Genomic DNA, 111288 nt, shown 5'->3' with positions numbered 1-111288 from the left:
GGCGACGACTTCGCTCGTGTGGTCCTGGTCGTCGTCGCTGTGCGTGTCCTTGGTGCTCGTGCCGTGCGTGCTCACCCTCGCCCCTTGTCGTAGAGGGGCACCGGGGGCGGTGCCTCCGGTGCTGGACCAACAACCTGTTGACGCAATTAACTTTACTTGAGATGATCTATTCAGTCAAATTATTAGCGTCACAGTGAATGGGTGGCCGCCCCGCACCGACTTGCGCGCCACCGGCAGTCCGACACCTTGGAGGTCCCTTGGCCCGCCCGCTCGGCCGCCACCAGCTCACCGTCCTCAGCGCGCTCGCTCGCCTCAACGGCGGAGCCTGGACCGTCGGCTGCGGCTGGCAGCTGCGTTCCGCCGCGTACACGATCCGCGTCCTGGACACGCTGGTGCAGCGCGACTACGTGACGCGCACGAGCGCGACCGCCCGGTACACGATCACCGAGGCCGGCCTCAACGCGCTGGGCTGGTACACCTGCGGCAGCTGCACGCGCCTGACCCGCTCGCCGATGATCGAGCGTTCCCCCGACTCGGCGCCTCGCGTGCGGTGTTCGTGGTGCCTCGGCTCTCGCACGCGCCCGCCTTCCGGTGACAGCGCGCACGGACGGATGCGGGGACACCCGCCGTACGCCGCACCCATGCACCGGGTGCCTGCCTGATGCCCGCCGCCGCGCTCGCCCCTTACCCGCCGACGACGGCCGCGCCGCGGGGCGTGAGGAGGTGCTCCCCCATCGACCGGCTGAACATCTCCAGGGAGTCGGAGGGCCTCCCTGCCGTCGACGGGCAGGTGACGTGGTCGGTGTCCGTCTATCGCAAGTCGGGGGATGACGAGGTCCACGAGTACACCAGCCACCGCCTCACCTCGCCCGACCTGGTCCGCGAGCACGTGAACCTCGCGCTGGAGCGGCCGTGGGTGGCCCGGGTCGCACTGACCGAGCACGTCCGCGAGGTGACGCGCCGCGTGATCACCGAGTTCGACCTGCCAGGCGAAGGGCGGCCGTCACCGGTTCCCCCCAACCCGCCGCACGGCCGTACGGCGGCACGCTTCTACGAGATCGAAGGACTTCAGGGCGGCGGGCTGCTGAGCGCGGACGATGTCCGCTGGCATCTGGAACGGCTGCGCGGGGACGCGGAGCGGCAGGGCGGTGCCGTCGGTCCGGTGGGCATGGCACTGCGGGAGCTCACGGTCGTCGACTACTCGCGGCCGACGACCGAGGACAGGCTTCCCCGCACCCCGCGTGACTCTTAAAGATTGACTCACAACGCGCATATGCGTTAGCTTTTCAGGGTCAAGCCGGTGGGGTGCTCCACCACCGGGCCGGGTGAGGGGCGGTCCGCCCCTCACCCTCACCGTCCCGGGGCGGCAGGAACTTTCCGAGCTGGCTGCTGGCCCTGCTGCCCCGGCCCACCCATCGCCCTGGAGGAGAACCTGCCCTCGCCTGCCCAGCTACCACCCTGCTGCGAGCCGGGACACGCCGCGCGCCCTGATCGGCGGGGGACAGCGCCCGTGAACCAGAGCCCGCCTGCGGACAGTTCGAGGTGTGCGGCCGAGGTCGCGTCGCTCAGCACCCCGCAGCGTGCGGGGCTTCATGCCGCTGCCGTGCACGCCCAGGGTCATGTCCCTCCGTCCCTGCCCGGCGCGGAGGCGCACCGGCTCACCGAGCTGGGCCTGGTCGAGGCGCTGGCCGAGTCCAGTTCCGACCGGGCTGGCCCCGTGACGCGCGCTCCGCGCTACCGCATCACCGGCGCCGGCCGCACCCGGGCCCGCCGCGAGGAGCCGCCGCGCGTCCTGCTGGTGCCCTGTTCCGCGGGCAAGCTCGACGTCCCGGTCGCTCCCGCCGCCGAGATGTACGTGGGTCCGTACCACGTCGCCGCCCGCAAGGCCGCGACTGCCGCCTCCGCGGACGGATCGGCCCTCGTCCTCACGTTGTCCGCGAAGTTCGGGCTCCTGCGTGATGAGGACCGGATCCTGCACTACGACCTGCGCGCCGGCCAGAGCGGCACGGTGTCCCCGCAGGTCCTGGCCCGGCAGGCCCACTTCCTCGGCGTGAGCGGCGCGCGCGTGACGGTCTTCGCCGGCAAGGCGTACGCGGACCTCGCCCGCACGGTCTGGCCTGCCCTCGAGCACCCACTGGCGGGCCGGGGCATCGGCGAGCACCTGGCGTTCTTCGCCGATCTGTACCGGCCCTCCCGTACCCGGGGACGCGCCCGCCTGTAGGCGCCGCCCGGCGACCGGACTCTGTCCACAGGCCGCGCCGCGCACCGTGCATTGATCCACTCCACGGCCGACCTGGCCCGATGACAGGAATCCCCATGTTCAAGAAGCTCTTCACCAAATCCTCCACGCCCACCGCGCAGCCCGCGGCGCCGGTGCGGGCGTCGCTCGCCGAGCTGACCACGAAGGCGGCCTACAGCCTGCGCAAGTCCGGGCTGTCCGGGCAGCGGGCGGCCGTCTATCTCGTCCTGGACCGCTCGGGTTCCATGCGCAAGTACTACAGCGACGGCACGGTGCAGTACCTCGCCGAGCGGATCCTGGGACTGGCCCGGAACCTGGACGACGACGGGTCGGTGCCGGTGACGTTCTTCTCGACCGAAGTCGACGGCACGCTCACGGTGAGCGTGGACGACTACGCGGGCCGGATCGAGGAAGCTCACAGCAGGCTCGGCCACATGGGACGCACCTTCTACGCGAAGGGCATCCGGGCCGCGCTGGAGCAGCATCGGCAGTCCGGCGCCATGGTGCCCGCGCTGATCGTGTTCCAGACGGACGGCGGCCCGGACGACCGGGCGGAGGTGATCTCGCTGCTGCACGAGATCGTTGGCGAGGGCGAGTACGAGGGCATCGACGCGTTCATCGCCTTCGTCGCCTTCGGCAAGGAGGTGGGGTTCCTGCGCACGCTCGACGTCCTCGGGCTCAAGGACGACCGCGTCTCCCTGTTCCAGGCCGACGAGCCCGAGCACATCACCGACGAGGAGCTCTACGACGGCATCACCCACGAGTTCGTCCCCTGGCTCCTCGACCGCCAGTCGGCCCGGCGGTGACCGCCCGTCAGGCCGTCGGCCCCCTCTAGCCTCAGCTGAGCGCGCGGACCTCCACCGCGCCCGAGCGAAGAACAGGACGCACGATGAGCAATCCGACTCTCCACGCGACCTACCGCGACGCCTCCCAGGCGGCCGGTGAGCAAGTCGCGGCGCTGCAGCTGTTGCTTGCTCGCGCCGCCGCCGAGCCGGATCTGGCGCTCGCGCTCGCTCAGGTCGACACCACGGAGATGAAGGGTGCGCTGGACACGGCCAACCTGCTGGTCGCGCTGGCGGAGGCGGAGGCGGAGCGTGACCTGAACGCGGGGCTCGCCGAGCGGCACCGGCGGCGCGCGGCCGCGGGGGCCGCGCTGGGCGATCCGTGCCGGTGCGCGCACTCGGCCGCCACCCACTCCCCGCGGCTGACCGCGGACGGCCTGCTGCCCTGCCGGCACGGCCACTGCGGCTGCCGCGACCTCGCCTTTCGCTGACCGCCGCCGGGCGACCCGCCCACCTTCGGGCTGCCCGGACGTACTCGCTCTGTCCGTCTTTGAGCCCCGGGAGCCCGCTTCCCGGGGCTTTCGGCGTGCACCCTCCGCGCTACCGCGCGGTGAACGGGCCGCGCCATCCAGTACCTGACCCAGATAACTTGCCGTACCATCGGGCGTGAATCTACTTTTTAGCGACAAGGAGCCGTGATGGCCCGCAAGGACGACCTACTGACCCTGAACGAGATCGCGAAGCTGGCCGGCGTCGGCCGGCAGGCCGCGCAGAAGTGGCACCAAGTGGCCCGCAAGACCGGCGGGAAGCCGCCGCTGCGCATGGTCGCCGAGGCCATGGGAGTCGAGGTGCCGCAGGCGAACGACGACTCCCCGCGCTACCCCCGCAAGGTGGTGGTCGGATTCTTGAAGGCCGTGGGCTACATGAACGCGGACGAGAGCCCCATGGAGCGGCACGAGGGGAAAGGCAAGTGGGCGCCGACGAGTCCGACCATCGATCCCCGCCCCGTGGAGCAGCCGGCCCCGGACTCCGGCGAGAAGCCGTTCAAGGTCGATCCGCAGTCCGGGGGGCGCATCCGTCACTACATCCCGCACGCCTGGGAGATGGCTGGGTTCGGATCCCAAGCCAGCTTCACGTCCTCCCGCAGCAAAGGCCGCGCGCCTGAGCCCGACGGGATCGACGAGCTCGAGCGCCCGTACTGGTTCGCCGAGACCCTAGAGCGCTGGAAGGAGGGCGCCCCGGAGCGAAAGGCGGCGCGATACGCCGGCAACAAGCCGGACGGATTCACGCCGGAGGGTCAGCCCTTCCGGCTGCTGCCCGGGACCAACTACTACGCCCAGCAGGCTGCGAAGCAAGCCGGCCAAGGCGTCCAGGAAATGCCCTCCGAGCAGGACTGAAACACCCTCTGACCTGCAATTCTCCAATGTTCCTGTGGTACAATTAAAAGCGTCAGAGGGAGTCGGGCCCGGCCCCCGGGGGTGCTACTGCACCCCCGCGCGCGGCCGTGTGAACCCGGCCCCTGAATCCTCGAGGTGTTCCCGGAGGGCTCTTGACGGACACCATGACGCACCCACAGGAAACCCCCGCCGCACGTCCGCTCCACCCGCAGTTCCCGTTCGGCCCCGCGGTCAAGACCCAGTTCCACGGGCGCATCGCCCTGATGGGTCCCAGCGGATCGGGCAAGACGTACACCGCGCTGGAGCTGGCCGCGGCGCTCGGCTCCACCACCGCGGTCATCGAGGCAGTCCACGGACACGCCTCGAAGTACGCCGACCGGTTCGACTTCCACACCTGCCCGCCCCTGACGTACTGCTCGCCGGAGGCTCTCGTCGCGGCCCTGGCCGAATGCGCGGCCCAGGGCTACGAGACGGTGATCATCGACCCGTACACGCTGTTCTGGTCCGGCAACGGCGGCGTCCTCGAACAGGTCGACGACGCCGCCAAGCGCGGCTCCAGCGGAAGCAAGTCCGGCTGGACCGAGGTCAGGCCGCGTGAACGCCGGATGTGGGACGCGCTGTTCGCCTACCCCGGCCATGTCATCGCGACGCTGCGCTCGAAGACCGACTACCACCTGGAGGCCGACGAGCAGGGCCGTCACGCCATGCGCCGCTTCGGCGGCAAGCCCGAGCACCGCGACGGCGCCGAGTACGAGTTCAACCTCGTCGGCGCGATGGACTCCGACAACACGCTCGTCGTGGTCAAGGCGCTCTCCCCGGACCTGTCCGGCGCCGTCGCGGCCCGGCCCGGGGCCGAGTTCGCCACCCGGGTGCGGGACTGGCTGGAGGACGGTGCGCCGGCCACCCGGCCGGCACCCGTCACCGAACTGATCGCGCAGGCACGCCACCCCGAGGCGACCCTCGCCGAGCTCGGTCAGCTGCGGGACACCGTCCGCCGCCGCTTCCTGGAAGACGTGCTGATGGCCGACGACGACGGGCTGACCCTCATCCGCATGGACGACTACATCACCCGGCGCGGCAGGACCCTGCAGTCCGCCGCCCCGCAGGACGTCCACGCATCGTGACGCCGGCGTGGCGGCCGCATCCGCGGCCGCCACGGCGTCCGGCGCCAGCCACCACACCCACCGCCCATTTCACCCTTCTGGAGCCCCTGTGCGCACCACCCGGTTAGCGGCCCGCCCAGGCCGCGCACCCCCGCGACCTTGATCTCTGGAGCACCCATGACCTCCTTCGTGCACACCCCGCTCGTCTCCCGCGCCGCCGCCGCAATCGCGGACCGCGCCGCCCGCACCCTGCTCTTCCTCGCCGACCACGCGGCCCGCCGCTCCCGCGTGCCCAACCCGGTGGCCGCAACCCGGATCGTGCTCACGCACATCGCCGACCAGAACCTGTCGGGCGCCGACGTCTACGCCGAGGTCACCGCGGGGCTGGAGAACCTCGGCTTCACCTGGCCCGCCGGCTGGTGCGACAACTGCAACGGCGCGCTCACCGAGGACCAGGCCGAGGACGGCGCCCTGTGCGCCCTGTGCGCCCCCTGGATCTGTGCCTGCGCGTTCGAGAATCCCGCAACCGAGAGCCAGTGCGGCGGCTGCCACCTGACCCGCAGCGGGCAGGGCGAGCCCATGCCGCCGTGCACCTGCGGATGCGAGACCGCCTTCGGGCGGTACGGCGATTACGACACCGAATCCTCCGCCTCCCGCCAGCACTTCATCGACACGGGGCGCTTCCTGCGGCCCGGCGAGATCCTCGACGCCGACTGACCCGGCCAGTCACCGCGCCGGACACAGTGGCGTCAACTCCCGCCCGATGCCGGGCTACCAGCGACTTCATCACGGGGATCACCCTACTCACATTGACGCTTTTAAGTTGCCTTATAGCGAGCTTTTAGGTAAACTTAGAAGCGTCAAAGGGCAACGGTTCCGACTGCTGCTCGTACGCGACCCCAGGAGGACACCCATTTCCGACACCGTGATCGAGAAGGCACTCCGGGCAGCGAACGAGCAGCAGGAGGAGGTCGTTCGCGACGTCTTCCGCAAGGCCGGCCTGCTCTGGCAGTGCAAGAGCCTCACCTGCCGCTTCGACAACACCCCCGCGCAGGAACTGTGCGAGGGGTGCGGTCGCCAGCGCGACGGCCGCCGCGTCGGCGACCGGGTGCCCCCGTCCGCCCACCCGGACGACTTCGAGGATCTGCGCGCCCTGCTGAAGGAGCACTTCGCCTACCAGGGCAAGCGGCTTCCGGACGCGGTGACGTTCGAAAAGGACTTCGGCAACGAGTGGCTCAGCTACGGCGCGACCCTCCACTACGGCCCGCGCACCAGGTTCCACGACTTCGGGAGCGACGTGGAGGAAGCCCTTTGCGATCTCGGCCGCGCCGAGCCCGGCGAGCACCTGCGCGTCGCCCTGTCCCGCTGACCACAGGAGATTCGACTTGCCTACGTTCCTGTCCGCTGACCCCAACGCCCCGACGCCGACCTCCCGCCAGCGCACCTGGCTCTTCGCGGCGCTCCGCGCCCACGACGGACTCATGCCGCTCGGCGTGCCCCTGCGCTCGCTGAGCCTGATGCGGGAGCGCGGGTGGCTCAAGGCCGTCCCGGCCACCGATGACGACCCGCAGCAGCTCCGCCACGAGGTCACCCCCGAAGGCCGCTTCGCGCTGCTCAGCGTCGGCAAGGCCGACGCCCTGCTCAGCGTCCTCGTATCCGCCGAGCCCGGCCTCCTCAAGCTGCCGGTGCAGCAGCAGATCCTCAACTCGCTCGTCCGCGAAGGGCTGGTCACCCGGCTCACCCGGCACGGTGAACAGGACGAGGGCCAGGATCAGTTCCCGTGCATCACCAACCTGGGCCGCCTCCTGGTCAGCCTGCCCCAGGCTGACACCACCCCGGCCGGCGACTACCTGCTCGCCGCGCTCGCGGCGAAGGGGATCACTGCCGGCGTCGAGAGGGACAGCAGCGGAAACACGCGCGTCGTCTACCGGGACGGCGACATCCACGCGCAGTTCTTCCGCGAGGTCTGGAACCCCGGCTTCTACACCTACAGCGCCCGGCACCCGTCCTGGATGCACAACAAGCCCTGGACCGCGCTGATCACCTACGGCACCGACGGGGCCGTCGAGAAGCACCTGCCGAACGACCTCGACGTGCAGGAGGAGAGCGCCCGCATGGCGGCCTCCTTCGCCGCCTGGCTCACCGACCGGGACGACGACGCCTTCACCGCCTGACACCCACCGCCCGCTTCCGCTCCCGGGGGACCTGCCGCCATGGACCTGACCACACGCCTGCACCTGCTGAACCTCATCCGGCTCTCGGCCAGCGCCGAAAGCTCCTGCCGTGCCGCCGACCGCGCGGCCCGCAGGGCCTCGGCCCGCCGGAAGGAAGCCGCCGCCACCCGCCGCCGGCTCCGCCTGCAGCTGCGCACCACCCCCAGTGCCGAACTGGACGCGGCGCGGCAGGCGCTCGAGGACGCCGAGCTCGCCTTCAGCGCGCGCTCGGCGGACACCGAGGCGGCCGGTGCCCGGTGGGGCCGCGCCTTCACCGCGAGCGCGCGGGCCGATGCCCGGCTCGGCGACGAGCTCGCCGTCACCCGGGAACTGACCGGGTCGGACCAGCCGCGCACCAAGGGCGGCCGCGCGAAGGCGGAGGCCGCGCTGCTGGCCGAACTCGCCGCGATGCCGAAGAAGCTGCTCGACGCCGCGCACGCCATCCTCGTGCAGTCCAGCGCGGGCAAGGACTCGGTGGTGGCGCTCGACCGGGTCGTGCGCTGGGCGAAGGCCGCAGGCTGCCTCTCCAAGGTCGTCGTGGTCCACGCCGATATCGGCCAGGAAGCCGAGTGGCCCGGGGTTCGGGACCTTGCCCAGCAGCAGGCCGAGCGGTACGGGCTGCGGTTCATGGTGGTCAAGGCGTCTGTCGGATTCCTCGGCATGGTGGAGAAGCGCGGTCTGTGGCCCGACGCCCAGAGCCGGCTGTGCACCTCGACGCTGAAGCGGGACGAGGCGGCCAAGCTGTTCACCCAGATCGTCGACGAGCTCGGCCTCGACGACCAGGCGCTGATCGTCAACTGCCTGGGCATCCGCGCCGCCGAGTCCCCCTCGCGCCGCAAGAAGCACGAGCTCGCCATCGACCACCGCGCCAGCAACGGCCGCCGCCTCGTACTGACGTGGCACCCGGTGTTCCACCTCACCGAAGAGGAAATCTGGCAGGAGATCGCCGACCAGGCGCTCGACTACCACCCGGTGTACGACACCCTCATCCCCCGCCTCAGCTGCATCTTCTGCATCCTGGCGTCCTTCGATGTGCTGGTGCGCGCCGTCCGGCTCTGCTGGGTGCTCGGCCTCCCGACCCCCAAGACCTACGTCGACCTGGAGGAGCGGATCGGGCACCGCTTCAAGAACCAGTTCAGCCTGGCCCAGGTCGTCGAGGAAGCCTCCCGCCAGGAGGCGGAAGAGGGACCGCTCACCTGGCGCCGGGGCGACGCGATCCGCCACCACCTCGGCGAGGGCGCGGCCACCGCCTACCTCCAGCGCCTGGCACTCGCCGCCTGACAACGAGACGGACCCCTCATGACGACCACCATCCCGAGTGCCTGCCGGCATTGCGGCATCGGCCACCGCGAACACGCACAGCGGTGGACCCCGGCGGCCGGATGGCACCAGTGGACCTCGCCCACCCAGCAGCAGATCAAGACCCGCATGCTCGCCCGCCGCGCCCGCACCGGCCGCCGCCCCTGACCCGGCCGCCGTTCGCAGCCCCTGTCCCCGCACGGAAGGTCTCGCACTTGCTCCTCGCCCCCGCACCCTCGCCCGCCGCCCTGGTCCCGCTCGTGGGCACCACCGACTTCGACGCCGAACTCGCCCGGCTCCTGGACACCCTCGACGCCTCGCAGCTCAACGACATCGAGATCGCATGTGTCCGGCGGCAGAACGCGCACTTCGCCGCGAAGTTGGTCACCGTGCTGCGCCACCGCACCCGCGAGGTCGTCGCGGCCAAGGAGGCCGACTCACGCTGGCCGGTCGTCTCCGTCAGCTTCGACACCTGGCAGTGGGAGAACGGCTGGTTCTGGTGTGAGTACAGCGCCGAGGCCCGTCACCTCGACGGCACGGTCAGCACCATCGACCTCGCCTTCGACGACGTGAGCGAGCTCCTGGCCGACCTGGCCAGCACCGATCACCTCCTCGGCGACGAGACGCTCACCGTTGACCTGCTCACCGGCGACGTCACCCAGTCATGAACCAGCGCACGATCGCGGTGCCCGCCCCGCGCCCGGCGCCCGCCGGTCGAAAGCCGGACGCCCGGAGCCGCACCACGACGGTCGTCTACGACTCCGCGCACCTGCGAGTGCGGGTGCGCGACGGCGAGGTGCTGTGGTTCGTCCGCGACATCGCCCGCGCCCTCGGCTTCCGGCAGCCGCTCACACCCGGCGCCGCAGTGCCGCAGGTGCTGCTGACCACCGCCGAGCTCGGCTCGGTCATGGCGGCCGCCGGATTCTGCCCGCCCGCCTCCTTCACCGGCTGGGCGGCGGAGTTGGCCCAGCGCCTGCCGCGCCCCGGATCCGTTCCCGCGCCCCGGGGCTGACCCGCCGGCCCCGTCTGCTCCCCTCTTCATCCGTCCGCGCCTTGGGCGCCCCTTTCGTCTTCGAGGAGTCATGCTCGACCACCCCACCGCCTGCCCCGACTGCGGCGTACTGCCCGGTCAGCTGCACCGTCACGGCTGCGACGTCGCCCGCTGCGCCGAAACCGGCCGCCAGCGCCTGGGGTGCCCCCACCCGGGCGCCTCCTGCAACACCCGCTGGAGCGGCCACTGGCCCGGCGATGCCGAGTGCTGGGAGTACGGATTCCTGATCCACCCGGGTCCCGACGGTGACGCCTCCGGGCTTCCGCCGATGCCGGACCTCAACCGGCTCTACACCGAATGCGACTGGGATCCCTCCCGCCAGCGGATGGTCCTGCGCGCACCGAGCACGCCTTCGGCACCGGAGGTGCGCGCGTGAGCCAGCCTCCCGTTCCCGTGCGCTGTGCTGCCCGCCCCCGCGTCGGCGGCCTCGTGGTGCCGTTCATCTCCTACGAGCACGGCGGCCACGCGCTGTTCGGGAGCGTCGACGCCCGCCGTCGTGCCCAGGCCCTGCTGCACCAGCTCTGCCAGATCTGCGGCCAGCGGCTCGGGGAACGGATCTGCCTGACCGTCCGGCCCATGGACGTGCGGGCCGGGGTCGCTCCCGAGCCGGGACTTCACCCGGAATGCCTGGCCTACACCGCCAGGGCCTGCCCCATGATGAACGGCGCCGCGACCGGCTACCGCAGCGCGCCGGCGGCCCTCACCCACCCCGCCGGGCGTCCGTGCAGCGATCCGGGCTGCCCGTGCCCGCGGATCGCTCCCGATGCCCAGCACGCGCTTCGCGCGGGACAGCCGGCGGATGACTGGGACTCCTGGATGATCCGCGACACCCATTACCGGATCAAGCGGGATGCGGACCGGCCCGAGCGGCTCCTCGGGGTCGATCTCGGCGTCCCCGTGCTGCGGATCCGCCCGCTGCGCCACAGCCCGCGCCCCCGCCTCGACGACGCGCAGGCCGAGCAGCTGCTCGCCGCGCTGCGGGCGCTGGGCCTGTACCCGCGGCCCCGGCCGTGCATCCTCCGACGTCCTCCACTGCAAGGGATCCACCCGTGCCCACTGCCGCGCTTGCCGCACCCGCTCTGTTCTCCCTGCCGGCTCCCCGCGGGCCGGCCCAGCCCGTCAAGCGGAAGACGGTGCTGTCGTACGGTCTCGGCGCCGACTCGACCGCGATACTGCTGATGTTCCTCGAGGACCCCGTGCGCTACGGACTCGAACCCGACCTGTCCGATTTGATTGTTTTGCACGCCGTCACCGGTAACGAGTGGCCCACCTCTTTGTCGTACGTCGACCGGCTCGTGCTTCCGCTGCTCGCCGAGCGCAAGGTGCGGGTGGTCCAGGTGGCGAGGATGGGGCGCAGCGACTCCGACGGGGTCCTGGTCCTCGAGGACTCGCGGTCCACCCGCCGCATCCACCAGGCCGGCCCGTGGCGGCTGTCGGACTGGCTGCTGACCGGCGGCACCGTGCCCCAGATGGCTTCCGGGCGCAGGACCTGCTCAATTCGTTTTAAGGGATGGGTACTTGATCACTGGGCGGTCGCCGAGTTCGGCCAGGCCGCGTTCCGGCGGGTGATCGGCTACCACGCCGGCGAGCGCTCCCGGATGGAGAAGGACACCAAGATCCAGGACCGGCTGAACGAGAAGGCCGGCCGGGTGATCTGCGAGCCCTCGTATCCACTGGTGGACGCGGGGATGGACCGGGCCGCGGTGGAGGCGTACGTGCTGGAGCGTCTCGGCGAGCCCATTCAGAAGAGCTATTGCACCTTCTGCCCCTTCAGTGGCGTTTGCGCATCCCGGGATCGGCACGAGGCGCGGCTGCGCGAGCACCCGGACCTCGCCGCCGAGGCGTTGATGATGGAGTACGCCTCGATGGCGCTGAACGAACCGATGTCGCTGTACGGGACGCGGTCGCTGTACCAGCAGCTCGCCGAGGACAAGCGCAACGACGCCGTGCTCACCGCGTTCGAGGAGCGCCTGGACGCGGCGCCGTTCTCCCTGTACGAGGTGCGCCGCGTGTACCTGCCCGGCCGCACCAAGGACTGCCGCCACCATCACGGCACCCGGTGTCCCCGGCCCCGCTGGTGGTGCCGCACCGAGCGGACCACCGCGTGCCGGCGCGCCCACTCCTCGTTCGAGACGGCAGCGGACGGCGAGCAGGCCGAACTGCCGCCGCAGTGCGCCGGGCTCAAGGACGGCTGCCGCGGCAGCCAGGTCAAGGGCGCCGCGTGGCGGTCGGTCCGTACGGTGTGGGAAGGCTCGCGTCTGGAGGCGGAGTTCACCCTGCTGGACTGGTCCCGGGAACAGGGCGTGCGGCTGCGCCGCGGCGAGAACTCGCGGATCAACCGGCTGCACTACCTGGAGCGCGGCGAGGGCTACCCCGCGGCCGAGGCCTACCTTGTGGCCGCGCCGAGCGGCGCCGACGACAAGAACCGGGACTCCTTCGAACGCAAGTGGACCGAGATCACCGGTCTCATGGGGCCCCGGTGGGAGCCCGTGCGGCCGCTGGTTCACCATCCGATCCGGCGCGGCTCGCGCGTCGTGCCGGTCATCCGGCCCTCGGGCGTGGAGCACGTACCCGCCCTGGAGCCGGCCTGACCGGGCGCCCGAGGGGGCGTGAGCCGTGTGCCGGATCGGCGGCGGCTCAGCGGCGTTGCCGGGCACGGCGGGCGGTGGCCTCCCACTCCTGCCACGCCGTGTACTCCTGGCGCACGTAGCCGCGTAGTCCTTCGGCGGACTGCCACTGGGGCGAGTCAGCACCGAGCATGCCTTCCACGTGGACCTGGTCGAGCTCGAGGTCGAGGTGCAGAAGCAGGTCGGCGGCCATCACGGCTGCGTCGCTGGCGTCGGCTGCGGACTCCTCGTCGACCAGGGCTCCGTGCGCGGCGACTTCCATCAGGTGGGCGGCCCGGTCGAGGTAGGCGGCCTGGCGCAGGTAGAAGAGCCGGTATCCGCCGGCGTCGACTGCCGGCCCGTGGCCGTTCCGGGCCGCCTGCGCGCGCAGGTTGATGCCCTCGGCCCACAGCGCCAGCGTCAGTTCCTCCTCGTCCAGGGCCGGGGCCGTGCCGTACGCCTGGTCGTAGTCGGGTGCGAGGAGGTCCGGGAGCTCGGCGGGCTGCCAGCGGTAGCCGCACAGCAGGCAGGCGAACGCGGCGACGGAGGGGGCGTCGGAGGAGGGGGCGAGCTGGGCTTCGACTTCGTCGCTCGGGCACTTCGGGCACTGGATCACGAGGTGATCGGGCATCGGTGTTCCTTTCGCGGCTGGGTCATGTCAGTTGTTCTCCGGCCCGCCGGGCGTCGGGCGGGGGCTGGCGTACGTCGAGGGCCCGGCCCCGCAGCTGTGACAGCTGTGGGGCCGGGCCCTCGATGTGCGTGCGGGGAGCGTCATCGCGCTCAGCCGGGGGACGAGGCCGTCGCGTCCGCTGCGTCCGGGGCGGGCTCTGCGGCTGCTGTCGGCTCCCGGGACGGCGGCGGCTGCGGGGGCGTGTCCGGCAGGGGCGAGGCAGGCCAGGGCACGTTGGTGAACTTGGAGGTCACGGTCAACTCCTCGTGTCGGGGCGGGTGAGGGGGTGGGTGCGCAGGGAGCGGGCGAGGGGGTAGCAGGCGGCGACGGCGAGCGCGGCGCTGGCGGCGAGGAGCACGGCGACCAGCGGGCGGCCGCCGGCGTCGAGGGCGAGGGCGATGCCCAGCGGCGGCAGCGACGCGAGCGCGGTCGCCCCGCTGACGACGGCCTGGTAGCGGCCGGTGGCGCCGGGCGGGGCGGCGGTGGAGATGTAGGCACCGACGGCAACGCTGTAGAGGACTTCGCCGGGAACCAGGACGACGGCGGCGATCGCGTATCCGGTGACGGTGTGCTGGAAGGCGGCGATGGTGATGCCGAGGCCGAGGATCGCGGAGCCGGTGGCGAGCACGGGGACGATCGGGAAGCGGACGGTGTCGCCGCCGCCGACGAGCAGGCGCATCAGGGGCGGAGTCAGAGCGAGAACCGCGACGGTGTTGGCGACCATGGCCAGCCCGAATCCCGTGGCGGGGAGCTGGTCGTCGGTCATCAGGAGAGGGAGGACCGAGACGAGCCCCCAGGCGCAGATCATCGAGCAGACGGCGACCACGGTGATCCAGCGCAGCGTGGGATCGCCGAGGACCTGCCGGTAGCCGACCGAGGGGGCGTCGGCGATGGCCGCCTTGGGGGCCAGGAACCGGCGGGCGACGAGTGCGAAGGCCAGGCACACGACGGCGTTGATGACGAACAAGGTCCGGTAGCCGTGATGGTGGGCGAGGTAGCCGCCGGCGCCGCCGCAGACCGCGATGCCCACGTTGCTGGCGAAGTAGGTCCAGGTCTGGGCGCGCGTGCGGCCGGCCTCGGTGGGGATCGCCTCGTTGATGGCGGCCGAGACGGCCGGCCGGTGGGCCTCCATGGTCAGCCCCAGGCACACGGCGACGGCGAGCAGCGCGGGCAGGGAGGTGGCGACGGCGAGCGCGAGGCACGCGAGCGCGGACAAGATCATCAGGGAGACCAGGGCGGTGCGCTGGCCGAGCCGGTCGGTGAGCGCGCCGGCCGATGCCTGGCCCAGGCACCAGCCGATCCCGAAGGCGGTGAGCGCGGCGCCGGCCGCGGTAGTGCCGTGTCCGGTCCCGTTGGTCCCGTCGGCCACGTAGTAGCCGAGGAAGTCCCAGCTGTATCCGCCGGCCTTCACCACGAGCGAGCTGATGATCAGGATCCGGACGACGGAGCGTGCCGTCCCCGCGGTGGGCACGGCGGCGGTGGCCGGTGCGTGTGTGGCCATGCGGCGTCTCCCTGCAGATCCCGTCTGCGGTTGTCAGGGTGGGGGTGGACAGCCCGAAGGCGGCCGAACCAGAGGTGCGGCCGCCTTCGGTGTGATGCTCGTGTGCCTTACGGGCGCACGGAGCGTACGGATCGGACGGAACTCTTGCGGCAAGGGCGCATGAACCTCTCCTGTTCACTAGTGCCGGCCCCCGGGATGGGGATGTGGTGAAGGTATGGGCAGGTCAGCCGGGCAGTGGCCGTTCCGGTGCACCCCGGACATGCTTGAAAGGTGAAGCATGTCCGGGGTGCACCGATTCCCGGGTGAGGCCGACGGTCATGCCGCGCGGCCGTGGGGTTCTGCCGGCTCCAGCGGTGCGGAGGAGGCGGCGGGACGCAGCAGTTGGAGAAGGTCGGGTCGCGGGATGCCGAACTGCCGCGCCGCCTGGTCGGTGATGGCGGCAACGGTCTCCTCGGCCGTGTCGGGCTGGTGCTGGGCGAGCCAGCTGAGGAGCTGCTGCACGGCGGGTGAACGGCCGGAGCCCGCCGCGAAGTCGGCGAGAGCGGCCCGTGTGATCACCTCGGCGAGTGCCTGAGCGGGGAGGGTGTCGTGCAGGCGGTCGGCCGCGAGGTGTGCGAGGTCCGCGGCGACCTCCCGGACGGCGTCCGCAGTGCGATGACGCAGGACCCATCGGGCTCGCCGCTCGGGGTCGTCCCACAGGGCGGAGAACAGGACCGGGTCGAGGCGTCGGCGGAGCTGCTCGGCGTGGGCCGGCAGAGCCGGGCGGTCGCGGTGGGTTGGCCAGCGGGAGGCGGCGGGTCGGCGGCGGTGGGCGGCCCAGTTCTCGGCGACGGGCCGTGACCACATGGGCCGGTTGCCGACCATGGCCTGCGGTTCGGGAACGGCGCCCTGGCCGCGGCTGATGTAGGCGCGCAGCGCCGAGGCGCTGATGGAGGCGGCCGCGGCGAGGGCGGGGGTGCCGATCAGTCGGTCACCGGCGAGTTCGGGAGCGGTGAGGGTGACCACGCAGGACTGAAGCGGCAGTCGGTCGGCGGCCGTGGTGCGGCGGGCGGCCCAGAGGGCCAGGTCGTGCAGCCACTGCGCGGCGTCCACGGCTTCGCTCTGTCCGGTGAGCGTGGAGGCCTGGTGCAGGTGCCCGCGGACGGGGTCGGCGAGCGGGTCGTCGAGGAGGTCGGCGGCGGTGCTGGTGGCCGCGCCGGGCACGGGCTGTTCCTCGAAGGCGCCGGCGTCTTCGTCCCACAGCTGGGGCGGCCGGAGCCAGCGGGTGCCGTTCCACCAGTAGCCGCCGGCGCGGGAGACCAGCGGCTGGCCGGGCTGCCAGTTCCACGGGCCGGTGCCGTCGGGGCCGGTGCCGTACAGCAGGACGGTGCGGCCCATCTGCGGGTGGGCGCGGACGATCCACGCGAAGCCGGCGCGCTGCGGGTCCGGCGTCGGCCGGGACGCACCAGCGCCCGGGGGCGGGTCGGCGGTCAGGTGGGTGTCGTCGACGAACGGCAGGCCGGGGACGGGGTGGTCGGTGCTGGCGCCGTTCGCGAGGAGCCGGTGTGAAGCCATGGTCGTGGTGTCCTTCGAGCAGGGGGCGGCGACAGGGCGGTCAGGCGATGCGGCGGGTGGGCGCGGGGGCCGTATCCCGGCGGGCTCCGACGGCCCGGCCGGCAGCCCGCGCAGGAGGACCGCGTACTCCTGTGCCCGCAGCGGCTCGTGGAACAGCGGGTCTGCTCCGGTGAGGCTGAGGACGGCGACCAGGTGCGGCCCGGACAGGACCGGGGTGGCCAGGGTGCACAGGCCGGGACATCGGCGCAGCGCGATCCGGGTGGAGCGGATGGTGTCCCCGGTGGCGGCCGGCAGGCCGAGGGGCCGGCCGTCGGCGCTGACGGCGAGTTCGGCGGGTACGTAGGCGAGCGCGGCCCGGCCGGCGGCGGTGGCACGCAGGTCGTCGTGATGCTGCGCGGCCGCGGTGCGCAGCCCGGGGAGCGGGCAGGCCAGGTCGACGAGGGTGAGGTGCAGTCCGAGGCCGATCCGGAAGCGCGGCTCGTGCCAGGCCGTGGCGAGCCCGGTTTCGTGCTGCAGGTCTTCGACGATGCGGCGGACCGGCTCCGTCGTGGCGGCCGTGACGGTGGGATCGGGGGTGAGCGGTGCGGCGTCGCGGGCGAGCCGGTAGGTGCCGCGGCGGGTGCCGGACTCGACGAGGTGCTCCAGGGCGGCGGCCTTGAGGAGCTTGGAGGCGTGCGAGGGCTGCAGGCCCGCGGAGCGGGCGATGTCGGCGAGTTGGTGTTCCTGGTCGGCGCCCAGGCGCAGCAGCGCGCGAAGGACGCGGAAGCCGCGGCCGGCGGACTGCGGCGGCTGGCGGCCGTCGGTCATGGCGGCCAGGACCGGGGGGACGGCGGGCGGGGACCAGTACGCCGAGGAGGTGGGTCTCTGCGGGATGTCGATGGACATGCGACCTCCGGGTCAGTGATGCGCGGCGGGGCTCCAGACGTCGAGGGGGGTGCCGGGGAGCCGGCCTCACGGGCGCGGCTCCGCGTCGGCGACATCGAGGAGGGTCAGGGGCGGTAGGGGCGGCGGCGCGGCTGGGAGCTCGGCGGCTCGGCGGGGGCCGGCACGGCGACGTCGTCGTCCACGTCGTCATTCGCCGGGACGCCGCTGTAGCGGGGTTCCACGAACAGGTGCTGGGCCCGCCATTCCGGGTGCGGGGACAGCGGGGCGGGACGGGGCCGGCGTACGGCGCCTTCGGTGCGGCCCGGCGGGATGCGGCGTTGGGTGTGCACGAAACGTCTCCTTGTTCTACTTCAGGCCCGGCAGGGCGACGCCTGTGCTGGTGTCGGTAGGCAGCGGCTGGTCGGGACAGCCGTTCAGGATGCGGGCCATGGCCGCCTTCTCCGGCTTGGTGACCCACAGGTGGTACTTGGCCTTGACCGCGACCTGCCGTGCGACGTACGAGCAGCGGAAGGTCTTGTTCGGGGGAAGCCAGGAGGCCGCGTCCGCGTCGGACTTCGCGGAGTTCGCCGGGCCCGAGGCGGCAACCAGATTGAGGGGGTCGTTGCCCAGGGCACGCCTTTGTTCCTGGGTGAGTTGGGCGGCCCCGACCCGCCAGCTCGCGCCGAGGGCGACGGCGTGGTCGATCTGGACCTGCGCGCTCTGCGGGCCGCGGATGAAGTGGATGTTCTTGCCGGTGTAGGGGTCGGCGAGGGTGCCGGTGGCGACCACGCAGCGGGAGGTCCCCTTGTACGTGATGTTCTGCAGGTCGCGACGCAGAACATCATTTCGGGTATCGCATGAATTGCCCGATCCAGGTGCGGTGGTGGTGTCCGACCAGGCCGACCCGAACTTGGCCTCACGGTCGTATCCGGTCATCGGGGCGGGGCCCTTGACTGCGAGCTGGGCGAGGGCGTTCTGGGCGGTGCCGGCCGCCGCCGGGCCCTGGACGGCGGCCTTCGCATTGTCGGGCTGGTCGGCGGCGGCGGAGCAGCCGGTCAGTGTGGCGGCGAGGGCGAGGGCGGCCAGTGCCGTGCGGCGGAGGGTGGGGTTCAACTCGGCGGTACCTCTTCCGGGTCCGGGTGGGCGCCGGGTCCGCGGCGCCCCTTGATGATCACGCAGTGAGCGGGTGGGACGAGGCAGGGGTGTGCAGGGCGTGCGCGAACGCCCTGACCTGTTCCACGGCGCCGTCGAGGCCGGCCGGTGCGTGTTCCTGCAGCAGGGGCCGGATCAGCGGGGAGCCGATCACGACTCCGTCGAGGAAAGGGGCGACCTGGCCCGCGAGTTGAGGCGTCGAGATGCCGATGCCTCCGACGACGGGCAGTTGGGAGTGGGTGCGCAGCCGTGCAGTGAAGTCGCTCAGCGCGGGCAGGTCCAGTTCACCCTGGTAGCCGGTGGGGGCGGAGGCGGCCGGGGCGTAGATCCAGCCGGAGGCGGCCTCGGCGATGGCGGCCAGGTGATCGTCGTCGGCGTCGCGCGGGGCGAACTGCGGGGTGTGGATGCCGGCCGCTCGGGCAGCGTCGATCCATTCGCCGGCCGCTGACACGGGCAGGTCGGGGATCATCGCACCGGCGGCACCGGCCTGGGCGAGGTCCTGGGCGAAGCGGGCGGGTCCGTCGAAGTCGAGGACGGACGCCCAGTAGCTCATGGCGACCACCGGGACGCCGGTGCTGGAGGCGGCCAGGCGGATGGTGGAGAAGACGTGCGCCATGCGCGCGCCCTGGCTCAGGGCCTGGGCATGGGCGGCGCAGATGTCCGGTCCGTCGAGGGCCGGGGTGCGGTGCGGGACACCGACCTCGAGGAAGTCGGCGCCATGGCGGGTGAAGGCGCGGAGCGTCTCGATCCCGGCGGTCCAGTTGGGGAAGCCAGCGGGCAGGAACGCGCCGAGGGCCGGGCGGCGGCGCTGCTTCAGCAGTGCGGTCAACTCGGTGGCAGCAGGGGTGAGCGTGGTCATGGCGTGGTGCCTTTCGCGAAGCGGGGGTCGGGCTTCCGGGAGGGCGGGCGAGGCGGGCCCGGCCACTGCGCTGGGCGCATCGTGGCCGGGCAGGAGCGGGAGCCGACGAATAAGGGGAAGGGCCGCCGTGTTCAACGGCGCGAGTCCTCGAACCGGTCAGCGGACTCAGTGGGTCAGCGCGACGGGAGCGGTGATGGTGACGTCAAGGAGCTGTGCTATCCGGTCCAGGGAGGTATGGCAGTCCGCCGCATTGCGGCCGGTGACCACCCAGTGGGCGAGCCGGTCGTTGAGCGTGGCGTGCGGCGGCGCGGAGACGAAGGCACCGGGACGCTGGCTGAGAACGGCCCGCTCCAGCATGCGCATCCGTCCGGCGTCGGGGTGAAACGCCAAGCGCTCCAGTACGCCGGTTTCGTCGGGATAGGCGAAGCGGATGGCTGCGGCCGTGTCCGCGGTGGGCTCCAGGGCCGGAGCAGTGCCCGTGGCGAGGTTGACGGCGATCTGGGCCAAGTCGATCCCGAGGGCGTGCTGGGCCAGGAGAGGGAGGAGGTCGCCGCCGAGCCGGCCGTTGACCTCGACGATGCGTGGACCAGTCGCGGTGAGCATCACCTCGATGCACAGAACGCCGAGAGTGAGGCCGAGGGCATCGACGGCCGCCGAGATGACATGGGCGAGTTCGGCGTCGTGTAGCAGGGGGTCGGCGGCGTCGATCACATGCCCGTACTCCTGCGTCGTTCCGGGCGGCGCGGGCAGCTTCCGGGTGACAGCCAGGATGCAGGCTCGTCCGGCGCCGAGGACGGCGGTTTCCACACTGATCTCGGCTCCCTCCAGGTACTCCTCGACGAGCACACCGGCCGGTCCGTACTGCTCGAGACCGAGAACCGTCTCGCTGCTGGCCCGCTCGTAGGCCTCGCGGATCTGGGTGCGGTTGTCCGCGCGGACGACGCCGGCGCTGCCCGCCTGCGACCGGGGCTTGACCATCACCGGGTATCCGATCGTTTCGGCGTGGGCGAGGGCTGCTTCCAGGGTGGGCGCCTCCATCGCCCGGGCGGATGGCACGTTGTACTGGTCCAGCAGTCGCCGCGTGGTGGCCTTGTCGCGGGCCGCTGCCATCGCTCCTGCTGGGCTCGACGGCAGGCCCAGCATCTGAGCGGTCTCGGCCGCGGTCACCACGTGGTGCTCCATGTAGGTCATGACGCCGGCGACGTTGTGGTCCGTGGCGAACGCCTTGACCGCGGCGGCGACGTCGGCGGGGTCGCTGACGTCGGCGCGGATGTGGGGGTGGTCGGTCGCCAGGTACGGGATCGTCCACGCGGGGGCGGCGGTGTCCACGAGAACGACGGGGTGTTCCGTGGCGGCGATGCGGGAGAGGACGAACTCGCGGTACGCGGCGCCGCCGTCTCCGCCGGCGCCGATGAGGAGGACGAAAGAACGGGAGGACATTGAGTCTCCAGGGATGAGGTACGGGCTGGATGGGTGGCTGAATGTCTCTGGAGGAGGTCAGGCCGAGAAGGTGGTCGGCTGTGGCTCGCGACGCATGAGGGCGGCCAGCGGAATACAGGAGGCAGCACCGAGAAGGCCGCAGAGTGCTGTCATTGCGGCGACGAGGTGCGGGCCGCCGTTGGTGAGGGACCAGCCGGCAATGAGGGGCGCGCAGATGACGGCGGCCGCCAGGGTGGCTCCCCAAATGCCGGCGTAAAGGCCTCGCGCGTGTGCGGGGGCGATGTGGTCCAGAGTCACGGTTGCGGTGACGAAGAGGACGATCTCGCCGGGTATGCCGATGCAAGCCGCGATCACGTAGCCCAGGGTGGTGGTGGCGAAGCCAGCTGAGCCCAGGCCCATGCCCAGGATCAGCGCGCTGCAGGCCAGGAGCGGAACGAGAGAGGTGCCTCGAGCGGCCCGGCGTGCCAGCCACGCGTTCAGCGGCACGGACAACAGGAGTACCGCGCCGGCACTGGCAACCTGCGTCCATCCGTAAGCAGATGCGGGCAGTCCAGCGTCGGCCATCAGCAGAGGGAGGATGCTGAACAGGCCGGCGACGGGAATCAGAGCGGTGAAGCTGGTGAACCACAGCACCCACAGCCGCAGGTCACGCAGCGCACTGCGAAGAGCGCTGTTGCCCGACGGAGCCGTGGAGCGCGCGCTGTCCGCTGGCATGTAGTACGCCGCGCCGAGGGCGAAGAGGGCACAGGCGCCCGCGTTGATCCAGAACAAGGTCGACAGGCCGGTGATGTCCACCAGGAGGCCGCCGGCGCCGCCGGTGATGGCGGCACCGATGTTGATCCCGAAGTGTCGCCACCCCGCGATGCGGGTCCGGGTGACGTCGTCCGGGACGTGGTCGGCGACCACTGCGGAGATGACCGGCCGCGGCGCGTCGTACACAAGTCCGGCGACGACGGCCGCTGCAACAACGGCGACCGGGGTAGCAGCTTCTCCCAGAACGGGCAGTGCCAGGGCAGCCAGGGCCATCGCACCGACGAGCGTGGTGCGACGCCCCAGGACGTCGGCCGCCCGTCCCAGCACAATTTGACCGGCGAGCCAGCCGACGCCGAAAGCAGCGAGCACGAGGCTGACGCCGCGTGTGGAGAAGTGCAGTTCAACGAGTCGGTAGGAGAGGAACGGATAGCTGAAGCCCGCAGCCCGGACCAAGGTGGCTCCCACCACCAGTACCCAGACGACAGCCAGCCGCTCGCGGTTGGCACGGGACGGGAGCGCAGCGGAACTCGACGCAGCGGGGGTGGATGCACGTGTGGTTGACAACGTGTACTCCAGAAGGGATTCGACCGCATGCTCACTGACGCGGGCAGTACGAATGCTGGGGTGGTTGTTGCTGGCAGCGCGCCTGGGGCTGCGCTGGTCCGCGTCCGGGAGGGGGCCCGGCCGCCGTCGCGGATGCGCGGCGGCCGGGGAGGAGCCGGAGTCAGCCGGCGAGGTGGAATTTGATCATGTCCTGGCGTATCCAGCCGTACGTGCCGGCGGGCAGTCCGCCCTTGGACCGCTTCTTGAGCTTGGCCTTGTACCAGGAGCCGCTCTTGCAGTAGAGGGCCAGCTGGTCCTTGTCGTAGACCAGGCCCTTCGACTTGTACGAAGTCGACGGGCCGCTGCGGAAGTTGATGCCGTTGCCGTCGACTTCCGCGCTCTGGTCGTAGGTGGAGCAGCCGCTGGCAGCCGACGCGGTCGGTGCGAGCGCGGCGGCGCCGCCGGCCAGCAGGGAGACGGACAGGGCGACGGTGGCGAAGCGCTTGAGTGCTGGCATGACCTTCATGCCCCTTTCATGAGGTGGATGGGCCCGGTGGCCCGCTAGTGCGGGCCACCGGAGCCGGGGCGCTGTGCAGCGCCCCGGCGGGGATGTCAGCCCTGGTCGGCGCCCTGGCGGCCGGTGCGGCGCTTGCCGTAGCCGACGGCGCCCACGGCTGCAAGGCCGGCGGCAAGGAGGCCACCGGCGGTCAGAGCGAGCGCCGTGTTCCCGTCCGCGCCGGTGTGCGCGAGGCTCCCGGCGGGCTTGAGGTTGTCGCTGGCGCTGATCTGCTCGGTGGTTCCGCCCTTGGGCGTGCTGGCGTTGTCGGAGCCGCCCTTGCCCGAATCGCCCTCGTCGGAGCCCTCACTGCCCGAGGTCGGGTCCGGCGACGGCCCGATGGTCGGGTCGGTGCCCGGGTCCGTCGTCGGCGGGTCCGTGGGATCCGTCGTGGGCGGGTCCGTGGGATCCGTCGTCGGAGGATCGGTCGGGTCCGTCGTGGGCGGGTCCGTGGGATCCGTCGTCGGAGGATCGGTCGGGTCCGTCGTCGGCGGGTCCGTGGGATCCGTCGTGGGCGGGTCCGTCGGGTCCGTCGTGGGCGGGTCCGTGGGATCGGTCCCCGGCTCGGTCGGGTCGGTGGTCGGCGGGTCCGTCGGATCGGTCGTGGGCGGGTCGGTCGGGTCGGTCCCCGGCTCGCCGGTCGGCCCCGGGCTCGGGGTGTCGGCGTTCGCCGAGACCTCAAGCTTCAGATCGAGCAGTCCCTCCTCCGCCGAGACGGATGCCTTCGGCTCCGGGGAGCCGGTGGCGGCGATCGCCGCCGGGGCGGCCAGCGCCGCCGAGGCGGCCACGACGACGGTGGTCGCCGCGACGCGGCGCAGCACGCCTGGTCGGGTCTTTCGCATGGGTGAGATCAGCCTCCACTGCTGCACGGCAGGCTCGACCGGTCAGCGCACGCTGCGCCGAGGCGAAGTACCTGCTGGTGAAGCGATCATGGAAGTGACGGCCTGTGGACAGAGTCCGGAGATTTCCGGGCCCGAGCCGGCCACGCGGAAGATGCCTGTGGACACAGAACGCGGAGCACGATGGGAGGTTGCCGTGGCTGCTGCGGGCCGAGGACCGGGCTCGGGCTGCTCGTCGGTTCCCGCCGGCCTGCGCCTGTCACCATGGGGCGATGACCCTCGTGATCGCACTCGCTGTCGGCACCGTGGCCGGGTACCTGATCAGGTGCTGGCGTCCGGCCCGGCGGGTGGTGCGGTGGGCGCAGCGCCAGGAGGTGGGCACCGCGGCGTGGTGGCCGGCTCAGCCGGTGCTCGCCACCGCGGTGATCGTGATGTACGTCGTCTATCCGCGCCGGAGCGTGAGCAACGCCCGCTCGTGGCAGCAGGAGCCGCGGGTGGATGCTCCGCAGCTCGATCCCGAGTGGGCGGCCAGGCGCCGCTCTTCGTGAGCGAGAGGGGGCCGCACAGCGTGAGGCCCGGCGCACACACGGGGGGATGCGCGCCGGGCTCTGCGCTCACGGTAGCCGCGGGTCTGCCCGGTGCGGAGGCGATTGCGCGAGTTCATTTTGATTCGGCCAGCGGCTCGGCTGATTTGAGCTCCGCACCCGCCGGGGTGAGGGCGAGGTGGCGGCGGGTGGCCAGGAGCAGGAGCAGGCCGAGCGCGGCGCCGCCGGCCGCGACTCCGGCCGCGGCGGCCGGGAGGGTGGAGGGCACGAGGCCGGCGAGTGCTGTGCCGGCTGCCTGGCCCAGGCCCAGGCAGGCGATCAGCCAGGCCGAGGCTTCGGCGAGGGTGTGCTTCGCGACGAGGCCGTCGAGCGCGTGGAAGCCGGTGACCAGGAGCGGCGCGAGGAAGAGGCCGGGCAGGACGGCGGCGGCGATGGCCAAGGCGGGGGCGGGATCGGCGAGCATGGGAAGCGAGCCGATCAGGAACCCGCCGCCGATGATCAGGAGTTGGCGGGCGGGGGAGCCTGGCCAGGTGCGGCGGCCGTAGAGCAGTCCGCCGGTCAGACTGCCGACGGCGAGTGCGGCGGGGATCAGCGTGGACAGGTAGTCGGCGTGGTGGCGCTCCCCCGCCGCGAGCGCCACCACGTTCAGGGCCCCCAGGGTGATGCCCGCGCCGAACAGGGCGCCGGCCAGGGCGCGCAGGCCGGGGACGCGGATCGGGCCGAGCCAGTGTGTGCGGGTGGGAAGCGGCTGCCAGGTGCGGGTGGGCGGCGCGGAGAGGAACAGTCCGGCGCCGGCCAGGCCGATGGCAGCGGTGCCGGTGAGCACGAGGACGGTGCCGGTCAATGCGTCGAGGCCGAGGACGAGGAGCGGGCCGCCGATGAAAACGATCTCCTGGGCGCAGGCGTCGAGGGCGAGCGCGGCCCGGCGGTGCTGCGGATCGTCGACGACGTGCGGCCACAGGACGCGGAGCGCGGCCTCCAGGGGCGGGGTGCACAGTCCCGCGGCCGCGGCGATGACCGCGGCGGGTGTGGGGTGGTCGGCCGGGTGGAGGAAGGCGAGGGTCAGGAAGGCGGCGGTGGAGGCGAGGGAGGTGAGGCCGATGGCGAGACGGTGGCCGTGTCGGTCCAGCAGGCGTCCCCACAGCGGCTGTCCGATCGCGGCGGCCAGGCCGTATACGGCGGCGAGAATTCCGGCCAGGCTCAGCGTGCCGCCGTCGGCGCGCACGGCGAGCAGGATCGCCAGCGGGGCCATGGCGACGGGGAGGTGGCCGATGACCGCGCCGGCGAGCAGGCGGGTGACGTACGGGGCGGCCAGGACGTCGCGGTAGCGGGCAGCCGGCTGCCCAGAGGGTCTGCGCGGCCGGTGCACGAGGGGACTGATGGTCATGGGCGGGCGGTCCTTGGTGTCGTACGCAGGAAGGGAGCGCGCGCGGGTGACGGCGCGGGAGGAGAGAGCTGGCCCGTCCGGGAGACGGGCCAGCTGACGCGGAGGAGCCCTCATGGGCCGGTGGCGCCCGACGCCGGGGAACTGCCGGGCTCGGGCCCTGCGCCCGACCCCGCGCGACCGTGCACGTTTCCGCAGGTTCGAGCAGGTGGCCCGCCGCCACCGCGGAGGCGCTACTTTGACGGGGCGGACACCGCGGCTGCGTACGAGCGGTTCTCATCAGGCCGGCGCCTATCCGGCCTTGGGGAAGACCGGCGGGGTCCAACCGATGTACTTCGCGCCCCACTTGGTCTCGAAGAGCTCGGCGTCGACGACGTCGATGTAGCCCGGCCGCATGATGTCGTTGCTGGCGACCTTGCCGTCGCCGAGGTAGACGGCAATATGACCGGCTCTGTGGCCTGTGTCCCAATACATCAGGGCGCCGGCGGGCGGATGCCGGTCGCCGGCGTGCTGCATGGACTTCGGCACGACGCTGTAGTGGTCGATCGCGTAGTTGACGCCGCTGAAGTTCCAGCCGTACACGATCGCGGTGAAGGCCAGGCAGCGCTGGTACCACTCCTTGGAGGAGCCCGAGCCGGAGTTCTTCTTGGCCCAGGCGATGGCCTCGTCCACGGAACGCGGGTTGTTGAGCTTCCAGGTCTGCTTGCCGTCGGTGAACTTGCCGCCGGCGCTGCCGCCCGTGCCGCCAGCTCCCGGCTTGGCCACGCCGCAGCCGTTGTTCTCACTGGTGACCGGCTCGCTGTCGTCGCCGGCGGCCGCAGAGTCGGCGGAGCCGGTGGCGGAGCCTCCGCGCTCGAGGTTGATGCCGGCGTCCTTGGCGAGCTTGCGCATCGCCGTCTCGTGACCGGCGTACAGCTCGGGGTGGGCCGACTTCTGGACCTTCTGGGCGGCCGTGCCGAGGGGGAGCTTGGCCCAGCCCTCGATGTCGACGAGGCCGTCGTTGGTTCCGCGGCCGAGGAAGAACGATTCGGCGGAGTAGCTCGGCGTCATGATCTGCTGCTTGGTGCCCCAGTTCATGGAGGGCCGCTGCTGGAAGAGGCCGACGCTGTCGAGGTGGCCGTGGCCGAGGTTCTGCATGGTGCTTTCCTGCATCGCGGTCATGAGCCCGATGAGGGTGGCCCGGCCGGGCAGTTTGGCCTTCTTGGCCGCGTTGTCGATCACCTTGGCGTACTCGACCTGCTGCTCGTGCAGGGTGCCGGTGGCCTGGTTGCCGGAGCCGTCGGTCTCCGAGACGGCGGAGGCGTCCGCGGTGCCGGGCCCGGTGTCCTCGCAGTCGGCGGCGCTGGCCTGCCCGGCGGGGAAGAACATGCCGAGCAGGAGCAGCCCGACGAAGAAGACGACCATGGCGATGGCGCCGAACTTGAGCTGCGCGCCCTTCTTGACGACCCCGGATGCCTTGAGGGCGCCGCGCATGAGATCCCGCTGGTCCACGGCTACTCCTTCAGCCCGAGGACGCGGGTGACCATCCAGCGCGAGGCGGCATCAGCGCGCGCGACCTCGATGGTCAGGTGGCGGGTGTAGCGGTAGGACTCGGTGGCCTTGACGTCGAGGCTGACGTCGGCCTGCAGGTACACGCGGACCGAGGTGTCGGGGGCGGGCCGGTCCTTCGCGCTGGGCTGGCCGATGTCGACCTTGGTGGGCTTGGCCTCGGTGGCCTGGGCGGCCACCAGCTCGTTGAAGTCGCGGTCGTCGTGCTTCTTCAGGTTCTCCACCAGCGGGGTGGAGGCGTATGGGGCGGCGCGCTCGACGGCCGCCTTGTGACTGCCGTCCTCGACCGGGCGGCGCAGGGTGTAGGCGGTGACGAACGCGTTGGCGACGGCCTCGGGTTCATCCGCGACCGTGGGCGCGCTCGCGGTGGGCGTGGGCGAGGCGCTGGCCTGCTCCTCGGGGGCTTCGACGGTCGGGGTGGCCTTGGGCTTCGCGGTGTCGGCGCCGTGCCGGTCGGGCCACAGCCAGGCGGCGCCGGCCACGGCCGCGGCCAGGATCAGGGCGATGACCGGGATGACGGTGGGGGTTGGGGTCTTCTTGCGCTCCTCGCGGATCCACTCGGTGCGCTCGTCGCGGCGGGCCGAGTGCCACCGGCGCTTGGCCTTGCGGCGCTTGCGTCCGCGCAACTCGTCGATCTCGGGCGGGAGTTCCTCTTCGCGGAGCAGCTCGCGCCACTCGGCGGCGCTCTGCGGGACCGGCGCCCGGCCGGACTTCCCGCGGGATGCGGCGGAGTCGTTGTCGGAGGTTCGGGGCTTCTTCTCGTGCGTCACGGCGGGCTCCGTACGGGCGGCGCATAGGGGTATGCGGGCATGGCGAGATGGCCCCGGGGCGGTCCGGCCGCTTCTGCGGCCGGACCGCCGGGGATCTCGTGCGGGGAAAGGGGGGTGGGCGCGGGGCCCGGGTCAGGCGGGCTCAGGAACTCCGGCGCGGCCGGGGTGGCCGGGGCGGTCCGTGGCGGGTTCCGCTGGCCGGCAGGGCGCCGCTGCCCGGGGTCCGGCCGGGCGTACGCGGCGGCCGGGGAGTGGCCGGCGGCGGGAACGTGCGGAACCGGGCGCCGGTCGGGTTGGCCGGCCGGTTGATGACGGTGCCCTGGATGGTGGTGGGCCGGTGGGACGGGTTGGCCGGCGGGACCCCGGTACGCCGCGGTGCTCCGGGCCGCACGGTGTAGCCGCCTGCGGTGGTTCCGGCCGGTCCGGTGCGGCCGGGGCCGCCGGGCCTGCGGGGCGGTCCGGGGCGGGGCCCCGTGCCGGGGCGGGTGCGCCGTCCGCCAGGCGCACCGGGCCCGGTGCCTCCGGGGCCCGTGCCTCCGGGGCCGGTGCCGGCGGGACCGTGGGGCCCGGTCGGTGCGCCGGGCAGTCCCGGGGTGCCCGGCCTGCCGGGCCGGTGCGCCGTGGGCGGGTAGCTCGGCGGCGGCGGGATCGTGCGGCTGGGGCGGCTGCGGACGTCGCCGGTGTTGGACGACCCGCTCGATCCGCTGTCGTCGCTTCCTCCGCGGCCGCCGCCGCGGGGTTCGGGGGCGGGGTGGCGGTCCATGTCGCCGAAGCCGCCGCGGCGCCGGCCGCTGACGGCGCTACGCAGACGGCGCGCGGAGGCCATCCGGCCCAGGGTGCTGAGCACGCCGCGGCCGGCCATCTGGGCGCCGCCGGCGCTGACGATCCCATCGAGGCGTCCCTTGACCTTGAACGCCATGGCGGCCGCGCAGATGTTGAGGGCGCTGACCATGAGCCAGCCGTAGGTCGGCAGCAGCGACATCATTGCGACGCAGACCACCATGACCGAGCCGAGGAGCATGGTCGCGGTGAACGAAACCATCACCAGCCCGAGGAGCATTTCGAACCATTGCACGCCCCATTGGCGGGGTTTTCCTGGAATACACCAGAGGGTGGCGAATGCGACGCCGCAGACCAGCAGCATCAAGGCGCCGATGAGGCTGGCCAACGTCGTGAAGGCCAAGGTCAGGGCAAGGGCGCAGAAGATGACGCAGCTGATGATGCCGGCGATGAGGACGCCGATTCGTCCGCCCGGAGTGTGGCCCTGGCGCCACTGGACGGCTTCGCTGCCAACGGTGTCCGAGTTGAGCGTCTCGGACAGGTAGTCCTCGCGTGCGTCCATGTCGGTGCCGAGCTTGACGACCTCGTTGCCCCACTTCTGGCAGGCGGCGACGGACCCAAGATCCGCTATGCACCACGGCGTTGCGACATACGTTCGCCATACCGCGTCGCCGGCCTTGCGGACGGTGTTGTCCTTCTCGTTGTCCGACCACTTCGGGGTGGGGGTCTTGAACGGCATCGCCGAGTCGTCGTTGCCAGACAGGCCGGCCCCGATCGTGGACATGGCGACCGAGGCTCCCAACTGCCTGCCGTTGTCGACACCTTTGACCCAGGTAGCGGGGGCAACGAGGAAGGTGGTGGCGATCGCCGCGGACGCCGCGACCCAGGCGATCTGCCCCAGCGGGGAGGACTCCGACTTCTTGGCCCAGGCGACGAACCCGCCGACCGCGACGGCGGTCGGCAGGAACGTCGTCATCATCGGGCCGGCGGCAGCGCCGATCGCGTTGGAGATGGCGCCCTCAATCTCCGGGAGGTTGACCACGTTGAAGCACCACCCGACCACCACCACAGCGGCCCGGCCGACCAGGGTCAGCACCTGCATCAGCATGTTCCCGAACCCGTGCAGCCACCCGTCGATCAAGTCGCCGCCGGTCAGGTCGTCACTCAACTGCTTGTCGAGCTGGTACACCTCGGGGCTGTAGGACTCGAACAGGGTGCCCTGGCCCGGGGGTTTGAACGGGCTCGGCATCATGTCGCCAATGCCGCCCGGCTTGTACTTGTCGGAGTCGTCGGCGGCCGCGGCCGGGGCGAGGACGCCGAGGGTGGCCAGGATCCCCGTGGTGGGGAGCATCAGGGTGCGCAGCCGCGGCAGGGCGAGCCAGAGCCGGATCGCCGCGTAGCGGAATCGTTTCAGCAGGTCCTTCATGCCATCGGCTCCCGAACTTCGGCCACCGGGGTGACGGTGGCGCCGGCCGCGACCGTGGCGGTCAGGTTGCGCTGTCGTGGGGTCACGGCGGCTGCCTCCCTGGGTTCGCAGGCGGCTTCGGCCGGCCCGCTGCGGATGGGGGTCATGCGGCTTCCGACCCTTCCTGCGGCGGGTTGTGGACAGAGTCCGCGGATTCGGCGCCGGGGGTCTTGTCCAGCGGCACGGCGTCCTGGAGGGCGGCCTCGCGGTCCTCGGCCTGGTCCTTGGGGTTGGTGGACAGGGCGCGCAGCAGCTCGTAGGAGGGGGCGTCCCACTGCATGGTCGCCACCCGGTCACGGCGGTCCCTGACGATGCAGTGGCCGTGACGGATGTCGCCGTGCGCGTCCTTGCCGACTCCGTGGATCAGGGCGCGGGTGCTGTCGGAGACGGGCAGGCGCAGCAGTTCGGCCATCGCGTCCTGCTGGGAGCGAGTGCTCTGCTCAAAGGCGCAAACCGTCGTAATTGCCTCCAGTACGCCGTCCATGCCGAGGAGGGACTTCGGGTCCTGGGTGTCGATCGCGAGGGAGGTGTCGAGCGCTCGTCCGGTACGGGCGATGTAGTCGATGAACCGCCTGCCGTCGTCTGTCCCGGTGAGCACGTGCACCTCGGGAATTGCCACGACCTTGGGGAGATTGCGCAGGTCAGCGCGGGCGGACGTGTTCAACGCGTACGCGATGAGACCGCGCATCAGGGCGAGGGAGACCCGCTCGGTCATCGTCATCTCCCCCGGGCGGGTGCCGGCCTGCGGCATCGTCAGGCCGGGCACCTGGACCAGCCACAGTCCCGGTTCCGGGCGCAGCGGAGAGGCGCCGTCGTGCGGGTTGCCGAGCAGGGGCGCGCCAAGCTGGGTCTGCGACAGCTCCGAGAGCGCCTCGCCGGCCTCCCTGGCGAGCGGGTCGCTGCTGGCCAGCAGGTACTCGACCACTCGCCAGGTCGCCGCGTCCTCGTGCTGGGCGACCGCGTTGCAGGCCCGCAGCAGGTGCGTCTCGACACCGGCGTCCCGCATCCGCTCCGGCAGGATGATCAGCAGCTGGGAGACGACTTGCAGGGCGGCGTCGCCCTTGGGCAGGAGCCGGAAGACGTCGGCCACGGCCGGGGTGTCGACACCGCAGGTCACGTGGTGCGAGTCCAGGCCCAGGTACTCGCCGGCCTTCACCAGGCCGCCTTCGTCGCCCTTGAAGCCGAGCATCAGGCTGAACGCGCCCTTGAGGCCGGCGATCAGCGTCGCCAGCATCATGCTGGTCGTCTTGCCGCGGCCGGACCGGCCGACGAATGCCGTGGTCGTCGCGTCGCCCCTGGCCGAGCCGGCGGTGATGTCGATGCGGCACACGCCCGGGGTGGTGCCGGTGAGCAGCCCGGCGATCGGGCCCTCGTCGTCCCCGGCCTCCGACCCGCCCCAGAACATGCTGGCGGCGAGCGCGTCGGTGGTGCGGATGTGCCCGAGGTCGAGCACGCGGAGCATGTCGCCGATCTGCGCCTCCAGCCACAGCTCCCGCTGCTCCTCGGAGGCAACCGTGACGTCGATGGACAGGCCCGCGTAATGGGAGGTGACCGCGTCCGTGCGGGCGCGCAGGTCCTCGAGGGACTCAGTGCTGGAGACGATGATCCGCGGGTGGTCCTCCAGGAGCGTCATGCCGTCGCGGGACATCTGCCGACGCAGGTCCTCCATCACCGCTTCGGTCTCTTCGGTCTCCGCGAACGTCTCGCCGGCCGACCCTTCGGCTGCGCTGCGCCGCTGCTCCTTGGCGGACTGGCGCTGCTTGTCGACGGACTTGATCGCGGCGCCCTTCTGCCACACCGAGAAGCGCACGCTCGCCTCCGGGCACACCAGTGCGTCGTCGCCGGTGACCGGGTGGGTGTAGCTGATCTCGGAGAGGCAACGCAGCCACTCCTGCTCGCCGGGAGTGATCAACTCCTCGGGGAAGGCAGGCATCGCCAGCACGCTCACCCACGCGGCGGTCTCACCGCGGGCGTCCATCATCCGTACGTGATCGGAGTGCGGGATGGCCTTGGACTGGGTCAGGCGGACCAGGGAGGCGCCCTGGATGGTGGGCAGGTGCGGCGGAGCCGGCTGCGGGCGGAACGACTCGCGGGACACGGCCCAGGCGATCAGCTCGGCCGGGGCGATCCGGGCGCGCCAAGGGGTGGCCTCCAGGCGACGCTCCATCCGCCGCGCGAGCCCGTCGAGGTGGGCGAGTTCGGTCTCGTCCAGCCCGGTGTGGCCGATGCCGAGCGCGCCGGCGACGCCGTTCTTGACGGTGGCGTTGGCCGCGGAGTCCCGCTCGACGAGGCGTATGCCGAGCAGGATGTGCCGCTGGGGAAGGTCGAGGGTGTCCAGGCGCTGCGCCCACATCGCGGCGACCGCCTCGACGTCCCCGGCTGAGAAGATCTGCCGTGCTTCCTCGCGGTAGTCCTCGCCGTCCAGGCGCGCCCAGATGACCTTGAGGTGGCAGTCGTAGCCGGGCAGGACCTTGGCCAGTGCCAGTGCGGCCGCGTCCTGCTCCATGTCCTGACGGTCTTCGGGCATCAGGTCGGTGTTGGAGGAGGACAGGGTGAACCACGCCTCGGCGGCGACGTCGGTGACGACCAGGCCGTCGGCGATGGCCACCAACTGCGGTTCTTTCATCAGGCGTTCGGCGCCCAGCCCGAGGAGCCGGCCGAACTTCGACGCGGACTTCTTCGCCGCCTTGGTGGTGGTGCTCATCGCTGGGACTCCTTCGTGCGGCAGACGGCGGGGGGCTGCTGGTCGCAGGTGTGGCGGGGGAGGGTGGCGGCGGCGTCCTGGGCGATCCGGGCGGCTTGTACGAGGCGGTGGTCGCCATCCCGGGTGAGGTGGTGCCACAGGCCGGGGCGGAAGCCGGTGCTCGGCGGGCGCGTCCGGTCGGTGAGCCCGGCGATGCGCCAGGTCCGGTCGTTCGGCTCGATCAGCAGGCGGGTGGAAAACAGGTCCCGGGCCAGTCCGTTGAGCGGGCCGGGCAGTTCCCGGCAGGCGAGGACAACCTGGATGCCGGCCAGGCGGCCGTGGGCCAGGACCGCGGTGAGCGCGTCCAGGGCGACGCCGTTGGGCCGGGGGTCGGCCTGGTGGTCCAGCAGCACCTGGGTGGTTCCGTCGTTCTCCACCAACAGCAGCCGGCTCGGCCCGGGGTGTCCCTTCGCGGCACGGCCGCGGGCCTGGTGCGCGAGGCCGATCAGGTGCCGGTGCAGCTGGTCGGGGTCGTCTACGTACGTGACGCGGTCAAGGCCACGGGCCCAGTCGTGCCCGACGTGGTGGACGTCGAGGATGTCCAGGTGCTGGCCGGCTGCGAGGGCCTGCGCGCCGAGGCTGCGCAGCAGTTCGGTGGTGCCCATGCCGGGCGGGGCCACCGCCAGGACGTGCCCGTCGCGCGGGGTGAGGTGGACGGCGTCGCCCTCGGCGTCGAGGCCGATCAGCGGGTGCTTGCTCACCCGGGCGGCCTTCTGCCCGGCGCCGTGTGTCAGGTCGACGTGCGGCTGCGGCAGGCGAGGTGCGCCCGGCTCGCTTGAAACGCTCGGCTCTCGGGGTGGGCTGGGGCGGCGTCGGGACAGGAACCTCATGCCGCCTCACCCGTCTCGATCACGCCGCGCGCCAGGGCGCGGGCTTCGGAGTCGCTGAGGTAGAGGGCCTGGAACGCGGTGACCTTCTGGTCGGCAACGACGTGCATGCGGCCCGGGATGGTGGAGTAGGGCGGGATGGACCACACCTCGGGGGCGACGCGCTGCCACAGCGCGGCGCCGCCGTAGGCGAGGATCCGGGTGGGGAAGACGTCCTTGACGGGGACGACACCCAGGCCCGGCAGGCCGACGCGCGGGTTGCCGGCGAAGACCTGGATGCCGAAGGCGGGGCCGGCGGCGAGGAGCACGCCGAGGGCCTCGACGCCGGGGGCCTCCTCCAGCTGGGTTTCCGGGCGGGTCTGGGACCAGTACTCGCGCAGCCCGTACGCGACGGTGCCCAGGTGCTCGACGACCATGACGTGGCGTCCGCGCCAGCTGCCGTCCCAGTCGCCGGTGCCGTCCTGCAGGGCGGCCACGTTAAGCAGCAGGTGGTCGTGGATCTCCGGGATCCGGGACAGGTAGCGCACGCCGGGCAGGTCGCGGGCCCAGTGGTGTCCCGCCCCGCCCGGGTCGATGAGGTCGACGGTCGCGCCGAGTGCGAGGGCCTGCGCGGTCAGGGAGCGCAGCAGGGTGGTGGTGCCGCCGCCGGCGCCGGTGGCGACCAGGGCGTGCTCGGCGCCGGCGTGCAGGTGGACCGGCTTGTCGCCGTCGGCGAGGCCGAGCAGCGGGGTGCGGGCGGCGTTGAGTGCCGGCAGGGTGTGCGGGTCCGTGAGGCGCACCGCCTTGCGCAGCGCCTGGATCGGGATGGAGGTCTGGGAGCTCATCAGCTGCTGCCCTTCGGTGCATGACGGGCGGCGCTGCGGCGCCGCTTGGCGGTCTTGGTGCGGGCCTTGGCGACGGCGTCGGGGCCGTACATGCGCAGGCGGGGCCGCATGTGGGCGGGCTTGCCGCAGGACTCGGCGGCGTCAGGGGAGTCGCCGTCGGTGGTGAAGTAGGAGGAGAACGCCGGCATTTCGGCGAGCTGCGGGGCCCGTTCGGCCAGGCGCTGGGTACGCAGCCGCAGGCCGACCTTCGGGGCGGGGATGCGGCCGCGGCCGATGACCGGCCTCACGCCGTGATTGAGGAAGTTGAGCCGCACCCCCCACAGCAGGAGGTTGGTCCGCCGCCAGTACGTGGTGGAACGTTTCGCCCCGTAGTAGGTGAAGAAGAGCGGCGGCAGCAGGAACAGCGGGATCAGCGGCTTGAGCGGGAACCCGAAGAGCAGCAGCCAGGCGCCCCACCACAGCGGGAACATCACGGCGCCGTACTTCAAGGTGGTCCGCGGCAGGCCTTCGCCCAGGTCCAGGCCCAGCAGCTCGTGCTGCCGGGTCTCCAAGTCCCAGTGCCGGGTGTAGGTGTTGGAGGTTCGCATCGCCGCCGCCTCAGCCCGTGAAGACCGTGGCGATCTTGGCGCCGATGAACTTCAGGATCGTGACGGCCTGGTTCGGCGTGAAGATCATGACCGCGACGACGGCGCCGCCGACCATGTGCGTGATCAGCGCGCCCCACTCCTTCTTCATCCAGTGCCCGAAGCCACGAACGGCCAGGACGGCGACGAACAGGGAGCCGACGACGGCGAGAATCCAGGAAACGAGCGCGTTGTCTCCGCCCATGGGGGATCCACTCCTTGGGTTGGTGGGGATGGGTGTTGACGGGCCGGCCGAGCGGCGGGCCCGCGGCAGCCGCCGCGGTGACGGGCGGGGGGCGGCTACGCGGTCTTGGCGGTGACCGCCTCGACCTGCCAGCGGCTCGCGCTGCTGGCCGAGACCTTGGTGAGGGTGATCTGGTAGGTCTGCTGGATCTGGGCGCCGCCGAGCTTCCAGCGCACGGTCGCCGTGCCGAGGCGCTTGTCGCCGCTGCCGGCGTCCACGACCCACGAGTCGAGGGTGTCCAGGGACAGCCCGAGGCCGAGCGGCTGGATGTCGGCGCCGGGCGCGGCCGCCTGGTCCTCGCTGCCCGCCGCCCAGGACTTGAGGAAGTCCTTGACCGTGTCGCGGGTCAGCCCGGACAGCTGGGAGTCAGCCTCGGGACCGTCCGGCGCCTTGTAGTCGGCGGCGGTCGGCATGCCGACCATCGCAGGCTGACCGGTGACCACGACCCGGCCCTTCCCTTGAGCGACCGGAACCTCCAGGCCGCGCCAACTCGTCGCGGTCCGCTGGTTCTTGCCGCTGCCGGTCACGACGCTCACCCGGACGTCGACTCGGACCCGGGCCCGCTTGCCGCCGACCTGGGTGACGGTGCCGGGAATGGTCTGCGCGACCAACTGGACGCCTGCGCCGTTCCACCCGAGCTTCGGGTCCACCCCCTTGGCGAGGTCGGCCTCGAGCTCCTTCGCCCGAGAGTCGGGGTCAGCTGCGTTCCAGTTCATGTACGAGCGCGCGAACCGGGCGGCGACCTGCTGCGCCTCGGCCTCGGGCACGTTGTTCTTCCTCGCCTCGGCCTGCGGGTCCGCCTGCTCGACCGGGGCCGGCGGCTTGGTGGGGAAGATCCACGTCCGCACGCCGGTGAACGCGGCCAGTCCGATGACCAGCCAGATCGCCACCCGCCCCGCCTTGCGGGCGGCCGAGCGTCCCGAGGACTCCTCCTCTTCCGCCCAGCCCAGCGCGGCCGGCGCCCGCGACGGCGTCGCCCTCCCCTCCCCCGCCTCCGGCAAAGGCGTCTCCACCGAGGCGTCCTCGGCGGCGGTGTTTCCTTCATCACCGCCCTTGGGCTCTTTCGGTGGAAGATTCAGCATCTTCCGCAGCGCACTCATCCCGTACTCCTCGGCCAATTCCCAATAACCGACCTCCGCGCATAAGGGCATGACGGGTTGTCATGCGTCCTCACGCCTGTCGCGGAAAGCTCACACGGAAAACGTAGAATCGTTGGCCTGTGGATAAGTTCCGGCGATTCGGCAGCGCCACCGGGCCCCGGGCGCGAGGGCACAAAAAATGGGGGCCACGGGAAATCCCGTGGCCCCCTTGGGGTGCTAGCCGGTCTGCCGGTCAGTCCTGGCCCGCGTCGCCGCTCTGCTGCTCCTCGGCCTGGTCGTCGTCATCGCCGTCGACGTCCTCGGCCGCCTCGTCCTGGTCGTCATGCTCCTCATCGGGTTCTTCGGGCTCCTCGTCCTCGTTGGGCCCGTAGTACTCGGCGAGGTCGGCCAGGGCGAACAGTTCCTTGCCGTCGACGACTTGACCGGTCGGGAAGTCCTTCCGGCGCCGCTTGTGCTGCCGCATCAGCTCGGCGCTGACCTCGATCCCTTCTTCGGCCAGCCGCCGGGAGATCTCCGCCAGCGGCAGGAGTTCCACCTCCTCCCCCGGCTCGCCGGCGCCGTCCTGCTCGGCACCGTCCTCCAAGGCCGGCGGGTCGTCCTTGATCATGTCCACCGACGGCCGTCCTCCGTCACCACTACCCTGGCCTGCGGAGATGGCCTGCTTGTCGGGGTCGGCGTCCTTCGTGAACAGCGGCGTCGATTTCTGCAGCAGGGACGGCAGCCGCTGAGGACTGCGCGCCGGCGGAGCGCCGTACAGGTCCTCGGTGCTGTAGCCGAGCTTGGCGCGCAACTCCATGCTGTGGGTGCGGAAGTCCTCCGGGTCCGCGTACGGGACCTGGATCCAGACGCGGCGGTTGCCCTCGATGATCATCATGCGGCCGGCCCGGTCGACGCTCTCGGGAACCGGCGTCGTGTTGACGATCATCTTCCACTGATTTGCGTTGAAGTTGCCCATAAGGATCATTCGGAACATGTTGCGCAAACCCCGGGAGCCGACCGCAGCCTCCCGAAGGTCCTGGAACACACCGATGATCGTCACGTTGACGTGCCGGCCCATGCGCATGATCGACGCGATGTCGCCCCAGATGGGGTCGCTGGCGGGCTCGCCTTTCTCCTTGTTCTCGTTCCACCATTCCTTCGACGCGTCACCGAATTCATTGCCCTCTTCGAGAATGAGGGTGAGACGGTCGAAGTTCTTTCGCGGGTTTCCCTTCTTCACATAGTTCCGGGCCTCCACCTCGCGGGCAGCCCAGGAAATCGCGGACCGCATGTCCCCGATATTTCCGGGGTCGGTGTAGAGGTGTACGCCCTCGACGCCTTCGAAGCAGTTGATGGACGCCATCTTCACGTCGATGCCGATAACCGTCGCCCGCTGGCGCACCAGCTGAGTGATGATCATCTGCAGGAACGACGACTTACCGCCGCCGGAGCCCACGGACAGGGCCCACATCGCGGTTTCTCCGGTCATCTCCTTGATGACCGGGCGCTGCCGCTCGTCGATGCCGAGGACGAGCTGGCCTGGCTCGCACGCGGCGATCGCCTTCTGCACCTCGTCGCTGAAGAAGTCGACCGTCTCGGGGGGCTCCAGCTTCGGCTTCGGCTTCTGCGGTGTGAACACCACGTTGAACGGGTGGTTCTTGAGGTTCCACTCCCCCGCCCACTGCCCGCCCATGCGGTCCTGGATCAGCTCCCTCATCTGGTCCTTGAAGCCGCCGGGATCGTGCCAGCCGTCGGGGAGACGCACCGCGACGAACGACCGGTCGATCGGGATGGTGAGAGCGCGCAGCCGTTGGTGATCGTCCCACTCCGAGAGCAGGTCCTTCAGCGCCATGGACATCGGGATCACCAGAGCCCGCATGTGCTGGCGCCGGCCGCGTCCACGGATCGCGGCGACGACCACGATCGGGATCGCGATGGCCGCAGCGATGATCGACACGCGGATCACGCGGTCGTGGTCCTTCACCCACCACCACATCCACGCAGCCCAGCCGGCCCAGGCCAGAAGCACCAGGCGCAGCAGGGCTATCCCCCACCGCGGCAGGCTCCCCGGTGGTCTTGGCTCACCATCCAGCGGAGCCCCGCTGACGAACCGCCCGAAGACCATGGCCCCTTGCTCCAGGCCGTCTTCGAGCTGCTTGTCGAACTTAGTCTGCGCCACGGCCCACTTCCCCTTCCACGGTCAGCTCCCTCCAGCTCCCCCGCGGTCGCGGAAGAACGATCAGGAGCGAACGTAGAAAGATCAACCTGTGGACAGAGTCCGCGCTCGCCCACCCCGTGGACGCACCAGTCCGGCGAACTCCATGGAGAAGCACCCCCGTTCGCCGGTGGTCAGCCCCGGTCGGAGAGGGCGCCTCCGACCGGTTCGCGCGAGGAGCCGTCGCCGATGAGGTCGCGGGCTCGGCCTTCTCCAGCACGGGATGCCGCTCAACCACAGCTGGGTGCCCGCGAGTTCTCACCCAACCCACGTGCCGCGCCCCCGAGCCGCTACCGTCAGAGCATGCACCCCACTTCCTCTGCAGGCCCGGCTGCCGGGACCCCCGCCTACTGGTCGATGCTGGACCGGGAAGCCGGCAGCTTCGCGCGGAGCCGAGGGGCAAACGCGCCCGGCGACTGGTCTGACGTGGAGTCCTTGATGATGCGCTTGAAGCCGTACGGTGCGGCCGGCCTGCTCGACCTGTGCACGCTACTCGTCCTGCAGGTGGTCGAAAGCTGCCCCGCGGAGCTTCGCGATGCCCAGGGCCGTCCGGTGCTCCCGAGGCTGATCAAGGGCAGGTCCGACGCCCTCACCACCATCGAAGCGGTGTCCTCTGCGAACGCGCGGATGAGCCGCGGGCCCGTGACCGCCAACGACCTGACTGACGCCGAGAAGCAGGTCGAGCGCATCAACGACCTCGAGGCGACGGTGGCCGCGGCGTTTCAGACGCGGGCCGGACACCCCAAGGCCCGCCGCAATGTACGCCGAGCCCTGACCAGCCAGGGCGAGGGCGCACGCGAAGCGGGTGCGATCTTCGGCATCCTCAGCGAGATCACGGAGACCATCGGCCGCCGCAGTAGTCACTCCGATGCCTGAGACTCCCCCACGCTCGCGCGAGATGCGGCGATTCTGACGCACGCCGCCAATGCCGGACCCTAGCGACCGACGCTTAGGATCGCTCCTGACGAAGAATCGAACAGATCGAACATGCTCCGCTACTGCGGGCCGATCTCTACCTCGACCTCTTCCTCGGCCGCACACCGACCGGCAGGTCGTCCGCCTCGGCCGGTCCAGCCTGACTCGCAGCGCCCGACCTTACGAGCAACGGCGTGTGGTCTTATGTGGACCCCTCGACCACAGTCAAGGGCCGACCGTTCAGTTGCCTCTCTTCCTCGTCTTTCGTAATTCGGTGAGCCTGCCCCCGGTTCACGTCACGACCGTGGGCCGCGAGCCAATCGACCACAGTCGGGGTATGTGTGGAGCCGAGCACCGTCATCGCGTACCGGACCGCCGCGGCATTCGACTTCAGACGCTCGATGGCAGCCTCGTGCTCAGCACTCGCCGGACCGCGGTGTTCACCTGAGTCACCCATCTCAGGGGCACCCTCGCCGCGGCCAGCCCTCGGCCCCTCCCCCGAGCTCGGCTCCACAGGCTCTGATCCGGTATTGCCAGCTGGCATCTCACCGCCGAGATCCTTCTTCACGCGATCTGCGCTGTGCTTCGCCGGCATCAGCTCATCGCCGCCGACCTCTTCCTGGGCATCCGGATCTTGCGCCGCTACGCTCCGGGCTCCTACGGCCCCAACCGAGGACTCGCCCGAGGACGGTTCTCCTTCTGGCGAGTAGTCCTCTTGTTCATCTCGCGAGCCATCACCGACGGCCCTCTCGACCTTCACGTCGTCGAGAATCGGCTCGCCAGCCACGGGCTCCGTGCCCCGAAGGTGACCTGCTCGAGTCGCGCTCGCATCGTTCTTCACAGTCAGGCGACAGCTGTCCGAGGACATCTCCAGTTCGTGGGTGGCTGAATCGGCGCACACTCCTGACGCGCGAGATAGCGGCTGGCTGGGTACCTCCAGGGGGACTCCAAACCGCGCGATTCGCAGCGGCAGTAGCTCCTCAACAGGCGCCTTCCAACGCCACCCCCGTCCGTACCGCCCTCGTAGCCGGCTCTGGTAGATCAGCCGCTGCTGCTCGGCATGAATCACGTCGTCATACTTCCGGATCTCCCACAGCATCATCCGGCGCCAGAGCTTGAAGGTGGGCAGCGGGGAAAGGATCCAGCGCCACAGACGCACGCTCTCCATGTGTCGGTCCGCTGTGATGGCAGCCAGGCGACCGACAGCGTGCCGGGCCGCTTCGACCGTCACCACGAAGAGGATCGGAATGACACTGTGCATTCCGACCCCCACCGGATCCGGCCAAGCGGCCGCTGCGTTGAAGCCGATCGTCGCAGTGGTGAGGAGCCACGCAGCTTGGCGCAGCATCGGGAACGGCATCCGGAGCCACGTCAGCAGCAGATCCAGGGCCAGAAGTACCGCGATGCCAGCGTCGACGCCGATGGGGAACACAGTGGCAAAGGCTCCAAAGCCCTTGCGGATCGCGAGTTCCCGCACTGCCGAGTACGATCCAGCGAAGCCGATCGCCGCGATGACCAAGGCTCCCGCCACCACTACGGCGATCAGGCCGCGCTGGGTTCGGTTCAAGCGAATGTGTCCTTCGCTGCGCTCCACTTCTCACTCCCTCTGATCCGAGTCAGAGAAGCGTGCAGCGACCCACCTGTGGACAGAGTCAGCGCCCCGCAAGAGCCCTCTGTGTCGGGGTGCGTGCGAGTGCCGAACACAGCACTCCACGCCCGTGTCTCAGGTCGCCCTGAGAGATAGGCTCGTTGCATCTGTCAGGCTGTCTACCTGCCCACATAGGCAGCTCGGTAGGTGAGCCTGTAGGTATGACGGTAGGTTGGAGTATAGCCATGTCGGTATGCATGCTAGTAGCTATGCAAATAGCTACCCTAGTAGGTACGTAGGTAGCTAGATAGCTATGCACATAGCTAGCTCGATAGGCAGTCACCTAGCTACCTATTTACCTAGGCACGTATGCAGGTAGCTGTGTATTGCCTCGCGCTTTCAGGCGCTGACTACGTGATTGCACTGCGTGCCTACCCAATGCATAGTTCGCGCGTCACTGTCATCTACTCTTGCCGACTCCGTTTGATTCATCGCTTCGGTCATCCCGCCCCTTGTTATGCACTTCCTCGCCTCTCGTGGCTTTTTTGAGTACTTTGAAAGAACCCACCATCCACTGTTTTGCAGCTTCATGCACGAACGGCTGCCTGTTACTTGCTCGTGTGCCTGTGTGGCATTGGGCCGCCTCTCCATTGGCTGTTGTCGTCCCCCACACCAATTTGCTCCGAGTTGAGCGATGATCGTTTGCTCGATAGCGACGACTACGTCTGCATGTGGTCTAGCGCAGGCTTTGACGCTTGTTGATGTCAGCAAGGCCTTTTGCGGGAAGCCTGCCATGCACGCTTGGCTTGAAGCAGCCTTATCACTGCTTCCGCACCCTTCACGTCGCCCTTTCGCGGAAGGGCATACGCACCTGCGCATCTGCTCGTCTCCAACTTCGACTATTCGCAGATTCGCGAGATCGCGCTGCTCTGCGATGCGCTGAAGCACTGAGGCTCTCAGGAGCGAAGTTGCACGCGACTTGAACTAACACTGCTTCACGGTCTTATGGCTCTGCTGCCTCGCGCGGGCACGTAGTGTTGTGACCCCGCCGTCTTCCAGACCAGCGCTTCGCCGCGCCCCACAGCTCCGCTTCACGCTCTTGTGGCTCTGCTGCCTCGCGCGGGCACGTGGTGTTGTGACCCCGCCGTCTTCCAGACCAGCGCTTCGCCGCGCCCCACAGCTCCGCTCGTGCCTGCGGCAACGCGATGAGCCCTTCTCAGCACCTGCGGCACCACGGCCCCACCCTTGGGGCGCCAGGACACGCCCAGACGCCAGCTCGCTCCAAAGAGCTGTTACTACGTGGCAACCCTCAGAGGGACAACACGGACGTTCCCTGCCACTCCGAGTGCCTCAACACGGCGAGCGTCGCTACGCCGTAGGATGTGCGCGATCGTAAGGACAATAGGGAGAGCGCTATGTGGATTTTGGCCGTCGCCACGCAAAAAGGCGGCGTGGGCAAGACGACAACGACAGTGAACCTGGCAGCCCGACTCGCTATGGCGGGGAAGCGCGTCCTGGTCGTGGACCTGGAGCCGCAGGCGCAGGCAGGCACCGCTCTCGGAGTCACGCTCGCCCCCAGGGGCCCCGATGTCGCTCATTCTCTCGGCTGGATCATGCAGTCTGTGCTCCAGGGAGTGGACGACCCCGACATCCTCCCTCACGTACGCGACGTCTCGGCGATGCTGGAGCCCTTCGAGGGAGCCGGCACCCTCGCCGTTCTCGCCTCGCTCGAGCACACGATGACCCGGGCGCAGGAGTCCTTCGTGCAGTCGCAGGACGTCGACACCTACATTCTCCGCAAGCTCCTGCAGAGCGCTGCCGCCGAGTACGACATCGCCGTGATCGACACGCCCCCCGCCGTCTCCAGCCTGAACCTAGTCGGCCTGCAGGCATCGGACGCCGTCATCACCCTCTGCAACCCCGAGTACGCCACGGTCAAGGGGGCACGAGTCCTTCGATCAGCAGTCGAGGCGCTCGGGAAGGCAGAGGGCCGCCCCACGTTCCTTGGAGCGCTTCTCAACCGGGCGAACCCGCCTACCTCTGAGACTCGCGAGGACGCTGACGTCCGAAGCATGATGCTCCAGGGCAACCTGTTGCCGTTCAACGCAGAGATCAGGCGTAACCGCCTCATCTCGAAGGCCTACAGCACCGGCGTTCCGGCAGTCGTCACCGCCGGCGGAGTGGTCGCCCGTTCGTACACGGCCCTCACAGAAGAAATCCTCCAGCGCCTCGCGACCCCTGGAGACCAGTGGCGGCTTCCGACGCCGCGGGCTGAGCACCTCGACGTCGACGATGCCGAGGGAGCCGTGACCAATGCCTGACGAGAAACCGGCCAGGCCTCGAGCGAGGAAGAAGGCGGCACCGCTCGGCGGGAACCTGTTGGACAACCCGGCCTTCGCCGGTGCCGATGATGTTGTCGGCTACTCCGTCTTTGGTCAGCAAGCTGAGCCCTCGCCCGTGCCGGCTCAGCAGGATGCTTCGACCAAGGCACATGCAGCCGAAGCCACTGAATCTGCTGCTGAAGCAGGGCCCCGCACAGAGCAGGCGGGGGACAGGGTGGCGCCCGAAGCTCCGCCGGCCAACGACGTCGCGACGCCTCCTGCAGGTGAGGATGAAGATTCCTCCCACTCGCCCGACAACGCCGACGTCGGGAAGGGCGAAACCTCCGCCAAGAGCACCCCGAAGGAGCCTGCGAAGAAGCAGAACTCCCGGAAGAAGAAGCAGGAGAGTACGCCTGAGCCGACCGACGCTCACCGAGCTGTGGCCCATTCCTGGACCGAAAGCACGCTCGACCTGATGCTCGGGACTAGGGAATGGTCGTCCGTTCCTGTCCGCCTTACCAAGGGGATGGCACAGGAACTCACGAAGCGAATGGTCAGTGACTCTGCAGCAACAGGCAAGCGGATGACGCAGGCCGTGTACGTCGACGCCGCGTTCAGAAGGCACCTGCCGAAGACCATCGAGGAGCAGGTGGCACTGGCGGCAGCATATGTGCGTTCAGGACGCGTGGGAACGACTGGAAAACAGTCAACGTATCGTGTCGGACCGGACATTGCGGAGTTGGTTCAGTCCATGCCCATGGACATGAAGTCTGCAGGGCGAGGACGCACCGCCGTCCACGTGTTCTCGGCTGCTGTCCAGCGCCTTCTCGACGAACTCGAGGAGGACGGCCCTCTGATCTGGCCGGAGGAAGACGAGGAGCAGTAGCGTCACATCCTCCCCGCAGCATCACCTGGTGCCCCCCTGTGCAGCGCAGGGGGGCACCAGTGCGTGCGCCACATCGCCTTGACCAGCAGACATAGGGATGTCGATAGGTTACTGAATAGGTACCTGAGTAGGTACATAGTTAGTCAGATAGGCAGCTAGGTAGGCACCTTCCTACCTAGCTGCCTATCTACGTAGGGATGCAGGCTCGCATGTCTCAAGCGGACCTCCATACTCGGCTTCGCCCGTACCACTAACCCGTCTAACCCTGACGTGGTTCCGAGACGCAGCGTCTCATCCGCCCCACTTCGCGCAGCTCTTTCGATACGGCGTGAAGAGATCAGCGCTCCAGCGAGCGAACGAAACGCGCGAAACGCCCACTTGACGCCCCTGGCACGCGCGGACGTTGATACGGCGTAACATTCCTCGCGACGGTGCGACTCGCGGACCGATCACATGCGGATCGAGCGCGCCGCGGCGAACTCAGGAAGGAGCCCTTCGATGTCGAGCCCTACGGACGGACGCAGCGGCCACACCCCACATCGCGTGGCCACAGCTGCAGACGTCAACACCCGCTGGGTGTCTGGAGCCATCAACGAGGGCCTCGTAGACGGATCGGCGCTCGAGGGCGAAGACGTCATCGTGATTCGGAGCTACGCGTTCCTGGACCGCATCGTCTGGCCCGGCGAGCGCCGCGACCCCAAGGACTCACGGCAGACGGCCTTGTGGCAGAAGCTGGCCCTCAACACCGTCCGCGACGCCCTCACTTCACCCGAGACAAACCCGGACACCGTCGTTTGGGCCAGCAAGGAGGGAGCCGTTGCTACTCACACGCCGCAGGACGCGGGGGCCTACGCTGCCCGGACGTCAGACCGCACGGTGGTCAAACTCCCGGTCGGAGCATGGGCAGCTGCCCTCCCGCACCCGTTTGAAATCCGCTACGCGACGCGAGACTTCGACGAAGACACCCGCATTGTGTCTCGCGCGGCTGGCACTCCTCTGTCACTGCTGCAGCGCCTCGCGGCCGCGGACCTGGCTGACCTGCACCACCTGAGTGCACACGACGTAATCGTGCTCAAGGCGGCTGCGTCATTGGATGGTGTGGCTTGGTCGCAGGCCGCCTTCACCACAGGACTGCATCAGGGATTCGCCACGTGGGTTTCTGCCGCTCTGCGAGCCGCACGCCAGGCCCTCGCAAGCCCGGAACTATCCATCCACACAAGCGTATGGGCAACGCCGAACGACGCCGTGGTGACCCACACCGCAGGGGAGGCCCTGAAGTGGTTGATCGACGAATCGGACGATCACCCCTTCGTCCGGCTTCCCGTCGGCGCCTGGGCGGACAGCACAACAGATCCCTTCCTCGACTCCGCTCCCACAGCGGAGTGACCTGCCCAGCGCAACAGACAACGGCGGCCCCTGAAGAACTGGGGCCGCCGTTGAGAGCCGCTTCGGATATGCCGTCGCGGGATCGTAAGGACAGCTCCAGTATGCATGCACCGCCGGGAGAACCCAGATTCACACGGCTGCCACCTACGGGCGAAGCGCACTCCATGTCGGCTTCGTCCGTACTGGGCGCCCGTGTGTCCGGGTGGGAAGCCGCTGAATGTCGGCTTCCCACCCGGACACACGGGCGCCCGACCTTTCGCGCTGAGGCGATCGCCGCCTTTGTGGTGACCGGATCTTTTCCACAGGTCTCCTGCCGCAGAGTCATCCGAAACGCGAAGAGCCCGGGACTGCCGATCCCGGGCCGTTCGCACTGCGTGGAGGGGGTGTTGGTCAGCCAGATCGCCAGCTGAATGCCGGTGTCGCCGGGTCCGTCTCTCGTGCTTGCCCTAGCCAGTCGGACCGCGGTGGCGGTGCCCCCTTCCCACCTCGATTATGGAGCAGATCATCGCTGTCCGTTCGAGGGCTGGCTCAGTCATGCCGAAAACGGCTGATCGGGCGGCTCGTTCCATGCGTTCTGGTTCGTCCTGGCGTCGTAGTGCACGCGCGGGCGAGGTTGTTGAGTTGGCTGGTCCGGTCCCGGACTCGGGTCCTGGTGATCCTCTGGTGTTGAACCGGGCGATGCGGGCCCGGCTGTATGCCGCGGTGCGGTGCCTGCTGGCCGACGAGTCCCTTGAGGGAGCATCGGATTCGGTGCGTCTCGCCGCGGTGGTGCTGCTGGCGAAGGCGCCGGCGCGCAGTGCCGTGCTCCGCCTTCGCGCGGGGGAGATGGGGCGGTGGCTCGGGTTTTCCGAGTCGTACGTCGATCACAAGGTGCTGCCCGCGATGCGCGAGGCCGGCGTGGTGGAGACCGAGGCGCTGACCGAGGAGTCCGGTCGGGTGACCGGCCTTGAGTGGAAGCTTCTTCCGCTGCTTGCCGCGCGGGAGAGTGGCGATCCGATGCACCCGCTCGCGCTGGCCCGTAAGGACTTGGCGACGTTGTTGCGGTTCTGCGAGGCCCTGTTCGCGCCGGGCTGGGCGCCGAAGGACGGGCCGGTGACGCCGCCGGGGCTGCTTGCCGTTCGGCGGGGGAGGGGTGCGGCGACGGACCGGCTGGCTCTGCTTCTCCTTGCGCTGCAGACCCGGCCGGACGGTCGGGTTCGTTTGGTCGGCGGTTCGGTGAAGGAGGGACGCGGGCGGGCGGACGCCACGGTCGCCAAGGCCCTGGGCTGTTCGGTTTCCGGTGGCGGGAAGGTCGTCGACCGGCTGGAGCGGCTGCAGTTGGTCGAGGTGGTGCGCGGGACGACGGAGTCGGGTCAGTACGGCAAGGGCCGGCTGGTGGTGCCGGCGATCGCGTCCGCGTTCGGGCGCGGTGCGGCGCCGCAGGTTGTCGTCGAGGACGGCGTCGAGGAGTCGGAGCCTGCTGCAGCCTGTCCCTCGTGTGCGCACGGTTCGCCGCACGGGGAGGAAGCCGGGGACGAGGGGCCGGTGCTGTCGGGGGAGGGCTGGCAGCAGGAGTCGTTCGACGATGTCGAGCCCGCGGATATCCAGCGCCCCGCTGCTGCACTCGGGGATCTCGAGACCGAGCCGGCCCCGGAAGGCCCGGTGGCCAGCGGGGAAGAGGCGCCTGAGACTGAGCCGGAGCCCGCTGTGGCCGAGCGCCCTGCTGGTGCACCCCTCCACGCTCTCCACGCGCCGGTGGTTTCTCTCTCTGGTTCTCTCTCGCTTGATGGTGGGTTTTCCGGCGAAGCCGATCTGGGGTGCGGTGATCTGCCGGAGCGCGCGGGCGCCCGCGAGGACGAGCGGGAGCGCACCGAGGTCGCTGCGGCTGCGGTTGGTGGCGGGCTGGGCGGCCCGCTTCGCGGGGAACAGCAGCAGGAAGCAGCGGGATCGTCGGGGAAGTCGGGCTCGGCGAAGGCCTCGAAGAAGCAGGCGGGGACGGTGGTGTTCGTCCGTCCGCCGTCGCTGCCGCGGGGCTTGGAGTCGGTGCTCGCGCCGATCCGGCCGGTGTGGGAGCGCATCGTCCGGCCGGCGGCTCAGCGTCATGTGGCTGCGGCGGTTCGCGTGCAACTGGGTGTGCTGCGGGGGATCCTCGGCCCGCAGGACGCCGAGGAGGCCCTCGCCGAACGGCTTGAGCGGCGCCTCGATCAGCAGATGGGCCGGCCGGTCACCGATCCGGTCGGCTGGATCCTGGGCCGGGGCCTGGTGCAGCGGGCGTGGTGCTGGTCGCAGCTGTGCGACGAGGGCCGGCGGATGGACTCCGGCGCCGACTGCCCCAGCTGCCAGGTCCTCATCGGTGACCGGCGCGGCCTGCGGGCGCGGATCGCCGCGGAGACCGCTCGGGAGCTTGCCGGTGCGGCGCCGCAGGTCCTGCAGGCCGAGACCGAGAAGCGGCTGAACGCCGCGGTGACGTACGAGGCCGCGGTCCAGGCGCAGCGGCACGAGCAGGCCCTGGCCGAGCAGCAGGCCCGCGCCCGGGTGATCGAGCAGCGCCGCGCCGAGTACGCGGCCGCCGAGCGCGAGCGCCTCGCCGCACCGTGCGCCGACTGCGGGATCCCGGACGCGGCCGGCCGGTGCCTGCTGTGCACCGAACGTCGCGCCGTGGAGCGGGCGTTGGCTGAGGCGGTCGACTTCGCGGTGATGGCCCGCGCCGACCTCACCGACCCGGTCGCGGTCGCCGATGCCACCGAGCGGTGTGCGGCCGACACCCGCACGCTCCTGGAGCGGCACCTGGACGTGCAGCGCGCCGACGGCATCGAGGAGGCCGGGCTGCTGCTCGCCGCGCGGGAGATCGCCGAGAAGCTGCGCGACCAGCGCCGCGAGAGCCTGAACGGCCGGCTGATGCATTCGACCGAGGCCGAGTGGGAGGCGGACAAGGCGTACGAGGCCAAGATGCGCTCGGCGCACCGGTACCCGACCCGGGCGATGGCCCAGTCGGCCGCCGAGCAGGCCGCGGACGAGGCCCTGGCGCGGACGGTGGAGGTCTTGTTCGCCGACCGGGTCCGGCAGCTGCGTATCGCCCGGGGCGAGCAGCCGGCCCGGCCCGCGGTGACGGACTGGGAGAGCCGCTGTGCCGACCTCGCCGGCCAGGAGCTCCCCGAGGACCGCGTCGAGCGCCAGGTCCTGGAGGTGAGCGCGGCGTGAATGCCCTCGCCACCGTTACGTCCTGCGCGATGTCCCGCCCCCCGCGGCCGCCCTCGTCCTCACCACCGGGCCCGCGCCCGCAGGCCCGGCTGCTCCGGGACGTGGTGTCCCCCCTGTCAGCAGGGGAGATGCCATGAACACCAGGACTCTTCCCCGCGCCCGCCGCACGCCGCCGGTGCCGGTGTGGGAGCGGCGCCCGCTCACCCGACGGTCGCGACGGCTGCTGCTGGAGGGCGACGTCGAGGGCCGGTACGCCGGCCGGGACGATCCGGACTCCGGCTACCGGCTCACCATGGCGCTCGCGCTCGCCTGTTCGCAGCCGGGCCGCGAATGGGCTCCTGCGGACTTCCACCAGGCCCTCATCTACACCCCGACCCGGGGCGGCTGGTGGGCGCGTAGGCTCCGCGAGCGCAAGGGCGCCCAGTACGCGGAGAACAAGCTCACCGCGATGCTGGAGAAGGCCCGCGAGTTCGCCGCCCGTAACGGCACGATCACCGGCCGCCCGGACGCCCTGGAGCAGATCAACGAGGTCCGTCATGTCGTGGAACACCTCGCCTGGCCGGCCCGCGGCGGGGGAGCGGTCGACCAGAAGAACATCGCCGCCCGTCTCACGCTGTGCGAGCGGGCCGGCGGCCTGGAGCACACCACCGCGCTGCGCCCGCACGCCGAGCGGATGGGCTGCGCGAAGTCGACCGCCGAGGCCAGCGACAAGCGGCTCGTCGACGCCGGGTGGCTCGAGCTGCTGGAGGCCGGCACGGGGAAGAACCACGGCTCGAGGTGGCGGTTGAAGATCCCCGACCACGTAGCCGAGCTCCTCGCTCGTGCAGCTCCGGGACACTCCCTGCCCCCCACTCCCGGGGAGTTGGCAACTGTCCCGGATCCGCACACCTTCACCGACACGGCCGCACTCGCCTCGGTGATGGCCCACGACGCCTTCCACCACTTCGCCCACGGCACCAGCGGCGCCCGCATCCTGGCCTGCCTCGACGTCACAGAAGGACTGGAGCCCACCCAGCTGCAGCAGGCCACCAGCCTGCACCGCACCACCGTCGCCCGCCGCCTGGACAAACTCGTCGCCGACGGCCTCGCCCGCGAATGCGAGGGCCGGTACTACCTCGCCCCCGACCTCGCCGGCCCCGTACGTCTCCAGCCCGACGACCAGGTCCTCACCGAGGCCGCCGAACAGCAGGGCACCGCGGGCCTCGGCGAGCGCCGCAGAGCGCGGCACGCCCGCGAACGCGCCAACTACCAGCGGTGGATCGCCGAACGCGCCACCCGTGCCCGCCCCGTACGACCACGCCCGGTGCTCGTGCCCGAGGGAGTCGTCGACCCCGACACGGGCGAACTCCTCGACGAACGATGGCGCGGCTGGGACGTACGAGATCGCTACCGGCCCGTCTGGACCGGACCGGCACCCACCGACAACGGGGAAGCAGGGCGCGCCGCATGACCAGGACATCCAACTCCCCGCTCGGAGAACAGCGCGCACCCCGCCCGACCCTGACGCGGGTGGCACGCTCAGAGACCGACATGCCCCATGGATCCCTCGCGCCGAACGCCGCACGGACTCCAGCGCCGCACAATTGCGGAACTCAGTCCCTGTCCGTCCCTGAGACCCGGTCCACACCCCCGCTGAGCTGCGACGACGGCCGAGGGACTGAAGCAGGGACCGTTGAGGGACCGGCCCCGGTTCCCGGAGCTGCGGCCCCCGCCTCCCGTCTGCAGCCCGGACAGCTCTCCGCTGAGATCGACATCGTCTGGCTCCTGCCGCTCGACGCACTCGATTACGTCCGCGAGAGCCTGGAGATCATTAAATGCCGCTCCGGCAAGCCCCCCGTACCACGGACACGGACGCCTGGTCGGCTACGCCAACTTCGACCCGAGCACCCGCGCGACCAGGGACATGGGGCGGCCCCCTGCCCGACGCTCCGGCCACCACCCAGGAGGCGGCGTGCGCGCCACGACCCGATGCCCCCGCCCGGCCCGCGACGGGGGGCTTCGAGGCGCAGCGCCGGACGTGTCGGTGTCCTCCCTTACTGTGGCGGAGTCCTGGCCGTCAGTGACCGACCCAAGGTACAGACGCCGACGGACCGAGCAGGAGCAGGGGAGTGGGAGTGAGTTTCACGGTGGCAGCCGGCGCGCCGACGACATGGGAAGGCCGCGACGTGAGAGCGCTGGACGCCGAGCAGTGGCACGAGGCTCTCAAGGAGCTCGCCGGATCGGACGCCGACGACGCGGAGTTGGCCCGCGACGCGCTCCGGCGCAGCCGCGCCGGCCTGCTGAGCGTGCGGGACATGCGGCTCGTGCTCCTTGCCACACCGCACGTTCCGGCCTGGGCCCCCGCACGCCAGGCCATCATGGACGCTTTGGCCGGCAACCTCGAGACGGCCCGGCAAGTCCTGGCCACGCACACTCAGGTGGAAGTGTGGCCGCCCCCGCGGTTCGAGGAGACCGCGCCGGAAGCCGAGGGCCAGGTCATGGTCGCCGCAGTGGTCGGCCCAGCCGAATCCCAGGTCACCGGTCCCGCGCAGAGCGCCCCGACCAGCCGGGAGGCCAAGGACCGTGCCGCGCTCGCCCTGCTGGCCCGCCTCTCCGGCACCCCGTTGTCCGGCGACGAGGCGGACGGCAACGGCGAGATGGAGCGCCTGGTCCTGCCGGGCATGCCCACGGAGGTCTTCGAACAGCACCTGCGGCGGAGCATCGAGGCCGGGCGAGGTCCCAGTGCCGAGCTGAAGACTGAAGCCCTGCGCCGCGCCCGTGCCGGCCGGCTGCGTCACCGTGACCTGTACCTCCTGCTCCTCGACGCCCGCAGCCCGGCCTGGGCAGCCGTACGCGAAGCCGCACTCCAGCGGGCAGCAGCCATGCCGCCGGCCCCCGCCCGGCTCCTGCACTGGCACGCCGAGCAGCACGGCGAGGACCACGGCCTGACCTACCAGGAAGACGTCGACGAGCAGGGTCTGCACCACACGCGAGCCCTCCTCACGGCGGGGGAGGGGAAGTCGACCGGCCCCGTGCGCTCCGCCCCGGTGCGCAAGACCGCCCGGCACCGTGCGGCGTGCGCGCTGCTCGCCCTCATGGCGGACCTTCCTGAACCGGCCTACCCGGACGACGACAAGCCGGCGACCACGCCGAAGATCACGGTCCCCGGTCCAAGCCAGGACCCGATCAAGTACCTCAACAAGCACCACCAGCTCGACACCATCACCAAGCCCGAGGCGAGCGTGCGCACCATCGGTCCCCGCAAGGAGGTCACCTACTCCTGCCGTCACCGGGCGACCGACACCCCGGTGAAGGCGACCGCCGCCGGCGCGGACAAGACCGAGGCACGCCGGGCGGCGGCGCTGAAGCTGCTGCGCAAACTCCACACCCTCGACCACGCCACCCCCACCCCGGCACCGGACACTGCGAGCGCCGGCAAGCGGCGTGCGGTCCGCCCGGACGGAACCTCCAACCCGCCGTCCTCGGCACCAGCGCCCACCCCTCGTACGCCCGCGGCCCCGCAGCGGGCCGTCCTCGACATGGGCGACAAGCCGGCGTCCGTCCTGCTGCTGGATGCCGTCACCTCCGGCTGCGCGCTCACATTCGTGCCCGGCGGCGCCGGCCGCCCGGCCGCGTGGCGGGTGCAGGACAACGGGCGGCGGGCGCTGCCGACGACCGGCCTGCCCCACCCGCTGACCGCCGAGGCCGGCCCCGGCGGCCAGGCCGGCTGGCGCATCCCCCTCCTTGAGGGCCTGCCCGTCCTGCGGGGAACGCATCAGGGCGCGAGCGTGACGGCGGTGTTCTGGCAGCGCGCGCTCCACATCGCCCTGCAACTCATCGCCGCCCAGCTGGTCTACCCCGCCCAGCACGACGACGGCCGGGCGGCGTGGCGCGTCGGCCCGATCCCGCCGAACGCCCAGCACGCCCTGACCGAGCTCGCCGCCGCCGCGCCCACCGGCGCGACGCCCCCAGGGCTCCCGGCCCGCCAGGCGCTCATCGCCGCGGCCGACGCGATCGCCGACGCGCTGGTCCGTACCCCGGCGGCCGCCCTGTTCGGCACCGGCCCCTGGACGCACCCCGACCAGGGGCCGGTGGACGCCGAAGGGGAGGTGGGCGTCTGGCTGGACAGCGTGGAGGACCAGGTCGACGGCGGCCCGGCCCCGCAGGTGATCCTGCGCCTCGAGGCCCCCAGCGACGACGAGGCCGCCGTCGGCCGTCTCACCGCCGAACTGCACCTGGCGCCCGCGGACGGCGACGCCGCCCCCGACGAGGAGCCGGTGTCGGCCGCTCTGCTCTGGTCGGGAGCGGCCCGCCTCGCCGGCCAGCAGCCGGACATGGTCCGTCCGCGCGTCCGTCGCGTCCTGCGAAGGGCCGCCCGCCGGTGTCCCGCGCTGGCCTCACTCGCCGCCCAGGACCATCCCGGGCGGCACACGCTGAACCTGGTAGCCATCGAGGCGCTGCTGGAGCAGGATGCCGAACTCGCCGAGCACGGCGTGCGGGTGGCATGGCCCGAGGACCTGCGCACCGCCCTGCAGACCGCCGCGGTCATCGGCACCGAACCCGCCACCGGCGCGGCCGGACACCGCCAGCCAGGGGAGGCGCCCCGGTTCAGCGTCACCGCGCTCCTGGACTTCCGCTGGCAGATCGCCCTGGACGGCGTGCCGCTGAGCGAGGAGGAGATGGACGCCCTCGCCGAGGCGGCCCGGCCCCTGGTCCGCGTCCGCGGCCGCTGGGTCCTGGCCGACCCCGTCCTGCGCCGGCGCGCACGCCACCGCCTGCTCGCTCCCCTGCCCGGCACCCAGGCGCTGACCGCCGCCCTGACCGGCACCATCACCGTCGACGACACGCTCGTCCCCTGCCGCACGGCCGGACAGCTCGCCCGCATGATCGAGGTGCTCACCGGCGGCGAACACCACCCCGAACCCGTGCCCGTACCGACCGGCCTGCGCGCGACGCTGCGCGGCTACCAGCAGCGGGCCCTGACCTGGCTCGCCCACACCACCAGCCTCGGCTTCGGCGCGGTCCTCGCCGACGACATGGGCCTGGGCAAGACCCTCACCGCGCTCGCCTTCACCCTCCACCACCAGCAGCACACCCCGGGCCCGACCCTGGTCGTCTGCCCGGCGTCCCTGGTCACCACCTGGTGCCGCGAGGCCGCCCGGTTCACCCCCGGCCTGGACGTCGTCGCCTACCACGGACCCGACCGCACCCTGGATGAGGTCACCGACACCACGGTGGTGGTCACCACCTACGGCGTCCTGCTCCGCGACACCGCCCGCCTGGCCAGCCGCACCTGGTCGCTGGTCATCGCCGACGAAGCCCAGAACGCGAAGAACCCCGCCTCCGCCACCGCCCGCAACCTGCGCGCCCTGCCCTCCACCACCCGCCTCGCACTGACCGGCACCCCCGTCGAGAACAACCTCTCCGAGCTGTGGGCCCTGCTGGACTGGGCCAACCCGGACCTCTTCGGCACGCTGAAGGCCTACCGGTCCAGGTGGGCGAACGCGGCGGAGAAGGACCCCGGCGGCGAGAAGGCCCTCGCACTCGGCCGGATCGTCGCCCCGTTCCTGCTGCGACGACGCAAAACGGACCCCGGAATCGCCCCGGAGCTCCCCGCGAAGATCGACCAGCCGCGCCTGGTGCGACTCACCACCGAGCAGGCCGGCCTCTACGAAGCCGTCGTGCGCGAAACCCTCGAGCAGATCCAGGCATCCCGCGGCATCACCCGCAACGGCCTCGTCTTCAAGCTGCTCACCGCCCTGAAGAAGATCACCAACCACCCCGCGCACTACCTGCGCGAAGACCCGCAAGCCGCGTCAGGCGCAGCCGAGTTCACCGCCCGCTCCGCCAAGACCGCGGCCCTGATGGACCTCCTCGAATCGATCCGGACCCGCTCCGAGGCCTCGCTCCTCTTCACCAGCTACGTGAGCATGGGACACCTGCTCCACCGCCACCTCGACCGCCACGGCTACGACCCGCTCTTCCTGCACGGCGCCACCACCCTGCCCGAGCGCCAGCGCATGGTCGACGCCTTCCAGGCCGGCAGACACCCGGTGATGATCCTCTCCCTCAAGGCCGCCGGAACCGGACTGACCCTCACCCGCGCCGCCCACGTCATCCACTACGACCGCTCCTGGAACGCCGCCGTCGAGGACCAGGCCACCGACCGCGCCCACCGCATCGGCCAGCAGCAGACCGTCACCGTGCACCGCCTGATCACCGAGCACACCGTCGAGGACCGCATCGACGAACTCCTCACCCACAAACGCGCCCTCGCCTCCGCCGTCCTGACCGGCGGCGACCGCGCCCTCACCCAGCTCACCGACCGCCAACTCGCCGACCTCGTCACCCTGGGAGCACGCCGATGAGCGCCCGCACCACCGACGTGTGGGCCCGCGCCCTGACCGCAACGCTCACCACCCACGCCGACACCGCGACCCTGAACGCCGCCCGACGTCTCCTCACCACCACAGGCACCCAGCTCAACATCAACAAGGGCTTCGCCACCGCCAAGTTCCCCCTGGCCGACGGCCGGCCCGTCCGCCCCCGTCTCCTCGTCGAGGAACTCACCGAGGCGCAGTGGGACCGCATCGAAGCAGCGATCGCCACGCACACCCCCACCCCCGGCATCATCGGCGACCACCTCGCCGACCCCGACCGCACCGCGGGCATTCCGCTACTCCCCTCCGCGCACGACCTCACCCACAGCTGCACCTGCCCTGCGGCGCCCGCCGGCCCGTGCGCGCACACCCTCGCCGTCGGACTGCTCCTCGCCGAACGGCTCCGCGCCGCGCCCGCCCCGCTGTTCACCCTCCGCGGCCGCCCCTACCAGCACATCAAGAAGAACCTGCGCGCCCAAGGCCACTCCACCGCCGCGGCCCGTGTCCCCTCCCCGCACCGCGCCCCGACGTCGCCTGCACGCCCCACCGCCGACGTTGCCCCGTTCGTTCCCGCTCAGCAGCCTGCCCCGATGCCCGAACCCGCCGAACTCGACCTCGCCGCCGCCCGCCCGGTTCTTAGCGGACCGCTCCCACCGCCGCCCGCGCCGCTGCCCGAACTACCCGCCCAGAAGGCCCTCGTCGCCGACGCCGCCCACCGAGCCCGAGCACTCCTGGCCGGCACCGACCAGCCGACCGGCACCGACACCGGCAGCGACCTCGCCCGCTTCACCGCCCTCGAACACGGCGCCCCGTTCCGGCAGGCCGCGATCGACCACCTCGGCCTCGACGTAGTCGCCATGGGGCACCTCACGCTTGCCCACACCCACGGCGGACCCGCCGGCGCCGCCGCCTACCTCCACCGCTACACCGTCGACCACGACGTCCTCGCCCGCGCCCAGGCCGACATCCAGCCCCTGCGGCCCGCCCCCAGCGCCACCGTCGAATGCGAGGACAACCACATCACCGACCAGGCCGCCGGCGTCCAGCTCCGCTACGGACCCGACTGCCGCTGGCACCCCTACCTCGCCCCGTACGGCCCCTGGCAACCTGTCCCCGGCCCCGACGCCGACCCGGCCCAGGCCTACCGTGCGGCGCGCACCGCAGCCCGGGCGTTCCGCCGCACGCGATAGCCCCCGGTGTCGGTACCCGCCGATACGCTTTTCCGTAAGACCCGGCCCCGGGAAGGGCCGGGACGCTGCGCGCCCACTGCCAAGGGCGTGCAGCGAGCGACTGCCGACGGGTGGTTCCCGACGCAGCGCACGTCCTGGCCGTGGCAGCGGGCGGGACACCGCCTCGGATGGCAAACGAGGCCGGCCGGCCCGCCCCGGACAACCGGTGCGGGCCGGCACCCCCTCACCCAACGGCCGCGGCCTCGGGCCCGGTTCTCAAGCTGGTGTCCCTGCCCGGGAAGGCCCTGCACAACAGGCAACAGGCAACACGCCCAACACCCTGCACCGCCCGCCGCGTTGATCCGAGACTGACCGCATGACCAGCGACCTCATGGGCTCCCAGTCCCCGCATGCCCTCATCCAGACCGTCATCATCAGCTACGGAGAAGGCCACCACGACGCACCCCGAGGCGACGCGCTCCGCGTGGATGCCCGCCCGCTGCGCAACCCGCCCGAGGACCCGACCATGCGTGACCGGATGCTCCACTCCACCGGCCTGGACCCCGAGGTGCGCGCCTACGTCCTCAGCTCGCCCGGAGCGGAGCGCCTCATCGACCGCAGCACCCGCCGCGCGCTTGCGCTCCTTGGTCAGGCGAGGGCTGGCCGACGCGTCGACCTGCACGTGGTGTGCGGGGGCGGCCGCCATCGGTCGGTCGCGGTCGCCGAAGAGGTGGCCGAGCGCCTGCGTGCCGCCGGCTACGGCGTGGAGACCGAACACCCGCACATCGCCCGGCCGATCCTGCGGTGGCATCCGCAGCTCACCGAGCACGAACTGACCGCGCTCCGACTCCTCGCGAGCGGCCAGCACCATCTGGAGGTCGCCAAGGAGCTCAAGGTGCAGCCCGAGACCGCAGGCCGGCTGCTGCACCGCGCGCAGATCCATCTCCGCGCGCGTACCCTCTACGAGGCCGTCGCGCAGGGGTGCGCGCTCGGCATCATCGACCCCGAACTGCCGGGATATCCCCACAGGCGCAGCGCACCCCCGGCGCCCTGATGCCATCGCTGCCCGGCACCAGCACCAGGGAGCGGGATGCCGACCGCGAGCAGGGCCCGAAGCGGTCATGCTCGCCGTCGACGGCTGCCTGATCCCGGTGACCGGGCACGCCGCGTACTGCCGTGATGGACAATCAGCGCGGCGGGCACGAAGCCCGGGGCTGGCACGATGCACGGGCGGGGCGATGGAGGACGTACGGGAACTGCTGGCCGAGTACGGCCAGGTTCACGCCGCGGAGTTGTTGGAGCAGGACCGCCACCGGCTCCTGGTCGACGTGGTAGCGGGGCTGATCCGGCGTACCGACCCCGAAGCGACGGCCGTCCACCGCTCGCCTCATGAGCCGGCCGTGTTTTTCGAGCTCGCCGGACGCGACTACGCGATCACAGTGACGACCGCAGCGGGCGCGGACGCGGCCACCGCGGCCCGCATCGCGGTGACCGCCCGCGAACGCGACCTCGGACCGGCAGCGCGGTGGGTCCTGATCTGCGCGAGGGCCACCGGCCAGGAGATCGGCGACGAGATGAACGCCGTCCTGCGGACACAGGGCGTCCTCCTGGACCGGGACCATCTCGAGGCCGCCGTCTGCGACCTCGTCCCACTCACCGCCCTGATTCGCGCGGCCTTCCGTCCGCCAAGGCCACCGCACACCCCGCTGCACGAACTCCTCCTCCACGAACCCCCGGAGCCTGTGCCGGCGCTGGCCATCGCGGCCCGCCCCTCCGGAACGTCGAGCGTGCCGTCCCGGACGCCGGAAGGCGTCGACCTCCGCGTCGCCCTGGCCGGCGAGTCCTGGCCGGTGCGACCGTCCGGGATGGCCTGGGCGCCCACCGGGCGCGCGCTGATCAGCATCGAGGCGGGGCTCGCGGAAGTGGACCTGCAACGCGGCGGGACCCGGTGGCTGCTTCCCCTGCCCGGCGTGCACGGCGATGCGGCGGTCTTGGGAGACGGGTCGGTGTGGGTGCTGTGCGGGCCGGCGGTGGTGCGGTGGCACGGCGGCGTGCTGCGGGCGGTCGGCGGCGGATTCGAGGCGAATGCCCGCCTGCTGCTCGGGCCGGAGTCGAGCGTGTGGGTCCTGTCCGGGTCCGGAGCGACGCTCGGCACCGGCACCGGCTCGACCTTGGCGCTCACCCGGCTCGACGAGCAGGTGGGCGACCAGCAGCGCTTCGCCCTCGACTTCGACGCCGCGGTCCGCTCGGCCGCCTGGCTCGGCGAGCGGCGCTTCCTCCTCGCCGCCGGCGGCCACAGCGCCGTCATCGACCTCGCCCTCAGCACCAGCGCCGGCACTCGCGAGCAGTGGATTGAGACCCCGGTGTCCTACCCGGGGTATCTCGCGCGCAGCGGTGGCGACACCGTCCTGGTGGCGGGGCGGGCCGGATCGGGCGTCGGTGTGGAACTGCACGCCCTCGACACGATCGCCCGCACCAGCGAGCCGGTCGCCGAGGCACAGCTCGGCGACGTCCTCGGACTCGTCCAGGACCCGGAGGGCGGCCCCGCGTACCTGCTGGGGGTGCGGCCGACGAACGACGTCGACGCCGTCCACCCCGTGCTGGTGAAGATCACCGGCCACGCGGCCACCGCCTCGCCGCCCGCATCGGCCCCCGAGCCGCCGCCCGCCGATGCCTACGCCGAGGTGCGCCGCCTGGCCCGCGGTGTGAAGAAGGACTACGCCCTGGAGAAGTTCCCGCTGCCCGACGGCAAGGGCGGCATGGGCATCGTCCACGAGGCCGAGCACAAGGCGACCGGGACCGTCGTCGCCTTCAAGAAGCCGCGCTCCCTGCGCGAGAACCTGACCGCCAGGATGCTGCGCGAGATCGAGGTGGCGCAGAAGCTCGGGACCAACCGTCACGTGATGCCGGTCCTCGACTTCAGCCCCCGGGCCGAGTGGTTCGTCATGCCGATGGCCCAGAGCACCGCCGAACGCCTCCAGCCCGAACTGCAGCACGATGCGGTCGCGCTGCGGGCCCTGGTTGAAGCGGTCGCTTCCGCACTGGCCGACGCCCACCGCCTGGACTACCTGCACCGCGACATCAAGCCCGCCAACATTCTGCTCCTCGACGGCCGCTGGGTTCTCGGGGATTGGGGCATCGTGCGCCGCCCCCGCGGACAGACCACCAACCCCAAGCGCACCGGCACTGCGATCGGAACCCTCGAGTTCGGCGCCCCCGAACTGTCCGTCGACCCGCACAACGCCACGCCCGCGAGCGACATCTACAGCCTGGGCAAGGTCATCGGCTGGCTGCTCACCGGTCTTCCCCCGGAGACGAACGTTCCGCTGCTGCCGGCCGGACCCTGGCGAGGCGTCGTCCGGCGCTGCACCTACCGCGATCCGCACCAGCGCCCCCAGACGATCGCCGACTTCCTCGACGTGGTCGAGCAGGAGACCGCACCGCAGATCGACCTGCCCATCGCCCGAGCCCAACAACTCCTGGCGGCCGCCCAGGAGGCAGACACCGACGCCGCCCGTCAGCTGCTGGCCCTAGCAGCCGACCACGGTGACGACTACGAGCTCTACCTGGACGTCCTTCCCAACCTGGACATGGACACGGCCGCGCCGCTCCTGCTGGACCACCCCGAGCAGACCCGCACCCTGGTGGAGGCGATGACCGGGCACGTACGGGGCGACGGAAACGGCTGGCCGCACTACAACGAGTCCAAGCGGGCCATCGCCTGGCTGCGCGGCGTCGCCCGACATGCCGCCGAGGAACAGCAGTGGGATCTCCTGGAGGAGGCCGCCCGCGGCATGTGCACCTGGGACGAGGCGTCCAACGAGTTCGACCAGCAGATCGCGACCCGTGACTGGCTGCGCCGCCTGCGCGGCCAGGCGGCGCGGATCGTCGCCGGCGCGCTGCGAGACCACCCCGGCAGCGCCCGGTTCTACTACGAACTCGCGAACGAACGCGCCGTGGACATGGCCATCCGCAGCGCCGTGAACCAGACGACCGCCAACTGACCACACCCGAACCCGACCAACGGGCCGGGAGGAGATGGACAGGCGGGGCAGCGCCAGATGACGCGCCCCTTTCCCAGCCCGCAGATCTGGCGGCTCAGTCTTAGCGCCCCGGCCCGGGACGCGTCGGGCTACGCCGCCATGCGCGCCAGATCGGTCACGACGTTCAACGACGACGGGCTCAACCCGTCGCCGTCCGCCTCCCTCACTACCTGACGGGCGAAGGCCCGGGTGGTGCGGCGGGGTAGGACCCGGGTGTTGAAGGCCGTGGACGCCCCCAGCATCGTGTTGCCGAAAGTGCGGGCGGCGAAGCTCAGGTCCCGTCGATCACCGGCGGCATGTACGGCGCCCACCAGTTCGCGGGCGCTCTCGGCGACGTCCTGCTGCTCCTTGCGTACGGTGCGGGCCGCGTCGACGGCGAAGTACAGGATGACCGGCGCGAGCGGGAGGAGGCCGGCCGCGGCGAAGTCGGCTGTCGCCAGCTCGTCCCAGCCGATGTCCAGCCACCACAGGAGAACGGGGGAGACGGCGGCGGTCAGTACCGGCCACGCGATAGCCGAGCCCCACGCCGCGGCGGTGAACCGGCGGCGCACGGCCGCCGGGGTCAGCGTCGGCGCAGGTGCTTCCTCATCCTTCATGCAGAGCATCATGCCTGCTCACACAGCCTGGCCGACCGTCGAGGTGAGGGGCCTGACCATGCTGATCGGCTGGCCGGCACGCTCGGTGGCGACGGTGCCGGACGTGGTGTCCCCCGGATCGGGCGCCGCTTCGTACGGTGTCACCGGGCCGGTCCCGTGCCGGGGCCGCGGGGGCGGGCGAACGGAATGGCCGACCAGCCCTGCTCCAGAACCGCGTTGTGGTCCAGAAACTTGTGCCCCTGGAAGAGCGGCCGCAGCGCCGCGCCACCGCCGGCGGCGCTCGCGCGCAGGACGTCGGCCAGGCTCGTGCCGGTGATGGTGACCGCGTCCTCCAGCTCCTGGATGGAGGTCACGGTCACCGGCACGCTGGTCGACGGCAGCTCGCTCCGGTGCTCGGGCGTGTTGATCTGGTGGAACTGCTCCGCGGTGACGACCATGCCGACCATCTGACGATCCCGAGGGATGTGGTCGAACTCGGGGTGCGCCCCGGAGCGGATGCGGTCGGCCGAGTTGTCGACCTGCTTGAAGGCCTTACGGAACTGCCCGTCGAGGATCGTGGTGAAGTTCTCCGCGCCCAGGCGTAGCGCCTCGCCCGGCCGGGTCGACTTGACCTCGACCAGGAGCACCAGGTCCGGGAAGACCACGATCCAGTCGACCGACTTCCCCTTCTGCTTCTTGGGCAGCTTGTACTCCACCTCGGGGTGCACCTCGGCGTCGGTCAGCAGGGCGAGCTGCCGGCCCACGTATCGTTCGAACAGGTGGCCCACGTCCCGGGTGAAGGCCTTGCCCCGCTCCGAGTTGTTGTCGCCCCCGGTGTAGTACAAGCCGAGCGGTGTGGCCTTGCCGAGCACCGCGGCCGGGACCGGCACGAGGTAGCCGCCGGGCATCCCGCCAATCAGGGGGCGGGACCGCAGCGGGTTGTGGGTGTAGCGCCTCACGAGCGGGTCGGCGCCGACGGGGAAGCTCGTACGGAGCCTGAGCTTGGTGATGGCGAAATGCCGCTGCAACACCGCCTTGACCTGTGCGGGCGAGCGCAGATGGTCGAACTCGACGTAGTCGCGCGCCGGGTACCACTCCACGGCGAACCGGCCCCGGCGGCGCGGGTCCGGGTGGCGGGTGGCGCAGGCCCAGACGAGCTCCGCGAGGCCGACGTAGTCGGTCAGCGAGCAGCCGAGCAGCTCGTGATCCCATCCGGGGCGGATGACTTCCAGACCGGCGGGGTGGGGCGTCTGCTGGAGCAGGGCGACGGACCGGCTGAGCTGTGCGTAGTCGCTCTCCTGCCAGCCGCCCTGCTGGTGCGTGACGCGCTGGAGGAGGCGCTCCAGTCGGAGCCCGTCATCGGGATCGTGGGTGATCGGGTCGTCCAGGGCCAGGTAGAGGCCGACGATCTCCGCGAGGTCGTTGCTCGTCGCGGCAGGCCTGGCGTCGCTGCCCAGAGCCAGGGACACCCACGCCACGTCCTGCAGGGCCCACGGCCCGTACGGGCTGAGTTCCCGCTTCCCGAGGTCACGGACGGCCGGAAGCCCGGGGCTGGTGGCCGCGATGAGCCGGACCAGCGAGTCCGTCGAGTGGCGCAGAACGCGCTCGATGTACCGGTGTTCCGGTACGGGGTGCGAGGGAAGGATGTGCCGCATACCCGGATTCTTCACTCCGCTGGACCTGCGGCGCACCGAGATTCCCCGCCCGGCAGGAGGTCGTGGAACGTTCCGGGCAAGCACCGGCTTCCTCTGCGCCGACCGCGATGGTGCCCGCCCACCGCTGCTTGCTCGACCAGCACATCACCGCACGGGCGCTACGCCGAGCCGTCGGTCTCCAGACTCCTGAGCGCGTCCTTTGCCGCCGATGCGACGGGATCCTGCGGTGCCGAGAACTTGACGGCCTGCGCGAGAGCGAGACGCGCGGTCTCGTGACGGCCGTGCAGATGCGCGGCGATGCCGAGGGCGTACTGATCGTCGGGGTCCGCGAACACCTCCCGCGCCTGCTCCCAGGCGTCATCGCCCAGAGGACGGGCCTTGTGCCCGTGATCACCGTTGTCGGCGCCGGCCGCGTATCCCAACACCCGCCAGTCCTCGGACTGGCCGCCTCGTGCGCGGAAGAGGAGTCCCGTCGTGGCGCCCTCGGGAATGGTGCTGGCCCAGTCCAACGCATGCCGGAACGCGTGGGCAGAGCCGCCTCGGGCCTCCCACAGATGCTGCAGTTCGTCCTCGTGGAAGGGGCGGTGGATGCCGCAGCGCCGCGCGTCGACCGCGGCCTGGACCAGCCGGTGCCCTTCGGGGTTGATCCGGGCTCCACGCCGGTAGTGCCTGACCACGTTCTCGCCGCCGACGAGCGACTCGGCGAGCCCCTTGCTGACGGGGTAGCCCATCTCGCGGAGCCAGGACCGCTCACGCGGGGCCAGGGTGAACGGTACCGAGATGCGGTCGGCGTATTCCAGCAGGACCGTCCGCGCCGGCGCGATGGCCGCCGATCCGTCCCGAAGTACCTGCTCGGACCAGAAGGTGTCGATGCTGGCCAGCACCATGGCGTGCGGGAGAACCCGGTCCAGGACACCCCGGCCGAGCAGGACGAGGTCCGCCGGCGACAGACCGTCGAGCCACAGCACGTGCGGACCGTCGGCGCTGAACAGTTCGGCCAGGTCCCAGGAAACGAGGTCGGCAACGCTGGGTTGGTACAGACGCCCGTGCGGGAGGCAGCTTTGGACCGCCTCGTACATCGACCGGGTGATGCCCGACAAGGGAGGGCCGACCAGCAGCACCATGGGGTTCACGGGACCGGCGGCCGACTCCAGCAGCCGGACGACTTCCTCGACCGGATCGTTCCGGTCACCAGACTGACTCACGCCGACCCCCCTGCGGGGGCCGAGGACGGGCCGAAGACCTCATCCAGTTCGGCGAGCAGCGCCGGATTGACGATCCGCACGATCGCCTCGACGTCAGCGCGGCTCGCCGCCGGCCACAGCGTGGCGCGCGCCGTGCGGTACTTCGCCGCCAGGCGCTCGCGCTTGTCCGGCAGAAGCTGGGCGGCCCGGTCGGGGCGGCTGTTGTGGGCGTTGTCGGAGATCTTCACCAGCGTCGCCGAAGAGTCGGCGGTGATCCGCCGGATCTTCTCCTCGTACGCCATGCCCGGCTGGTTGGTCACCGCCTCGACGATCTCGACGACCCGCGGGGGAATCCCGGCGGCCAGCAGCTTCTCGGCCGTCCAGTCGGTGTCCTCGACGATGTCGTGCAGCAGGCCCGCCATGACGAGCCCGTCGCCGAACGGCGTCAGCCCGGCGGCCACCGCGCGGACATGCTCGATGTAGGGGACGCCGATCTTGTCGACCTGACCGGCATGCGCGCCCTCGGCCAAGGAGTCGACCTCGCTGACGGACTTCATGCTTCCTCCTTCACCGGGCGGCACCCGGCTTCGACAACGACCGTCACACGGCCTAGTTGGTTGGGGAACACCCTGCCGCACGCCGGGCGGCGCCGGGTCATGGTGTCCGGTGGTGGTGCAGGTCAGGCGGCGACCGCGAGGGCGGCCAGGACGAGCGCGGTGACGTGGCCGGCCTGGTCCACGAAGGCGGCTCCGCCGCCGGCGGCGTACTGCGGTGCCCGGCCGACGTGCGCCATCCACCACAGGACCGGCCACGGGCGGTCCAGGAAAGCGTGCGAGGCGCCGACCCACCCCAGAGCGGCGGCGGTGACCGGACCGCTCAACGGTAGGTCCAGCACTACCGTGCCCACCGACAGCAGCACCGCCGAGACCAGCACATGCGTTGCGGCATGGGCCAGGTTGGCGCACCACCCGGTGACGCCATGCTCGGCTTTGTGCTCGGCCTGGTGATCGCTCTGCAGGGCGTAGTCGCAGACCAGATGCGCGGCGTACAGCAGAACGAAGACGTTCGCGAACATGGGCAAGTGCCGCCACAGCCAGGTGAGTTGCGCGCGATCCGCGCGCTGAACTCACTGTGCGGGCACCGAGTCCGCCGCTCCGCTCCCGAAGAGCACACCGGGCGTGACGCCCCTCACAGCCATGGGCGCGGCGATGGGATGACGTCATGCTGCTGGCCGAGACCGTGGACCGAGGCGGGCCTGCAGCAGCCGGGGGAGCCGCGTGCGTGGCGCTTGCCGCTCCGGCCGCGACGTCAGCCGGCCGCTGGGCCCGCGGCACCTTTGCGGATCGCGCGGGCCACTCCCTCGAAAGCATCGATCGCGCGGGCGTCGAAGCGTCCGTGGCGGGCCTGAATGTCCTTGCCGAGCTGGTCGTAGAGGCGGGTCGCATCACGGAACCTGCCCTCCTCCTCCGCCTGCGCGGCGTCGGCCATCCGGCGCTCGACCTCCGCGCTAGTAAGGTCCTGATCGCTCATCCGGTGATCTCCTGACTTCCTGGGACTGGTGACATCGACGTGTGCAGGGGCGCAGGCGCCCGGGGCGCGAGCGGGGCGGGTCCCTCACGGAGTTTCTGTGCCCCCGAGCGGATCCGCGGGACGCGCGCTCGTCGCCGACGGGGAGGGCAGCGCCAGGGCAGCGGCATCCTGCGCCGACTGCACCGCCTCATTGAAGAGGGCGAGGGCCTTGGCGACCTCGTCGCTCATGTTCTCGATCTCGGCGACCGCGAGGTCATCGCGGGCGGTGGCCGCAAGGAGGTCGAACAGCTCCTCGGTCCCCGTCGTCAGCTGTCTCAGCTGCCTGAGCTCACGACGCCGCTGTTCGGCCTCGGCGATCTGCCCGGCGTAGTTCTCCAGGGCCTCGACGCGGCGCCCGATACTGGCCAGGCTGATCTGGAGGATGTGGCGGCGGGGCTCCAGGGCCTGCGCCACCACCTCGCTCACCGGCTCCCGCAGGCCTTGGCCGGCCACTCGGCTGTAGGTGCGCAGCGCCTCGGCGATCTCCCACACCTGGCCGTCCAGCCGCCGGTCGTTGTGCTGCTTGTCCGCCGTGTCCAGCCGCTGCACCGTGGAGCGCTTGACCTGGTCGGCGGCCCGTGCGGCGCGAGCGAGCAACTCGTCTGCCTCCGCGTTGAGTTCATGGCCGAGGACGAACTGGTCGTGCACCTCGGCTATCCGGAGCAGTACCGGCACGCGCTGTCGGCGCTTCAGTACGGCGATCGCGCCGCTCAGCCCGTAGGCGCAGGCCCCCGCGCTGAGCAGGAGCGTGCTGCGGGCGAACACGCTGAGCAGGAGCCACCCGAACCACCACGAGGCGCGTCGACCGTCGAGGGGGTCGGACAGACCCCACCACGGGCTTGCGGGTTCGGTCCGTACCGCTTCACGCAGCAGTGCTGGGTCGGCCTGCCGCAGGAGCTCCTGGACGTGGTCCGGCAGTTCCGGGTCCAGCGTCAGCGGTGGCACAACGGTGCCGGTGTCCCCCGGATCCGTGTGCTCAGTATCCGGCTGCTTCCACCATTCCGTCACGTCGGTGACTCCCCTCCTCGTTGGTGTGGGCGGTCCTCAGCCCTCGTGGTGGGCGTCGGCCACGGCGACGGCGGGCGGAGAGAACGAGGCCAGCGCGCGCAGCACCTCGTCGTGGACGACCTGCTCGCCGAAGACCTTCAGCTCGAATCCCTGGGCGCCGCGCGCGAACCCGGCCTCGGGGCCCGGGTCCTGCTGCACCACGAAGCCCTTGCCGCCGCGCAGCAGCGCGGCGTCGATCTCGCCGATCCATGCCTGCTCGTCGGCCACTTCGGCGGCGGGCTCGACCCAGATCTGATGCCACTGCGCGGAGGCCTCCGGCCCGTACACCAGCTGGAAGGTCCGCCCGAAGTGGCTGCCGTTGACGAGCTGCTGCCGGCGGAACTGGCGGCTGAAGACCACCGCGTAGGCGCCGTCGAAGGACTCCACTTCGAGGACGTCTCCGTCCCCTGCCCAGACCTGCCCCTTGCCGGGCCTCACTGGCTCGTCCCCGAGCCGGCCGCCGGGGCGAGGTGATCCTGCTCGGCGCGGCACGGCCCCTGCTCGGGCAACGCCAGACCGCACGTGCCCCACCCGGTCTGCTCGGTGCACCGATCCAGGTGGATGTCGCCGAGCCCGCGCAGCGCCGTGGCGAGCGTGGCCGCCGTGGTCACGACCTCCTGCCAGGTCTGCTCGGTGCGGCTGTGCGGCCACTGCTTGTGCCGCGCCTGGCTGAACGCCTGCTGCGGCTCGGCCAGCTGCGGGTAGCGCCGGATCCAGCCCAGGCTCGCCTCGTCGAGCATCGACAGCGGGCCGGTCAGCTCGGGCGACAGATCCTTGACGCGATCCAGGGCGTCGGCAAGCTCGGCGGAGGTGAGGTCCTGATACATGTGCGTTCCTTCTTCGGTGGGGGATAACAGGGAGGGTGGCGGGGACGGTGCCGGCGAGGCTGAGGCCGCGAGCTCGGGCGTCATGCGCCGGTGAGCAGCAGGCGGGCCTCCGGCCGTGCGCCCTCGTGGGTGGGTTCACGGGGCTCCAGCTCCCCGGCGATCACGCGCCCCGGGGAGCCGACAGGATGAGCCCGGTCGGCGACGACGCCGTACCGGCGCAGGTAGTCGAGGAGATTCAGGGCGAGTTCGGGCGGCACGTTGGTGAGCTTGACCTCCACCTCGCTGGCGTCGTGCTTGAGCGTCACCCGCCCGCCGACGGGCAGCGCGACCTGGCCGTCGGGCACGTGATCGCGGCCGGACCAGAACGAGGTGTCCCGGTCGGGAACGGAGCGCGGGTCCAGTCCACCGATGCCGTGAAGGCCCGGCACGAGCTGCTCGATGAGGTTGTTCAGCCCGGCGCGCGCACGCCGCTCGGCCTCCTGGCGGCCGGCGGCTTCCAGCCCCTCGCGGAGAGTGTCCTGGTAGGCGGGCATCAGCCGCCGCAGGACGTCCGCGGCGATGGCATCCGGGTCCCGGTCCATCGACACGGTGATCGGATCGGCGCGCCATCCGCTGTAGCCGTGCGGGTATCCGGTCTCCACGGTGAGGCGGCGGCCGGCGGCGCCCTTGCGGGAACGGCCGTGGTGCAGGAAGGCGAAGTGCATCCCGTCGCGGTGGCGCACCGTCACGTTGCCCCAGTAGGCCGGCGTCATGGTGTGCGTCCAGCCGCCGCCCTCGACGCCACGGGCGTTGAAGGACGCCGCCACCCCGCGCCCGAGAGCATCGAAGTGGGTCAGGGTCCGGGCGAGTTCGCTCTTGCTGCGGGCGTCCTGCAGGAAGTACTTGTCGGGGGAGACGACCGCCGTGAGGGCCTGGTCGAGTGTGTGGTCGGGTACCTGGGTCTGGGCCAAGTCGAGATCTCCTTGATCGGGCGGGCAGGGAACGGTGAGGGTCAGCGCGGCTGGGCCGCGGCCGCGTGCCGGTCACCGAGCTCGGTGACTGCCTCGGTGAGCTCCGGCAGCTCCTCCCAGGCATCGCGCTGCGGATCGGACAGGGCGGCCAGGGCATGGCGCTCGGCGAAGGCCCGGCCCTCGGCGTTGAGACGCAGCTGGTCCTGCTCCTCGACGAGTCCGCAGGCGATCGCCGCGCGCACATCGGTGTGCACGGACGCCTCGAAGGCCGTGTACCGCCGGACGTCACCCTCGGCCAGGCCGCGCAGGACCCTCAGCACGCCGGCCGGATCGAGGTGGTCGTCAGTGTTCGGACTGGCCAGCACGTGGGCGACCGCGTCCTCGAACGCCGTCTCCACCGCCTGCTGGTCGACTCCGTAGGCTCCGACCTCGAGCACACCCCGGGGGCGGAACTCGATACGCCGGCGCACCGCCTGGGTGGTGAACCAGCTCTGGAACTCCCACACGCTGCGGACGTACGGACCGCTGCTCTGAAGCTCGCGCCGGCGGGCGAAGCCGGTGAAGCTCGCGCTGCGCGCATGCTGCGTCTGGAACCGCGGCACCCGGCTCCACACCGCGGTCATCCCGCCCGGCCCGTGCCGGCGCCAGTGTTCCTGCGCGCAGGACTCGACGCGTCCGGTGAGCCGGTCCGCGGCCTCGGGATGTCCCTCGGCCCGGTCGCGGTCGATCGTGCCGGCGTAGACGCTGTTCCACTGCTCGACGAGCTGCTGCGCGTGGCCGGCGTCGAAGAACGCCTCCCGGTGGCCGTTGAGGACGGCGATGTGGAGATCCGTATCCGGACGCGCTGCGGCAACCTCGCCGGCCGCGGCCGCGGTCACTTGGACTCCTCCGGGCCGGCCGATCCGGCGGCGCCGGCGGTGATGCCGGAGTGGCGCTCGCCCTTGCCGGTGAGGGAGACGACCAGGTCCTTCTCGTGGCCGGCGTCCAGATCCTTCATCTCCTTCTTGTAGATCCGGCGGGTGCGGACCAGGCCGTGCTCCAGGAGGCTGCCGAGCGCCACGGCGACGTCGGAGTCGTCGGGCTGGGCGTGCAGGTGCAGCTGGTGGCCGTTGCCGATGACGCCTTCGATCGCGCCGGCGGCGACCTGGTGGCCGGCTGCGGGGGAGGGCACCTCGGTGCCGAAGGACGTCGCCGCGAGGGTCTCCAGCAGGGCGCGCTCGAGCGGGCTCAGGGGGATCTCGGTGCGGCGCACCCCGGGCGTGCGGTTGTACTCCTTGTCCGCGAACCTGCGCACACCCTCGGCGAGGTAGACCGGCCCGGAGGCCAGCTCCTGGACGAGGTAGGGCGCCAGCGCGGGCCGCAGCTGGCTGGCCCGCTGCTTGGTCGTGCCGGTGATCTGCGCGACCTCGGCCATGCCGGCCAGCTCCGGCACGAGCGGCAGGGCCTGCTGGCGGTCGAACTCCTCCTCCGTGAGCACCTCGTAGCCGCTCATCTGGTCCGGGTAGATCTCGTGCTTGAGCAGGGCGCCCTGGACGTACTCGACGCCGCGGGTGCCGGCGTCGACGGGGCTGTCCGCGTCGAGGAACAGGCGCACGGTCAGTCCGCCGGCGGGGGAGGAGCCGATGGAGGCGTCGTAGCGGGACAGGTCCTCGTGGAGAGCGCTGATGATCGGGTCGGGCGGCAGCTCGCTCACGTCGTACTCGACGCGCACGTTGTAGCTGGTCTGGGTCATGGCTTCCTCATCTCGGGGGCAGGGCGGTGACGGCGCGGTCGGCCGGGCGCCGGGAGTAACCCCGGCGCCCCCGGCCGATCAGCGAGTGCGCTGGGGCTTGGGCTTGCCCTTGCGCTCGGTCTCGTAGACGAAGCCGAAGCGCTTGAGATCCGCCTTCGCGTTCTTCAGACCGCGGTACTCACTCGGGGTGCTGGGCAACGTGGTGACGAAGGTCAGCACCTCGTCCTGCTCGGCGGTGGCCTCGGACACGACGAGATACACCTTGTAGTGGCTGCTCTTGGTCTCTATGAACCGAAATCCCTGCTTCTCCGCCTTCTTCTTCAGCTGATTCAGATCCTTCTTAGTAGCCATGTTCTCCCCTAACGCTTAACGCCGTCAAGAAATATGATCTCACACATCACTAAACAACGTCAAGCATTATGAAAATCTAGGTCGAAGGTGGTGGGGAACGACCCCCGGCGAAGCCGCCAGACGGCAGTGACGCGGCCTCGGACACCGCCCCCGAACCGGCAGGGCGCAGCACGGGCGGGCGCCCCGGGGCAGGGATCGACACGAGAGCGTCAACGGCGGAGGCCACGCCCGCCGCACGGCGGTCGCAGTGGCCGGGAACGGGCCCAGCCGCTCCGAGGCGAGCGATATGGTGTCCCCCGGGCAGAGACTGCTGCCTCCGTCCGCACCCGGTGGCCCGGACCCACAGGTGCGCCAGCGGCGGGAAGAGACGAATCGTCACGCCAGTTGAGTCGCCAACCCTTGCGTCTGCCGGCGCGCCGGTCCGGGGAGTCGTGCCGCGGAAACGGACCCCTCCATGTCCAGGGACAGCAACACCATCCTGCTGCGCCAGCAGTACACCGGCGAGCCCCGACAGGCCGCCCACGCCTTCTACCAGGCCCGCGGCCTGTACTTCGGCCTCGTACCCGACGCCACCGACCCCGCCCAGCAGCTCCTCGAAGCCGTCCTCCTCCGTACCCTCGCCCGGCCCCACCCGCAGATCCCCGCGCCCACCGCCGCGGGCACCTTCTTCGGGCTGCGCGGCGTCTCCCCGGACATCGACACGCTCGTGCTGTGGCCCCACACCGACCAGCTGACCCAGCTGCTCGGCCGCATCCTGCCGGTCCGCACCGACAGCGGGATCGCCGGCGTCCCGGGACTGCGGGCCCGTCCGCACCCCAGCCGCACCGACACGCTGCTCCTGGCCCGCCCCGGCCACCGCGCCCACCTCACCCTGCGCGCCCGACCGGCCGCCCTGCAGCAGGCCGAGGACCACATCCTGGCCGCCGGCCTCGAACCGCTGTGGTCGGCGCGTACCTCCCAGCCCGGGGAGCGGCAGGCATGGGAGAGCCTGGCCAGGGCCCTGCCGCCCGAGGAGACGGCACTGTGGAGCCGCGCCCTGCGCCGCGCCGGCCTGCACACCCGCCAGGCGCCGGACTGGACCCGGTCCGCACCTGAGTCCGGACAGCTGGAGGGCCCCAAGCCCCAGCGCATCGCCGCCCGCCCCGTCGGCCCGGCCGGAGGCCCGGCCCGCGGCATCGTCGCGGTGACCAGTGCCCGCGGTCAGGCCGGGCTCGGCTGTACCACCACTGCGCTCACGCTCGCCGGCGCCCTGGCACGCACCGGCGCCAAGATTGCGTTCCTCGGGGCCGACGACCCCAACGGCCTCCACCGAATCCTGGAGCCGACGACGCTGCAGCCGGGCCAGTGGCACGACCTGCTGCCCGACCTGCCGGGACCGGGCACCCTGCGCGGCATGATCGTCTCCCCGAGCGCGCCGAACGCCGCGGAGCTGCTCGCCGACGCCGCCCGCGGGCACGACACCGTGGTCCTCGACGCCGGCGCCGCCTTCCAGCTGCGGCACCTGGCCGGGCACGCGGACGCGGCCGTCGTCCTCACCGACCTCGACCCCGAGGTGTGGGGAAGCACCGAGATCCTCGACCGGCGCCCCGCCTGGGTACAGATGTGGGACTGGCTCAACACCCGCTACCTCACTGCCCGTGCCCGAGCCCGCGACCCGCACTCCCAGCTCCTGCACTTCCTGGACGAGACGTTCGAGATGTACGTCTGGGACCGGGTCTCGGACGACAACGCCGACGTCTACGACGCCGACGACCCGGCGGACACCGCTGCCTGGTGGGACGACTTCCAACCCGACCCCGACGGCGAAGGCGAGGAGAACGAGCCGCTGTCGTTCCCGGAGGACATCGACGCCGAGCTCCTGGACATCCGGCGTCAGGACTTCCTGGCCTTCCTCGCCGGCGAAGGGGCCATCCGCCACCCGGACACCTGGGGCGCCGTCGCCGCCGTGTGGATCGACCACAACCGCAACCTCGACCTTCCGGGCAGCACGGGCGACGGAACCCTCGTCGAGGAGGTCCTGCGAGAGGCCGCCCCGACCGCCATCGCCCGCTGGGGCGAGCAGACGTGGCAGGAGCACCATCCCCGGTGGGCAGCAGCCGGCGCCCACACCCGCAAGGACAGCCTCACCCCCTGGCAGCACCTGATCGAGGAGGCGATCCAGCCCGCCGACCCGGCCGCCACCGCGCGGTTCCTGCTCGCCCACCTGAACCGACCGGACAACACCCCCATCGCGCTGGCGATCGCGCACGTCGACAACGCCCTCGACAACGAGCAGCACCACCTCGCCGTCCTCCGCGACACCCTGCGCGCCGAGGGCATCCCCGCCTTCACCGTCCTGCCGGACCTGCACGATCACCCGGCGCGGGGAGAAACCCTGCAGTTCCTGACACATCCCTCGGACCGGGAGGCCGCCGCTGCCAACCGCCTGGCCCTGGTGGTGGGCGACCTGCTCGCGAACCGGACACGCCCCTGAACGCGCGCCGCGTCCCGCCTGCCGGTGCCGCCGGACGGCGGCCGCGGCTGCGCACTACCGGCTGAGCTCCTCCACACCCAGCCACAAGGACAACACGCCGAAAGCGGCGAAGCAGCCGCTGACGAAGATCCCGAAGAGCTGCCCGAACAACGGCGACCACGCACCGCCCCGTCCCATGACGGTGGCGGTGCGCGCCGGGTTCTTCCCGAGCCGGTAGCGGACCGTCACCGCCTGGCCCTGGGGCATCAGCAGCGCGTCTTCCTCGAACTCCACGTACCGGCCGTCCGCCGTGGTGAACCCGTACACGTGGTGCCAGTAGGTGTTGCCCTCGCTGCCCTCCGAGGAGTAGCGGCGCACGCACACGCCATCGGCGACCAGTCCGCCGAACAGCGACCGGAGCCGTCCGACCAACTGCCGCACCAGAAAGCCGCACAGCACACCGAACGTCGCCAGAAGGAACCCGCCCACAGCCGCCATCCCCATTCGCGCAGGCTAGGCGGCCGGCGGGCCGCGCCTCCAGCACAGATGTCGGGCACGGCGGACACCCCCGAGGGAAGCCCGCGGGGGTGTCCGCAGCCGCCGAAGGCCGCCGTCATTCCCGACCGGGCGAAGCCGTGGCCTTCCGGGCGTCCTTCAAGGCGCTGCTCACCACCGCCCCGAGTTCCTCCTGGACCGGCTTGACCCGGTCGTCGTTCCAGGTCGAGGGCGCGAAGAGGAGCTCCTCGAAGGCCTGCCGCTGACGCACCGTGCACAGGGCGACCACGCCGTGGCCGCGCAGAACTTCAGCCGTCTCGGCGACCGCTTCCGGGCCGCCCATGGGCCGGTACATGTTGGTGATCATGACCACGGGCATCCGCGGGTCCAAGCCCAGGCCGCGAACGCCGCGCAGGAGTGCGGCGGCGGTCTCCTCGCCGGTGCCGGGCCGCTGGCGGCGTTCGATGAGGTCGTCGAAGTCACGGACCCGCGCGGCGTCGCTGCGCACCCCGGCCACCCACCGGCCGATGACCGAGTCCCAGTCCACCCCCGCGGCCGTGACCGGGGCGAGGGCGGCGGCGAACTGCCGGCGCAGTGCGGGAAGTTCCTCCTCGGTGGGTGCGAACGGTGCACGTTCGTCCTGCTCCAGACGGCGGTGGTGCTCCACCCAGTGCGCGCGGACCTCGGACCACACCTCGCCATGGCGCCGGGCCCCCTCGTCCTCGACCGCCGCGAGGAAGGCGGCCCACCCCTGCTCGCGGACGTCCGCGTCCTCGTCCGGGCCGGGCGGGAGCGGGAAGGCGGCGCCGTCCAGGGACCGGGCGGCCGCGGCCACATCCCACCAGCCGTCGCCCCTCACCTCATCAGCCAGCGCCGCGAACCCCTCGGCGTGGTGCGGTCCGTACGTGAGGAAGCGGGCGTCCAGGACCGCCATCAGCGTCTCCGCCGCCGGCCGGGGCAGGTGCGCAGCATCGTGGCGCAGGTGCGCGTTGAACTGGGCGTTGAGCCACCGCATCAGCTTCGCGGTGCGCCAGGTCTCCTGCTCCTCGACGGTGGCCGCGCGTGGCTGTGGGCCGTGCTCGGTTGCCGCGGCGGCGAGGAATTCGGAGGTGCGCACGGCCAGGTCCTCGATGGGGTCCCCGTCGGCGCTGAGGCGCTGCAGGTTACGCAGCCGGTTGTGCGCGATCCAGGAGTCGCGCACCTCGTCCCAGCTGTCCGGGTGCCGGCGCTGCCCCTCGGCGGTGATGAAGTCCAGGAAGTGCCGGCGCCACAGGTCCAGAGGCGCCCCGTCTTCGGGCGGCAGGACGTCGTCGGGGTGGCCGGGCGACCCATCGGCACCCAGGTCCCACCACTCCTCGACGTCCTCGGCATCGTCGACGTCGTACACGTCGACCTCGTCAGGGGCCTCCAGCCGGAGCATGGCGTAATAGAAGAACTCCCGGTCCAGCGCCGTACGCAGCCGGTCGGCGTCGACCTGGTCCGTCGAGGGGCGCCACCACCGGGCGAAGTGCTCGTCGAGCGCGGCGAAGACACGAACCTGCTCGGGCCTGCGGTCGATGACGTCGACCTGGACCCAGTCCCGGGCGCGGTAGTTGTCCGCCACCACGGTCAGGTCAGCGGCCGGGAGACCGGCGAGCTCGGCGGGCGGGCGACCACCCACATCCAGGACCACGACCTCACCGCGGCTCGTCGCCTCCGCGGCGCGCACGTCCAGGTGTTCCCCGTAGTAGCCGTGAGAGGCGGCCAGCAGCCGGCCGCCGCCGGCCGGGGCGAACGGCTCGTGCCACAACGCCGTGTCGTCGGCCGCGTCCTTGGCCACATGCCGCAGCATCGCGTCGTCGGTCACCAGGGCAACGGTGCGCCCGGCGCGGGTCAGCCCGTAGGCGATCTGGACGCTCAGGGTGCTGCAGCCGGTCCCGCCGCGCGTGGAGCGGACGTGCACGATCTGCGGGCGCCGGGAGACCGGCCCGTGCGGGCGCGGCATCAGCGCGGACGCGTCACCGGCCAGCTCGGCGAGCGTGGGCTCCCGCGAGGCCCAGTGGGAGGCGACCTCGCGCGCGAGGAGCGGGCGGCGCAGCGCGCGGCTCCAGGCGGGCGCCGACTCGGCGAGGGAGATGTCGATGACGCGGCGCGGAGTGTCCTCGAGCGCGGTGCCGGCCTGATCCCACAACGGCAGCAGACCCGCCTCCGAGGACAGACGGCCGGCCTCCCGGATATCGCGGGGCTGCGCGGCGAGCAGGACCTGTTCCGAGGCGCCCACCCTGCTCAGGGCCAGGTACTTGCCGTCGCGGACCCAGCGCAGCCCGGCAACACCGGAGACTGTCGGGACGGTGTCGCTCGTGCGGCTGGGCAGCAGGCGGACCAGGACCTCGGCCTCGGAGCCGGTCACCGGCCACAGCCTCAACTCGTTGCCAGGCCCCGGGCTCGCCTTGGCGACGCCGAACAGGCTCCCGCTCAGGGGGAGGGGATGCAGACCCCCGACCGGCCGGGTGAGCGCGAAGAGCAGCGCCGCCTCCAGAGCCTGCTGCTCGGCGGACGCGGCGTCGGGGGCCAGACCGTGAAGGAGACCGTGCGCGCGGATCCAGGACAGAGCCTGGGCATGGTTCTCGCCGGTGACAGCGGCGCGGGCGGCGGTGTTGCGGTCGGCTTTCGCCATGATGTCCCGATTCTCGGCGTGGCTCCCGGACCGGCACGCCGCGAGTGGGCGCAGCAGAAATTCAGTTCACTGTGGGGATCTCCCCCTTAGCGCCTGGGATGCACGCGGGTCCGGGCCGCAATGCGAGGCGGGCGGCAGCAGGTCTGCCTGCCCGTCATCGTAGCGGCGGCAGACCGCGCGCACAGGCAGACCCCCACGCTCGGGCGCGGGGAACGGAAGGGATGCGTCGACGAAGATCAGCCGAGTCCGCGCGGAATGCGGGAGCCGCAGGGCCGGGCGCTGTGCAGGGGTCATGAACGGGCGGTGTCGCGCTCCGCCTTCTTCGCCTTCGCGGCCTCTTCGGTCGGGGCCCAGTTGCCGGCGGCGTCCTGGATCGACAGGTCCAGGTACAGGCGCGCCAGCGCGATGTACTCGGCACGCTGCCGGGAGCTGATGTTCTCCCACGACGCCTGCGCGGCGTACGCCTGGGCCTTGTCCCGATTGGTCGTGTAGTAGTCGAAGTTCGGCTTCATATGCCGCATGACGTGGGTTCCTTCCGAATGGGCCGCGCTCGACGGCCGAACAAGTGGTGGGTGCCTGGTGCCGCGGCTCTTTGCCCGACGGCCGTCGCACAGTCGTGGCGCGTGAGGGAGCGGCTTCTGCGGGTTGTGCGTGAAGATCGAGTCAGGCGTGCGGGCTGGGAGCGGGCCGGTCAGCCGTGGGTGACGCGCACAGCGTGGCCCGCGCCGAGGGCGACTCCCCGCTGTTCACCCCGCCGGACTGGTTGATGCCCTCCTGGCGGCTGATGTCGACGATCATCCGCAGCATGGTGTCAGCGGGCTTCATGCCGTTGCCGCGCCGCAGTCCCTCCAGAACGAACAAGTCCATCGGGTCGCTCTCCAGGCCATGGTGCCCGCCCGCGCGAGTGGGCTGCCCGGTGCCAGGCTCCGGCAGTCGTCGTACCTTCTCGAACGGCTCTGACTGGTCCGGCATCCCGGCGCCCCCTCCAGTAGTTGTTCGCATGATTCTGAGTGTTCACCGGTTGCGTGATCCGCTCGGTGCCGCTGCTCCGCGCGGCTGGCCGCAGGCGGGTCAGAGGTTGATCAGGTCGCGGATCGCGTCGGGCAGCTGGGCGACCTGGTCGGGGCGGTCGAAGTAGTAGTCGCGGATGCGGCCGGCCAGCTCGGCGTCCACGGTCACCTGCTGTGGCGCCGCCGGCAGTCCGAGCGCGTCGCGTGCGGCGTCGTCCAGGTGCGCGGCGAGCGGCTGGTAGTTCCGCCCGTCGGCCTGCGCCACCAGCTCGTCGAAGCTGGGGCGCGGGCCGACCTTCGGGAGCGGTCCGACCGGGCGGAGTGCCGGCTGGTCCGCCAGTCGCGAGTCGCGGGGGGTGGGCTGCTGGTCTGTCATGTCGTCCTCCAGGGTCTGGTGGGGAGTTTCGGGTGCTCCTCACCCTGAAATACATCCTACTCACATTATTAAACTTTGTCAAGCGATATGGAAAAGTAGCGTCAGTGGCGGGGGATCTCGTTCGTGTCGACGAGCTGGACCACGACGCACTTGCGGCCCCGGATCGTCACGTTCTCCTGGATGCCCACGGACACCCAGTTCGAGCCGCTCTCCTGCAGCCGCTCCCGCTCCAGATTCCCGTACTGCGACACATGCGCCACCGCGGCCCCGCGGCGCGAGACCATCTCGAACACCACGGCATGGTCGGCTTCTCCGTAGCGGCCGTCCTCCTCCCAGTCGGTCCGCGCGAAGTACGGGTCGGCCGCCACGTTCGGGCAGTGCGACGAGGAGAGGAACGATGGGCTGTGATACCGGCTGCCGGCCGGGAAGTTCTCCCTCGCCCACTGCGCGACACGGTTGCCTTTGCGGACCTCCAGCGGGGGAGTGAACCCGCGGAAGGTGTGGTGCGGGACCTCGGCCGTGCCTGCCGAGCGGATCGCCGAGTTGATGTTCTCGGTGACCACCCGCATCGGCACGTCCATTTTCTCCGCCGGCTCATCGAGGCTGCGCCCGTTGTAGAGGTGGGCGTTGATCTGCCGGTACCTCGAGCCGGTGTAGGTGCGGACCCAGTGGTTCTGCTCGGAGCTGAGGCCGGCGCCCCACGCGTTCGACTCGGGTTCCAGGTCACCGGCCCGGTGCTCCTCCAGCTGGTCCCGGTACGGGTCGCGGCCCAGGCCGTGCCGCTCCCAGGGCCGGGCCGCCTGCCGGCTGCGCGCCGCGGCGATGATCTGCTCGGCGTGATCGGCGGGGACGCGGTCGTAGATGACCTGCCCGTTCTCGACCCGGTAGGGCCAGGGCGAGTCGGCGAGCGCCTGGTAGCGGCCGTGGTCGAGCCGGTTGAACACGACCCGGGCGTGCGGCGGTTCATCTCCGTCGGCCGGATACACGGTCGCGGAGCCGGCGAAGTCGTCGCCGCGCCAGGCCACCGTCTGCCCGCCGTCGGCGCGCGGCACGAACGTCGCGGCCCCGCCTGCCCCGCTGGCCCGCGCGAACGCGTCGGCAGCCCGGACGTGCTCGGGGTACTCCGGCATCTGCGCCGCGCCCCAGTCGTCCTCGGCCGGCTCGGGCTCCCGCGCGGGCATCGCCCACGCGACGCGGGGATCGGCGGCGGGGTAGCGCGGCGTCTGCTTGCGGTCGCCCAGCATGGTGCGCGTCGCGGCCGCGGACAGCTTCGCGTTGTCCGCGTACAGCTTCGCCTGCTCGTCGTCACCGTTCTCGACGGCCTGACGGGTCTTGGCCTCCCACATCTGGGCCGTGGCGTACGCGCCGAGCGCGGGGTGCCCGGCGCCGGCCATGGCGACGTCCTTGCGCAGCGCGGTCGAGGCAGCACGACGCGCGGCCCGAACGGCCGGGTGGGACGAGCCGCACCTGCGCCCGCCCTTCGATTGCGACCTGCACAACGGAGGTGCCCTCCCTTCCTCGCCCGCGATCCGCGGGGCTGCCCCGGCAGGCAGCAACGCGATCTTGGAAGGGGTGGCCTGTGGACAGAGACCGGGGACCGGCGCAGGTCAGAGCAGCGAATGCGCGGGAGGCCCGGCGCGGGACGGTGCCTCCGCGCATCCGCGTGCGTTACATCCGGGCTCAGTACCGCTTGGACTCGTTCACGTCGGCCAGCTGCACGACCACGCAGGGCTGGCCGGCCACGTTCACGTTCTCGTGCACACCGACCACCACGAACTCCGACCCGCGAGGCATCAGCCGCTCCCTCTCGGCGTTGTCGAACTCCGAGATGTGCGCGACCGCGGCGCCGCGACGGGAGACCGTCTCGAAGACCACGCCGTGATCGGCCATGCCCCACTCGCCGTCGGACGACCAGCCGCGGTTGGTGAACCCGGCGGCCACCGCCGGGCAGTGGGAGACCGACATGTACGAGTCGTCCCGGTAGCGGCTGCCGACCACGAAGTTCTCCCGGGCCCAGCCCGCGACCCGGTTCTCCTTACGGACATCGAGGGGCGGGGTGTACCCGCGGAAGCACCGGTGCGGCTCCTGGGACTGCCCAGCGGCCGCGATCGCGGAGTCGATGTTCCCCGTCACGACCCGCATCGGCGCGTGCATGCCGTCGGCCGGCTGGTCGAGGTCCCGGCCCTTGTAGAGATGCTCGTTGATCTCGCTGTACGAGTGGCCGGTGTACGTCGTGACCCACTGGCGCTGGCCGTGGTCCAGATTGGACGCCCACTGCTCTGACTCGGGCACCAGACGATCGGCCGTCACCTCGTCGAGGCGATCCCGGTGCCGTGCGTCGTTCAGGCCGTGCCGCTCCCACGGCTTGGCCGGCCGGCGGGAGGCCGCCGCGTGGATGATCTGCTCGGCGTGGTCGACCGGGACGCGGTCGTAGATGACCTGCCCGTCCTCGGTCCGGTAGGGCCAGGGCGAGTCAGCGAGCGCCTGGTAGCGGTCGCGGTCGAGCCGGCTGAACACGACCCGCGCGTGCGGAGGCTCGTCGCCCTCGCCCGGGTAGACGGTGGCGGCGCCACCGAAGCCCTGGTCGTTCCAGGCGGTCGTCTGCCCGCCGTCATCCCGAGGAGGCAGCACACGGGCCCGCCCGCCGATGCCCGCCGCGCCGGCCAGGGCACGCGCCGCGCGAGTCTGCTCCGGCGGCGGCGGGGGCGGCTCCGCGCTCAGCGCTGCCGGATCGTCGGCGTCCGGGTAGGGCTGCTTGGGCTGCTTGCCACGGGCGTACGCACGGGCAGCGGCAGCGCACTTCTTCGCGTTGTCCGCGTACATCCGCGCCCGGTCGTCGTCACCCTCCTCCAGGGCCTCCTTGGTGCGCGCCGTCCACGCCTGCGCGTTCGCGTACGCCGCCTGAGCATTCGGGTCACCAGCCTCGGCGACGGTCTTGCCGAGCTGGGCGGAGGAGGCTCGCCGCGCCGATCGCATGGCCGGCTGCGACGACGTACACCGCCGGCCCCCCTTCGAGATGGACCTGCACACGCCCGCTCCCTTCTGCCGCTTGCCGCGCGACCACCCGGCCGGGCGGTTCGGCGATCTTGCGGAGAGGGGCCTGTGGACAGAGGACGCTCACTGCGCGGGCCATGGGGGGGAGGGCCCCAACGCGAAGAGGCGGGGCGGCCGGTGGGCCGTCCCGCCTCCAGCAGGGGGTGAGGATCAGGCGAGGTACTCGGCGACCAGGTCGGCGAACTCCTGCTCGCTGAGGATCTTCGTGCCGAGCTGCTCGGCCTTGGCCAGCTTGGACCCGGCGCCCTCGCCTGCGACGAGGATCGTCGTCTTCTTCGAGACGCTGCTGGCGGAGGCCCCGCCCGCGTTCTCGATCAGCTCGTTCATCTGGTTGCGGTTACGTCCGGCCAGAAGCCCGTGCATCCCGCCCGTGACCACGACCACCTGGTCCGCCAGCGGCTTGCTGTTGCTGGTGCCGCTGACCTGGGTGGTGGGTTCGATCATGTTCACCCCGGCGTCCGCGAGCTTCTCGATGACCGGCCCCATCGCGTAGATGTGTGCGGCGATCTTCGGTGCGTTCGCGCCGGGCAGCTTGTTCACCTCGGCGAGTGCGGCGGCGTCGGCGGCCTGGATCTTGCTCATCGAGCCGAAGTGACGGGCGATCTCACGAGAGAGGGTGCGGCCGGTCCGTACGATCCCCAGCGCACAGAACACCCGGTTCAGGGGCTGCTGCCGGGCCTTGTCCAGCTCGGCCAGCAGCGAGTCGGCGCGCTTCTCGCTCCCGGTCGCCTCGGCCAACTGCGCGCGGGTGAGGGCGAACAGGTCGCCCAGGTCGTTGACCAGGCCCGCCTCGACGAGGGCTTCCAGATAGGTGACGCCGAGCCCGTCGATGTCGAGCTGGTCGCGGCCGACGGCGTACTTCAAGGAAGGCAGCAGGCCGCACGAGCCGTTCACGCCGCCCGCGCACTCCCACCGCTCGCCCGACTTGTCGATGTCCCCGCCGCACTTCGGGCAGGACTCGGGGAAGACGATGTCGCTCTCCTCGCCCGTGCGCAGCGCGGTCACGGGGGACTCGATCCGGGGAATGATGTCGCCGGCCTTCCACACCTTCACGGTGTCGTTGATCTTCAAACCGCTGTCGCGGATGAACGCCGGGTTGTGGAGGGTGGCGTAGGTGACGACGCTGCCGTCGACCTCCACCGGCTTCAGCACGGCGCGCGGGGCGATGATGCCGGTGCGTCCCACGTTCCACTCCACCGCGAGGAGCTGGGTCTGCGCCTCGACGGCCGCGAGCTTGTAGGCGATCGCCCAGTGCGGGTGGCGGGTGGCGAACCCGGCGGCCTTCTGCTCGGCGAAGTCGTTGGCCTTGATCACCACGCCGTCGATCCCGAACGGCAGCTGGGGCCGCAGCGCCTGGATCTCCTCGACGCGGGCCTGGGCCTCGGTCAGCGTGGCGCAGACCTTGAGTCCGACCTCGGTGCTGCCGGTGGTCTGCACGCCCAGGGCGGCGACCTGGGCCATGACGGCCTGGTGCGTCTCCCCGGCCAGGAAGTCGACGTCGTCCAGGCCCACCGCGCCGTAGGCGAAGAACGTCGTCTCGATGACGTACGGCCGGTCCTTCGCGCGGAGCGTGCCCGCGGTGCCGTTGCGCGGGTTGGAGAACATCTTCGCCTTGTGCGCGGCGCGGATCTCGTTCGCCTTCTGGAACTGGGCCTGCGTCAGCAGCACCTCGCCACGGATCTCCACCGTCACGCTGGCGGGCAGCTGGACGGGGAGACCGATGATGGTGCCGATGGCGTGCGAGAGGTCCTCACCGTGCGTGCCGTTGCCGCGGCCGACGAGCTGCACCAGACGGCCGTCACGGTAGCGGGCGGCGATGGCCGCCCCGTCCAGCTTCGGTTCCACCGCGTAGCCGCCGGTGACCGGGCCGCCGATCCGGCGGGCCAGTGACGCGCCCCACTTCTGAAGGCCTTCGGTGTCGAAAACGTTGTCCAGGGAGAGCATCGGCACGGTGTGCGCGACATCCCCGACGGGTGCCGCTCCGCCGCCGACCTTGCCGGTGGGGGAGTCAGCCCGGGTGTGCTCCGGGTGCTCGCGCTCGTAGGCGGCGATGCCGCGGGCGAGGGCGTCGTACGTGGCGTCGTCGAGGGTGGTGTCCCCGTCGTCGTAGTACGCCGTGATCGCGACGAGGGCCTGGTTGACCGCGGTCTCGTAGGCGGTGCGGTCGGTCAGGGAAACGGCGGGTGCAGCAGTCGTCATGCAGTGATCCTTACGTAGGGGTCTGACATTGCGCGGCGCGTGGCCGCGAGGAGCTATGGCAGTTCGAGGTGGGCGGCGCACACCCACGACTGGACCCAGCCGTGGGTGACGCGGTCGATGAGGACGTCGTGGCTGTTGGTCCCGGGCTCACACAGCCCGCACTCCACGTGCTCGCTGCGCAGCAGCTGGAGCGGGGTGAAGCGGGAGGTCCCCGGCATGGTCCACCGCTCGACGCTGACGGTGTCGTTGTCGTGCGGGCGGTAGCTGACGGGGACGCGTGCCATCCCCGGAAGGCCGTGGTGGTCGGCGCCGGTCACGGTGACCGTGGTGCCGCCCACGTTGAGCAGATCGCCCTCGCGCAGTTCGCGGGCCTCGACGGCGGTGATGACGGAGCCGGTCCAGACGATGGCGCCCGCGGGCAGGTCAGCAAGGAACATGGGGCAGCGTCCTTTCCAGACGGTGATGGGCAGCAGGACCGGGAGCCGTGCGGGGCGGGCCGGTCACCGGCCTCCCCGCACGGCTCCCGGGGCTACGCGACGGCCGCGAAGGCGCTGCGGATGGTCTGGAGCTGCTTCTCCGCCGTCTTGACGCGCGGCCTCAGCTCCTCCAGCTCGCGGGTGGTCTTGGTCAGCTTCTTCAGCGCGGCGTCGAGCTCGGCGCTGTACCACGTGGCCTTCTGCGCGCGCTCGATGAGCTCGGCCAGCGTCAGCCCGCTCACGTCGATGGCCGAGGGGTCCGGGGCCGCCTTCGGCGTCTGGGTCTGGTTCTTGTGGACCTTGGTGTGCGGCCACACCCCGCTGGCCTTCGGCCGGGTGAACTCGCAGTTGGGCCAGACGCAGTTGTAGACCACCGTGCCGTCCGACAGGAGGACCTTCAGGACCTCCTTGAAGTAGCGGGGGTTCTCCGGGGTGCTGCGCGGGGTCTCGGCGAATTCGAACTCGATGACCTCAAGGCCGTTGAGGGTTCCGTTGGCGGTTGCCACAGGTGCAGCTCCTAACGTGAGCAGAGGAAAGGGAAGTTGAGGGGGGAAGGGGGCCACGGGGTGCCGGGGACGGGACCGACGCCCCGTGGCCGGTCGGTGAGCCGCTTCACGGCGGCCAGCTCGGGCGGCAGGCTTGACGGCCGACGAGGTCGAGCACCCACGACGGCGCCCCGCGCAGGAGCGGCCCGTGGTCACGTCCTCTTGGCCGGTTCAGCGGATGCGGGTGTGGCGAGCGGCGATGTCGGCGCTGCTCAGCGGGCAGGTCGGGCAGGGCCGGGGTGCGGCGGCGGTCGGCGGGCCGGACTTCCAGGTCAGGCCGCGACCGCACCGCGCCGACACTGACGAGATCCAGTAGCTGGCGCGCTCCTCGGCCCACAGGCTCTGGGGGTGGCCCGCCCAGTAGCGGGTCGACCAGAGGCCGGCCGCGATGTGGACGTAGTGGCCGTCCTCGTGGGCGCTGACGCCGTACCCGTACCGGGCGGCGTCGCGTGCGGCGTCAGGTGACACGGAAATCTCCGTCGCTTCAGTCGCTGTGGTCGCTGAGGGAGGGGGCCGCCGGGAGCGGGTGGGGGTGCTCCCGGCGGCCGGTCAAGGGCCGGTCAGGCGGCCAGCGCGAGGAGCTGGCGGTGGGCGGCGGTCTTCTTCTTGGTGACCGCGCCGATGTCGGACAGCGACCGCGCGGCGCGCGCCGAGACGGTGTTGGCCTTGGCGTAGTGGTCGAGGTACTCGCCGATCGCGTTCCAGCCCGCCCACGCGGTGCCCCGGATGCTCTCCTGGGTGGCCGCGTTCTCGAAGAGGCCGCGCAGGGTGGTCATGCGCTCCTCGTAGTTCTTGCGGGTGCGGGTGGTGGGGCTGGTCGGGATGGGCCACAGGTCGCGGCTGGTGACCAGCTTCTCGAACTGGCCCATCGTCAGCGGAGTGTTGAGCATCCGCTCGGCCTCACGCTCGAACGCGTCCTGCCAGTCGAAGAGGACGGCCAGCTCGTTCTCCAGCGTGACGAGCTTGTCCAGAGCAGAGCGGGTGTGGGGGACCGACACCTTGTGCTTGGCGCCCGCGATGATGATGCGCTGCATGTTGCCGCAGTCCAGGCGCGTCGGGCCGATGTGCAGGGAGTTGGACGAGGAACCGTCGTGGCTGCCGAAGAGGGTCAGGTGCATGTTGTGCTCGTCGACCCCGCCGATACGCACGGTGCCCGGCAGGCTCATCGAGATGAAGAACTTCTTACCGCCGTCGTACGCGCCCGCCTTGTGGAAGACGGCGCCGCTCTCGCGGCGGGCAAGGTCCAGCACGTTCTCGTACGCCTCGATCTGAACCGGGGTGTACTTGCGGCCCACGGCGCTGAGGTACTCGGTGGCAAGGGTGCGCGGGTTGGTGCGAACGGTGGCGCGGGTGTCGGGCATCTTCACCTCGGTGGCGCTGACACCGTCCTCGTGGATCGTGACCTCGCTGGCGGTGACGTTGCCCATGAGGCGGACGTCCCAGTCGCGAAGGTCGGCCATCTCAAGGGCCTCGCGGGCGGTGCTCGCCTCGCTGACGTCGGCGCCCAGGATGCTCCAGGCGTCCTTGCGGCCCGGGGCGCGAAGGGCGGTTCCGTTGGTGGGGATCTCAAGAACAGTCACAGGCAATAGCTCCTCAGTCGACTGGGGGCCCGTCCGACCCCTGACCCTTTTAATAATACGCACGTGGTACTCTTGAGTCAAGTTAAAAGGGTCAATGAATGAGAGTGCCGCCCCAGCACCCCCGCGGACATGCAAAAAGGCCCCGCCGGAGCACAAATCGTCAACCGGCAGGGCAGCGGGAAAGGCGTGCGGGACACTCACTCGTGGCGCAGGAGAGTCCTCGGAGGAGAAACATGGTGGGGCGTACGGAAAGGCCGGCCAAGAGCCAGGCCGTCGCGATTGCGGTCGTGGTCGTCGGCGTAGTGGCCTTCGCGGCCGCGCTGGTGGCCAACTCGGCTCAGCAGGCCGCAGCCACGTGGACGGCGATCACGCTCGTCGTGGCGTGCACCGGGTGGCTCGCGTGGGACGGCTGGCGCCGGTGGATGCGCGAGCGGGCGGAGCGGCGCGAAGAGCCCACGGCGTAGCGAGCAGGGTCCGCGACCTGCGAACAGAAGAAGCGGGGCCGGACAGCAGACCGAAGTCTCCCCCTCCGGTGAAGAAAGGGGTGTGCAAGACCGTCCGGCCCCTCACCACGAAAGCCGCCGCTCAGGCCGCCGAGGCGGCTGGGGCGAGGCCAACGCACCGCCAACTGTAGGCCCGGCACTGGCGAAGCCCTGTCCCTTGCGGGACGGGGCTTCGGTGTTCCTCAAGGCTCCAGGGGAAGGCGAGGAAATGTGGTGTCCCTGGCGCGACCTGCTCGAACGCCGACCGGGCCGCGGTGTGCCTGATGCTCCTGTGATCGTTGTGACCCGAGCGGGGGTCGGGCAGGCGTGCGACGCGCACCGCGCACGAGGGGGAGAGCATGATCGACCGGAACACGGCGCAAGGCGCACGGGAGCTGGCCTGGCACGCGCACCTGGAGGTGGCGACCCGCACGCCGTACCTCGACGCCAGGCCGGGACGCGACCGCGACTGCCTCGTTGGCGAAGCCCTGTACGACAGCTTCGCCGTTCACACCGCGTTGCACCGGCTCGCCGCCGGCATCACCCCCGATTCCGCGCTGGTCCCGCTCCTCCTGCCCGCGCTGATGGCCACCCGGAATCTGTTGGCGCTGCGCTCGTCGTGGACCGGCTACTGCAACGAGAGGTTCGCCCTCGACCCCGCGGCAACGGACAAGACGAGCGAGATGTCCCGGCAGTACGTGGCCGGTGACGACGTACGCGCCTGGCCGGACTTCGCCGAGGGCAGGCCGCGTACGGGGAGGCGACGAGGGCGGTCCGCGAGCTCAAGCTGACACTCGGCCAATGCATGACGGTGCCCGGCCTCGAGAAGAGGCCGGGCACGCCGGGCACCGTACGCACGCGTCCCGCAGGCTGCCGCTGCCCCGGGCGGGGGCGGCGCGCATGGGCGATGGGAGACGTCAGGCGGCCTGGCGGATGATCCGCTCGGTCTCCTCGTGTCCGTACTCCGCGACGAGGTAAGCCACCTGCTTGTCCAGGCCCTGGTTGTTGACGTCGTCGGCGGCCTGACGGCCGGCCTCGTCGTGCAGCTCGTCGGTGTCAGTGCCGTCGTCGGCGGAATTGGACGCGTCGCTGGCGTACTGCGAGGCGGCGTCGTGCACGGCCTCGTCCAGGTCGATCGGGTCGATCCCGAGGGAGTGGGCGAGGGCGAGGAGCCGGTCGGCGTGAGCGGCGTCGGCGGGGCTGAGCGGGGCGTCGGCTTCGATGTCGAGCAAGGCATCTCCTGCTTTGTCGGGGCGGTCGGGGAGGGGGCAGAACACGGCGTCGGGCGATCAGGCGTCGGCCGGGGCCTCGGTGGGTTCGGCGGGCTGGATCTTGCGGTTGCGGATCAGCCAGTCGCGGACCTCGGCGACGTCGCGGGTGCGGCGGCTGTCCTTGGCGGGGAAGGGGTCCTCGACCTTGTCCGGGGTGTAGGCGCGCGCGTAGTGCTTGAGCGACTCGATGTTGAGCCCGAACTCGCGGGCGAGTGCACTGGCCCCGAGCCGGCGCGACTCCTTCGCAGGAGCGGCGGCGGCCTGCGGGCGCAGCGCGACCTGCCCGGCGTTTTCCAGGTCGAGGAGATCGGACAGCCACTCCGTCTGTCCCGGCTCCTCCAGGTGGAGCACCTCTGCCAGCCACTCCACGGGCGTGTTCGAGCCGGCCGTGCGCGCGAGCCGGGCCCGTTCGACCACGTCGCGCTGGCCGGTGGTGAGTCCCAGCTCGTCCAGGTAGATCCGGCCGTCGACGGGCTCCGAGCCGTCCGTTGCCCGCTTCAGCAGCCAGGCGCGGAGATCTGCCCAGTCCCGCGCTCCGCTCTCGTCCGCCGCCGGGAGCGGGTCGCTCTTGCGCAGGAACCAGGCCCTGACCTGGCTCCAGGAACGCTTGCCGTCGTCGTCCGCAGGGGGGAACGGGTCCTCGGCCTTCTCCGCCGGGTAGCGCTCGGCGTACTTATTCACCGCGCGCCGCGTCAGGTCCAGGAGGTCGGCCAGTTCCAGGGTGTCCAGCAGCACCTGCGTGGGCTGGACGGAAAGGACCTTCGCGGTCAGATCGCGCGGGCCGGGCCGGTCGGTCCGGGTGAAGGACTGGTCGGCGTACCACTCCAGCACGGCGTCCCGGTCGCGGTAGACCGTGCGCCCCCCGAAGTCGGCCTTGCCGCCGGGAAACGTGGGGTCCTTCGCCCAGTTGTGGATGTGGGCGCGGCCGGTGGCCTCGGCGATCTGTGCGGCGGTGACACGCTCGGGCAGCGCCGCGAAGGCCGCCTTAACCTCTGCGATGTTCTTCATGAGGGGACTCCGGGTGGACGTATTGGCAGCTCAGGGCGGGACTTGGTGATTCATTCCACCCTCTCGGATTCCCTAATGTTCTCACGAGGGGGGTTTAGTGTCAACTTTGAGGGTCGCTCGCGAGTGGCGGAAGTGGCCGGCCGTCGCGGCGCGGGGCGGGGCGGGGAGTGGTCCGCCGGCCGCGTGCACGGCGGCGCGCCCGGCGGCGGTCAGCCGGAGCAGGTGAGGGTGGCCGCGGTGCTCGGCGCCGGGATCCGGTGCGCCCAGAAGATGGCCGCAGCCGTCCAGGAACCCGGCGAGGCCGAGCACCTCCAGCGCGTGGACGTCCGCCTCGCTGACGAGCATCGGGTGGATGCTGCTGGAGGCCCGGACGGCGGCGTCGCGGAGCGCGGCGAGCCGGCGAGGGGTCAGGCGGGGCGGCATACGGTCATCCCCAGGTCACGTCGCGGCTGCGGTCGGCGCACCACTGGGCGAGATCACGCAGCTCGGCCAGGCGATGCTGGAGGTAGCCGGCCCGGCGGCCGCCCATGTGAATGCGCCCGCTCCAGTAGCCGTCGACGCCTGAGTCCTCGGGGGTCAGGGCGAGTGCGACCAGGACACGGCCGAGGAAGTCCCCGGCCGGCAGCCTGCCCGCATCGCACGCCGCGTGCCAGGGCCCGGCGGTATCCGGGGCGGCGCCGGGAAGAGAGCGGTCCTCGCGCGCGGTGGCGCTGAGGGCCGGCGTCGTGTCGGCGGCGGACGGCTCCGGTGCCAGAAGGCCGAGGAGCTCCGCCAGGCGCACCGCGTTGGGCTCGGAGACGTTCACCTCCGGGATGTCGCCGTCGGGGTCGACGTCGTGCACGTACAGCGGGTAGTCCGGGCAGATGTCGGGCATCGCGCAGCCGGGCAGCGGGTCCCGGGAGCCGGTGGCGGGGAGTGCGGCGAGGGCCTCCTCGTACGTGTCGTGCCGTGGGGCGAGAGCGGTGGCCCGCTCGCAGCCGCAGCTGACGACGAAATGGCCGGCCGGTCGCCAGTCGGCGGTGAAGGTCACGGACACGGGCGCGCGCCTTTCTTGTCTCTGTGCAGCGGATCGAATGCCGGGGCGGGTGGGTGTTGCGGACTCCGCAACACCCACCCCGTGCGGTCAGTAGCGCGCGGCGACCGGGCCGATCTGGTGGAGCGGCGAGGTGAACGGGCTCTCCATGCCGGGGTCCGTGCCGAACAGCGTCCGGTGGATCGCGCGGGCGTGCACCCACTCCTCGTCCCAGTCGCCGTCGCTGTCGATCGCGAAGCAGTCGGGGGCGAGGGTGTGGGCCCGCAGCATGACTGCGGTGACCGCCATGTCGTACGGCTTGGGCCGCGCGAAGCCGGTCTTGCAGAAGGAGTAGGTGAAGCCCCGCTCGTCCTCGAACTCCGGGTCCAGCTCGATGGCAAAGGTCTCGTAGTCCTCGCCGGCGGCCATCAGGCCGTTGAAGACGATGGCGTCCTCGTCGATCCGGGGTACCCCGGTGCCCGCGCCGCCCGCGAGTGCGATGTCCTGGCTCTGTTCGACCAGATCCAGGATCGCCGCGGCGTCCAGGCGCAGCTGCAGCCAGATGGACCGGAAGTTCTCCGCCTTGGGCGTGTACGCGAAGTAGTTGACGTGTCCCATGGCGGAGCTCCTTGCGTCGGGTACGGGTTCGTGGTGTGCCGGCCGGGCGCTTGCATCACCCGATCAGCTATTCACTAATGTACTCGATACGGGGATATTCGTCAAACTGTAAGGGTCGCGTGTGGCGCCGGGGTCCGGCGTGTGCGGCCCGAGAAGGTTCTACGCGGCGGCGGCCGAGCCGTTCGCGGACATGCCGCCGAGGGTGCGGAGGTGGTGCTCGCAGCCGTGCGCGAGCGTGCGCACGTGGGCGTCGAGCGTCTTGTAGTCGACGCCGTCCCCGAGGCGCAGGCCGCGGGCGGTCTCCAGGGTCTGCTGTTCCACGGCCGTGAGCGCGTACCCCTTGGCGACGGCGACCTCGATGTGGGCGAGAAGTTCCGGCACGCTCATGCCGGCGAACGGGAAGCCGTGGCGGTTGTGGGCGCCCAGGCGAGGGTTCGGCGGGATCCCGAACGTGTAGTCGCGACGGAACGTCCCGCACGCCGTCTCCGAGCGGTCCGCGATGCCGGAGAGGTCCGACACGTGCTGCACCGCCAGGACGCCGCAGTTCTCGCAGGGGCCGGCGTGCTGCTGGTACTCGCGGCACACGTCGAGGTGCTGGGCGCGGGCTGCGTCCTCTGCCTCGCGAAGGGTGCGGAAGTCGTCGGGCTCGTGCCAGTCGTAGTACTGGGCGTTGACGTAGTAGTCCTCCTCGAACCGGCCGTTGTACGACCAGCGGCCCTCGGGGGTGTAGACGGTCGTCGTGAGGTCGTGCGGGGTGAGGATGAGCCCGTTGTCGGCCCACACCTGGGCCGTGCAGCCGCATTCGGGGAACCGGCGCACCCAGGAGACCGAGATCATGTCATCGCCCATGGCGCCCGCTTCGAAGGTGAACGGCTCCGGGTGCCAGATGCGCTTCACCTGGGCCCACGCGTCGGCGAGGGTAATGGATGCGGCGATTCCGGAAGCGGTCAGAACCAGCGGCAGGGCGGGCGGGGTCACGGTGCTCCTCAGTGGTTCGGTGTGCGGGATGGTGGCGGGCCGCGGCGGACTACTTGCCGCCGACGAGCTTCACCGAGGCGACGCGGTGCAGATGGAGCTCCGGCTCGAACGCGTCCGCGTAGTCCTTCACCGGCCCGTCGTAGATGGACGACATCTCGAACGCCTCCTGCCAGGTCAGCGGTTCGAGCCTCCCGCCGTCCACCACCCAGGCCCTGAGCAGGAAAGACCCGTCGTCGTTCTTCGTGTGCACGGTGACGGCTGCGCCGAGTTCCAGCGTGCGCGAGGCGGTGGCCACGTAGCGCATCAAGTCGTCCTCGGCGGTGACCTTCGTTCCGTCCGTCACCATCAAGCGCGCGAACAGCGGCTCCTCGCCCAGCTCGCCCTCGTGCTGGAGATGCATGGTCATGAGGTGGTTGCCCTCGCCGAGCCCGCTCCACAGTGCCCGCAGGAGCAGGTCCGGCATGAAGCCGAAGCGGTCGGTGTACTGGTCGTGCGTGATCGCCAGGGTGGCCGCCTCCGTTTCGATGAGCTTGCGGCAGACCGTGCGGACGCGGGCGCGGCGGGCCTGGGTCTCCGGGTTCGTCGACTCGCTGGCGCTCATGTGGTGTGCCTCCTGGGGGTGGGTGATCCCTGACTAATCACCAATGTACTCGATAAGGGTATTATGGTCAAGTTATTAGGGTCGAACGGGTCGGGGGTGCGGACGCGGCGCCAGCGGGCCAGCGCCAGGTCGGTGAGAGTGCTAGGAAGTGCGGTGCTGGCGCGCCGTTTCCGCCTGTGCGAGGTGCGTGAGGACCAGCGCCGCGGCCGCGCCCTCGGGGGAGTGGAACGGCTCCGTGATGCCCGGTCCCGTCCACCGGCCGTCGGCGGTGCGGCGCACCGGGCCGAGGCCCGTGGCGCCGATACGGACGGACTGCTCGCCGGACACGGTCGGGACGCCGATCCGGGCGCGGCTGAGCGCGTCATTGATGTCGCGGACGGTGCCCAGGCGGCCGGTGTCGTCGAGCACCAGGGCGGTGGCCTCCAGCCGCTTTCCAGTCTCGGCAGCGAGAGCTGACAACTCCCGCAGCAGGCAGCCGGCCTCGCCCCCGCGGTGGGCCGGGGCCGGCGGGGTGGCACTCTCGGCAGCGGTCCGGACGGCCTCCAACCGGGCCGCCGTTGCGCGGCAGTTCCGCGCTGATCCGGCGAACTTGTCCACGGGCAGGGCAGCCATGGCCGAGTCGATGTCGGACCGGTCCATTCCCGGTGAAGGTGTCTCCTGCAAGCTCCGCCAGATCCGGTGGAGCGTGGCCAGATCAGCGTCGGCGCCGTGCCGCGCGGCATACCGTCCGTACAAGCCGGCCGGAGGCTGGGCAGCGGTCGCCTCCAGCCGGGCGCGGGCCTGGTGGCAGAAGGTCAACAGGCGTGACAGCGGCAGGGCGAGCCAGTCCCGGGCGTCGCCGGTCGACTCGGACAGCAGGGCCTGGGCGGGCGTCTGAACCAGCGGGATCAGTCGCGCGATCCGCCGGCACCCGGTCCGGCTGCGCACCGCGTCGAGTTCCCGCCCGACGGTCTTGAGCCCTTCGAGGATGGCGGCGACGGACGGCTCGCGCAGGGCGTAGAAGGTGAAGACCCGGGCGGCGCTGTCGATGAGTTCCTGGCGCTGCAGCGGGATGAGACTGACGGCGACCCGCGCCTCGGGGGCGCCCGAGTAAGCAGTGGCCAGCTCGTCGGGCAATCCGTGGACGGCGATGTGGAACATGGCGGCGTCATCGCCCGCGCCCAGCAGGCTCGGCCGGACCGGTCCCGCATCGCGGCCGACGCGTGCGCGGTGTCCGGCGCTGGAGGAGTGGACCTGGCCCACGGCACGGCCGTCCTGAGTCAGGACATCGTGGTCCTGCGGCCCAGCGGGCCGCAGTCGGAACGAGGGAAAGGAATCGAGGGGGCGGGTGTCCACGCAGGTCGCTTTCGATAGAGGAGCAGGGGAGGAGGCGGCCCACCCGGAGGCGGGCTGCGCCGGGGCTGGGGTCAGACCGTGCGCAGGAGCAGCCGCAGGGCCTCGGGACGGACTTCGTCATCGCGGACGACGGCACCGTCCGGCGCCGTCCAGAAGGCATTGGTGCGGCCGCCCCGGACCACGACGGTGCGCATCAGGGTGCGGGACCCGTCGGTGACGACGTCACCGCGGTGGAAAGGGCCGGGGATGAACTCGACCTCCAGGTCGTCCTCCGACTCGAACTCGATGTACGTGCGGGGCGTGAGCTCGAGCTGGCCCGGCGCCGAGCGCACGACGGTCGCGCAGACGGTGACGCGGACCTGGTCGCCGGCGGACAGGTGAGGGATGGGCACGAAAACTCCTTGGGTGCGGGGGGAGCGGCCGAAGGCCAAGGGGGAGGCCAGCGGGGCTGACCTGCGCGGGGGACGTGGTGTCCCCCGCGGGCGCCGTCGGATCAGACAGCGAGGGTGAACGCCGGACGCGGCGCACCGGGGCAGGCTGCTGCGCCCGGCGCGGGGAGAGGTGCGGCAGTGATGACCATGACGAGCTCGTCCGGCCGCCACACGAAGGACTCCCCGTCCAGCGCCACCGACTCGCCCGCCCGGTCCATCGCGGGCACGGCCTCGAAGGTGGCGAAGGTGTGCACGCCCCAGAACATCCCGCGCCGCGCGGCGGTCGGCTGCTCGCAGTCGCCGAGGTACCAGTCGCCCGGCCGGACGTCACGAGCGGCGACCACACGCAGCGCGGCCGCGTCGGCCAGCGGCTGCTGGTAGGCGAAGCCCCCGGAGTCGGTCAGGGGGCGGGCGGTCACGATGACCGGGATGAACGCGACGTCGGCGACGGTCATGAGCAGGGCTCCTCGGGGCGGGGGTATCCGTGGTGTCTCCGGCCCGGTGCTTGCTTCACCGAACCCGATAACTCAAATGTACCCGATAAAGGGGGGTGAGGCAATATTGAGGGGTCAACGGTGTGGAGGAGCGCCATGCAGCAGACCCGTGCCGCGCCCCACACCCTTGCTGCTCGCGAGGCAGCAGATGCAGCACCAAGATCCTCCGAGCCTCGGGCACGCCGTCGCGAGGGCTGTCGGCAACACCCTGGGCACCAGCCGCCACGCTGCGCCGCGCTGCGAGCGTGACCTGCTCATTTGCCTGGTGCAGCACCGAAGTCCAGCAGGCGCAGCACGGTGGCCGGCACCCCCCAAGAGATCGCGACACAGCGCCCCTTGCTGCGCGCTGCTCCGAGGCAGCGCAGACCGCTGCAAACGGGCTGGCGAGCCGGGCCGTTTCCCGAGGCCCTTTGCGGTCGGCCCCTTCAGCGAGGTGACATGACGGCCGCCGGCCGCTGGCCCGCGCAGCCCTACGGCCGGGGTCCCGGGGCGCACGAGAAGTCACCCGACGTCCCGCCCACAGCGGTGAGGAAGACCGGCGGGGCGGCCCGGAAAGCCGGACAGGTCAGGCCGCGCGAAGGCTGGCGGCCTCCGGGTTACCGGACCTTCGCGGGCGCATCCATGCGGATGGCGCGCGCCGTGGTGTGGCTGCCGCTTGTGGCGAACCCGACGATGGCCCCGGCGCCGACGGATGCGCGCGGAGGTCGGCCAGCGGTGACCGTGCCCATCTGAAGATGCCGCTCGTACGCCCCGGCCGGGCACAGCTCGTACTCCCAGTCGCTGGGCAGGTCATCGAGCGAGACGTCCTGGTAGGTGCGCTCGACGACGACCTCCATCGGCATCAGGTCATGCGGGGACCGGGTGCAGCGCCGGCAGTCGTAGATGTCCCCTTCGGCGGGGAGCCGCTGGCCCACCTCCCAGTCGGTCCGGCCGTGTTCGCGCCGGTGGAGTTCGGTGAGGCGAGCCAGCTCTGCGCGGACGGCGTCGCCGGTCGGCAGCACGGTGGGCCCCTGCCGGCGGAGCCGGTAGAAGCGGGAGCTGTCCGGGTTGGGCGGGGGCGGAGTCGGGTCTCCCCGACCGGGCAGCTCGTCCAGGCCGATCGGGCGGAAGGAGGTGACGGTGTGCTCCTCGACCAGGCGGTCCACGACGGACCACTCCTGATCGAACGCCCAGTGGCGGCGCACCGCGTACGGAACGGAGACGCGCGCCCGGTCCTGGGTGCTGCGGGCGCTGCGGTGCCGCGAATGGATGACCCACGCGACGCTGTGAAGCTGGGCCAGAACGAAGTCGTGGTCCGGCTCGACCACCGCGCGGCGGCCGGGCCGGTGGGCCGCGGCCGGCTCGAACAAGGCGATGACCGACGAGCCGTGGCGACGCAGGGAGGCGACGGTTTCCAGGTGGGTGCCGGTCAGGACGACGGCGCCGGCGTACAGGTCCTTGGCTTCGGTACTGCGCATGTGCTCCTTCAACTCGTGGTGTGTGTGCCGTCCGATCCGCATCCGGGGCGCCGGACCGGGGAAGGGGCCGGCCGCGGGGCCTGCCGGCTCCCTGTGTTCAGCCAGTGGCGCGCGTGGCCGCGCCCGTAACGGACGCGTCGAAGACCAGGTCCCGCGCTTCGCGGGGCTCGAGCAGAGCCGAGACCCGGAGCTCCTGGATCGTCTCGGGCATGTCCCACGGACCGAAGATCCGGCCCGGGAGGACGGAGAACTCGGCGGTGTAGCGGCCACGGTCGGCGCGAACGGTAACGGTCAGGTCTGACATGAGCGGGCCGCTCCCTTCGAAGTCGGGGTGTGGAGGGGGCCGGTCGGTCGGCTCAAGGGCAGGCCGACGCGCAGAGCAAGAGGCGAAGTGCCGGGCCAGGACGGCCAGGTCCAGCCCCGGAATGTGGTGTCCCCCTTGGGGCGGGGGTGTTTGGGCACTGAGTCGGAGACCGGAGCAACCCCCATCCAACTGCACCAATGTACCTGAATGCTATCACGAATCAAGTTTATTGGGTCACGTGAGCGGGTGTTCATGAAGAGGCGGGCCGAAGGAGGTGGAGGGGACCGGCGCCCCACGGCAGCGAAGAGGGCGGGCGCCCCCGGTCACAAGGGGAGAGGGGGCGCCCTTCCCTTGTTGCTCCTCGGCGAGAACGAGTCCGTCCCCACGAGGCGGCGGGTCCTGCTCGTGTCCGGGGTGGCGGGCTTGGGGTGGGCGCCTCGCTTGCTGAGCGTGGCGCCCAAGGTCTGCCGGCGGTCCGCCGCGGCCTCGCTGTCGTGGCCGCGGGAGCGGCGGTGCCTGGCCCCAGCTGACGGCAGGCTTGCCGACGGGAGGCGGAGGTTGGCCAGTCCGAGGGGGCGGACGCCTGCGCAGGGCAGCGCGGCCGAAGCGCGGACAGCAGCAGGTGCTGCTGCACGCTCAGCGTGTGCAGCACGCTGCTGTGCAGCGGCCGGCCCCGCTGCCGTGCAGCGGCCGACCGCGAGGAGCTGCTGCGCATCGGCTTCGCGGCGCGCAGCACGGAGCAGCGCAGCGCGATCCCGCCCGGTCTGCTGCTCGGCGGTCCGTATCTCGCGCTGCCCGGTCTGCTGCTCGGCGGTCCGTATCTCGCGCTGCCCCTGCTGCTGCCATTCTGACCTGCGGAAATGAGGTGCAGCGCTGCAAGGGCAGCGCCCTCCCCCCGGGGACCGCAGCAGGAGTGGGCGCTGCCCGGTCGTTCGCGTGCTGCGCCGGGCGGCTTGCAGCGGATGCGGCGTCAGGTGCTCGGAGTGCAGCAGGGGGCGGGTGCTACCGGGCGACGTTGATCAAGTACTTGCCCGGTTCCAGTTGTCCGCTGCACGCGAGGTCGTGCAGCAGCTTCCCGACGTAGTCGAGGGTGCCGGCCCGCCGCTTGCCCAGCTCCTCGGCGACCTTGAGGTCCGGGTCGTCGCGGAGCGTGATGCGGGAACCCTCCTCGGCGTCCGGGTCGTAGTGCTCGTGGACATTTACACCGCGTGAAGCGTGCCGTTCTGGGCGTCGAGGCCGCGGGTCGCGCTGTACGGCCGGCCGTAGTGCGTGGTGATGAAGTTCTCGAGGTCCTTGTGTCCGACCTCGCGGTAGGTCTTGGACGTGGTCTTGAGGGTCAGGCCGGTCCCTTCGTTCGGGGGAGGGGGCGGGGGCCCCGGCCTGGCGGCCGGGGCCGGTCGGGGTCAGGCCGCCGTGCGGTTCAGGTGGATGGCGAGGGCGCCGGGCTCGCCGTGGTGGCGGCGGCCGTCAACGGTGACGGACACCCAGGCCGGGCGGCACTCCTCGGGGCTGCCGTAGTTGGCGAGCAGCGGGGCGGTGACGGTGGCGACGGCGGTGCGGCTCGGGCCGCCGCTCCAGGTGATGGTGATCTCGTAGCGCTCCAGGTAGCGCTCCTTCGCGCGCTTAGGGCCGCAGCGCACGGAGAACTTCACGCCGGGGAAGGTGCGGCGCAGCAGCTGGCGCAGGTAGACCGCAGTGGCCTTGGTCGACAGGCGGATCGCGGCGTAGTTCCGCTCTTCCTCGGTGGGCTTGGGGATGACGGAGGTGTGGCGGACGTGGGAGACGCCGGTCGGCCGCCCGTCCGTGGTGCGCAGTTCGTAGCGGGTCGCGGGGACCCCGCGCAGGACGTCGGCGGCGCAGGTACCGCAGGAGCACGGCTGGACCGTCGCCGGGCCGTGCATGCGGGTCGCGGTGCCGACGTAGCGGACTGTGGCGCCGGGGGTCAGGCGCAGGGCGAGGTAGGCGGTCGCGAGGCGGCGGCGAGCGGTGGCGGTGGTCATGGAGCACGTCCTTCGGTCGGGGCGTTTGTGGTGCCCGGTCCGGCGCTGCATCGCCGTTCCGGTAATCACTAATGTACTCCATTAGGGGGGAGGCGTCAAGCCTTAATGTCGCCCGCTCTGGCGGACGGGAGGCGGGGGTGTGCTGCGCCCCCTGCCCTGTGTACGCCGCCGCCTCGGCCTCACTCGTACGCCGTCGTCCAGTCCTCCGCGCTCGGGTACTGGTGTGAGTTCTCGCCGCCGTGGTCACGGACGAGCTCGCGCAGAAGGGCGGCCGGGACCGGGCCGTACCAAACGGCGGCCGCGGTGTCGTACGGGTCCCGGCGCGGGTGCGCGGGAAGCGGTGCGGGCCAGTCCCCGGGTGCGGTGAGCGGCGGGATCAGCCCCACCTGGAGCGCCTCGTACGGGCCTGCGAAGTCGGCGGGCGCGCTCGCGGGCAGGTCCCACCGGGAGGGGAGTGGAGAGGCCGGCCGGGGGCTGCACTGGCTGGTGTGGCCGGTGATGATCTGGACCTCGAACCAGTCCGCCAGGCGCACCTGCAGGACTGTGCCGGCGGTACCTCCTGCGATGGCGGCGTCGGTGATCTCAGTGCGCATCTACTACTTCCTGTCGGCTCGGGCCGGGGCTCGTGACGGTCGCACGGGGTGGCCCGGAGGGTGTCACGCTCCCCTGTCACGTGGGGTGTCACGCCGGGTGTCACGGTGTCGAGCGTGACAGCTGTGACCTGCGAAAACGCCCCCGGAAGGCCGGTTTTCCGGCCTTCCGGCGAGAGCGTGACACGGGTGGTTCAGACCTCGCGGGCGAAGGGGCGCAGCGCAGCGGGCGGCACCGGGTACGCGGAGCAGCCGGGGTGGAGCTCACGGTCGGCCTGGGGCTGCTCGAACTCGGCTGCGTCGTAGAGCCAGGGGCGGCGGCGGCCGTCCAGTGTGCGGTCGTAGTCGCGGGCGATCCAGCTGAGGCGCACGTCGCGGGGGCCGAAGGCGTAGTCGTGCGAGTTGGCCCACGCGCCCTCGGTGTCGCCGCCGCTCAGGTGGCTCAGGCAGGTCCAGGCGAGTTCGGTGTAGCGGCGGCGCAGGGGGTGCTTGACCTTGTCCCAGTCGTTCTCGACCGACCAGATCGCCGCGTCCAGGGACTTGAGCTGGTTGATGCTCGCGCCGAAGTGATGCAGGAGCGTGGCGTTCAGCTCGACGGGCTTGCCGTGGTAGACGAACAGCCGGTGCTCGGGGTGGCCCTCGTCGGCGCGCAGCGGGTTCTCGTCGAGCAGCTGGTGCAGGGCGTCGTGGAGATCGGTGGTGGTGATGCGGCTGCGCGCCATGTGGTGCTCCTCGGGCGGTCGGTTCGTGGTGTCGCCGGGGCGCTTGCATCGCCCTGACATTCACTAATGTACCTCAATAGGGGGTGTACGTCAAGTCTGCAAGCGTTCGACCGAGGGCGCGCGCTCGCCGTCAGCCTCCGCCGAGCGCACGGCGCCGACGCTTCTCCGCCTCGGCGTGCGCGGCAGCGGACCGGGCGGCGGACAGGCACCGGTACCGGTCGAGGTCGCAGTCCTTGAGCGCCTGCGCCATGGCGGCGCTGTACGCCTCCCAGGAAGGGCGCGGCGGCCCGGACGCCGTCACCGGCCGACCGTCTCGTCGGCGTACTGCGTGGCGAAGGACAAGGACCCCGGCTCGTCCACCCAGGCCAGCACGCGACGCGCGCGCCCCCGCCATCCCGGTGACGCCTTCACCCGGTCACCCCACCGGCTCCGGCCCTCCGCGCACGTCGTGCACAGCAGCCGGCCGTGCACCTCCCACACCTCCGGATCGGCGGTGAAGCACACGGGACAGCACCCCGCGGACCAGGCCGGGGGATGGCACCGCGCGGACACCAGGGCCGTGATGATCACGTGACCGCAGTGCGAGCACTCGATCCCGAACAGCGCGTTCCGCTCGCAGCGCGGACAGAACTTGCCGGAGAGCGCCCGCGCCTGCTCCTCGGTGTCGACGACGTCGACGGCGGGGATCGTGGCGCTGGCGTTGCTGCTGCGCGTGACGGGCATGGCGGGCTCCTCGGTATGCAGGGTGGAGGGGGGACTGTCCGGGGGTGCGGGTGTGCCGGGTCGGGTCGGCGCGCCGGGTTCAGCGGAGCTGGCGCCGGGTGGTGACGGAGTAGCGGGTGAGGCTGATCCAGTCGCAGCCGCCGTGGACGTACAGGTCGCCGGTGGCGGGGTCCTCGCCGGACCGGTCGACGTCGAGGCGGCTGTAGCGGGTGAGATCGCGCACGAGGTCGAGGAAGTCGTCGGCCGCCAGGTTCCGGTCTGTGTAGACGCCCTTGATCGAGCCGCCCTCGTTGTCCTCGCCGGACTCGAGAATCCACACGCTCGGCTCCAGCTCGATGGCGGGAGTCTGTGTGGCGGTGGCGAGCTCGGTCATGGGCGTCACTCCTTCTCAGGGCGGGTTCGTGGTGGCTGAGGAGGGCTCACCTCCCCCCCGATCTATTCACTAATGTACCTCACTTTTCCGATCTGTGTCAACTTTAAAGAGTCGACTTGGGTGGGGGTGGTGCCCCGTGGGGGCCATCGGTCGGGGCCCTTCGGAGTGACTCTGTTCGCCGCGACGGCACTCGCTGGCGCCGACCCCACGCGCCGGCCAGGGGGGTGGGTGCCGGCGGGCAACGTGGTGTCCCCTGCGCCGGCCCGGACGAAGAGAGGGAGGGCGGGGCGCCGGTGCGCCCCGCCCTCCCTGGTGGTCACCTGCGGTACTTGGCCATATCGCCGTGCTCCCAGATGAAGCTCTCGCCCCACCAGTCGTCGTCGTGCTCGGCATCGTCGGCCGCCACGGGCTCGGTGAGGACCGTGGCCCGGCGGTGGGCGACGTGGTGCAGGGCGAGGAGCGCGGAGACAGCGCCGATCGCGGTGAACGCGCCCGGGGTGGGCGCGGGGATGGCGGCGTGGCTGCGGTCGACGGCGAGCGTCGCCATGAAGGCACAGGTCGTGAGCAGGGCAAGGAAGTCGGCAGCGATGGCGAGCGCGGCCCACATCGGGCGCAGGGTCAGCGACCGGTGGTCCCACGGGCGGTGCGGGCCATCGAGGTCGAGGGCGTGCGTCAGGAGGACCACGCCGAGCTGGATGCCGCCGAGGAGGACGAGAAGGACCGCCGTCGCCGAGCCGCCGTAGACGACGGCGGTCAGCAGGCTCGGCAGCAGCAGGACCAGCACGAGATGGTGCAGGAGGGCGCAGTGCCGGTGCGGGCAGGCGCGGGTGGGCAGGTGGCCGTGGGCGGCGTTCATCGCGGAGGGCTCCCGGGCGAGTCGAAGAGGTAAGGCGCGGGGGCCGGGGCCGGGCGTTCGCGCCCGGCCCCGGCGGGCGGGTCTCAGTACCGGCGGCCGTGGCGGGCGCGGCGGTGGGAGCGCCGGTGCGCGAAGTGGTGGACGGTGCACAGGGCGAGGAAGCTCGCCATGGTGACCAGCCCGCCGGAGGAGAAGAGCACCGCGCCGGAGCCGCCGCCGAGCTGCGCGCCGAGTACGAGCCCGGCCGCGATGAGCAGCACCAGGACGTCCGTGGTGAGGGCCACGGCGGCACGCACCGGGCGGACCTGCTGCTTGGGGCCGCTCCGTGCGGCGCGCTTCGCGGTGATCACCATGAGCAGGCCGAGGGTGGCGAACGCGGCGAGCGCGAGGACCGTCACGCTGGTGCCGCCGCCGAACAGGGCGGGAACCATGCCCACGACGAGGACCGTGCGGCCGACCAGAGTGCACCAGCGGTGCGGGAAGGACTGGGCGATGCCGTGCTGGGCGGTGCAGCTCATCAGGAATCCGACTCCTCGTGACGGGTGTTCGTGGTGTCCGGAGCGGGTGCTTGCTTCACCCGCTCCGGTATTCACTAATGTACCTGAGAATGAGATGCATGGCAACCTATTAGGGTCACGCAAGGTATGGGTACGCCCTGGTCAGCGGACGCGGGTCCTGCGCCTCGCGTGACGCCGGGCCAGGGCGGTCTCGATCGGCCCGGCCAGGGCTCCTGCCGCGAACCCGCCGCACAGGCGCGCCCACAGGGGTGCGTGATGGTGTGTCGTGAGGTACCAGAAGGCTTCGAACAGGAAGCCCAGGACGGCCCATACAAGGATGTGGGCCAAGCTGAAGATGCGTGCGTACATGGGGTGCCTTTCCGGCGGGTGTCGGGGTGTGAGGTCGAGGAGAGGGGCGGCCCCGGTGGGGGCCGCCCGGTCCCGAGTCAGCAGGGCATCTCGCGGTGGCAGTCGTGGCAGCAGCGGCCGCAGCTCGCCTCGCAGTTGACCTGGACTCGCTCGCCGCAGCCCTCGCACGGGATGTACGCGTCGTCGGGGGCGAAGAAGCCGCCAGCGCCGGACCCGTCGCAGGCGCACAGGGTGGTGGCGGTCTGGGGGGTGGTGGTGATGAGCGGCATCTCGACTCCTCGTGGTGGGGTGGCCCGTGGTGACCGGCCGGGCGCTTGCTTCGCCCTTTCGGTAATCACTAATGTACCCCAAAAGGGGGGAGAGGTCAACTTTCCGGAGGGGTGCGGCGGGAGAGCGGCGACGGCGGTGCGAGCGGCGGGTCAGCGACGGTTCAGGGAGATCACGTCCACGAGCGGCGTCCCGTATGCCGTGCGGCCGAAGCGTGTGACCGTGACCGGCCGCGCCCGGCGGCGCTCCGGCGTGGTGTAGTCGGCGAGGAGCGGCGCCGTGACGGTTGCCACCTCGATGTCCGAGGGGCCGCCGCTCCAGCTCACGGAGAGCCTCCAGCCGCGCCTGCGCCGCACCGAGAACCGGACGCCGGGGAAGGCCCGGCGCAGCATCTTGCGCAGGTGTGCTGCGGTCTGCGGCTGCGTCAGGGGCGTGGCGTAGGTCTGGAACAGCTCGTCCGGGCGGAGGTGCGGGATGACCGAGGTGTACCGGACATGGACGAGGGGCGCGGCGTTGCCGTCGGGCGTACGCAATTCGTAGTGGGAGGCGGGGGCTCCGAGCAGCGTCGCGGACATGCAGATCGTGCACGTGCAGGGCTGCGCGCTCCACATGCGGAAGGTCTCGTCGTCCTCGTGGCGCACCCAGGTTCCGGCGGGCAGCCGCAGTGCCAGGTAGCCGGCCGTGTACGGGCCCGAGGCCGGTGCGCTCGGTGTCGCCGTCATTGTCTGTGTCCTCTGTTCGGGGGTGGGTAGGGGCGCGTGTCACTGCCGGGCGAGGAGCGGCGCGCACGTCGGGCGCCTTGGTCGGCCCGCTAGGACTCGAAGCCGTGGAGGCCGGGCCACTGCGCCGAGCACGCCGGGCAGAGAGTGCCGCAGTCGTTGAGCGCTTCCTCGTGGTCGTGCCATCCGAGGGCGCGGGCGGCCCTGGAGCCTTCGATCTGGCCGCCCTCGAAGGTGGCGGTGCGGCCGCAGTCGACGCAGACCACGGAGTGAGCGTGCAGGGCGTCGGACCGCTTGAGCAGGTGCCGCAGGACCTTGGCCGCGTTCTGCTCGTGCAGGTAGGCGTGTTCGTAGCGGAGTTCCTTGAGCCCCTGACCGTCGTACGCACGGGCAAGGGCGTCGGCCAGCAGGGTGCGCCCGGCGGGGTCCTCGCTGTCGAGGAGGAGGCGGGCGAGTTCTTCGAGGCGCTCGGCGCTCACAGGAAATCCCTTCGGAGTTCGGAAGGCGGGTCAGGGGTGCTGCGGAGCCACGGGCCGCAGCGCGCGGGCCAGGCACTCGTCCAGGTCGTAGCCGACCGCCTCCCGCGCCGCGTACTCGGCGTCGACGATCTCGCGCGGGAGGTCCATGCCGAAGCCGTAGGAAGTGACGTCCGGTCCGGCCTGCGCCGAGGCGGTCACGTCCAGGAGGCCGTGGAGAGCGGCCCTGGCCTGCTCCAAGGTGAGCGTGTCGCTGTCGATGAGCGCGCGGATCTCGGCCTGGCGCTGCTCGGCTCGCTGGTCCATGAGTACCTCCTCGGAGGGGATCGGGGGATCGGGGCGGCTGGTCGGCCGCCCCGACCGGGGCGGCTCAGACGACCCGCATCCCGAACAGGCGCGGCGTGGTGTCGCGGACGCCGCACCACTCGTCGGCGCAGTCGGGGCACATCTGGTGGGGGCAGCCGCAGTCGTCCAGGTCGTCGCCGACGTGCCATCCGGCGTCGTGGGCCGCGTCGGTGCCCTCGTCCGCGTCGTCGAGGAAGGGGGAGAGCTTGCCGCACTGGCCGCACTCGATGCGGTCGAAGTCGATGACCTCCAGGACCTCGGTGCCCATGAGGCGGAAGGTGGTCTCGGTGAGCATGGCGGTCATGGGGCACTCCTTGCGGCGGTGGTTCGTGGCGGCCGGTCCGGGTGCTTGCTCACCCGCTCCAACAATCTCTAATGTACTCCGTTAGGGGGTAGATGTCAAATTAAAAGGGTCACACGGGCCAGGGGTGCGCCCCGGTTAGGAGGTGAGTAGTGCCCTCGGCGACGGCCCGCCGTCCTGCTGTGACGCTTCAGTCCGGGAGACCGGCTGCACGCAGCACCGAGACGGCGCCGGCCCACAGGCCGTAGATGGATGTGTCGCGGGGGGCGGATGCGGTGCGCAGGAGGTCGGTGAGCCCTGCGGGGTCACGCTTCCAGTGGTCATGGATGGATGTCGAGGCGAGCTGCTCGCGCAACGTCGCGGCGTCGGCGGTGGTCAGGTGGTCGACGGCGCGCGCGATCGTCGCGAGTCGTTCCGAGCGGACCTGTTCCGGGGTCTTCGAGGGGGGCATGGGTGCTCCGGGTGGCGAGGGCGGGTCGGGGGGCTGGCGAGGCTGGCGGGGCCGGGGTGACCCCGCCAGCCTGCGGTGATCAGCGGGTGGGGAGCAGGCGCAGTACGGCGGCCGCGTGCTCGATGTAGCCCAAGGTGAACAGGTGGAGCCCGGCCTCGTAGCCGTCGCGGACTCGCTCGTCGGTGGCGTCCTCGGCTGCGACGTGGAGGTGGTCGCCGATCCAGACCGCCGGGTCGGTGTGGGGAAGCCCGAAGTGGTCGTAAAGGGAGGCGAGGGCCGTGGGGGTGTTGGTGATGTTGTGGGCCATGGTCACTCCTGGCGTCGCGCTGGAAGGTTCGTGGTGGCCGGTTTGGCCTTGCTTGCCGCCCCGGTGTTCACTAATGTACTCCAAGAGGGGGGAGGGGTCAAATTAGCGCGTCACCCTGGGGTTTGGCGGCGGCCGTCAGTCGACGACGACCGCTGCGCAGAAGGTGCCGCGCCCGTCGGCGGGTCATGGTCCGTCGGGCTCAAGGGCGAGCTGCTTGCGGACCGGCGGCGCGTGCACGAGGTGGGCGCGGAGGCTCCCGCCTGGCCGTCGAACTGCTCACGCGGGATCAGGAGGAGCTCACCGTACGCGGCGCAGTCGGCGCACGCGCCGCGCAGATCCGCCACCTTCCATCGAGGGTGGCGTCGCTTTCAGGGGAGGCCGCACCCGATGGTGAAGCGGGGCCCGATCAGGGTTCGGTGAATGTCCGGGTCTCCTTCGTGGAGGGGTGGCCGGTGTGTGCTGAGGGTGCGGGGGAGCGGAGCTACAGCCAGGGCCGGCCGTCGCCGGGCCGCACTCCGATCACCCCGGCGCGGCCCAGGAGCTCGGCCTCGACCGGGTCGCTGGCGTAGTCCCAGCCCTCGGCCTCGCGGTGTGCGGCATAGGTGTAGGAGTGGCCGCGTGTGCAGCCGTAGCCGGTTTCGGTGTGCCGTACGGGGGCGCCGCACTCGTAGGCGGTGGGCCCGTCCTCGTCGTAGCCCTCGACGAGGTCGTGGCACCGATCCTCGGTGTAAGAGCCGCCTCGCTCATCCAAGGGGGTGTCGGTGGGGTTCGCGGCGGGCATGTCGAACTCCTTGCGTAAGCAGGGGGGGAATGGTGGCGCGGCGCAGCGGCCGGGGTCGCGTAGGCGGCTCGACAAGTGAGATGCCTTCGGAGATCACTAAAGTACCCACGTGATGCGCATAGGTCAATGTTTAAGCGTCAATGCTGGGAGAGGGGGAAGTGGTGTCCCCCTTCCGAATGGCTTCGGTGCGCGCGGCGAGCCGGCGGGCAGGGTGCTCGGCTCCATGGCGGGGGCGGCGCCGCGCTGCGACTCGTCGACTGCCCGTTGGCCTGCCGAGGTGGAGAGGAGGCCGAGCTATCGCGTCCGTCGCCTCCGGGGATCTGTTCTCCCGCGCCGTCCCGGGCGGGGTGGGTTCGGCACCTCGGGCGGGACGGCCCCTGGCTGCGACCGCGAGGAGGTGACGGAAGCCGAGGGCGCGTGCCCTCGCTCACGGTGTCGCCGGACAAGCCGCTGCCGCGTGCCGGCTGGGTGGCCACCAGCGGGGGCGCCGGGCTGTTTCGGAACCGCGCGCATCCAGGTCGCTGCCGGGGCGGTCCGGAGTCCCATGCCCTCGGAGGTCCGCCGGGTGCTCCAGGCTGCGGCGCTGGGCGGGAGCCACGGTCGGATCGGTCGGAGAGGTGCGGAGCGCGGCGCCGGAAGGAGGCTGGATGCCGTCGCGCCGGGTGTCACGCGCCCTGTCACGCCGGGTGTCACGCCGGGTGTCACGCTCACGGGCGTGACAGCCCTGACCTGCACAAACACCCTCTGGAGGGCGTTTTTGGGGGCTCCAGGGGGTGAGCGTGACAGCGTGACACCACGAGGGGTGGCCAGGTGTCAGCCGATGCTGATCCTGCCCGCCGGGATCCTGTCCGCTGCGCGGAGGGGCGTCAGCCGCAGGGCCATGCCCTCGGCCCGGGTCTCGATGATCAGGACGCCGCTGGTGTGTACGGAGACGTCGCTGCCGATCCGCAGCACTTCATCGGTGAGGTCCTGGACCTCGTCGGCCGAGGCTTCTTCCTTGAGGGCGTCCTTCGTGCTCCAGGTGCCGCGCCCGGCGTGGGTCGCTTCGACGCGGTAGCGGGCCGCGAGGGTGTGGGCGGGGGTCATCCGCTCCCAGCCGTCGACCGGTGTGAACCGGAAGCTGACGCGGTCGGCGTAGAGGGTCAGCGTGCCGTCGTCCAGGAGGGTGGCCATGCTGTCGTCCTGGTGGAGCAGGACAGCCGCGGCGAGTTCGGTGCTCGCTCCGGCGAGCGTGCCGTCCGGAATCGTGTACCGCTCCAGGGTCCGCCAGTCCGCGTCGGCACCGTCCTGGCGCTCGAAGGAGTAACGCGCGGCGAGGTCCGGGATGGACAGGTGGCCGTGAGCGTCGAGCGATATGAGTGCCGTCAGGGCGAGCCTCCGTGGTGAGTCGATGTGGGACGCAGCGCCCCGCAATGCATCACAAAATTACCCCATGAAGGGGTTACGGGCAATCTATTAGCGTCACATGCCGCACGTCGCACACTCTCCATTGACTCTAAAAAGTTGACACAAAGAGGGGGGTGGAGTAAATTAGTGAATGCGGGTGATGCAAGCACCCGCCCCCACCACGACCGCCCGGAGACCTTCATGGACGCCCCGTTCCCGACCTCGCTCGAGGACCTCGCAGTCGAGATGACCCGGCACGGATGGGAACTCTCCTGGCATCGCGACTACGGCACGGCGCGCATCGAGGGCAGCCGGCGAGGAGGAGCGGCCGTCATGGCCACCGCCCGCTACACGCTCAAGAAGGGCTGGGTCACCCGCTTCTACGTGATCGGCTCGGTCGACGACGGATGGACGGAGTGGCTGCGCGTTCGACGCGCTGGCCTCGTCCACTTCATCGCCTCGTCCCGCCTCCCGCTCGATGCCCCCCGCTGGGCCGTGAGCAGCTCCAAGTGCCGCTGCCGCAAGGGTGCGCAGCCGACCCTGTGGCGCGCCCTGCACCTGCTCGTGGGCATCCAGCTCGACCGCCTCAGCAACCACGGCGCCGAGCAGGAGAAGAGGGCTTACCGGTGCCACCTCGACGCCCGGCGCTGGCACCTCACATCACAGGCCGAACGCACCCCGGGCCCCTGGCGCGGGACTGCGGCCGCCCTCTGAGCCAACACGCCCTGCCGAGCCGATGCGAACCCACCCCGCCAAGGAGCCCTCGACCATGTCCAACCGGATGCCCCTGAACACCAACGGCCACGACCTCCTGCCCAAGCGCACCGACGACGTGATCGTCTTCGCTGAACCCGGCGAGGAGCCGCTCGTGGCGGGCGTCCACTGGCGCTGCGCCACCTGTGACGAGCGGCCCGTTTACGTACTGCGTGACGGCGCCGTCCACGTCCAGGACCCGTGCCCCTACCCGATGGGCATCACCACGGAGGTCACCCTCGACGTGCCGTCCGGGAAGCTGATCGTCACCGACGACCTGCGCGACGTCTACGACGTCGACATCGACGCGGGCGCCTCCTACAACACCGCCCTCGGCAAGGCCCAGGTCGTGAAGGCCATGGCGGCCCTCGGCTGCGCCTACGGCCCCGTGGGCAACAGCTGCCCCGGCCTGTACCGCGACGGGGAGAACAGCTACATCGTCGCCTCCCCGATCCGCGACGACGACGATGTCCCCTCCCTCCCGGAGGAGGACCGCCTGGCGTGGATTTGCACCGACCTGTGGGCGTACTCGATCGCCGACTTCGAGGACTGGAAGGCCAAGGGCGGCACCCCGGAGGACAAGCGCCTCGGCCACTACACCGTCGTCGACGTCGCGCCGGGCACCTACAAGTTCACCCTCCACGTCGGCGAGCGCGGCTTCGACAACTACGCCGCCGACACCGTGGTCTTCGCGCACGTCGAGCGCGTCGCCCCGGCCCCCACCACCTGAGAACCACCCTCTCCGGGCGCTCCCGCCCGAACCCCATCGCGAACCACCCACGCCACACACCCAGGAGCTGCACATGCCGTTGTCCCAGCGCGACTTCAAGCTGTCGATGAGGATCAGCCCCATGAGGCCGAACAGCCCCGACGACGAAGGACTCCGGAGCCTGCTCGTGCACCGGCTGCGCGGCGCCGCCAAGGCGGTCGCCCGCATCCCCCTGAAGGCCAACCTCGCGACGGCGGGCCTGAAGAAGTACTCGGTGCACTGCGAGCCCTGCCGCTCCTGGTTCGACCTGCCCGAATGGGGCGAGGAAGTGACCTGCCCCAAGTGCGAGCGCCTGTACGCCCTGGAGCTCGCCGTCTTCTCCGCCGTTCCCAACCCCACGGACTGAACACCCCACGGTGCGGGGCGTCGACCATCAGCGGCGGCGCCCCGCACCGCGTTCGCCCCCACCCCTCCCGCGACAAGGAAACCCTGCATGATCCGTGAGACCCGGTTCCTGATCTCCCGCAAGCCGTTCGCCATCGACCTGTCCACCGTGACCGCCAGGCAGGTCAAGCACGGCGACAGCAACCCCTACTACCACCTCCACGGACAGGCCAATGCGCTCTGGATTCGCCGGCAGAAGGGCGTCGACCGGGCCTGCATCGGCACGCTCAGCCTGTTCCGCCAGTACATGCGCGAGCCGGTGGACCTCGACGATCCCCGCGCCATCCTGACCGCCGACCTCGACGGCCGCCACGGAGGCGAGTGCCTCGGCCGCTGGGACGGAACCCGGTACTGGGGCGCTCAGGAGCCCGCCCTGATGGAACAGCACCTGGAGATCCTGCGCCCGCTGCTGGCGAACCACGAGAACCCGCCGGCGGGATACGACGGCTGGTGGACGTTCCAGACCCACGCGAACTGACTGACAGCCCGCGGCACCGGCCGGTGCCGCGCCCCGGCGAACCTCCGTTACAACCCCTCGCCGGGGCACTCGTGGTGTCCCCTGGCGCGCGGGAGCCCGAGCACCACCGGCGCGCCACACGATCCGCCGGTGGGCTCGGTCACCAGCCAGGCGAAGGCCGCCCGTCAGTGACCCGTGAGGCGAACCGCGTGGGCGAGGAGCGCGGTCACGACCGTCATGTCGGCCGGCGCAGCCCAACTGATGTAGGTGGTGGAGCTGGGGTATCCGGGGGACGCGTCGCGCTGCAGCACCGTGCGCCCGTCCACGTGCCCGAACTCGATGCCAGGCACAGCCGGAAGCCGCTCAGGCAGCACCGCGCTGTCCTGCGACCCGATCGGGCGACCGCCGGCGAGATCGGCCGCCAGGAGCCGGAGGTGATCCTCGTCATGGGCGCATCCGCCGTGGCAGGACAGCAGCGCCAGACGCCGGCCCCCGTCGTTGCCGTACAACGCGTGCCGAGTGTGCGACTGGAACCGGCGGGTCCGTACGACCGCGGAGGCCGCGGCCGGATTGCTGCGGACGAGCCAGAACGCGTGACCCTCCTCGTCCCAGAAGGCCCGTCCGAGCCGGAGACCGGGGGAGTTGCGCACCGTGCGCCAATCTGCCTCCACATCCACGTCTTCGCCCCTCCAGGTGCGAAGGTGCAGGGTGCTGCGCCCCGCCGCCGGGTCGGCGAACATCAGGCCCCGGGAGAGAGGCAGAGGGCGAACACGGGCGAGCAGGAGCGGGCTGTCGGCCGGCCAGTCGACGCCATCACGTTCCAGGTGGAGACGCTGAACGGGGCACGCCGAGCAGTGGCCGCCCGACGAGCAGCGCTCATAGGGGCCCCAGGACTGCAGCCCCCTCGTGGACTCGTACAGGGCCGCGTACGTCGTCGGCATGAGCCCGCACTGGTGGCGGGTGTCGAAGTGCGCGTTGAGGCTGAGGCGGTTCCACCCCTGCCCGTCCGGACCCCGGGGTCCGTAGCTGGGCTGTTCGAGAAAGAGCGGCAAAGGATCTCCAGACGAGGTGACCGTGACGAGTGGGAGGCCGGGACTAGGGCCGCTGCCCGAGGCGCAGTGACCACCCCGCTCCGATCGCCGCACTAGGCGAGATCGGGCCGGGGTGGTCAGTCAGCTGTGGGTGTTCGGAAGATCCGCGCCGCTGTCGACACGGTCGAGAGGGGCGAGGGCGCGCAGGACTGAAGAGATGCCCCTGCCGTCGCGCCAGGACCACCTGATGCCGTGCGGCATGGCGACCCCCGTCACCGGGTCGGCCCGCACGTCGCGCGGGTCCTCGACGCGGGTTCCCGGAACGACGTAGTGGCGATACACCGCAGCCCACTGGTCATACGGCTGGTGCCCAACGACGACGTAGTAGTCGTTGGGCAGGCGCAGCAGAGCGACGGTCCACCCATCGGGAGCGTTGGTGGGGTAGACGGCGCGGATCCCGAGGTCGGAGACACCCTGAAGATCAGGGAGGGGCGCGCGCAGCTTCAGCGTGTCAGCCATGCGTCGAGACATCGTCAGAACTCCTCTGGAGATAAGGGGTGTTGGATCGCGCGCTGTCAGTACCGACGAGCACCAGGGCAGCTCAGGCACCAGGGAGCAGGGGAAGTCCACCTGCATTCCCTAATGTACGCACATTGAGATTTCCGGTCAACTTAAAAGGGTCAAGATGGGTGGGGGCGGCCCTCTGTCGCCGTTCACTGAGTGGCAGTCTCGGGCCGCCCCGGCCCCGTCAGAGCTGCGGGGCGTGCGCGGCCAGAGGCTCGGGTGCCGCCTTGGTGTACAGGCCCTCAAGGCCGGAGGGCGCGATCAAGCCCCAGGTGAAGGTGTCCATGTCGGGGTAGAACCAGCCGCGCATGCGACTGGGGGCGTCATGGGTGCGAATGACGCCTACTCCGTAGACCTCAAGGGTGCCGTCGTGGAGGGCGTCCCGCTGCTCCTGGGTGAGGTGGTCGACGTTGTAGTACCTGTCGAACTTCTCATCGGCCACGACGGCGAGGACGGGGCTGAAGTCGTCTTCGACGGGGCCGAAGCTGCGGGCGCGGGCGAGAGAGGCCATTGCCTCCGCGCGGGTGGCGCAGGTGTCGCGGTAGAGGACGCGGTCCTTGTGGTCGGGGATCTCGTCGGTGTCGTACATCCATGCCTCGACCTGGTGGTGGGCGTAGGTGCCGATGCCGTTGTGGCGATTGCGCAGGAATCCGTAGGGCTTGCCGTCGACGAGGACGGGGTGACGTTCGGTGCAGAACTCGCAGGTGATGCCAACGTGGCGCAGGAAGCGCTGGAGACGAGGGAAGCGCGAGAAGCGGGTGCCGCAGTTGCAGCAGGTGTAGACCTCCCAGCTGGAGGGGTCGGCGACCGTGTCGTGGTTGCACCGGGGGCAGGCGTACGACGCGTTGCTGTTCCAGTCGATGACCATGAGCTTCCTCCTGCTGTCTGGGGAGGTGACCCCCTCCCTGTATTCACTAATGTACTCCATTAGGGGGGGTAAGTCAAATGAAAACGCCTCCTCCGTCCGCGCCTGCCGTCGCCTGGCCGTCCCGGCCGACCTCCTCGCCGCCTCGCCGCCCGTGCCCCGGCTCCGCCGACCTCCCCGCCCGCCGCCCCGGCGCCGCCCGTCCACCGGCCGCGCCCCGTCCCGGCCCCGGCCCCGTCCCGCGCCCCGTCCCGCCGTGCCCC

Annotated in this window: 120 protein-coding genes (1 of these 120 only partly in view); 37 read left to right on the top strand and 83 right to left on the bottom strand. The window is 71.2% G+C overall.

Annotated elements, in window-relative coordinates; translation table 11 throughout:
• Positions 1-75, bottom strand: partial view of a hypothetical protein gene (locus ABEA77_RS02490; protein ID WP_345640475.1) — the 5' end (the start) only. The gene continues 285 nt to the left of window position 1, outside the view; 75 of the gene's 360 nt are visible here — the first part of the coding sequence; it begins with the start codon at positions 73-75; its stop codon lies beyond the left edge, outside the window.
• A 182-nt stretch (positions 76-257) separates the two neighbouring features.
• On the opposite strand from ABEA77_RS02490, the gene ABEA77_RS02485 reads away from it, so the two are divergent.
• The 17 genes from ABEA77_RS02485 to ABEA77_RS02405 all read left to right on the top strand — a co-directional run bounded on the left by ABEA77_RS02485 (position 258) and on the right by ABEA77_RS02405 (position 12675).
• Positions 258-662 (top strand): hypothetical protein, encoded by a 405-nt coding sequence (locus ABEA77_RS02485; protein WP_345640472.1) that lies wholly within the window; start codon positions 258-260, stop codon positions 660-662.
• Positions 662-1252: a hypothetical protein gene (locus ABEA77_RS02480; RefSeq protein ID WP_345640469.1), complete on the top strand. Its 591-nt coding sequence runs from the start codon at positions 662-664 to the stop codon at positions 1250-1252. The genes ABEA77_RS02485 and ABEA77_RS02480 overlap by 1 nt, the downstream gene beginning before the upstream one ends.
• A 258-nt stretch (positions 1253-1510) precedes the next feature.
• Complete coding sequence (locus tag ABEA77_RS02475; RefSeq protein WP_345640466.1) at positions 1511-2221, top strand: DUF6884 domain-containing protein; 711 nt, start codon at positions 1511-1513, stop codon at positions 2219-2221.
• A gap of 95 nt (positions 2222-2316) precedes the next feature.
• Positions 2317-3045, top strand: a complete 729-nt coding sequence (locus ABEA77_RS02470; RefSeq protein WP_345640464.1) for a VWA domain-containing protein — start codon at positions 2317-2319, stop codon at positions 3043-3045.
• 83 nt (positions 3046-3128) lie between these two features.
• Positions 3129-3512, top strand: coding sequence for a hypothetical protein (locus ABEA77_RS02465; RefSeq protein ID WP_345640462.1), 384 nt, complete (start codon positions 3129-3131; stop codon positions 3510-3512).
• Positions 3513-3719: 207 nt separating this feature from the next.
• On the top strand, positions 3720-4418 hold the full coding sequence (locus ABEA77_RS02460; RefSeq protein ID WP_345640459.1) for a hypothetical protein: 699 nt from the start codon (positions 3720-3722) through the stop codon (positions 4416-4418).
• Positions 4419-4582: 164 nt separating this feature from the next.
• The gene (locus ABEA77_RS02455; RefSeq protein ID WP_345640457.1) at positions 4583-5542 is read left to right on the top strand and encodes an AAA family ATPase; all 960 of its coding nucleotides are present in this window, start codon (positions 4583-4585) and stop codon (positions 5540-5542) included.
• Positions 5543-5698: 156 nt separating this feature from the next.
• Entirely contained in the window at positions 5699-6238 is a 540-nt protein-coding gene (locus ABEA77_RS02450) for a hypothetical protein (RefSeq protein ID WP_345640454.1), read from the top strand.
• A gap of 208 nt (positions 6239-6446) precedes the next feature.
• Positions 6447-6890: a hypothetical protein gene (locus ABEA77_RS02445; RefSeq protein WP_345640451.1), complete on the top strand. Its 444-nt coding sequence runs from the start codon at positions 6447-6449 to the stop codon at positions 6888-6890.
• Between the two features lie 16 nt (positions 6891-6906).
• Complete coding sequence (locus ABEA77_RS02440) at positions 6907-7695, top strand: hypothetical protein (RefSeq protein ID WP_345640449.1); 789 nt, start codon at positions 6907-6909, stop codon at positions 7693-7695.
• Positions 7696-7734: 39 nt separating this feature from the next.
• Positions 7735-9015 (top strand): phosphoadenosine phosphosulfate reductase domain-containing protein, encoded by a 1281-nt coding sequence (locus ABEA77_RS02435; RefSeq protein WP_345640446.1) that lies wholly within the window; start codon positions 7735-7737, stop codon positions 9013-9015.
• Positions 9016-9033: 18 nt separating this feature from the next.
• A complete protein-coding gene (locus ABEA77_RS02430; protein WP_345640443.1) occupies positions 9034-9201 on the top strand; it encodes a hypothetical protein in 168 nt (55 codons plus the stop codon).
• 47 nt (positions 9202-9248) lie between these two features.
• Positions 9249-9701, top strand: coding sequence for a hypothetical protein (locus ABEA77_RS02425; protein WP_345640440.1), 453 nt, complete (start codon positions 9249-9251; stop codon positions 9699-9701).
• Positions 9698-10045 carry a BRO-N domain-containing protein gene (locus ABEA77_RS02420; protein ID WP_345640438.1) on the top strand — a complete coding sequence of 116 codons (348 nt, stop codon included), beginning with the start codon at positions 9698-9700 and terminating at the stop codon, positions 10043-10045. Before ABEA77_RS02425 ends, ABEA77_RS02420 begins: the two co-directional genes overlap by 4 nt.
• Positions 10046-10115: 70 nt before the next feature.
• Positions 10116-10460 (top strand): hypothetical protein, encoded by a 345-nt coding sequence (locus ABEA77_RS02415; protein ID WP_345640435.1) that lies wholly within the window; start codon positions 10116-10118, stop codon positions 10458-10460.
• The gene (locus tag ABEA77_RS02410; RefSeq protein WP_345640434.1) at positions 10457-11263 is read left to right on the top strand and encodes a cell envelope biogenesis protein OmpA; all 807 of its coding nucleotides are present in this window, start codon (positions 10457-10459) and stop codon (positions 11261-11263) included. The genes ABEA77_RS02415 and ABEA77_RS02410 overlap by 4 nt, the downstream gene beginning before the upstream one ends.
• Positions 11218-12675 (top strand): hypothetical protein, encoded by a 1458-nt coding sequence (locus ABEA77_RS02405; RefSeq protein ID WP_345640432.1) that lies wholly within the window; start codon positions 11218-11220, stop codon positions 12673-12675. Before ABEA77_RS02410 ends, ABEA77_RS02405 begins: the two co-directional genes overlap by 46 nt.
• Before the next feature lie 46 nt (positions 12676-12721).
• Here the strand turns inward: ABEA77_RS02405 and ABEA77_RS02400 are convergent, their stop codons facing one another.
• From ABEA77_RS02400 to ABEA77_RS02350, 11 genes are all read right to left on the bottom strand, one after another.
• Entirely contained in the window at positions 12722-13321 is a 600-nt protein-coding gene (locus ABEA77_RS02400; protein ID WP_345640429.1) for a zinc ribbon domain-containing protein, read from the bottom strand.
• Positions 13322-13470: 149 nt separating this feature from the next.
• The gene (locus ABEA77_RS02395; RefSeq protein ID WP_345640427.1) at positions 13471-13614 is read right to left on the bottom strand and encodes a hypothetical protein; all 144 of its coding nucleotides are present in this window, start codon (positions 13612-13614) and stop codon (positions 13471-13473) included.
• 2 nt (positions 13615-13616) lie between these two features.
• Positions 13617-14861, bottom strand: a complete 1245-nt coding sequence (locus ABEA77_RS02390) for an MFS transporter (RefSeq protein WP_345640425.1) — start codon at positions 14859-14861, stop codon at positions 13617-13619.
• A 315-nt stretch (positions 14862-15176) separates the two neighbouring features.
• The gene (locus ABEA77_RS02385; protein ID WP_345640422.1) at positions 15177-17300 is read right to left on the bottom strand and encodes a hypothetical protein; all 2124 of its coding nucleotides are present in this window, start codon (positions 17298-17300) and stop codon (positions 15177-15179) included.
• 104 nt (positions 17301-17404) lie between these two features.
• A complete protein-coding gene (locus ABEA77_RS02380) occupies positions 17405-17629 on the bottom strand; it encodes a hypothetical protein (protein WP_345640419.1) in 225 nt (74 codons plus the stop codon).
• Between the two features lie 16 nt (positions 17630-17645).
• Positions 17646-18392 carry an HNH endonuclease family protein gene (locus ABEA77_RS02375; protein WP_345640416.1) on the bottom strand — a complete coding sequence of 249 codons (747 nt, stop codon included), beginning with the start codon at positions 18390-18392 and terminating at the stop codon, positions 17646-17648.
• A gap of 58 nt (positions 18393-18450) precedes the next feature.
• Positions 18451-19290: a tryptophan synthase subunit alpha gene (gene trpA, locus ABEA77_RS02370; RefSeq protein ID WP_345640413.1), complete on the bottom strand. Its 840-nt coding sequence runs from the start codon at positions 19288-19290 to the stop codon at positions 18451-18453.
• Between the two features lie 165 nt (positions 19291-19455).
• Positions 19456-20730 (bottom strand): ATP-grasp domain-containing protein, encoded by a 1275-nt coding sequence (locus tag ABEA77_RS02365; RefSeq protein ID WP_345640410.1) that lies wholly within the window; start codon positions 20728-20730, stop codon positions 19456-19458.
• A gap of 57 nt (positions 20731-20787) precedes the next feature.
• Positions 20788-21948: an MFS transporter gene (locus ABEA77_RS02360; RefSeq protein WP_345640407.1), complete on the bottom strand. Its 1161-nt coding sequence runs from the start codon at positions 21946-21948 to the stop codon at positions 20788-20790.
• Positions 21949-22207: 259 nt separating this feature from the next.
• Complete coding sequence (locus ABEA77_RS02355; RefSeq protein WP_345640405.1) at positions 22208-22543, bottom strand: SH3 domain-containing protein; 336 nt, start codon at positions 22541-22543, stop codon at positions 22208-22210.
• Between the two features lie 95 nt (positions 22544-22638).
• Complete coding sequence (locus tag ABEA77_RS02350; RefSeq protein ID WP_345640403.1) at positions 22639-23424, bottom strand: hypothetical protein; 786 nt, start codon at positions 23422-23424, stop codon at positions 22639-22641.
• A 269-nt stretch (positions 23425-23693) separates the two neighbouring features.
• Between ABEA77_RS02350 and ABEA77_RS02345 the strand changes: the two genes are divergently transcribed.
• Positions 23694-23969 (top strand): hypothetical protein, encoded by a 276-nt coding sequence (locus ABEA77_RS02345; protein WP_345640401.1) that lies wholly within the window; start codon positions 23694-23696, stop codon positions 23967-23969.
• A 112-nt stretch (positions 23970-24081) separates the two neighbouring features.
• On the opposite strand, the gene ABEA77_RS02340 is transcribed toward ABEA77_RS02345, so the two are convergent.
• From ABEA77_RS02340 to ABEA77_RS02290, 11 genes are all read right to left on the bottom strand, one after another.
• Complete coding sequence (locus tag ABEA77_RS02340) at positions 24082-25467, bottom strand: MFS transporter (RefSeq protein ID WP_425588187.1); 1386 nt, start codon at positions 25465-25467, stop codon at positions 24082-24084.
• Between the two features lie 174 nt (positions 25468-25641).
• On the bottom strand, positions 25642-26841 hold the full coding sequence (locus ABEA77_RS02335) for a peptidase M23 (RefSeq protein WP_345640396.1): 1200 nt from the start codon (positions 26839-26841) through the stop codon (positions 25642-25644).
• Positions 26842-26843: 2 nt separating this feature from the next.
• The gene (locus tag ABEA77_RS02330) at positions 26844-27668 is read right to left on the bottom strand and encodes a hypothetical protein (RefSeq protein ID WP_345640394.1); all 825 of its coding nucleotides are present in this window, start codon (positions 27666-27668) and stop codon (positions 26844-26846) included.
• A gap of 142 nt (positions 27669-27810) precedes the next feature.
• Positions 27811-29874: a hypothetical protein gene (locus ABEA77_RS02325; RefSeq protein ID WP_345640391.1), complete on the bottom strand. Its 2064-nt coding sequence runs from the start codon at positions 29872-29874 to the stop codon at positions 27811-27813.
• 142 nt (positions 29875-30016) lie between these two features.
• Positions 30017-32617: an ATP-binding protein gene (locus ABEA77_RS02320; protein WP_345640388.1), complete on the bottom strand. Its 2601-nt coding sequence runs from the start codon at positions 32615-32617 to the stop codon at positions 30017-30019.
• Positions 32614-33357, bottom strand: a complete 744-nt coding sequence (locus ABEA77_RS02315) for a hypothetical protein (protein ID WP_345640386.1) — start codon at positions 33355-33357, stop codon at positions 32614-32616. The genes ABEA77_RS02320 and ABEA77_RS02315 overlap by 4 nt, the downstream gene beginning before the upstream one ends.
• Before the next feature lie 125 nt (positions 33358-33482).
• The gene (locus ABEA77_RS02310; protein WP_345640383.1) at positions 33483-34307 is read right to left on the bottom strand and encodes a cell division protein FtsK; all 825 of its coding nucleotides are present in this window, start codon (positions 34305-34307) and stop codon (positions 33483-33485) included.
• Complete coding sequence (locus tag ABEA77_RS02305) at positions 34307-34894, bottom strand: hypothetical protein (RefSeq protein WP_345640381.1); 588 nt, start codon at positions 34892-34894, stop codon at positions 34307-34309. Before ABEA77_RS02305 ends, ABEA77_RS02310 begins: the two co-directional genes overlap by 1 nt.
• 10 nt (positions 34895-34904) lie before the next feature.
• Positions 34905-35135 carry a hypothetical protein gene (locus ABEA77_RS02300; RefSeq protein ID WP_060880856.1) on the bottom strand — a complete coding sequence of 77 codons (231 nt, stop codon included), beginning with the start codon at positions 35133-35135 and terminating at the stop codon, positions 34905-34907.
• A 95-nt stretch (positions 35136-35230) separates the two neighbouring features.
• Entirely contained in the window at positions 35231-36274 is a 1044-nt protein-coding gene (locus tag ABEA77_RS02295; protein ID WP_345640378.1) for a conjugal transfer protein, read from the bottom strand.
• A gap of 232 nt (positions 36275-36506) precedes the next feature.
• Entirely contained in the window at positions 36507-38432 is a 1926-nt protein-coding gene (locus tag ABEA77_RS02290) for a hypothetical protein (RefSeq protein ID WP_345640375.1), read from the bottom strand.
• A 339-nt stretch (positions 38433-38771) separates the two neighbouring features.
• Here ABEA77_RS02290 and ABEA77_RS02285 point away from each other — a divergent pair, with 339 nt between their 5' ends.
• Positions 38772-39344, top strand: coding sequence for a hypothetical protein (locus ABEA77_RS02285; protein WP_345640372.1), 573 nt, complete (start codon positions 38772-38774; stop codon positions 39342-39344).
• Between the two features lie 241 nt (positions 39345-39585).
• Here ABEA77_RS02285 and ABEA77_RS02280 read toward each other — a convergent pair whose 3' ends face one another.
• Positions 39586-40977: a DUF2637 domain-containing protein gene (locus ABEA77_RS02280; RefSeq protein WP_345640369.1), complete on the bottom strand. Its 1392-nt coding sequence runs from the start codon at positions 40975-40977 to the stop codon at positions 39586-39588.
• A 1445-nt stretch (positions 40978-42422) separates the two neighbouring features.
• Here ABEA77_RS02280 and ABEA77_RS02275 point away from each other — a divergent pair.
• The 9 genes from ABEA77_RS02275 to ABEA77_RS02235 all read left to right on the top strand — a co-directional run bounded on the left by ABEA77_RS02275 (position 42423) and on the right by ABEA77_RS02235 (position 60276).
• Complete coding sequence (locus ABEA77_RS02275; RefSeq protein WP_425588186.1) at positions 42423-43292, top strand: ParA family protein; 870 nt, start codon at positions 42423-42425, stop codon at positions 43290-43292.
• Positions 43285-44178 carry a hypothetical protein gene (locus ABEA77_RS02270; protein ID WP_345640367.1) on the top strand — a complete coding sequence of 298 codons (894 nt, stop codon included), beginning with the start codon at positions 43285-43287 and terminating at the stop codon, positions 44176-44178. The genes ABEA77_RS02275 and ABEA77_RS02270 overlap by 8 nt, the downstream gene beginning before the upstream one ends.
• Positions 44179-44721: 543 nt before the next feature.
• Positions 44722-45564, top strand: a complete 843-nt coding sequence (locus ABEA77_RS02265; RefSeq protein WP_345640365.1) for a hypothetical protein — start codon at positions 44722-44724, stop codon at positions 45562-45564.
• Positions 45565-46230: 666 nt separating this feature from the next.
• Positions 46231-48744, top strand: coding sequence for a hypothetical protein (locus tag ABEA77_RS02260; RefSeq protein ID WP_345640364.1), 2514 nt, complete (start codon positions 46231-46233; stop codon positions 48742-48744).
• A 133-nt stretch (positions 48745-48877) separates the two neighbouring features.
• Positions 48878-50194, top strand: coding sequence for a hypothetical protein (locus ABEA77_RS02255; RefSeq protein ID WP_345640362.1), 1317 nt, complete (start codon positions 48878-48880; stop codon positions 50192-50194).
• Between the two features lie 715 nt (positions 50195-50909).
• Entirely contained in the window at positions 50910-55091 is a 4182-nt protein-coding gene (locus tag ABEA77_RS02250) for an SNF2-related protein (RefSeq protein ID WP_345640360.1), read from the top strand.
• On the top strand, positions 55088-56293 hold the full coding sequence (locus ABEA77_RS02245; RefSeq protein WP_345640357.1) for a hypothetical protein: 1206 nt from the start codon (positions 55088-55090) through the stop codon (positions 56291-56293). The genes ABEA77_RS02250 and ABEA77_RS02245 overlap by 4 nt, the downstream gene beginning before the upstream one ends.
• Before the next feature lie 355 nt (positions 56294-56648).
• Positions 56649-57326: a RapZ C-terminal domain-containing protein gene (locus tag ABEA77_RS02240; protein ID WP_345640354.1), complete on the top strand. Its 678-nt coding sequence runs from the start codon at positions 56649-56651 to the stop codon at positions 57324-57326.
• Positions 57327-57510: 184 nt separating this feature from the next.
• Positions 57511-60276, top strand: coding sequence for a serine/threonine-protein kinase (locus tag ABEA77_RS02235; protein WP_345640352.1), 2766 nt, complete (start codon positions 57511-57513; stop codon positions 60274-60276).
• A gap of 128 nt (positions 60277-60404) precedes the next feature.
• On the opposite strand, the gene ABEA77_RS02230 is transcribed toward ABEA77_RS02235, so the two are convergent.
• From ABEA77_RS02230 to ABEA77_RS02165, 14 genes are all read right to left on the bottom strand, one after another.
• Entirely contained in the window at positions 60405-60911 is a 507-nt protein-coding gene (locus ABEA77_RS02230; protein ID WP_345640349.1) for a hypothetical protein, read from the bottom strand.
• An 18-nt stretch (positions 60912-60929) separates the two neighbouring features.
• Positions 60930-61055: a hypothetical protein gene (locus tag ABEA77_RS02225; RefSeq protein WP_345640346.1), complete on the bottom strand. Its 126-nt coding sequence runs from the start codon at positions 61053-61055 to the stop codon at positions 60930-60932.
• Positions 61052-62545 carry a nuclease-related domain-containing protein gene (locus ABEA77_RS02220; protein WP_345640343.1) on the bottom strand — a complete coding sequence of 498 codons (1494 nt, stop codon included), beginning with the start codon at positions 62543-62545 and terminating at the stop codon, positions 61052-61054. Before ABEA77_RS02220 ends, ABEA77_RS02225 begins: the two co-directional genes overlap by 4 nt.
• A 158-nt stretch (positions 62546-62703) precedes the next feature.
• Positions 62704-63750, bottom strand: a complete 1047-nt coding sequence (locus ABEA77_RS02215) for a hypothetical protein (protein ID WP_345640342.1) — start codon at positions 63748-63750, stop codon at positions 62704-62706.
• Complete coding sequence (locus ABEA77_RS02210) at positions 63747-64286, bottom strand: HD domain-containing protein (protein ID WP_345640341.1); 540 nt, start codon at positions 64284-64286, stop codon at positions 63747-63749. The genes ABEA77_RS02215 and ABEA77_RS02210 overlap by 4 nt, the downstream gene beginning before the upstream one ends.
• Before the next feature lie 122 nt (positions 64287-64408).
• Entirely contained in the window at positions 64409-64804 is a 396-nt protein-coding gene (locus tag ABEA77_RS02205; RefSeq protein ID WP_345640339.1) for a DUF3307 domain-containing protein, read from the bottom strand.
• 233 nt (positions 64805-65037) lie between these two features.
• Complete coding sequence (locus tag ABEA77_RS02200; protein WP_345640336.1) at positions 65038-65259, bottom strand: hypothetical protein; 222 nt, start codon at positions 65257-65259, stop codon at positions 65038-65040.
• Positions 65260-65343: 84 nt separating this feature from the next.
• Positions 65344-66306, bottom strand: a complete 963-nt coding sequence (locus tag ABEA77_RS02195) for a hypothetical protein (RefSeq protein ID WP_345640334.1) — start codon at positions 66304-66306, stop codon at positions 65344-65346.
• A gap of 36 nt (positions 66307-66342) precedes the next feature.
• Positions 66343-66783 carry a hypothetical protein gene (locus ABEA77_RS02190; RefSeq protein ID WP_345640332.1) on the bottom strand — a complete coding sequence of 147 codons (441 nt, stop codon included), beginning with the start codon at positions 66781-66783 and terminating at the stop codon, positions 66343-66345.
• Positions 66780-67172 carry a hypothetical protein gene (locus ABEA77_RS02185; protein ID WP_345640330.1) on the bottom strand — a complete coding sequence of 131 codons (393 nt, stop codon included), beginning with the start codon at positions 67170-67172 and terminating at the stop codon, positions 66780-66782. The genes ABEA77_RS02190 and ABEA77_RS02185 overlap by 4 nt, the downstream gene beginning before the upstream one ends.
• Before the next feature lie 80 nt (positions 67173-67252).
• Positions 67253-68122, bottom strand: a complete 870-nt coding sequence (locus ABEA77_RS02180) for a hypothetical protein (RefSeq protein WP_345640327.1) — start codon at positions 68120-68122, stop codon at positions 67253-67255.
• A gap of 41 nt (positions 68123-68163) precedes the next feature.
• A complete protein-coding gene (locus tag ABEA77_RS02175) occupies positions 68164-69000 on the bottom strand; it encodes a hypothetical protein (RefSeq protein WP_345640324.1) in 837 nt (278 codons plus the stop codon).
• The gene (locus ABEA77_RS02170) at positions 68997-69854 is read right to left on the bottom strand and encodes a hypothetical protein (RefSeq protein WP_345640321.1); all 858 of its coding nucleotides are present in this window, start codon (positions 69852-69854) and stop codon (positions 68997-68999) included. The genes ABEA77_RS02175 and ABEA77_RS02170 overlap by 4 nt, the downstream gene beginning before the upstream one ends.
• 78 nt (positions 69855-69932) lie before the next feature.
• Complete coding sequence (locus ABEA77_RS02165; protein WP_060880644.1) at positions 69933-70205, bottom strand: hypothetical protein; 273 nt, start codon at positions 70203-70205, stop codon at positions 69933-69935.
• Positions 70206-70659: 454 nt separating this feature from the next.
• On the opposite strand from ABEA77_RS02165, the gene ABEA77_RS02160 reads away from it, so the two are divergent.
• Positions 70660-72678: a hypothetical protein gene (locus ABEA77_RS02160; protein WP_345640318.1), complete on the top strand. Its 2019-nt coding sequence runs from the start codon at positions 70660-70662 to the stop codon at positions 72676-72678.
• Positions 72679-72732: 54 nt separating this feature from the next.
• On the opposite strand, the gene ABEA77_RS02155 is transcribed toward ABEA77_RS02160, so the two are convergent.
• From ABEA77_RS02155 to ABEA77_RS02100, 12 genes are all read right to left on the bottom strand, one after another.
• Complete coding sequence (locus ABEA77_RS02155; RefSeq protein WP_345640316.1) at positions 72733-73161, bottom strand: DUF3592 domain-containing protein; 429 nt, start codon at positions 73159-73161, stop codon at positions 72733-72735.
• 109 nt (positions 73162-73270) lie between these two features.
• A complete protein-coding gene (locus tag ABEA77_RS02150; protein WP_345640313.1) occupies positions 73271-75808 on the bottom strand; it encodes a hypothetical protein in 2538 nt (845 codons plus the stop codon).
• 290 nt (positions 75809-76098) lie between these two features.
• On the bottom strand, positions 76099-76329 hold the full coding sequence (locus ABEA77_RS02145) for a hypothetical protein (protein ID WP_345640310.1): 231 nt from the start codon (positions 76327-76329) through the stop codon (positions 76099-76101).
• 142 nt (positions 76330-76471) lie between these two features.
• Positions 76472-76675 (bottom strand): hypothetical protein, encoded by a 204-nt coding sequence (locus ABEA77_RS02140; RefSeq protein ID WP_345640307.1) that lies wholly within the window; start codon positions 76673-76675, stop codon positions 76472-76474.
• A 204-nt stretch (positions 76676-76879) separates the two neighbouring features.
• Positions 76880-77194 (bottom strand): hypothetical protein, encoded by a 315-nt coding sequence (locus ABEA77_RS02135; RefSeq protein ID WP_060880638.1) that lies wholly within the window; start codon positions 77192-77194, stop codon positions 76880-76882.
• 101 nt (positions 77195-77295) lie between these two features.
• Complete coding sequence (locus ABEA77_RS02130) at positions 77296-78588, bottom strand: ADP-ribosyltransferase family protein (RefSeq protein WP_345640303.1); 1293 nt, start codon at positions 78586-78588, stop codon at positions 77296-77298.
• 286 nt (positions 78589-78874) lie between these two features.
• Positions 78875-80170 carry an ADP-ribosyltransferase gene (locus ABEA77_RS02125; protein ID WP_345640300.1) on the bottom strand — a complete coding sequence of 432 codons (1296 nt, stop codon included), beginning with the start codon at positions 80168-80170 and terminating at the stop codon, positions 78875-78877.
• A 228-nt stretch (positions 80171-80398) separates the two neighbouring features.
• Positions 80399-82447: an NAD-dependent DNA ligase LigA gene (ligA, locus tag ABEA77_RS02120; RefSeq protein ID WP_345640297.1), complete on the bottom strand. Its 2049-nt coding sequence runs from the start codon at positions 82445-82447 to the stop codon at positions 80399-80401.
• A gap of 53 nt (positions 82448-82500) precedes the next feature.
• Positions 82501-82884, bottom strand: coding sequence for a hypothetical protein (locus ABEA77_RS02115; protein ID WP_345640294.1), 384 nt, complete (start codon positions 82882-82884; stop codon positions 82501-82503).
• 92 nt (positions 82885-82976) lie between these two features.
• Positions 82977-83429 (bottom strand): hypothetical protein, encoded by a 453-nt coding sequence (locus tag ABEA77_RS02110; protein WP_345640291.1) that lies wholly within the window; start codon positions 83427-83429, stop codon positions 82977-82979.
• A gap of 210 nt (positions 83430-83639) precedes the next feature.
• Positions 83640-83936: a hypothetical protein gene (locus ABEA77_RS02105; RefSeq protein ID WP_345640288.1), complete on the bottom strand. Its 297-nt coding sequence runs from the start codon at positions 83934-83936 to the stop codon at positions 83640-83642.
• Between the two features lie 92 nt (positions 83937-84028).
• Positions 84029-85048 (bottom strand): DUF932 domain-containing protein, encoded by a 1020-nt coding sequence (locus ABEA77_RS02100; RefSeq protein ID WP_345640286.1) that lies wholly within the window; start codon positions 85046-85048, stop codon positions 84029-84031.
• Positions 85049-85281: 233 nt separating this feature from the next.
• Here ABEA77_RS02100 and ABEA77_RS02095 point away from each other — a divergent pair, with 233 nt between their 5' ends.
• Positions 85282-85512: a hypothetical protein gene (locus ABEA77_RS02095; RefSeq protein ID WP_345640283.1), complete on the top strand. Its 231-nt coding sequence runs from the start codon at positions 85282-85284 to the stop codon at positions 85510-85512.
• A gap of 377 nt (positions 85513-85889) precedes the next feature.
• On the top strand, positions 85890-86321 hold the full coding sequence (locus ABEA77_RS02090; RefSeq protein WP_345640280.1) for a hypothetical protein: 432 nt from the start codon (positions 85890-85892) through the stop codon (positions 86319-86321).
• Between the two features lie 126 nt (positions 86322-86447).
• Here ABEA77_RS02090 and ABEA77_RS02085 read toward each other — a convergent pair whose 3' ends face one another.
• The 12 genes from ABEA77_RS02085 to ABEA77_RS02030 form a co-directional block, all read right to left on the bottom strand.
• Positions 86448-86762, bottom strand: a complete 315-nt coding sequence (locus tag ABEA77_RS02085) for a hypothetical protein (RefSeq protein ID WP_345640277.1) — start codon at positions 86760-86762, stop codon at positions 86448-86450.
• A 57-nt stretch (positions 86763-86819) separates the two neighbouring features.
• On the bottom strand, positions 86820-87809 hold the full coding sequence (locus ABEA77_RS02080) for a hypothetical protein (protein WP_345640275.1): 990 nt from the start codon (positions 87807-87809) through the stop codon (positions 86820-86822).
• A gap of 81 nt (positions 87810-87890) precedes the next feature.
• On the bottom strand, positions 87891-88232 hold the full coding sequence (locus tag ABEA77_RS02075) for a hypothetical protein (protein ID WP_345640273.1): 342 nt from the start codon (positions 88230-88232) through the stop codon (positions 87891-87893).
• 4 nt (positions 88233-88236) lie between these two features.
• Positions 88237-88845, bottom strand: coding sequence for a hypothetical protein (locus ABEA77_RS02070; RefSeq protein WP_345640271.1), 609 nt, complete (start codon positions 88843-88845; stop codon positions 88237-88239).
• Positions 88846-88932: 87 nt separating this feature from the next.
• Positions 88933-89439: a hypothetical protein gene (locus ABEA77_RS02065; RefSeq protein WP_345640269.1), complete on the bottom strand. Its 507-nt coding sequence runs from the start codon at positions 89437-89439 to the stop codon at positions 88933-88935.
• 159 nt (positions 89440-89598) lie between these two features.
• Complete coding sequence (locus tag ABEA77_RS02060; protein WP_345640267.1) at positions 89599-90417, bottom strand: hypothetical protein; 819 nt, start codon at positions 90415-90417, stop codon at positions 89599-89601.
• Positions 90418-90466: 49 nt separating this feature from the next.
• Positions 90467-91018: a hypothetical protein gene (locus ABEA77_RS02055; RefSeq protein WP_345640265.1), complete on the bottom strand. Its 552-nt coding sequence runs from the start codon at positions 91016-91018 to the stop codon at positions 90467-90469.
• A 141-nt stretch (positions 91019-91159) separates the two neighbouring features.
• Positions 91160-92158 carry a hypothetical protein gene (locus tag ABEA77_RS02050; RefSeq protein ID WP_345640263.1) on the bottom strand — a complete coding sequence of 333 codons (999 nt, stop codon included), beginning with the start codon at positions 92156-92158 and terminating at the stop codon, positions 91160-91162.
• A 266-nt stretch (positions 92159-92424) separates the two neighbouring features.
• Positions 92425-92745: a hypothetical protein gene (locus tag ABEA77_RS02045; RefSeq protein ID WP_345640261.1), complete on the bottom strand. Its 321-nt coding sequence runs from the start codon at positions 92743-92745 to the stop codon at positions 92425-92427.
• Positions 92746-92846: 101 nt separating this feature from the next.
• Positions 92847-93239: a hypothetical protein gene (locus ABEA77_RS02040; protein WP_345640258.1), complete on the bottom strand. Its 393-nt coding sequence runs from the start codon at positions 93237-93239 to the stop codon at positions 92847-92849.
• Positions 93240-93874: 635 nt separating this feature from the next.
• Positions 93875-94735, bottom strand: a complete 861-nt coding sequence (locus tag ABEA77_RS02035) for a hypothetical protein (protein WP_345640255.1) — start codon at positions 94733-94735, stop codon at positions 93875-93877.
• Positions 94736-94832: 97 nt separating this feature from the next.
• A complete protein-coding gene (locus tag ABEA77_RS02030) occupies positions 94833-95039 on the bottom strand; it encodes a hypothetical protein (protein ID WP_086755612.1) in 207 nt (68 codons plus the stop codon).
• Positions 95040-95680: 641 nt separating this feature from the next.
• Between ABEA77_RS02030 and ABEA77_RS02025 the strand changes: the two genes are divergently transcribed.
• Positions 95681-95890 carry a hypothetical protein gene (locus tag ABEA77_RS02025; protein ID WP_345640251.1) on the top strand — a complete coding sequence of 70 codons (210 nt, stop codon included), beginning with the start codon at positions 95681-95683 and terminating at the stop codon, positions 95888-95890.
• Positions 95891-96080: 190 nt separating this feature from the next.
• Positions 96081-96251, top strand: a complete 171-nt coding sequence (locus ABEA77_RS02020) for a hypothetical protein (RefSeq protein WP_345640249.1) — start codon at positions 96081-96083, stop codon at positions 96249-96251.
• Positions 96252-96442: 191 nt separating this feature from the next.
• Here the strand turns inward: ABEA77_RS02020 and ABEA77_RS02015 are convergent, their stop codons facing one another.
• From ABEA77_RS02015 to ABEA77_RS01930, 18 genes are all read right to left on the bottom strand, one after another.
• On the bottom strand, positions 96443-97039 hold the full coding sequence (locus ABEA77_RS02015; protein ID WP_345640247.1) for an LPD29 domain-containing protein: 597 nt from the start codon (positions 97037-97039) through the stop codon (positions 96443-96445).
• A 179-nt stretch (positions 97040-97218) separates the two neighbouring features.
• Positions 97219-97632 (bottom strand): hypothetical protein, encoded by a 414-nt coding sequence (locus ABEA77_RS02010; RefSeq protein WP_345640245.1) that lies wholly within the window; start codon positions 97630-97632, stop codon positions 97219-97221.
• 191 nt (positions 97633-97823) lie between these two features.
• Positions 97824-98351 (bottom strand): hypothetical protein, encoded by a 528-nt coding sequence (locus ABEA77_RS02005; protein ID WP_060880763.1) that lies wholly within the window; start codon positions 98349-98351, stop codon positions 97824-97826.
• Between the two features lie 130 nt (positions 98352-98481).
• On the bottom strand, positions 98482-98652 hold the full coding sequence (locus ABEA77_RS02000; RefSeq protein ID WP_345640243.1) for a hypothetical protein: 171 nt from the start codon (positions 98650-98652) through the stop codon (positions 98482-98484).
• Positions 98649-99074: a hypothetical protein gene (locus tag ABEA77_RS01995; RefSeq protein WP_345640241.1), complete on the bottom strand. Its 426-nt coding sequence runs from the start codon at positions 99072-99074 to the stop codon at positions 98649-98651. The genes ABEA77_RS02000 and ABEA77_RS01995 overlap by 4 nt, the downstream gene beginning before the upstream one ends.
• Positions 99075-99153: 79 nt before the next feature.
• Positions 99154-99447 (bottom strand): hypothetical protein, encoded by a 294-nt coding sequence (locus ABEA77_RS01990; RefSeq protein WP_060880765.1) that lies wholly within the window; start codon positions 99445-99447, stop codon positions 99154-99156.
• Between the two features lie 316 nt (positions 99448-99763).
• Positions 99764-100303, bottom strand: a complete 540-nt coding sequence (locus ABEA77_RS01985; RefSeq protein WP_345640239.1) for a hypothetical protein — start codon at positions 100301-100303, stop codon at positions 99764-99766.
• A gap of 83 nt (positions 100304-100386) precedes the next feature.
• The gene (locus ABEA77_RS01980) at positions 100387-100821 is read right to left on the bottom strand and encodes a hypothetical protein (protein WP_060880767.1); all 435 of its coding nucleotides are present in this window, start codon (positions 100819-100821) and stop codon (positions 100387-100389) included.
• 141 nt (positions 100822-100962) lie between these two features.
• Positions 100963-101169 (bottom strand): hypothetical protein, encoded by a 207-nt coding sequence (locus ABEA77_RS01975; RefSeq protein WP_345640238.1) that lies wholly within the window; start codon positions 101167-101169, stop codon positions 100963-100965.
• Between the two features lie 77 nt (positions 101170-101246).
• Entirely contained in the window at positions 101247-101438 is a 192-nt protein-coding gene (locus tag ABEA77_RS01970) for a hypothetical protein (RefSeq protein ID WP_345640236.1), read from the bottom strand.
• Positions 101439-101588: 150 nt separating this feature from the next.
• Complete coding sequence (locus ABEA77_RS01965; RefSeq protein WP_345640234.1) at positions 101589-102158, bottom strand: LPD29 domain-containing protein; 570 nt, start codon at positions 102156-102158, stop codon at positions 101589-101591.
• A gap of 89 nt (positions 102159-102247) precedes the next feature.
• Positions 102248-102634, bottom strand: coding sequence for a hypothetical protein (locus ABEA77_RS01960; protein ID WP_060880770.1), 387 nt, complete (start codon positions 102632-102634; stop codon positions 102248-102250).
• 30 nt (positions 102635-102664) lie between these two features.
• The gene (locus ABEA77_RS01955; protein WP_086804378.1) at positions 102665-102937 is read right to left on the bottom strand and encodes a hypothetical protein; all 273 of its coding nucleotides are present in this window, start codon (positions 102935-102937) and stop codon (positions 102665-102667) included.
• 64 nt (positions 102938-103001) lie between these two features.
• Entirely contained in the window at positions 103002-103280 is a 279-nt protein-coding gene (locus tag ABEA77_RS01950; RefSeq protein WP_060880772.1) for a hypothetical protein, read from the bottom strand.
• Positions 103281-103467: 187 nt separating this feature from the next.
• Complete coding sequence (locus ABEA77_RS01945; RefSeq protein ID WP_345640231.1) at positions 103468-103728, bottom strand: hypothetical protein; 261 nt, start codon at positions 103726-103728, stop codon at positions 103468-103470.
• 79 nt (positions 103729-103807) lie between these two features.
• On the bottom strand, positions 103808-104035 hold the full coding sequence (locus tag ABEA77_RS01940) for a hypothetical protein (protein WP_345640230.1): 228 nt from the start codon (positions 104033-104035) through the stop codon (positions 103808-103810).
• A gap of 481 nt (positions 104036-104516) precedes the next feature.
• Entirely contained in the window at positions 104517-104816 is a 300-nt protein-coding gene (locus ABEA77_RS01935) for a hypothetical protein (RefSeq protein WP_345640228.1), read from the bottom strand.
• A gap of 813 nt (positions 104817-105629) precedes the next feature.
• Positions 105630-106229, bottom strand: a complete 600-nt coding sequence (locus tag ABEA77_RS01930) for a hypothetical protein (RefSeq protein ID WP_345640226.1) — start codon at positions 106227-106229, stop codon at positions 105630-105632.
• Positions 106230-106403: 174 nt separating this feature from the next.
• Here ABEA77_RS01930 and ABEA77_RS01925 point away from each other — a divergent pair, with 174 nt between their 5' ends.
• The 4 genes from ABEA77_RS01925 to ABEA77_RS01910 all read left to right on the top strand — a co-directional run bounded on the left by ABEA77_RS01925 (position 106404) and on the right by ABEA77_RS01910 (position 108586).
• Positions 106404-106916 carry a hypothetical protein gene (locus ABEA77_RS01925; protein WP_086761669.1) on the top strand — a complete coding sequence of 171 codons (513 nt, stop codon included), beginning with the start codon at positions 106404-106406 and terminating at the stop codon, positions 106914-106916.
• A gap of 55 nt (positions 106917-106971) precedes the next feature.
• Entirely contained in the window at positions 106972-107685 is a 714-nt protein-coding gene (locus ABEA77_RS01920; protein WP_345640222.1) for a hypothetical protein, read from the top strand.
• Positions 107686-107758: 73 nt separating this feature from the next.
• Entirely contained in the window at positions 107759-108070 is a 312-nt protein-coding gene (locus ABEA77_RS01915) for a hypothetical protein (RefSeq protein ID WP_060880779.1), read from the top strand.
• 87 nt (positions 108071-108157) lie between these two features.
• On the top strand, positions 108158-108586 hold the full coding sequence (locus ABEA77_RS01910) for a hypothetical protein (protein ID WP_060880780.1): 429 nt from the start codon (positions 108158-108160) through the stop codon (positions 108584-108586).
• A 164-nt stretch (positions 108587-108750) separates the two neighbouring features.
• Here the strand turns inward: ABEA77_RS01910 and ABEA77_RS01905 are convergent, their stop codons facing one another.
• From ABEA77_RS01905 to ABEA77_RS01895, 3 genes are all read right to left on the bottom strand, one after another.
• A complete protein-coding gene (locus ABEA77_RS01905) occupies positions 108751-109617 on the bottom strand; it encodes a hypothetical protein (RefSeq protein ID WP_345640219.1) in 867 nt (288 codons plus the stop codon).
• 120 nt (positions 109618-109737) lie between these two features.
• Complete coding sequence (locus ABEA77_RS01900; protein ID WP_060880782.1) at positions 109738-110115, bottom strand: hypothetical protein; 378 nt, start codon at positions 110113-110115, stop codon at positions 109738-109740.
• A 229-nt stretch (positions 110116-110344) separates the two neighbouring features.
• A complete protein-coding gene (locus ABEA77_RS01895; protein ID WP_345640217.1) occupies positions 110345-111028 on the bottom strand; it encodes a zinc ribbon domain-containing protein in 684 nt (227 codons plus the stop codon).
• Between the last annotated feature and the right edge of the window lie 260 nt (positions 111029-111288).

Origin of the sequence: Streptomyces tremellae, from assembly GCF_039540215.1 — a bacterium.
Taxonomy (GTDB): Bacteria; Actinomycetota; Actinomycetes; order Streptomycetales; family Streptomycetaceae; genus Streptomyces; species Streptomyces tremellae.
This window is presented reverse-complemented; position numbering and strand designations above follow the sequence as displayed.

What these genes read in the sequence shown, in the direction of transcription:
- ABEA77_RS02400 (WP_345640429.1), bottom strand. Translation starts at nt 13,321, where the DNA reads ATGCCCGATCACCTCGTGATCCAGTGCCCGAAGTGCCCGAGCGACGAA.
- ABEA77_RS01920 (WP_345640222.1), top strand. Translation starts at nt 106,972, where the DNA reads ATGTCCAACCGGATGCCCCTGAACACCAACGGCCACGACCTCCTGCCC.
- ABEA77_RS02310 (WP_345640383.1), bottom strand. Translation starts at nt 34,307, where the DNA reads ATGAGCTCCCAGACCTCCATCCCGATCCAGGCGCTGCGCAAGGCGGTG.
- ABEA77_RS01985 (WP_345640239.1), bottom strand. Translation starts at nt 100,303, where the DNA reads ATGAACGCCGCCCACGGCCACCTGCCCACCCGCGCCTGCCCGCACCGG.
- ABEA77_RS02220 (WP_345640343.1), bottom strand. Translation starts at nt 62,545, where the DNA reads ATGCGGCACATCCTTCCCTCGCACCCCGTACCGGAACACCGGTACATC.
- ABEA77_RS02015 (WP_345640247.1), bottom strand. Translation starts at nt 97,039, where the DNA reads ATGACCACCGCCACCGCTCGCCGCCGCCTCGCGACCGCCTACCTCGCC.
- ABEA77_RS02125 (WP_345640300.1), bottom strand. Translation starts at nt 80,170, where the DNA reads ATGCGATCGGCGCGGCGAGCCTCCTCCGCCCAGCTCGGCAAGACCGTC.
- ABEA77_RS02035 (WP_345640255.1), bottom strand. Translation starts at nt 94,735, where the DNA reads ATGCGCAGTACCGAAGCCAAGGACCTGTACGCCGGCGCCGTCGTCCTG.
- ABEA77_RS02245 (WP_345640357.1), top strand. Translation starts at nt 55,088, where the DNA reads ATGAGCGCCCGCACCACCGACGTGTGGGCCCGCGCCCTGACCGCAACG.
- ABEA77_RS02230 (WP_345640349.1), bottom strand. Translation starts at nt 60,911, where the DNA reads ATGAAGGATGAGGAAGCACCTGCGCCGACGCTGACCCCGGCGGCCGTG.
- ABEA77_RS01965 (WP_345640234.1), bottom strand. Translation starts at nt 102,158, where the DNA reads ATGACGGCGACACCGAGCGCACCGGCCTCGGGCCCGTACACGGCCGGC.
- ABEA77_RS01980 (WP_060880767.1), bottom strand. Translation starts at nt 100,821, where the DNA reads ATGAGCTGCACCGCCCAGCACGGCATCGCCCAGTCCTTCCCGCACCGC.
- ABEA77_RS02270 (WP_345640367.1), top strand. Translation starts at nt 43,285, where the DNA reads ATGCCTGACGAGAAACCGGCCAGGCCTCGAGCGAGGAAGAAGGCGGCA.
- ABEA77_RS02155 (WP_345640316.1), bottom strand. Translation starts at nt 73,161, where the DNA reads ATGGGGATGGCGGCTGTGGGCGGGTTCCTTCTGGCGACGTTCGGTGTG.
- ABEA77_RS02040 (WP_345640258.1), bottom strand. Translation starts at nt 93,239, where the DNA reads ATGACCGTCGCCGACGTCGCGTTCATCCCGGTCATCGTGACCGCCCGC.
- ABEA77_RS01995 (WP_345640241.1), bottom strand. Translation starts at nt 99,074, where the DNA reads ATGCCCGTCACGCGCAGCAGCAACGCCAGCGCCACGATCCCCGCCGTC.
- ABEA77_RS02385 (WP_345640422.1), bottom strand. Translation starts at nt 17,300, where the DNA reads ATGTCCATCGACATCCCGCAGAGACCCACCTCCTCGGCGTACTGGTCC.
- ABEA77_RS01975 (WP_345640238.1), bottom strand. Translation starts at nt 101,169, where the DNA reads ATGTACGCACGCATCTTCAGCTTGGCCCACATCCTTGTATGGGCCGTC.
- ABEA77_RS01955 (WP_086804378.1), bottom strand. Translation starts at nt 102,937, where the DNA reads ATGGACCAGCGAGCCGAGCAGCGCCAGGCCGAGATCCGCGCGCTCATC.
- ABEA77_RS02005 (WP_060880763.1), bottom strand. Translation starts at nt 98,351, where the DNA reads ATGGCGCGCAGCCGCATCACCACCACCGATCTCCACGACGCCCTGCAC.
- ABEA77_RS02255 (WP_345640362.1), top strand. Translation starts at nt 48,878, where the DNA reads ATGAACACCAGGACTCTTCCCCGCGCCCGCCGCACGCCGCCGGTGCCG.
- ABEA77_RS01990 (WP_060880765.1), bottom strand. Translation starts at nt 99,447, where the DNA reads ATGACCGAGCTCGCCACCGCCACACAGACTCCCGCCATCGAGCTGGAG.
- ABEA77_RS02115 (WP_345640294.1), bottom strand. Translation starts at nt 82,884, where the DNA reads ATGTTCCTTGCTGACCTGCCCGCGGGCGCCATCGTCTGGACCGGCTCC.
- ABEA77_RS02130 (WP_345640303.1), bottom strand. Translation starts at nt 78,588, where the DNA reads ATGGCCGGCGCCGGGCACCCCGCGCTCGGCGCGTACGCCACGGCCCAG.
- ABEA77_RS01970 (WP_345640236.1), bottom strand. Translation starts at nt 101,438, where the DNA reads ATGCCGCTCATCACCACCACCCCCCAGACCGCCACCACCCTGTGCGCC.
- ABEA77_RS02095 (WP_345640283.1), top strand. Translation starts at nt 85,282, where the DNA reads ATGGTGGGGCGTACGGAAAGGCCGGCCAAGAGCCAGGCCGTCGCGATT.
- ABEA77_RS02235 (WP_345640352.1), top strand. Translation starts at nt 57,511, where the DNA reads ATGGAGGACGTACGGGAACTGCTGGCCGAGTACGGCCAGGTTCACGCC.
- ABEA77_RS01915 (WP_060880779.1), top strand. Translation starts at nt 107,759, where the DNA reads ATGCCGTTGTCCCAGCGCGACTTCAAGCTGTCGATGAGGATCAGCCCC.
- ABEA77_RS01910 (WP_060880780.1), top strand. Translation starts at nt 108,158, where the DNA reads ATGATCCGTGAGACCCGGTTCCTGATCTCCCGCAAGCCGTTCGCCATC.
- ABEA77_RS02470 (WP_345640464.1), top strand. Translation starts at nt 2,317, where the DNA reads ATGTTCAAGAAGCTCTTCACCAAATCCTCCACGCCCACCGCGCAGCCC.
- ABEA77_RS02170 (WP_345640321.1), bottom strand. Translation starts at nt 69,854, where the DNA reads ATGACCCAGACCAGCTACAACGTGCGCGTCGAGTACGACGTGAGCGAG.
- ABEA77_RS02340 (WP_425588187.1), bottom strand. Translation starts at nt 25,467, where the DNA reads ATGAGGGCTCCTCCGCGTCAGCTGGCCCGTCTCCCGGACGGGCCAGCT.
- trpA (WP_345640413.1), bottom strand. Translation starts at nt 19,290, where the DNA reads ATGACCACGCTCACCCCTGCTGCCACCGAGTTGACCGCACTGCTGAAG.
- ABEA77_RS01925 (WP_086761669.1), top strand. Translation starts at nt 106,404, where the DNA reads ATGGACGCCCCGTTCCCGACCTCGCTCGAGGACCTCGCAGTCGAGATG.
- ABEA77_RS02030 (WP_086755612.1), bottom strand. Translation starts at nt 95,039, where the DNA reads ATGTCAGACCTGACCGTTACCGTTCGCGCCGACCGTGGCCGCTACACC.
- ABEA77_RS01895 (WP_345640217.1), bottom strand. Translation starts at nt 111,028, where the DNA reads ATGGTCATCGACTGGAACAGCAACGCGTCGTACGCCTGCCCCCGGTGC.
- ABEA77_RS02390 (WP_345640425.1), bottom strand. Translation starts at nt 14,861, where the DNA reads ATGGCCACACACGCACCGGCCACCGCCGCCGTGCCCACCGCGGGGACG.
- ABEA77_RS02305 (WP_345640381.1), bottom strand. Translation starts at nt 34,894, where the DNA reads ATGCGAACCTCCAACACCTACACCCGGCACTGGGACTTGGAGACCCGG.
- ABEA77_RS02075 (WP_345640273.1), bottom strand. Translation starts at nt 88,232, where the DNA reads ATGCCGCCCCGCCTGACCCCTCGCCGGCTCGCCGCGCTCCGCGACGCC.
- ABEA77_RS02430 (WP_345640443.1), top strand. Translation starts at nt 9,034, where the DNA reads ATGACGACCACCATCCCGAGTGCCTGCCGGCATTGCGGCATCGGCCAC.
- ABEA77_RS01945 (WP_345640231.1), bottom strand. Translation starts at nt 103,728, where the DNA reads ATGCCCCCCTCGAAGACCCCGGAACAGGTCCGCTCGGAACGACTCGCG.
- ABEA77_RS02145 (WP_345640310.1), bottom strand. Translation starts at nt 76,329, where the DNA reads ATGCGGCATATGAAGCCGAACTTCGACTACTACACGACCAATCGGGAC.
- ABEA77_RS01935 (WP_345640228.1), bottom strand. Translation starts at nt 104,816, where the DNA reads ATGCCCGCCGCGAACCCCACCGACACCCCCTTGGATGAGCGAGGCGGC.
- ABEA77_RS02090 (WP_345640280.1), top strand. Translation starts at nt 85,890, where the DNA reads ATGATCGACCGGAACACGGCGCAAGGCGCACGGGAGCTGGCCTGGCAC.
- ABEA77_RS02465 (WP_345640462.1), top strand. Translation starts at nt 3,129, where the DNA reads ATGAGCAATCCGACTCTCCACGCGACCTACCGCGACGCCTCCCAGGCG.
- ABEA77_RS02160 (WP_345640318.1), top strand. Translation starts at nt 70,660, where the DNA reads ATGTCCAGGGACAGCAACACCATCCTGCTGCGCCAGCAGTACACCGGC.
- ABEA77_RS02240 (WP_345640354.1), top strand. Translation starts at nt 56,649, where the DNA reads ATGACCAGCGACCTCATGGGCTCCCAGTCCCCGCATGCCCTCATCCAG.
- ABEA77_RS02080 (WP_345640275.1), bottom strand. Translation starts at nt 87,809, where the DNA reads ATGAAGAACATCGCAGAGGTTAAGGCGGCCTTCGCGGCGCTGCCCGAG.
- ABEA77_RS02285 (WP_345640372.1), top strand. Translation starts at nt 38,772, where the DNA reads ATGCACCCCACTTCCTCTGCAGGCCCGGCTGCCGGGACCCCCGCCTAC.
- ABEA77_RS02345 (WP_345640401.1), top strand. Translation starts at nt 23,694, where the DNA reads ATGACCCTCGTGATCGCACTCGCTGTCGGCACCGTGGCCGGGTACCTG.
- ABEA77_RS02010 (WP_345640245.1), bottom strand. Translation starts at nt 97,632, where the DNA reads ATGCGCACTGAGATCACCGACGCCGCCATCGCAGGAGGTACCGCCGGC.
- ABEA77_RS02185 (WP_345640330.1), bottom strand. Translation starts at nt 67,172, where the DNA reads ATGTATCAGGACCTCACCTCCGCCGAGCTTGCCGACGCCCTGGATCGC.
- ABEA77_RS02300 (WP_060880856.1), bottom strand. Translation starts at nt 35,135, where the DNA reads ATGGGCGGAGACAACGCGCTCGTTTCCTGGATTCTCGCCGTCGTCGGC.
- ABEA77_RS02460 (WP_345640459.1), top strand. Translation starts at nt 3,720, where the DNA reads ATGGCCCGCAAGGACGACCTACTGACCCTGAACGAGATCGCGAAGCTG.
- ABEA77_RS02150 (WP_345640313.1), bottom strand. Translation starts at nt 75,808, where the DNA reads ATGGCGAAAGCCGACCGCAACACCGCCGCCCGCGCCGCTGTCACCGGC.
- ABEA77_RS01900 (WP_060880782.1), bottom strand. Translation starts at nt 110,115, where the DNA reads ATGGCTGACACGCTGAAGCTGCGCGCGCCCCTCCCTGATCTTCAGGGT.
- ABEA77_RS02200 (WP_345640336.1), bottom strand. Translation starts at nt 65,259, where the DNA reads ATGAGCGATCAGGACCTTACTAGCGCGGAGGTCGAGCGCCGGATGGCC.
- ABEA77_RS02455 (WP_345640457.1), top strand. Translation starts at nt 4,583, where the DNA reads ATGACGCACCCACAGGAAACCCCCGCCGCACGTCCGCTCCACCCGCAG.
- ABEA77_RS02295 (WP_345640378.1), bottom strand. Translation starts at nt 36,274, where the DNA reads ATGAGTGCGCTGCGGAAGATGCTGAATCTTCCACCGAAAGAGCCCAAG.
- ABEA77_RS02435 (WP_345640446.1), top strand. Translation starts at nt 7,735, where the DNA reads ATGGACCTGACCACACGCCTGCACCTGCTGAACCTCATCCGGCTCTCG.
- ABEA77_RS02055 (WP_345640265.1), bottom strand. Translation starts at nt 91,018, where the DNA reads ATGAGCGCCAGCGAGTCGACGAACCCGGAGACCCAGGCCCGCCGCGCC.
- ABEA77_RS02205 (WP_345640339.1), bottom strand. Translation starts at nt 64,804, where the DNA reads ATGTTCGCGAACGTCTTCGTTCTGCTGTACGCCGCGCATCTGGTCTGC.
- ABEA77_RS01940 (WP_345640230.1), bottom strand. Translation starts at nt 104,035, where the DNA reads ATGGCCCACAACATCACCAACACCCCCACGGCCCTCGCCTCCCTTTAC.
- ABEA77_RS02415 (WP_345640435.1), top strand. Translation starts at nt 10,116, where the DNA reads ATGCTCGACCACCCCACCGCCTGCCCCGACTGCGGCGTACTGCCCGGT.
- ABEA77_RS02065 (WP_345640269.1), bottom strand. Translation starts at nt 89,439, where the DNA reads ATGGGACACGTCAACTACTTCGCGTACACGCCCAAGGCGGAGAACTTC.
- ABEA77_RS02450 (WP_345640454.1), top strand. Translation starts at nt 5,699, where the DNA reads ATGACCTCCTTCGTGCACACCCCGCTCGTCTCCCGCGCCGCCGCCGCA.
- ligA (WP_345640297.1), bottom strand. Translation starts at nt 82,447, where the DNA reads ATGACGACTGCTGCACCCGCCGTTTCCCTGACCGACCGCACCGCCTAC.
- ABEA77_RS02140 (WP_345640307.1), bottom strand. Translation starts at nt 76,675, where the DNA reads ATGGACTTGTTCGTTCTGGAGGGACTGCGGCGCGGCAACGGCATGAAG.
- ABEA77_RS01950 (WP_060880772.1), bottom strand. Translation starts at nt 103,280, where the DNA reads ATGACCGCCATGCTCACCGAGACCACCTTCCGCCTCATGGGCACCGAG.
- ABEA77_RS02350 (WP_345640403.1), bottom strand. Translation starts at nt 23,424, where the DNA reads ATGCGAAAGACCCGACCAGGCGTGCTGCGCCGCGTCGCGGCGACCACC.
- ABEA77_RS02325 (WP_345640391.1), bottom strand. Translation starts at nt 29,874, where the DNA reads ATGAAGGACCTGCTGAAACGATTCCGCTACGCGGCGATCCGGCTCTGG.
- ABEA77_RS02355 (WP_345640405.1), bottom strand. Translation starts at nt 22,543, where the DNA reads ATGCCAGCACTCAAGCGCTTCGCCACCGTCGCCCTGTCCGTCTCCCTG.
- ABEA77_RS02165 (WP_060880644.1), bottom strand. Translation starts at nt 70,205, where the DNA reads ATGGCTACTAAGAAGGATCTGAATCAGCTGAAGAAGAAGGCGGAGAAG.
- ABEA77_RS02050 (WP_345640263.1), bottom strand. Translation starts at nt 92,158, where the DNA reads ATGTTCCACATCGCCGTCCACGGATTGCCCGACGAGCTGGCCACTGCT.
- ABEA77_RS02420 (WP_345640438.1), top strand. Translation starts at nt 9,698, where the DNA reads ATGAACCAGCGCACGATCGCGGTGCCCGCCCCGCGCCCGGCGCCCGCC.
- ABEA77_RS02320 (WP_345640388.1), bottom strand. Translation starts at nt 32,617, where the DNA reads ATGAGCACCACCACCAAGGCGGCGAAGAAGTCCGCGTCGAAGTTCGGC.
- ABEA77_RS02365 (WP_345640410.1), bottom strand. Translation starts at nt 20,730, where the DNA reads ATGTCCTCCCGTTCTTTCGTCCTCCTCATCGGCGCCGGCGGAGACGGC.
- ABEA77_RS02135 (WP_060880638.1), bottom strand. Translation starts at nt 77,194, where the DNA reads ATGACAGACCAGCAGCCCACCCCCCGCGACTCGCGACTGGCGGACCAG.
- ABEA77_RS02480 (WP_345640469.1), top strand. Translation starts at nt 662, where the DNA reads ATGCCCGCCGCCGCGCTCGCCCCTTACCCGCCGACGACGGCCGCGCCG.
- ABEA77_RS02210 (WP_345640341.1), bottom strand. Translation starts at nt 64,286, where the DNA reads ATGAAGTCCGTCAGCGAGGTCGACTCCTTGGCCGAGGGCGCGCATGCC.